Consider the following 115,343-nt stretch of genomic DNA (forward strand, 5'->3'; position numbering starts at 1 on the left):
TTAATTCATATTAATGTTTGGACACCCCAAGAACTAAACAAAGAACAAAGACAATTTTTTGAGAAAATGTCTGATAATGAAAACTTTACACCAAGTCCCAATAAAACAGATAAATCTTTTTTTGAAAAAGTTAAAGACATGTTTTCATAAACTTATGTTAAGAAATACATTTTTATATGAATAACTAAAAAAAAAGTTTTTTTTAATTAAGATTTAATATATATTTGTAGTGTTGCTAATTTTATTAGCAACACTTTTTCTTTTTCATAGCAATTTTTCCCACTCAAATTTTGAGTGGGTTTTTTTATGATAAAGAATTGTATTTTTAGTAATTTTACAGTTATAAAAATAGCAGACTTATCTTATCGACTTGTTTAATAAGTAGGAAAGTCCGGACACCAAAGAGTAATCATAGCGGATAACATCCGTCCAACGTAAGTTGAGGACAAGTGCAACAGAAAGAATGTACAGTTAGGCTGTAGTGAAACCAGGTAAACTCTATGAGGTGCAATGCCATGTAAACTAGAGATTGAGAATTACTCGTTCGATTCTAGAGGGTAGGCAGATAGATTCTAAAAGTAATTTTAGAACTAGATAAATGATAAGAACCTTTTTAAGGAACAGAATTCGGCTTATTAGTCTGCTTTTTTTATAAATTTACGAATTCTTTAATTTTAATCAGTAAATGTCCGTTTTTGTTGATTTAAATTCATTCTTTTTTAAAATAATTTTTATTTATTTATTAATTAGAGCAATCTATTATTTATCTTTTAAAATTGATTTAAAAAACGTAATTTTGCTCAACAATAATTCATAAAATTTACATACTATATGGCTTTTGATATTGATATGATCAAAAAAGTGTACGCAAACGTTGTAGAACGCGTAGATGCAGCACGTGAAGTAACAGGAAAACCTTTAACACTAGCAGAGAAAATTTTGTATTCTCATCTTTGGGATGGTAAAGCAAATAAGTCATTTTCTAGAGGAAAAGATTATGTAGATTTTGCACCAGACAGAATTGCATTGCAAGATGCAACTGCACAAATGGCATTATTACAATTTATGCAAGCTGGTAAAAATAAAGTAGCAGTTCCTACAACTACACACTGTGATCATTTAATTCAAGCCAAAAACGGAGCAAGCTCAGATTTACAGTCTGCTTTAAATACAAGTAATGAGGTTTTTAATTTTTTAGAATCAGTTTCTAATAAATATGGGTTAGGTTTCTGGAAACCAGGTGCAGGTATTATTCATCAAGTGGTTTTAGAAAATTATGCATTTCCAGGAGGAATGATGATTGGTACAGACTCACATACTGTAAATGCAGGTGGTTTAGGTATGATTGCAATTGGAGTTGGTGGTGCAGATGCTGTAGATGTAATGGCTGGAATGCCTTGGGAATTAAAATTCCCGAAGCTAATAGGTGTTAAGTTAACAGGAAAACTTTCTGGTTGGACAGCCCCAAAAGATGTCATTTTAAAGGTGGCAGATATCTTAACTGTAAAAGGTGGTACTGGAGCAATTGTAGAATACTTTGGGCCAGGAGCAATAGGAATGTCTTGTACTGGTAAAGGTACAATATGTAATATGGGAGCAGAAATAGGAGCAACAACTTCTACTTTTGGATATGATGATTCTATGGAACGCTATTTAAGAGCAACAGATAGAAATGATGTTGCAGATGCTGCAAATCAAGTTAAAGATTATTTAACTGGTGATGCTGAAGTTTATGAAAACCCAGAGCAATATTTTGACCAAGTTATAGAGATTAACTTATCCGAATTAAGTCCTTTATTAAATGGGCCATTTACTCCAGATTTATCTACAAAAGCGGGTGCAGATATGACTAAAGCTGCAAACGAAAATGATTGGCCTTTAAAAGTAGAATGGGGTTTAATAGGTTCTTGTACCAATTCTTCTTACGAAGATTTGTCTAGAGCATCATCCATTGCACAACAAGCCATTGATAAAGGTCTAAAAACAAAAGCAGAATTTGGAATAAATCCAGGTTCAGAAAAAGTAAGATATACAGCAGATAGAGATGGTATTTTAGGAGTATTTGAAAAATTAGATGCAACTATTTTTACAAATGCATGTGGTCCTTGTATTGGTCAATGGGCTAGATATTCAGACCCTGCAAATGCACCTAAAAACTCGATAATTCATTCTTTTAACAGAAACTTTGCAAAACGTGCAGATGGTAACCCAAATACACATGCATTTGTTGCATCACCAGAAATGGTAGCAGCAGTTGCAATTGCTGGACGTTTAGATTTTAATCCAATAACGGATAAATTAATCAACGAAAATGGTGAAGAAGTAATGCTAGATGAACCTACAGGATGGGAATTACCTCCAAAAGGTTTTGAAGTTAAAGATGATGGTTACTTGGCTCCAGAAAAAGATGGTAGTCATGTAAAAATTGCATTAAAAGAAGATTCTGAAAGATTACAGTTATTAGAACCATTTACTCCTTTAGGAAACTCTATTACAGGAGCAAAATTATTAATAAAAGCATTTGGTAAATGTACCACAGACCATATTTCTATGGCTGGTCCTTGGTTGCGTTTTAGAGGTCATTTAGATAATATTGCAAATAATACTTTAATTGGTGCAGTAAATGCATTTAATAAAAAAACAAATTTTGTTAAAAATCAACTAACAGGAGAGTATGATGCAGTACCTGCAACACAAAGAGAATACAAGAAAGCAGGAATTAAAACTATTGTGGTAGGAGATCATAATTATGGTGAAGGTTCTTCTAGAGAGCATGCTGCAATGCAGCCAAGACATTTAGGTGTTGCTGCAGTTTTAGTAAAGTCTTTTGCAAGAATTCATGAAACAAATTTGAAAAAACAAGGAATGTTAGGTTTAACATTTGCTAATGAAGCAGATTATGACTTAATTCAAGAAGATGATACATTTAACTTTTTAGATTTAAATGAATTTGCACCTGGAAAACCATTAAAAATTGAAGCAGTTCATGCAGATGGGAGCAAAGATATTATTGTTGCAAACCATACATACAATCAAAGTCAAATAGATTGGTATAATGAAGGATCTGCATTAAATTTAATTAAAAAAGAAAATGCTTAATATATTGTAAGCTATATTTAAAACTCTCGAAGAAATTCGAGAGTTTTTATTTTATATAAAGATGAATTCTAAAGAGTTTAATAATTTTTTAAAAACAATTTCTACTAAACCTATTCCTGTAATAGACCATCTAATTTCTTTAGATGAGTATTTACCTATTGATATTTCTATAAAAAATAAAGATTTACAAAACTTTAATATTGCCTCGTCTAAAGATTGGGAAAAATATATAAACTCTTATCTATTAGAAAATAAAGCAAAAGTTGCTTTTGGTGGGTATTTAGAAAAAAGAAATTTATACAATAGGAGCGACTATTTTAAAGCTAACGCTAAAGAAATTCAACGAAATATTCATCTAGGAATAGATTTATGGTGCAAAGAAAAAACAAAAGTTCTTGCAGTTTTAGATGGAGAAATTCATAGTTTTCAGAACAATAAAAATTATGGAGATTATGGTCCAACAATCATTTTAAAGCACGTTATTAAAAATGAAACTTTTTATTCGCTTTATGGCCATTTATCTATAGAATCCTTAGAAAATATTAAAATTGGAGATAAAGTTTTAAAAGGAACTACAATAGGTTTTTTAGGAAATTCATTAGTAAATGGAGATTATGCACCACATTTACATTTTCAAATAATTAGAAATTTAGAAAATAATTTTGGAGATTATCCTGGAGTTTCATCAAAAAAAGATATTTATTTTTATAAAAAAAATTGTCCAGACCCTAATTTGTTATTAAAATTAACTCCTTAAAAACAGCTTATTATTGTAAGCTTTATAAAGCTTTTTAGACTTCTATAATAATAAATCTAAAAAGTTATTTCTTATGAAAAATTTCTGGTTTTTTGATAATGTAAATTTATTCAATCTTTTATGTCCTCATAAATTTAAAGAGTATAAAAAATGCCACACTTTTGATAGGTATAAGAAAAGTGATTACATTTATTTTGCAGAAGATGCAGCTAGTAAAGTTTTTCTAATCCAAAATGGAAAAGTAAAAATTGGCTATTATACAGAAGAAGGAGATGAAATTGTAAATGCAATTTTAACCAAAGGACAATTATTTGGTGAAAAAGCAATTTTAGGTGAAGAAAAAAGGGATGAATTTGCACAGTCTGTAGATAATTCAACATCTATTTGTCCAATAGGAGTAGAGACACTTCACGATTTAATGAGAGACAATAAAACTTTTAGTCTAAAAATTTACAAATTTTTAGGATTGCGTTTCAAAAAACTAGAAAGAAGACTACAACTAATTTTATTTAAAGATACTAAAACTCGCTTTTTAGAATTTATGAAAGAATTATGTGAAGAATATGGACATGATTGTGAAAAAACTGGAGATAAAGTTATCGAACATCCATATACCCAAAAAGATATTGCTTCTTTAATTGGTACTTCTAGATCTAATTTAAATGTATTGATGCATGAATTAAAAGAAGATAATATCATCAATTTTAATAGAAAAGAAATAAGATTATTAAAAAAAATTGCATAAGTGTTCGCTAGCTAACATTTAAAGATGTATATAGCCCATAACTTTGTCATCAACATTAACAATAAAATATTAATAAGATGAAAAAAGTTTTAAATTTAGCATTGGTTTTTGCAATAACTGCATTTTTTGCAGCTTGTAGCAATAGTGAGAGCCAACCTACAACAGGTAAATTAACGGTTGATTTAACAGGTTTAGAAGAATTAGGTTCTAATTTTGTATATGAAGGATGGTTAATTGTAAATGGAAAACCTGTAAGTACTGGTACTTTTACAAGTGTCACGTTTCCACAGTCATATACTGTTGGTATTAATGATTTAAATACAGCAACTAAGTTTGTTTTAACTATTGAACCAGCAGGAGAAACAGGGGCAGCTGCTTTGGCACCTTCAAATACCAAAATTTTAGCTGGAGATTTTTCTGGAAATACTGCATCAGTTAATTCAAAAATTGTAGGAGATTTTAGCAAATCTTGGGGTAAATTTATTTTAGCAACTCCAACAGATGGGATGAACACTAATGAAAGAAGTGGTGTTTGGTTTTTAACGCCTGGAATGCCTCCAAAAGCAGGTTTAGGCTTACCAACATTAGGAGAAGGATGGAAATATGAAGGTTGGGCAGTAATTAATGGAAAACCAGTAACTACAGGTAAATTTACAAAATTGGCAGCTACAGATGAATTTAATGGGTTTAGTGGATCAATGGCTTTACCAGCTCCTAATGGACCAAATGGATTTTTTCCTGGGGAAGATTTTTTAAAGAATGCTCCTGCAGGACAAACATTTCCTACAGATTTAAGAGGGGCTACAATTGTTATTACTGTAGAACCTAATCCAGATAATAGCGATGCACCATTTACTTTAAAGCCCTTAGCTAAAAAAGTAGCTGCAGATGCTGTAGATCATGTAGCTATCGATTTAGGTGTAGGTCCAAAAGCAATTTTATCTGGTACAGTAAGCAGATAACAGAAATAAAATCTACTATTTATTTTGTTAATGGTTGATTAAATCGAAGGGTAATTACAAAAGTAATTACCCTTTTCTGTATAAAAAAATGCCTATTAAAACTTTAAAAAAAGTTTGTAACAGGCACCAACTAACCAACCAGTTGTTTTTTAGATATTCTTATTAATTTTAATTGGCATTTTATAAATTTCTCCTTTTTTAACTCCTTTAACGTCTATTTTTTTGTAGTTTAATTTGTTTTTTACAAACTTGTTAAAGCCAGAAACTTTAGAGTCTACAGAAATTACAATTAATTCATTTTGGTTATTCACCATAAAAGAAACTTCTGCTTTACAATTTTTTTCAATTTCTAAAGGAATCGTGTTTCCAATAATTGAAACAATAGAAGACCTTAATTCTTTTTTAGTTTCAGAAGGTTTTTTATCTGTTGCTGTTGTAGAAAAAATAGTTGATAAACTAATTGCAAGTACTGTAATAATTGTTTTTAAATTTTTCATGATAATGTTGTTTTAGGTTGTTTTTATATATTAGAAAGACGACCAATTTTAGAAAAGGTTTCACTAAAAATACCTGTTTAACATAACCATAACTTTATTTAACTGAAATTAAGAATTTGATAAGAATTTATTAACTTTTAAGATTTTTTTAAGAAAAAGAACAAACAAATAAATTTAAATCTTTGAAAATCAATTATTTAACTATTTACTTGACAAATCGAATTAATAACGATATTACATCCTTTTTTTATTTCTTCATCAGAAATAGTTAATGGTGGTGTAATTCTCATAGCTCGAGGTTCAAATAATAAAAAGAAAAGAATTAAACCATTATCTAAGCATTTATGAATTACTTTCACAGCCATTTCTGATGATTTTAAAATAGCAGTTAGCATTAATCCTTTACCTCTTATTTCTAATATTTCTGGATGATGTAAATATTTACGAATCAATTTTTCTTTTCGTAAACTTTCTAAATGCAATTTTTTAGAAATAATTTCCTTAACAGTAGCTAAACCAGCTGCAGCCATAACAGGATGACCAGCAAAAGTAGAAATATGACCCAATTTAGGGTTATCACTAAGAAAACGCATCAAATTTATATTTGCAATAAAAGCACCAATTGGCATTCCTCCACCTAAACCTTTTCCTGTAATTACAATATCTGGCACACAGTTATAATTTTCAAACCCCCAAAAAGTACCAGTTCTACCAATTCCTGTTTGTATTTCATCTAAAATTAACAAAGCTCCAACTTCCTTACATTTTTCTTTAACTTTAGCTAAATAATCATTTTTTGGAGTTATAAACCCAGCACCACCTTGAATGGTTTCTAAAATAACAGCTGCAGTTTTTGTAGTTATTTTATTTAAATCATCTAAATTATTATATCTAATAAACTTTGTACCAGGTATTAAAGGTCTAAAAGCTTGGTTTTGCTTTTCTACACCAGAAACACTCATAGCACCCATAGTATTACCATGGTAAGAATTTTTAGCGGCAATAATTTCTGATCTTTCTGTTACTCTTTTTGCTAATTTTAATGCACCTTCTGTAGCTTCGGTTCCTGAATTAGTAATATAAACTGCATTTAAGTTTTTAGGAGAATTTGCTACCAATAACTTACAAAGTGCTACTTGTGGTTCTTGAATAAATTCACCATAAACCATTACATGCGCATATTTTTCTAACTGATTTTTTACAGCTTCTGTAACTTTTGGATGATTATGCCCTAAACTATTTGCAGAAACACCAGCTACAAAATCTAAATATTGTTTACCAGAATTATCATAAATATAAGCACCTTTTGCGTGAGAAACTTCTATAGAAAGTGGATGAGGAGTAGTTTGTGCTTGATATTTTAAAAAATCTGATTTCATTTTACTGGTTTTGTAATGATAATCCTTTTTTCTTCTTTTCTATTATAGCAGCAGGTTTTTTGTCTATCTTCTTTTTAGGTTTTGGGTTTTTATTTGGTGTATCTAAAAATATATCTTCTTTAGATTTTGGTTGTTCATCTTCTCTCCAAATAAAACCTTTTAACTTTCTGTCTTCTTCAGGAAACATAGATGGTGGATAAGTTTTTCCATCAGATTTTTTAAGGTATTTAATGGTTTCTATTTGACCATCAGCTAGTATAAATTCTATATTGCTTGAGATTTCTTTAGTAATTGTTTCTAAAACCAGCGTTTCTTCATTTCTATTAAAATATACAGACTCTGCATTTCCTTTAACCAATAATAAACGTAATTTGTTCTTCTCGAACTTACCAAACATATTTCTACCTTTAATTTGATTAAAATCTTTTTTTGAGATAGAATCTTTAGAAACAATAAAAGCGTTATTTAATACTTTTAAAGAATCTAACTTTTCTGTTTCTACATTAGATAACAGATGAATTGTGTCTCCTGTAATTTGGTTTTCTTCTGACCACAAAACTGGGTTGTCAAACATTTTGGTAAGTCCTGTTGCTTGATTTGTATATATAGAATCACATTTGCCTTGCAAATCAGATTTAAAAATTTTTACATTATGATAGGTTCTTATAATTCTTTTTTTTGGTTTGCCAGTAACTAGCAACGTATCTCCATGAATAAACATAGAATCTTTATCTATAATAGAAATTGCAACAGCTTTTTTTATAATAAAAAGCGAATCTTTTAGTTCAAATATTTCTGCATAATTTCCTCTAGCCACAAAGTTTTGTACAGTATCTATAACTTGAATATTGTTTGTAGCAGATGCAAAACCTTTTCTTTTATCATAATATAAACTATCTCCTTCTACAGTTCTTTCTTTTAAAAAAAGCTTAGCATTTTTTACAAAATAGGAGACATCTGTTTTGGTATTGTAAAATCCTTTTTCAGAATAAATTCTGTTTTTATTCTTGGTGTTTGTAATTGTAGAAGGGCCATAAAGATATGCCAAACCAGAATCTGTGTAGTAATCTAAATGATTAGAGTCTATTTTATTTTCTGGATTAACAACTGTTACTCTTGTAGTTGCTGTAAATTTTTTTGTTTGTAAATAGTAGTTTCCGTTTTTACTTTTTAAAGTATTGGTATTGTCTTTTATAGTTGCAAAACTTTTATAAAATAACTTCTGATTTAATCTGTCAAAATTTAAAGTATCTGTAGTCAAAGTCATTGTTGGGTCTTTTAAAACCACATTACCCCAAGATAAAGCTTGTTTAGAGTTTGCATCATAATCTGCATAATCACTAGTTTGTGTAATTGTATCTCCTTGTTTTATTAAAACATTTCCAATGGCTTTGAAAAAGTTTTTTTCTTTATAATACAAAGCTTGTTTAGATGTTAACACAATACCCTCATGAACCATTTTAACGTTACCAATAAGTAAGGTTGCTCCAGGATATTTGTCTTCATCTGCTTCTTGTATTTCAGCTTCATAAACAATTTTTTTTGTCTGAGAAAAAACAAGAGAAGATGTAAATAAAATAAATAGAAAAAATATTCTTTTCAAAATGATGAATTAATTTCAGCAAAAATAACGAAAAGAATAGTGCTTTCTATTAAAGAAAAGTGAAATTATAATTTACGCAATATCTTCTTGAATACGTATTTTATTTTCTAATTTTTTAGCTCTAGGAAATAATATGTTGTTTTCTATATGAATATGTTCTTGAAGTTCTTCTTCAAATTGTTGAAGCTTTATATATAGTAATTTAAAAGATTCACAAACATTTTCAGGAATGCTATAATTATTAGTTAAATTAGAAATTCTTTTAAAAACAAACCCAATATTGTGGTGCTCATCTTCAAAATTATTTAATATATCATCTAAAGGAGAGTTAGAAATTTCTTTATGCATATTTTTATTTTTAAGCAGAATCAATTCTTTTATATAAGGAAACAAAATTTCTTCCTCACGTTTCATGTGCTCTAAAATTTCATCTGTTATATTTTGTATTAGTTCATTTACCTCTTTAAGTTCTGGGAAAATAGTATCATATAATTTAGCTACTTTCTCTCCATATTCTTTTAATAATAATATATTTTCTTGCTTATATTCATGGTGCACATCAACTAAAAATTCTATTAAAAAATCTAATTTCCAAGCTTTGTAATTTTTTAAATAGAATGTGTTTTTGCTTACAGCATTTAGTTCTTTAATAATTTTTTTTAAGTCAATTTGTTGTTTTTCACAAATATTAGAAAGTACTACGTTGCCATTAATACCAAAATCTATTTTATATTTTTTAAAAATTTTTGCAGTGTTTATATTGTTAGTTACAATATTTGCTACGAGTTTGTTTTCTAGTTTTTTCATTTTATGCTATTTTATCAACACTACAAATTTGTGACCTTTTTATGGTTGAAAACATGATTTTTATCATTTAGATATATAATTCTAAATCAATAGCAAAAATCTATACATTTTTAGCAGTAACTTGCCTTAAATATTGAATTAAAATCAGTAGAAGACTCAGAGGAATTAACGCACTAACTAAAACTAACATCAAATAATAGTTATTTATAATTGATAATTGTTGCCAGTTACAAAACCCTTTGTAAAAAATGAATACTTCAGACAGTATAAATCCTAATATGTAAATTTTAATCCCAAAAGAATTAATTTTTAATAGTTTAAGTTGATGGATAAAAATAAAAATACTTAAACTAACAATACCTAAAAAAGTTAAATGCAAATAGCCAATTACAAAATCTACTACCTGAGTTGTAAGCATTGCAAAATAAGGCATTGAAGTTAAGAACTGAAGAAAAATTTTGAATATAAATAATGCATATACAAATTTTAATAACTTTAAGATAAAGGGTTTAAATGTTATATAAAAAAGTTGTTTGTAGTTTCTAATAATGAGATATAATTTTCCTAATGCAGCTATTTGGTATACAGCTCCAAAAAAAGATAATAAATAGATAAACTTATGTGGTTTTATCCAAAGAAAAGATAAAAACAAAGTAAGACAGCAACTAATAATTAAATATTTATAAAATGGTGATATTAAAGATTTATCAATATGGATTTTATTTTTTTCTAATATAAAAAAGAAAATTCCTAAAAGACAAAATATAAACCATCCATTATATTGAAAATGTAAATAAAAATAAATAGCATTTTTATACCAATGAGAAGTGTTTCCTAAAGTATTCATAATAATGCCTAAAGCCCAAGGTCCAATGCTAGAAAACATCATAAATAGGAGAGAAGTGTTTATAAATTTATAAGAGTAATTAGTTTTATTGCAATTGTTGTTTTTTACAAAAAAGTAATAAGACCAGTAAGAACAAATTAAAAATAATGTAGAAAATAGGATAGAAAATAATGCATAACCAGTTATAGGAAAACTGATTAACATACCTAAAATGGTGATTTGCGTACACCAGAAAATTTTAAAATACTTCTTTTTTGCCTCTTCTTTTATAAATAAATAATAAATTAAAGTGGTTAAACTAAGGTAAATCCATCCTAAAAGAGCTATGTGAGAGTGTGCATGTACTAAATATTTGTAAGTAGCATATACACTTGTAACTGGAAAAAATCTTAGAAGTATGCCTAAACTAGCAGCAATAATAAAATAAAAAAAAGAAATTAGAAGTTGTTTTTGGGTAGATATCATTTTAATACGCTATTCAAATCATTATTTTCTGCAAATTCTGTAGCCATTTCTAATATAGTTTTTGATTTTAGTTTATGTATTAATTTATTTTTAAAAGGAGCATATAAATCATGAACAACACAAGGGTTTTCTTCATTACACTCATGCTGTCCTAAATAACATGTACTAAATTTAGAGACGTTATCTACACAATCTATAATTTGAAAAAGTGTGTTTTTTTCATTTTTTTTTGATAAATAAAAACCTCCATTTGGCCCTTTAGTAGAAGATATAATTCCTTTTTTTGTAAGTTCTTGCATAGTTTTTGCTAAAAAAGGAGCTGGCATCTTTAATTTTTCTGCAATTTCTTTAGATCCAATTTTTAAATTTTCTGAAGTATTATTTGTTAAATATAATACAGCTGTAATCGCGTATTTACTGGCTTTTGATAACATAATTTCTTTTTTCAAAATAAAAAGATAAAAACATCTTTTTATATGATATTTATCATATTTAGATATTTATCTCTATAATATATTTGCATATAAAGATAAAAATATCTTTTATTTTGAAACAGTGTATAAGCTATAATTATTGATGAAAGAGATAGAAACAAGAAAAGACATTACCTTTTTAGTACATACTTTTTATCAAAAAATAAGAAAGGATGATTTATTGGGAGTTATTTTTAATAACCACATTCCTGAAGAAAAGTGGTCAGAACATCTAGAAAAACTTACCGATTTTTGGGAAACCAATCTTTTTGGAACCCCAAAATTTAAAGGAAATCCTACACAGAAACATCTAAATGTAGATCGGAATTTAAATCATAAAACCAGTCAAAAACATTTTGGCAGATGGTTGCAAATATGGTTTGAAACCATAGATGCAAATTTTAAAGGATATTTGGCCAACAAAGCAAAAGAAGCATCTAGAAGAATGGCACATGGGCAATTTATGGCAATTTTTAATCATCGATAAAAAACTAGCATTTAAAAAATAATTAAAAATGAAAACAGCAAATCTATTTAAAAATTTAGAATTTAATAAAGAAAAACCTTTAGTAAACGTATTGTTCGAAACTGCTTTTACCAAAGAAATTAGAATTGCAATGCATAAAGGAACAGAAATGAAAAAGCACAAAACCTCTTATCCAATTGTAGTAGAAATTATAGATGGTAATATTGATTTTGGTGTAGAAAATGAAATTTTGAATTTAAAAAAGGGACATTTAATCGGTTTAGAAAGTAGTGTTCCTCATGATTTAAAAGCAAAAGAAAACAGTGTTATACGATTAACTTTAACAAAAAAAGACGAAACAAATAGAGTAAAAAAAGTTATTGAAAACTAATTACAATTAAAACATTTTATTATGAATATTACAGAAGAAAACACAGTTGCAGAAGTAGTTACAAATAATATCAAAACTGCAGATGTATTTAAAAAACATGGAATAGATTTTTGTTGTGGTGGAGGAATATCTATAAAAAAAGCATGTGAAAAGCACAACATTTCTTATTCGGATTTAGAAAAAGAATTATCAACCGTAAACAACCCTGTTTCTAATGCTTATAATTATGATGCCTGGAAATTAGATTTTTTAATAGCTCATATAGAAAACATACATCATACTTATGTACAAGAAAGAACTCAAATAATTTTACAATATGCAGCAAAAGTTGCCAAGGTTCATGGACATCATTACACAGAAGTTGTAGAAATAAATAGATTGTTTAATACAGTTGCTCAAGAATTGGCCTCTCACATGAAAAAAGAAGAGTTAATTTTATTTCCTTTTATAAAAAAGTTGGTAAAAGCAGATAGAGAAGGAGAGAAAGTGCATATTCCACATTTTGGTTCTGTAAATAATCCAATAAAAATGATGGAAGAAGAACATGAAAATGCTGGAGATATTTTTAAAGAAATAAAACAGCTTTCTAATAATTACACTCCACCAGAAGGTGCTTGTAATACTTTTAAAGCTTTATACGCAAAATTAGATGAGTTTGAACAAGATTTACATCAACACATACATTTAGAGAATAATATTTTATTTCCAAAAGCAATCGCTTTAGAGCGTAAAAGTAATATATAAATAGTTTTGAGTTTTTTAAAATAGAAAAAGAAGCTGTTTAAAATACTTTTTAGACAGCTTCTTTCTTACTGATATTTTGATAAATATTATCTATTTATTGTCTGCTTTCTATCTGGCCCAACAGAAACTATAGAAACAGGAACTCCAGTTTCTTTTTCAATAAAAGCAACATAGTCTAGTAAACTTTGTGGTAATTCATCTGCAGAAGTCATTTTTGTTAAATCATCTTCCCAACCTTTAAACTCAGAGTAGTTTACAGAAACATTTTCTGGTTCAATATTATAAGGTAAGTGACTAATTTCTTTTCCTTTGTAGTTGTAAGAAGTACATATTTTTAAGGTATCAAAACCAGATAGAACATCTCCTTTCATCATCATTAATTGTGTAACACCATTTACATCTACTGCATATTTTAGTGCTACTAAATCTAACCAACCACATCTTCTTGGTCTTCCTGTTGTTGCACCAAATTCATGACCAACTTTTGCCATTGTTGCTCCATCTTCATCAAATAATTCAGTAGGAAAAGGGCCTGAACCCACTCTTGTTGTGTATGCTTTAAAAATTCCAAAAACTTCTCCAATCCTATTTGGTGCTACTCCTAAACCTGTACAAGCACCTGCAGCTGTTGTGTTAGAAGATGTTACAAAAGGATAGGTACCAAAATCAATATCTAATAAAGAACCTTGAGCACCTTCTGCTAAAATTGTTTTTTTGTCTTTAATAGCTTGGTTTAAAAACTCTTCACTATCAATAAATTGTAAAGTTTTTAACTTGTCTATTCCTCTACAAAACTCTGTTTCTAATTCTTTTAAATCATATTCTATTTGCACATCAAAGAATTCTAGCATTTTTATATGCTTTTCTGTTAGAGCATCGTATTTTTCTTTCCAATTGTCTAGTTCTAAATCTCCAACACGCATTCCGTTTCTACCTGTTTTGTCCATATAAGTTGGCCCAATTCCTTTTAAAGTAGAACCAATTTTGGCTTTTCCTTTAGAGGTTTCTGAGGCTGCATCTAATAATCTGTGTGTTGGTAAAATTAAATGTGCTTTTCTAGAAATTAATAATTTAGTGGTATAGTCTATATTATGTTTGTCTAAATTTTCTAATTCTTTTTTAAAGATAACAGGATCTATTACAACTCCATTTCCGACAACATTTAAAGCTGTTTTATGAAAAATTCCTGAAGGTATTGTGTGTAAAACATGTTTAAATCCATCAAAGATTAAAGTATGTCCTGCATTTGGACCTCCTTGAAAACGAGCAATGATGTCATAATTTTTGGTAAGTACGTCTACTATTTTACCTTTTCCTTCATCTCCCCATTGCAATCCTAGTAATAAATCTACAGCCATTTTTAGTTGTGTAATTGTTATATAGTTTAATTTTTGTTTATGTGTTTACTGGCAAGCTGCCAACTTGAATATTGTTACTTTTTCTTTGTTCCGTAAAAATAGAGTGAATGATTGTGTATATTGATATCAAATACTTCTTCTATTGTTTTTTTGATGATTTGAATTCTTGGATCACAAAACTCTTTTACATCTCCAGAATCTGTAAAAATAACGTGGTCATGGTTTTTATCAAAATAACTTTTTTCATAACGTGCCATAGATTGGCCATCAAATTGATGTTTTCTAACTAAACCACAATCTAAAAGTAAATCTATAGTATTATAAAGTGTAGCTCTACTAACTCTATAATTTTTATTTTTCATTTTAATGTAGAGAGATTCGATATCAAAATGCTCATCTGCATCATAAATTTCTTGAAGAATAGCATAACGTTCTGGCGTTTTTCTATGCTTATTTTCTTCTAAATATGTAGTAAATACTTTTTTTACTACTTCTTGATTTTCAAGAGAATTACTCATTTATAAATGATTTTTACGAAAAAACAAATTTACAGTTATTTCTTAATAAAAAAACGTTTTCATCTATATGTTATTTACAAAGTATTTGAACGCTCTACTTTTTTCATTCCCTCTATCTTATATAAACTTTTTATTAATTTATCTAATTGAGAGCTATTCTTGACTTTTATAGATATTTTACCGTCAAAAACACCATCATCTCCTTTAATATTTATACTGTTAATAAAAACTCCCATATTATTAGAAATGACTCTTGTAACCTCATTTGCCATTCCTTGATTGTCTACACCAGATAAATTTAAGATGGCTTTAAAGTCTTGTTTTGTAGAATCAATCCATTTTGCTTGTAAAATTCTGTATGCATAATTAGATTGTAATGATATAGCATTAGGACAATTCATTTTATGAATTTTTATTCCATCATTTATAGTTGTAAAACCAAAAACTTTATCTCCAGGAATTGGGTTACAACATTTAGATAATTTGTAATCTAACTTTTCTTCTTCTTTACCAAATACAAGAGCATCGTACTTGTGAGAAACTTCATCAGTTTCTACATGTTGTTTTTCTGCAGTATTTCTTCTTAGTTTTGATTTAAAAAAGTTTAAAATCTTACTGTTTCTTTGTGATACAAAAGTTTTTAAAAGGGTATTGTCTATAGCTCCATTTCCTATTCTATAAAATAAATCAAAACTTGTTTTTAGTTTAAAAAAGTTTACTAATTCGTTTGTAGTTTTTTCATTAAAAGGAATTTTTAAGTGGCGCAGTTTACGAACTAAAATTGCTTTTCCTTCTTCTGCAATAATCTTTTCTTCTTCTTTTAATGCAGTTCTAATTTTAGCTCTTGCTCTTGCTGTAATCACAAAATCTAACCATCTAGAATTTGGTTTGTTTGTTGCACTTGTAATTACTTCTATCTGATCTCCACTTTTTAACTTATGACTTAGTGGCATTAGTTTTCCATTAACTTTTGCACCTCTACATTTTAAACCTACATCTGTGTGTATAGAAAAAGCAAAATCTAAAGCAGTTGCATCTTTGGGCAATGATTTTAATTCTCCTTTAGGCGTAAAAACATAAATTTCTTTCGCATATAAATTCAGTTTAAAGTTTTCTACAAAATCAACAGCATTTAAAGAGTGAGTTTCAAGTGTTTCTTTTAATTTGTTTAACCAGTTTTCTAAACCATCTTCTTTGGTATTCCCTTGTTTGTATTTAAAATGCGCAGCATAACCTTTTTCTGCAATTTCATTCATTCTTTTAGAACGAATTTGTACTTCTACCCACTTAGCATCTGGACCAACTACTGTAATATGAAGAGCTTCATAACCAGTAGATTTTGGTTGCGAAATCCAATCTCTTAAACGTGTTGGGTTAGGTTTAAAATAATCTGTAACTATGGTATAAATTTTCCACGCATCAAATTTATCATCATTAGAATTGGGTTGGTAAATAATTCTAATTGCATACTTGTCATAAACTTCTTCAAAAGTTACATTCTGACTAATCATTTTCTTGCGAATAGAATAAATAGACTTGAAACGTCCTTTTATTTCGTAGTCAAAATTTTCTTTATCTAAACCAGCTTTTAAAGTATCTTCAAATCTTTTTAAATAATTTTTTTGATCTTCTTTACTTTCTTTTATCTTACTTAAAATACCATTATAAGCTTCTGGTTCTGTATACTTTAACCCTAAGTCTTCTAACTCTGTTTTTATATTGTATAAGCCTAACCTGTGTGCTAAAGGAGCATAAATATATAAGGTTTCTGATGCAATTTTTAATTGTTTATGAGGTGGCATTGCATCCATAGTTTGCATATTATGCAACCTATCTGCAATTTTTATTAAAATAACTCTAACATCGTCATTTAATGTTAAAAGCATTTTTCTAAAATTTTCTGCTTGTATAGAGGCGTCTTGTTTTTTATTAAGACGCGATATTTTAGTAAGTCCGTTTACTATTTTGGCAATGGTTTTACCAAAAAGATGTTCCATATCTTCTATGGTATACTCAGTATCTTCTACAACATCATGTAAGAGTGCAGAAGCAATAGATGTAGCATCTAAACCTATTTCATAGGCCACAATTTTAGCAACTGCAATTGGATGAAAAATATAAGGTTCACCTGTTTTTCTTCGCTGTTTAGAGTGTGCATCTACAGCAATATCAAAGGCTTTTCTTATCAAATCTTTATCGTCTTTAGACAAAACTTCATAAGTACCTTTTAGCAAATCTTTATAGCGATTTGCAATTTCTTTATTTTCTTCTTCTATGGTGGCTGTATATTCCAAAACTACAATAAAAATTAAGGTGTAAACTTTAAGTGAAAGTAGGAATAAGTATTTTAACAAACAAGGAAATACAGGATTTTTGAAATCAATTTTTCAAGGTTTGACAATAGCCAATTTATGCTCATTTTTTTTATGGCTGATAAAAAAAGAATTCTACTATTTAAATTACTTTTTTTTAAGAAGCGAATATTAAAGCAAATTTTAATTAAAAATTTTAAGTTAAGACTCTAAATTTTTAATTCTTTCCAACAAAGTTGGATGTGAATAATGCATAAAAACATAGGCTGGATGTGGTGTTAAATTACTTAAGCTATTTTTTGATAATTTCTTTAAAGAAGTTATTAAAGGCAATCCTTTAAATGTTTCTTTTGCATAATTATCTGCCTGATATTCAAATTTTCTAGACATATAATTCATAAACAACCCTGTAATTTGTGAAATTGGTGAATATAGAATTCCAAAAGCAATTAAGCCTATATGAAAACTTGGTACAGAAACACCTAAGGCTTCAGATAAAATAGGAGAATTGATAAAAAGTGATAAAATATATAACGTTAATCCTGTTAACAATACTGATGAAATCAAATTAAAAATAATATGCTTTTTTTTATAATGACCAACTTCATGTGCTAAAACTGCGACAATTTCTTCAGTTTCTAAATCGTTAATCAAAGTATCGTAAAGAGTAATTCTTTTTTGTGATCCAAATCCAGAGAAATAGGCATTTGCTTTTGTAGAGCGTTTAGAGCCATCAATAACAAAAATATTGTTAATGGTAAAGCCCACTTTTTTAGCGTATTTTTCTATAGATGACTTTAAACTCCCATCTTCTAATGGATTTTGTTTATTAAATAAAGGAACAATTAGTTTTGCATAAAACATATTCATAAATAAAGAAAAAACAGCAACCAGCACCCAAGCATATATCCAAAAGTTTTTACCAGTTAATTGATAAAACCAAATTACTAAAGATAATATACCACCTCCTAATAAAGCTGTTATAAATATTCCTTTAAGCTTATCTAACCAGAATGTTTTTTTTGTAGATTTATTAAAGCCAAACTTTTCTTCAATAACAAATGTGTTATAATAGGAGAGTGGTGTTGTAATGATTTCTGAAGCTAACATAATAATACCAAAGAAAATTAAAGCTACTAAAATTGGATGTTGTGTATAGCTTCTTGCAAAATTATCTACAAAACTAAATCCATCAAGAAAAAAGAAAGTTAATGTTAACAAAATTGTAACAAAGGAAGTAATATTAGAAAACTTTGCTGTTGTTTTTTTATATGCTTGCGATTTTTTGTACTCTTTTTCATCATAAACATCTTTCAATTTTTTAGGAATTTCTTTGTCAAAATACTTTTCATTTAATGTATCTAAAATTTTTTCAACAATAAAATTGACGATTAAAATAGTAATGATAATGTAAAATAGAGTAGTGGGTTGCATTTATAGTGTATTAATTAAAATTACAGTATTTATTATTTTTTATAATTTTTGCTTGCATAAATTGCAGCTCCAATAATACCAGCATTATTTTTAAATTTTGCAACCTTTATTGGCACACTTACAGTTAAATATTCTTTAAATTGATCGAACTTTTTACTAATTCCACCTCCTAAAATATACATTGAAGGTGTGTGCAATGTTTTTACATGGTTTAAGAAAAAATCCAATCTTTTAGCCCATTCTTTTAGAGATAAATCTTCTTTTTTCCTTACAGAATCTGCACAAAATTTCTCTATAATTTCTCCATTGGTATGATAAATTCTACCCAATTCTACATTGGGTATTAGTTTGCCATTATAAAAAAGACCAGAGCCAATACCTGTGCCAATAGTAACCACAATTACTTTTCCTTTTACATTTTTACCTGCTCCAAATTTTATTTCAGAAAAACCTGCTAAATCTGCATCATTACTCACGTAAAAAGGAATTCCACCACATTCTTTTTTAAAGAGTTTATCAACTTTTACATTTAACCATTCTTCACTTAAATTTCCATAGTGTTTGCATTGTCCATCTACAATAATTGTAGGAAAACAACATCCAACAGGTCCTTCCCATTCAAAATGTTTTACCATTTGTTTGACAACTTTAGCAACTGCTTTTGGTGTTGCAGGTTTTGGAGTGGGTATTCTATGTCTTTCTGATAAAAGTTCGCCATTTTTTGTATTAACAATAGCGGCTTTTATTCCAGTTCCGCCAATATCTATTCCTAGTGCTTTCATTATTTATTATATTTTAAAATCTCTTTGTCTTTTAGCCTCAAATAAAACAATTGCAGCAGCCACAGAAACATTCATAGAATCTATTTTGCCTTGCATTGGTATATTTATATTTTGAGTTGCTTTATTTCTCCAAATTTCTGATAAACCAGTAGCTTCTGTCCCCACAACAATTGCAGCTGCTTTGGTATAATTTTCTTTGTGATATTCGTTTGAGTTTTGTAATGTAGTTGCAAAAATAGAAATCTTTTTCTCTTTTAAAAAAGCAATAATTTCTTCTGATGTGCCCATAGCAATTTGATTTGTAAAAACACACCCCACACTTGAACGTATTATATTTGTGTTGTATAAATCGCTTTTGGGGTTTGCTATAAAAACAGCATCTATATTTGCAGCATCAGCAGTTCTTAAAAGTGCACCAATATTACCAGGTTTTTCAACACTTTCTGCTACTAAAATTAGAGGTTTTTTATTTTTAAACTGAATATCTTCTAAAGAGAAAGTTTTAGATTTTGTAAGTGCAACAATACCTTCTGTAGAGTTTCTATAAGCTATTTTTTGATAGACTTCTTTAGAAATTGAGATTCTGTTCACATTATCATTAAATAGATGTAGTACCTCATTTTCTGAAATTAAATCCTTATAATAAAGGATTGTATCAAATTCATAATTAGCAGAAATTGCTAAAGAAATTTCGCGTTTTCCTTCAATTAAAAACAAACCTTGCTTGTTGCGTTCACGAGATTTTTCTTGCAATTTTAGCAAGTTTTTTATAAAAGGATTTTGGATGCTTTTAATTTCTTTCATTACCTACAAATATACCTATTTATAGGTATTGATTAAATAAGGATTTGCAACAATATTTGTAATGTAGTTAACCTAATGAATTTGTCTTGAATTTTAAGAAAAAATACTGTGAAAAGGAAAAAGAAAATTTGATTTATTGTTGTTAACTTAATTGTATTGAAAAAGGCTCGTGATTCCTAATTTTTGGACACGAGCCTTTATTTTAAAAGTCTTATGTTATTTAGACTTGTACTTATTAGAATACCTTTTCCAAAGTTTGGTTTGATGTGTTTCTAAACTAATATCTCTACCTTGTATATAAGCTTTAGAAATTATGTTTCCTCTCATATCTAAAGCATCTCCTTGAGATATAAATAGTGTTGCATCTTTACCAACTGCTAAAGATCCAGCAAAAGAATCAATCCCTAAAATTTTAGCATTGTTTAAAGTAAGCAAAGAAACAGCAGCTTCTTTGTCTAAACCATGTGCAGCAAAAGTACCAGCATAAAATGGTAAATTTCTAGTATTCATTCTTTCCATTTGACCTTCCATACCTAAACCAACTAAAATACCTTTATCTGTTAAAGTTTTAGCTATTGTATATGTATAATCATAAGCATCATCCTCACTGTTTGGATTTCTATGAGGTCTTTCTAAAATTACTGGAACATTGTGTTTTACCAGCAAATCTGCAACATTTTCTGCTTCTTGACCATGTACTAAAACCAAATTATTTATACCAAGATTTTTGCAAATGGTAACTGCATCTGTAATTTCTCTTTGACCACTAGCATGTATAAACAGTTTTTGTTGTCCATTAAACAATCCTTTCATAGCCTCAAAAGGAAGATTGGTTACAGCTCTATTTCCAGCTAAATAAACTTTTGCATTTTGTATGTATTGCTTAATTTTATCAACATTTTTAGCATAATTTTTATCTGCTTTCAATGCTGGATCTTCTCCTAACCACCATCTTCCGCTTGTAAAACTTCCAGGCCAATTTATATGTATGGCATCATCTCCTTTAATAGCTGCATCTTCCCAGTTCCAAGCATCTAGTTGTACTATAGAAGAAGTTCCAGAAATAATACCACCTCTTGGTGTAATTTGCGCCATTAAAACGCCATTTGGTCTCATAGATTCTACAATTTTGCTTTCTGCATTGTAAGCAATTAAACTTCTAATATGCGGATTTGTAGTTCCAATTTCTCTTTGATCATCACTTGCTTTTACTGCATCAATTTCTACCAAACCTAAAGAAGCATTGGCTGCAATAAATCCTGGGTATATATGTTTTCCTCTGGCATTTATTACAGTTCCTTGTCTAGCGATTTTCATCATTGCACTTCCTACAAAAGTAATTTTACCATTGTTAAACATAATGAGTGAATTTTCAATCACTTTTCCATTTCCTAAATGTGCAGTTGCTCCTTCTATAGATATTGCTGTAGTTTGCTTGTCTGCGGGTGTTTGTTGTGCGATAATGTTTCCTACTAAAAAGAACATTACCAAACTATATATTATTTTTTTCATCATTTCTAGCTTTTAAGTTCTTCTAAAGTGTCACATTCAAAATTTCTATCTTTTCTTTTCATAGGTGCTTGTGTTTTTCCACCACCCATTTTTTCTTTTAGCATCATATTTATTAGTCTGCTTTTTTCTTCTTTAATAGCTTTACGTTTTTTAACATCTTCTTGTCTATCAAAAAATACTTTACCTTCTATAATTGTCTTTTCTACTTTAGCATATATAGACATTGGATGATTGCTCCATAACACAACATCTGCATCTTTACCAACTTTTATACTACCTACTTTATCATCTATATGTAATAATTTAGCAGGGTTAATGGTAACCATTTTCCATGCTTCTAACTCAGACATTCCACCATATTTTACTGTTTTTGCAGCTTCTTGATTTAAACGTCTAGACATTTCTCTGTCATCAGAATTAATTGCAACTAAAACTCCTGCATTGTGCATAATTGCTGCATTATATGGGATAGCATCATTTACTTCATATTTGTATGCCCACCAATCTGAAAAAGTAGAACCACCAACACCATGTTTGGCCATTTTATCTGCAACTTTGTATCCTTCTAAAATATGTGTAAACGTATTAATTCTAAATCCAAAACGCTCAGCAACCTTCATTAACATGTTAATTTCTGATTGTACATAAGAGTGGCAAGAAATGTAACGTTCTCCGTTTAAAATTTCTGCCAAGGTTTCCATTTCTGCATCTTTTCTGTATGGTTTTCCACTTTTCTTTAAAGCATCATACGCTTTTGCTCTTGTAAAATAATCTACAAACATTTGTTCAACTCCCATTCTGGTTTGCGGAAAACGTGTTCCATTAGGGCTTCTAGATTGCTTTACATTTTCTCCCAAAGCAAATTTTATAAATTTAGGAGTGTTGTTGTAAATCATATTGTTAGCATTTTCTCCCCATTTTAGTTTGATGATTGCAGAACGTCCTCCAATTGGATTTGCAGAACCATGTAAAATTTGAGCAGATGTTGTTCCTCCAGAAAGGTTTCTGTAAATATTGATATCATTAGGGTCTATAACATCTTCTATAGTAACTTCTGCAGATGAGTTTTGTGCCCACTCATTAATAGCAGAAGCTGCAATATGTGAATGTTCATCTACGATACCAGCAGTTAAATGTTTACCTGTTCCATCTATTTCTGTAGCTCTTCTAGCTCTAATATTTTTACCAATTTGAGCTATTTTACCATCTTTTAAAAGGACATCTGTGTTTTCTAAAATCCCAGCATCTTCACTAGTCCAAACTGTTACATTTTTAATTAAAAGAGTTTCTGTTTTTGGTAAACTATAATTTCCGAAACCTAAATTTGGGTAAGAAACTGGTAAGACAGTTACTTCTGAATCTGTTTTTTTCTTGCTACTTTTCTTTTTATCTTTTTTAGAAGCTTTTTTAGTAGCAGTCCAGACAGTTTCATTTTCTTGGCTATCAAAAGCTTTACCTTGAATTACACTAGAGTTAGCATCTACTTTTCCTAAAATTCTTGTGTAGGTGCCATTATCATTTATAGTAATAGAAATCCAATCATTTTTAAATGAAAATTTAGATTTTACTTTTTTATCACCTAGTTTAAGGCTTCCACTTTGTTTGGCACCTTTTCCAGAAATTGTTAGGTTGTAGGTTTTATTATTGACAGATAAATCATATTCTCCAGAAATGTCTGTAATATTCATATCATTCACTATATTTCTGTCTCCTTGAACCCAGTTTTCATAAATGGTTGTTTTGGCGTCAAAAACATCACCAGAAGTTATAATAAAGTTTGCTTGACTGCCTTCATTTAGATTTCCAATAGTGTTATTACCAATAATTTGGGCTGGGATAGAAGTTAAAGCAGCTAAGGCTTTTTCTCTATCAAAACCATATTTTATGGCTTTCTGTAAGTTTTTATGGAAAGATTTTACTGATTTTAACTTATGTGTAGTTAATGCAAAATTAACACCATTTTTAGAGAGTACGCTTAAATTAGAAGGTTCTTGATTCCATTTACGCATATCTCTTAAAGAAATTTGTTTTGCTAACAATGGGTTAGAAACATCGTAAGCCATTTTAAAATTAATTGGAATAATAAAATTAGCATTGGTTGCTTTAATATCATTTATGTTTTCATATTCTTCTCCACTTCCAACAATGGTGTACTGAATACCAAATTCATCGCCAACTTTATCAGCTCTTAAAGCATCTAAATTGTTACCAGTTTCAAAAATTTGGACTAAGTTTTTGTTTCTATTTAACGCTTCTAGTGCTAAATCTTTGTTTTTCATATTACCATTTGCATACCAAGCAGCATCATTATATGTTTGACGAATTAAAGCCATAGCTCCCATTCTAGAACCAGGATACAATTGTCTAGATTTATTACTCTTGCTAAATGATAAAAATTGAGCAGATTTATCGTCTATAATTCTGTAAGAATCTGTAGAATTAGGATTTAAAGCAACTAACAACCCATTTCCACGAATAATTCCATCATGCAAATGTGTATTAACAACTCCAAAACCAGCATTTATAAGCCCTTTTGCTTTTCCAGTATCAAACTTAAATTCGCTTATTGGGTTTGTTTCTGGTCTAATATGATCGTTCCAATAATAGCCCTGACGTTCTGCAGCATATTGTGCACCATCAAAACCACCACCTCTTTGTCTTTTTGGCTTTTTAATTCCAAAATCTGTATAAATATCTATAAATGATGGATAAATATTTTTACCAGAAACATTAATTGTTCTAGCTCCTTTAGGTATTTTAACAGACCTACCAACACTAACTACTTTACCATTTTTAATTAATAAAGTACCTTTTTTAATCACCTTATTTGGTGTTACATATATAGTTGCATCTGTAAAAGCAACCACATCATTTTTTGTAATTTTTACCCCACTGTCTGTAGGGAAATAATCTTGCGCTTGCAAAGTTGAAAGCGATAAGAAAAAAAGTAATAGAAATAGTTTTTTCATAAAGTTTGAATTAATTGAATAGACTATAAATTTATTGATACCCTTTTTATAATATGTTAAAAGCAGATTTTTTAACAAAATTTTAAGGAAATTAGATTCTTCTTGAAGTCTCAAAATAAGTAATTAATAAGTCTACTACATAGTTGTAAGATTTAATGCCTTTATTTTGTTTATTAGCCTTTAAATAAGCATTATACCCTTTTTTTACAATCGGTTCAAAAGGGTTTTTATACTGTTGCCAAAAATTATAACTTACATTAAAATCTTTAGAAATACCTTTATTTACAGTTTGCCAAAGTTTTTTATACAAGTTTTGATCTCTTTTTTTAATTTCTGAAATACAATACGCAAAAGCCATTCTATAGCTAGCGTATTTAAAATAAACATCATTATTATAATTAGCAGCCAAAAAACCTATAAAATTAGCCTCATTTTCTGCAGCAAAACCAATTTGATGCGCCATTTCATGACAAACTGTAGTTGGATAGCCTGTTTTTGGAATTCTATCATTTACCTGTGCTTCTCCTGTTAACGGATTCAAATAACCAGAAGTTCCATTATAGGCTTGTAACAAACTCATTAAAGAACTTTTTACAGATTTATACTTGTATTTTAATTGTGGAAAATCTGCTTCCAGATTTTTATATCCAGCAACTGCCATTTTATACATTTCTTTTTGATGATAATTGTTTTCAACTTTTACAGTATCGTTTTTTGTGATTTTATATTGATAAAAATTTAGTTGCTCAATAATGGTTTCTGTTACTTTTTGAAGCTGTGTTGTAGTATATTTTGTTTGTTTATAATTCAAATTTTTCGCCAAAGGCTCTCTATAATAATTCAAACCCCAAAAAAGATAAAAACAACAATAAATGATTGATAAAATTGCAGTAAAATGAATAATTTTGTGAAGAAATTTTTTAAAACGAGTTTTTATCAATCGATATAAAAAACGAAGAAAAAGAAACACTAAGAAAGCAAGTAAAACATCACCAAAAGAAAAAGGAATCCAACCCAAAATAATTCTTAAAAAAGAAGAAATGTAAAGGTAAATTCCATTAGAATAATAGGTTTCTATAAATGCAGGATTTTTGGCAGCAAATTGCACTAACAATACCTGAATTGGTAGAAAAATAGTTAGAAAAAGATGTTTTTTATTAAATTTCATTTGGGTAAAAATAAGAATTCAAAATAGAAGTTGACTGGTTATTAACAAGATAATAACAATTTAGTTTACAATACTTGTCAACAAATAAAAGTTATTATTTATAAATATCTAACAAAGTAAAAAAGTACATTTGTAGCAATGGAAAAAACGACTCCCATAGTTGGAAAAAAGATAGATAAATCAAGAATAATAAGTCTTGAAAAAGGTAAAATTCCTCCACAGGCATTAGAATTAGAAGAGGCTGTGCTAGGAGCAATGATGATTGATAAAAAAGGAATTGATGATGTAATTGATATTTTACATTCAGATGCTTTTTACGATGCAAAACATCAAGAAATTTATGCAGCTATTTACGAATTGTTTCAAAATTCACAGCCTATAGACTTATTAACAGTTTCTAACTTGTTGAAAAAGAATGGCAAATTAGAAATGGTTGGTGGCGATTTTTACTTAATTCGATTAACACAAAAAGTAGCTTCTTCTGCGCATATTGAGTTTCATGCAAGAATCATTTTACAAAAATACATTCAGCGTAAATTAATTAGTATTTCATCAGAAATCATAGAAAGTTCTTATGATGAAAGCACAGATGTTTTTGACTTATTGGATGAAGCAGAAGGGAAGTTGTTCGAGGTTACTCAAGGAAATTTAAAAAAGAGTTCTGAAGATGCAGGATCTTTGGTAAAACAAGCCTTAAAAAAGATTCAAGAAATTGGAAATCAAGAAGGAATGTCTGGTTTGGCAACAGGTTTTACAAAACTAGATGCTTTAACTTCTGGTTGGCAACCTTCAGATTTAATTATTATTGCAGCACGTCCAGGTATGGGAAAAACGGCTTTTGTAATTTCGATGGCAAAAAATATGGCAATCGATTTTAATCATGCAGTTGCTGTATTTTCTTTAGAGATGTCTTCTGTACAGTTAATTACACGTATGATTTCTTCTGAAACTGGCTTAACATCAGAAAAATTAAGAAAAGGAAATTTAGAACCTCATGAATGGGAGCAATTAAATGTAAAAGTTAAAAAACTATCTGATGCACCTATTTTTATTGATGATACACCATCACTTTCAATTTTCGATTTACGTGCAAAAGCAAGACGTTTAGTTTCTCAGCATAATGTTAGAATCATTGTAATTGACTATTTACAACTGATGACAGCTGGAGGAAATGGAAAAGGTGGAGGAAATCGTGAGCAAGAAATTTCTACAATATCTAGAAACTTAAAAGCATTGGCAAAAGAACTGTCTGTGCCTGTTATTGCTCTTTCTCAATTATCAAGGGCTGTAGAAACTCGTGGAGGAAGCAAAAGACCTTTATTATCAGATTTACGTGAATCTGGAGCTATTGAGCAGGATGCAGATATTGTATCGTTTATTTTTAGACCCGAATATTATGGTATGACAGAATGGGATGATGATGAGCATACACCATGTGAAGGTCAAGGAGAATTTATTGTAGCTAAACACAGAAATGGTGGTTTGGATAATATCCGATTAAAATTTACGGGTCATTTAGCTAAATTCTCTGATTTAGAAGAAGGTTTTAGTAGTGAATTTCAATCTTCTATGAATGCAGATTTCCCTGATGATGTTTTTCCAGACCAAAGAATTGAACCTAAAGATGCTTTTGGTGATGATGATGTGCCATTTTAACTCATAAAGATTTTATAAAATTATAGAAATACACAATTGCTAAAAAGTAATTGTGTATTTTAGTTTTTATTATGAAAAAAATAATTTTAGTTTTAATTTTTTTTATCATCTCAACCTCAACTTGGGCATCATTTATATATGTCCCAATGAGTCATGATAATCAGAAAAATCATTTAAAAGCGTACGGAATTGTCTATTTTTCTTTAGAGGCAGGTTTAAAATCAAAATGGTTGTTAAACTATGATGGAGGTGCATTTTTAATTGAAAACAATAAAATTGTAGAAAACGAATGTAAAATTAGAGGTGTTTCTTATCAAGTAATTTCTGATGCAAAAGCGAGTTTAATCTTGCAAGAAATTTCATCACCATCATCAAATCAAGAAGCTGTTACTTTAGAAAAAGCACCAAAAATTGCAGTGTATTCTCCAAAAGATAAAATGCCTTGGGATGATGCTGTAACTATGGTATTAACGTATGCAGAAATTCCTTTTGACGTTATTTACGACCAAGAAGTGTTAGAAGATAAACTTCTTCTGTATGAATGGTTACATTTGCATCACGAAGATTTTACAGGTCAATATGGTCGTTTTTACGGTTCTTTCAGAACTGCTCCATGGTACATAGAAGGCAAGCAGAGAGCAGAAAAGTTGGCAAAAGAATTGGGGTATTCTAAAGTTTCGCAAGAAAAATTAGCAGTTGCCAAAAAAATTAGAGACTATGTAATAGGTGGGGGGTTTATGTTTGCCATGTGCTCTGCAACCGATAGTTTTGATATTGCATTATCTGCAGAAGGTGTAGACATTGCAGAAGCTATGTTTGATGGAGATGCTTCTGAACCCAATTATCAATCTAAAATAAATTACAATAAAACCTTTGCTTTTAAAGATTTTCAGTTAATTAGAAATCCAACTATTTACGAGTTTTCTTCTATAGATATGACAAGGAAACGTAAAATTCCTAAAACATCAGATTATTTTTCTCTAGTAGAATTTTCTGCAAAATGGGATCCTGTTCCAACTATGTTAACACAAAACCATACAGTTTTGGTAAAAGGTTTTATGGGACAAACCACTTCGTTTGATAGAAATACCGTAAAAAGTAATGTATTGGTTTTAGGAGAAAATAAAGTAAATAGAGAAGCAAGATACATACATGGAACCAAAGGAAAAGGAATGTTTACGTTTTATGGAGGACATGATCCAGAAGATTATACACACAGAGTTGGTGACCCAAAAACCGAGTTAGATTTGCACCCAACTTCTCCAGGTTATCGTTTGATATTAAATAATGTTTTGTTTCCTGCTGCAAAGAAAAAAAAGCAGAAAACGTAAGATATTTAATGTCATTTTAAGCAAAATATAATGTAGCCCAAAAATCTCATTGTTTTAAAATGACTCATTAAAAAGAATTAAAATAATATAGATTTAAATCTTAGATTTCTCCACAAGATTAAAATGACAGTTATAAAATTTAACTGTTAATAAAACTTCAATAAATATTCTTTAAAATCCATACAAATTCAATCACTTTTGTATTTTTGCGATTAACAAAATAATTACAATGCCAACAACACAACAATTACAAGATTTTACGCAACAAGTTCGTAGAGATATTTTACGTATGGTTCATAAAGTAAATTCTGGTCATCCTGGAGGTTCTTTAGGCTGTGCAGAGTTTTTTACTTGCCTATATCAAGAGGTAATGGATTATTCTACAGATTTTACGATGGATGGAAAAAATGAAGATTTATTTTTCCTTTCTAACGGACATATTTCACCAGTTTATTACAGTGTTTTGGCACATAGCGGTTTTTTTCCAGTATCAGAATTATCAACATTTAGATTGATAGATTCTCGTTTACAAGGACACCCAACAACACATGAAGGTTTAGAAGGAGTTAGAATTGCTTCTGGTTCTTTAGGGCAAGGAATGTCTGTAGGAATTGGTGCTGCAGAAGCTAAAAAATTAAATGGAGATGATAAATTAGTATATACTTTACATGGTGATGGAGAATTGCAAGAAGGGCAAAACTGGGAAGCAATTATGTATGCATCTGCAAAAAAAGTTGATAATTTAATAGCCACAATAGATTTAAATGGAAAACAAATTGATGGTGCTACTGATGATGTATTGCCAATGGGAAGCATCAAAGCAAAATTTGAAGCTTTTGGTTGGGATGTTTTAGAAGTAGAAAAAGGGAATGATATTGAAGCTGTTTTAGCTGGTTTAGCAGAAGCAAAAGCTTTAACAGGCAAAGGAAAACCAATATGCATTTTATTGCACACAGAAATGGGCAATGGAGTAGATTTTATGATGCACACGCATGCATGGCATGGAAAAGCACCAAATGATCAACAATTAGAAAGTGCTTTAGCTCAAAACCCAGTAACTTTAGGAGATTATTAGTAAAACTTAATTTTAAAATGTCTGAAAGACATTTTTAAAATTATAAGTTGAACTAATCCTGAATTTATTTCAGAATCTATAAATATAAAAGAGCTTTTCAATATTTTGAAATGCTCTTTTTTATGTTTTTATTTTGATTTCAACTGTAATAATAGCTTTATATTTACGACTCATAAATTTTAATTTTTAGTATAATATATGAAAATAGGGATTGTTTGTTACCCAACATTTGGTGGAAGTGGAGTGGTTGCTACAGAATTAGGAATGGCTCTAGCAGATAAAGGTCATGAGGTTCATTTTATTACTTACAACCAACCAGTTCGTTTAGATTTTCTTTCTCATAAATTGCATTTTCATCAAGTAGTAATTGAAGAGTATCCGCTGTTTGAATACCAGCCTTATGAATTGGCATTATCAAGTAAAATGGTAGAAGTTGTAAGAAAATATGAACTGGAAGTTTTACATGTACATTATGCAATTCCACATGCTTATGCCGCTTTTATGGCAAAACAAATGTTAAAAGAAAAAGGGTTAAATGTTAGAGTTGTAACCACTTTACATGGTACAGATATTACTTTAGTTGGAAGTCATCCAACCTATAAAACAGCTGTAGAATTTAGTATTAATAATTCTGATGTTGTAACTTCAGTTTCTAATAATTTAAAAGAAACAACCAATAAATTATTCAACATTACACAAAATATACAAGTAGTTTATAATTTTATTGATACAGAAAAGTACGATAATGCTCATAAAGAAGAATGTAAAAGAAGTGCATTGGCAAAACCCAATGAAAGAATTTTAACACATATTAGTAACTTTAGACCTGTAAAAAGAGTAGAGGATGTAATTAGAGTTTTTGCTCAAGTAACTAAAGAAATTCCTTCTAAACTGTTAATGATTGGAGAAGGTCCAGAAAAAGTTAAAGCTAAGAAGTTGGCAAAAGAATTAAAAATTTCAAACAATGTTTTCTTTTTAGGAAATAGTACAGAAGTGGCTAAAATTTTATGTTACACAGATGTGTTTTTGTTACCATCTCAAACAGAGAGTTTTGGTTTGGCAGCTTTAGAAGCAATGGCTGCTGGTACAGCTGTAATCTCTACAAATACTGGTGGTTTGCCAGAAGTAAATATACAGGGTAAAACAGGTTATTTAAGTAATTTAGGAGATGTTAAAGAAATGGCTAAAAATGCAATTTCAATTTTAAAAGACGATGCAACTTTAGATAAATTTAAACAAAATGCTAAAGAACATACCAAACAATTTTCTTTAGAAAACATTTTACCAGTTTATGAAGATATTTATAAATCTTGTTATAAAAGTAAAGTATAATTTAAAAAAAAAGGCTGTCTGAAAAGTATTAAAATTTGTCATTTCGACTGTAATGGAGAAATCTTATTTATTCAAAATCAATTACATAGATTTTTCGAAAAAGCCTGTCTTGAGCGAAGACGAAAGGCTCAAAATGACAGATAAATTTACTTTTAAGACAACCTCTTTTTATTACTTCCAACTTTGTCTTGTAACCTTTTTTTATTTTCCAAAAAGACCACCAAGCAAACCACCTAGTCCTCCTTTTTTCTTGCTTCCACCTAACACCATTCCAGCAACATCATCTATAACACTTCCATCACCATCTGCATCTAATATTTTTTCTAAGAAGCTTTGCTCGTTTTTAGTTTCATTACCCCCTAATAAGCCACCTAAAAGACCAGTTAAGTCACCAGAATTATGCACATTTTGTTCTCTTTTTTGCTTACCTAAAACTCCCATTAAAATAGGAGCAGCAACTTTTAAAATATTAGCTACAGAACCAGCATCTATACCCGCTTTTTGGCTAATAACTTTTTCTACACCTTGTTTTTTACTTCCTAAAATATGACCTAAAATACTATCTCCATCTTGTTTTACAGCTTCATCAACTCCACCACCAAATAAACTACCAAGATTATCTAAAATACTACCATCGTGTTTGCTAGATAAAGCTCCCATTAAACCCTCTGCACCTTCTGGAGTAGAAGCATTTCTTTCCATAGCTTTCATTAACACTGGCAAAGCCATTGTTAATACACTATTTGTTTTGTTTGAGTCATTTCCTGTAGAACCTGCTACACCAGAAACAATTTGTTTTCCTAAATCACTATTTAATAAGTCTAAAATACCTGCCATTTTTATGTTTTTAATAATTAATATGAATGTTTTCTAAAAATATGACACAATATACAAATAAAGTCACTTAGGTTTTTATTTTTTTTTTATCTTTCAAATTCTTATAAATTTTTAAAATAATAGATGAAAAAAATAGCATTACATTGGAAAATATTAATTGGAATGGTATTAGGTATCATTTTTGGTTTTATTATGAATACTGTAGATGGAGGCAAAGACTTTGTTACAGATTGGATTAAACCATTTGGAACCATATTTATAAACCTATTAAAATTAATTGCAGTTCCATTAATATTAGCATCATTAATAAAAGGAATTTCCGATTTAAAAGATATTTCTAAAATAAAAAAAATGGGGCTAAGAACCATTACAATTTATGTAGGTACAACTTTAGTTGCTATTATTATAGGTTTGGGTATTGTTAATTTAGTAAAGCCAGGTGCAGGAATGTCTGCAGATACTATAGAAAAAATTAAATCTAAATACGAAACTTCATCAGGTGTAACAGATAAATTAGCAAAAGCATCTGCACAAAATGATGCAGGACCTTTACAAGCTTTAATAGATATTTTTCCAAGTAATATATTTCAATCATTTGTTGATGCAAGTATGTTACAAATCATCTTTTTTGCAATGTTTGTAGGTATTTCTTTGTTACTAATACCAGAAAAAAAAGCAAAACCATTAGTAGATTTCTTTGATTCTTTAAACGAAATGGTAATGAAAATGGTAGATTTAATAATGCTTTTTGCACCTTATGCTGTTTTTGCTTTGTTGGCAAATGTAATTATTGCTTTTGATGATACTGAAATTCTTTTAAAACTTTTGGTTTATGCATTATGTGTAATTGGTGGCTTAGTTATAATGATAGGTTTCTACTTATTATTAGTAAGTTTTTACACCAAAAAATCTCCTATGTGGTTTTTAAAGCAAATTAGTCCAGCACAATTATTAGCATTTTCTACAAGTTCAAGTGCAGCTACTTTACCTGTAACAATGGAAAGAGTAGAAGAACATTTAGGAGTAGATAAAGAAGTTTCTGGTTTTGTTTTACCAGTTGGAGCTACTATTAATATGGATGGAACAAGCTTATACCAAGGTATTGCAGCAGTTTTTATCATGCAAGTAATTTGGCCAGAAGGTTTGACATTTTCTAATCAATTAGTTATTATTTTAACAGCACTGTTAGCATCTATAGGTAGTGCAGCTGTGCCAAGTGCAGGTATGGTAATGTTAGTAATTGTATTAGAATCTATTGGTTTTCCTGCAGAATTATTGCCTATTGGTTTAGCTTTAATTTTTGCGGTTGATAGACCTTTAGATATGATGAGAACTACTGTAAATGTAACAGGAGATGCTACAGTTTCTATGCTAGTAGCTAAATCTTTAGGCAAATTGCATGATCCTAAACCAAAAGAATGGGATGATAATTATGATAAAGTAAAATAAATATCAATAAAAAATAGTATTTTTAGACATCAATAATTAATTTTATTGATGTCTTTTATTTTTGAACAAACTTAATTTTTAACTATGAATATTTGCTTTTTAATGTATCCTTGGGAAAGTATAAAATCTCCTGAAAACGATACATCTTTAACTATTATACACGAATGTGCAAAACGTGGTCATGGAGTTGCAATCTGTACACCTTCTAACTTAACTATTAGAAATAGTGTTACCAATGCTTTTTGTACCATTTTAAATAGATTAGACAAAATACCAAGCAATATTAAAACCTACTATAATAAAACAACCACAAGAGAAGAAATGCTTCCTTTGGCAGGTTTCGATGTTATTTTTATGCGTGCAGAACCACCTTTAGATCCTTTAATGCTAAATTTTTTAGACTCTGTAAAAGATGATGTTTTTATCATTAATTCTGTACAAGGAATGCGTGAAGCTAACAACAAGTTATACACAGCCGTTTTTGAAGACCCAAATAATGAGATTATTCCTGTTACACACGTATCAAAAAACAAAGATTATTTAGTAAGAATGATTGAAGAGTCTCCTTCTGATAAAATGATTTTAAAACCTTTAAATGGTTTTGGAGGTTCTGGAGTAATTTTAATTGAAAAATCTGCAATGGGTAACATTAACTCTTTGTTAGATTTTTATATTAATAAAGGTGATGGAGACTCTGATTATGTAATTTTACAAGAATATATAGAAGGTGCAGACCAAGGAGATGTAAGAGTTTTGATTTTAAATGGAGTTCCTATTGGTGCAATGAGAAGAATTCCTGGAGATAAAGATCATCGATCAAATGTTTCAGCAGGAGGTACCATTGCAAAGCATAAACTAACTGCAGAAGAAAAGAAATTATGTGAAAAAATTGGGCCAAAGCTTGTAAAAGACGGACTTTACTTTGTGGGTATTGATGTTATTGGAGGCAAATTAGTAGAAGTAAATGTAATGTCTCCAGGAGGAATTACATACATGAATAAAGTATACAAAACAAGAATTCAAGAAAAGGTAGTCAACTTTATGGAGAGTAAAGTATTAGAAAAAGAAGCTGCTTTTAGACGTAAATCAACTTTAAAAAAATTAGTTGATGATGCTTAGAATTTAGTTGGTAGTATTCAATATTAGTTTTCAGTCGATAAATAAGATATTATTTTAACGAAGAATGAGTAAAAATTTCAACTTTAGAATATGTCCATAAAATTAAATAATCCTTTAGTTTCTGTAGATTGGTTGTACAATCATTTAAATAATAAAGATGTATTTATTTTAGATTGCACCATTCCAAAAGTAACCGCAAATAAAAACAATTTTACTACAGCAGAAAAACAACAGGTTAAAGGCGCAATTTTCTTTGATATTAAGAGTGTTTTTTCTGATAAAAATGCAGAATTTCCTAACACAGTTTTATCACCAAAAGAATTTGAAGAAAAAGTCCAAGAATTAGGCATTAATAAAGACAGTACACTTATTTGTTATGATGATTTAGGAATTTATTCATCACCAAGAGTTTGGTGGAATTTTAAATTAATGGGATTTAATAATATTGCTGTTTTAGATGGAGGTTTGCCTAAATGGAAAGCTAAAAATTATCCAACAGAAAAACCTCAAAATCAAAAATCTAAAAAAGGAAATTTTAGAGTTAACTATCAACCCCAAAAAATAAAATACACTAAAGATGTTCTTGCTGCCATTAATAATAAAAAAACAGCAATTTTAGATGCTCGCTCAAGAGGTAGATTCTATGCAGAAGCCCCAGAACCAAGAAAAGGTGTAAAAAGCGGACACATTCCTAATTCTATGAATTTGCCATATTCCGAAATTTTAAATGATGGAATGCTAAAATCAAAAGAAGAATTAAAAATAATTTTTAATCAATTAACCGCAAATAAAGAGGAAATTATATTTTCTTGCGGAACAGGAATTACAGCCTCTGTTTTAGATTTAGCAGCAGAAATTGCAGAAATAAAAAACTATGCAGTATATGATGGTTCTTGGACAGAATGGGGTTTAACAAATAATTTACCAATAGAAATAAAATGAGTATAAATTGGACAAGAAAAGAGTTTTTAGCTTACGTTTTGCTATATGCAGCACATTGCAATCATTTTGAAACGAAAGAGGAAGAAAACTATATTTTATCTTTAGTTGATGAGAACACGTTTCATAAAATCCATACAGAAGTGGTGGTAGATTCAGATGAAGATAATTTAAATAAAATACAACAATATGTCTCAGAAAATAAATTCAATCAAGAAGAAAAAGAAGCGCTTTTAAGAGAAATTAAAAATGTTTTTTTTGCAGATGGTTCTGTAGATGTTATTGAAAAGAAAGTATTTAGCATTTTAAAAAAAATAATTGGTTAGTTATGCAAAGATTATCCATAGAAAAAATAATTCAAAAAATAGAAAACGAAGAAACTTTTGAAGCAGTTTCTAAAGATTATTCATTCACTATTAAAATTGATGAATATGTGCATTATGCATGTGCAGCTGTTCATGATGGTCATCAATTTAGAAAAGAATTATGGGATAATTGTTTGCATACAGAATATGAACGCTGGTTTGAAGAAGATCCAGAAACCAAAGAAATGATAAAAAGTCATCCAATTGTAATTGCTGGTTGTGATTCTCGTTTTGAATACGATTTAAATAGAGCTCCTAAAACTGCCATTTATGAAGATGCTTGGGGTAAAAAGCTTTGGAAAAACCCTTTATCAAAAGAAATGCATACAAAAAGTTTAGAAAAACATGCAAATTTTTACAAAGTAGTTCATGCTTTAATTTCTAAATTAGAAGAAAAATTTGGAGTTTGTATTGTGTACGATATGCATTCTTATAATTGGAGACGTTGGACAAGAGAAGTGCCCACTTGGAATTTAGGAACAGGTAATATTGATAATCATAGATTTGGCAATGAAGTAGAATCTTGGAGAAAAATTCTTGGAAAAATGAAGTTTCCAAAAAATATAAAATCGACATCTTTGATAAACGATACTTTTCAAGGAAATGGTTATTTCTTAAAATACATTACCAATAATTTTAATAATACATTGGTGCTAGCAACAGAAATTGCAAAAGTATATTGTGATGAATTAGCACAAATTATGTATCCAGAAGTAGTTGCAGCTGTAGAAAAATATTTAAAAACTGCGTTAAAAGATCATGCAGATGCTTTTTATACTACACATAAATTGTAATTTTGCATTTCGCTTTTAGATATTGAATTATGAAGGATGCTGTTTCTATAAAAAATGAAAAATTATTTGAAATTGATCATAAAATTGATGCTTTAGTCAAGAAGATTGAGATGCTCAATTATGTCAACCCAAACAATATAGAATCAGAAAAAGAAAAGTTTTTTAATTCTAAGTATTTAACAGACCCCAAATTTACCTATCCAAAAAGAGATTTTGATAAATTTTCCTTGCACAAAGAGTTTTTTGCTTTAAAAATTGATGATATAGAAGATGAACGTTTGCGAGATTTCTATGAAGACATTATTTATTTTTATTCAGGATTAATACAGTGTATAGAAACCATTGGAAAAGGTAAACGTTTTTATTACAACAGTTTACGTTCTTTTGGGACACCTACAGAGCAAGATGTAGAAAACGCAAAATTTATTTTGCATTTTGAGAGCGAAGATGCCAACTCAGAAATATTTAAACCCAAGTATAAAGCATCAGAATCACATCATTTTTTTAGAGAATATTCTGAAAAGTATGATTTTAGTTACAGCATAAAAAACTCTTCTGCAATGGGTGCTATTGCAATGGTTTCTAATAGTATTCAAGCTTTGGTGTTGAATGAAAATCACCTATTTTCGGATAATGAAATTCATGTATTGACCAATCATGAAATTGGAGTACACATGGTAACTACCATGAATGGGATGCTACATCCACTAAAAATATTTTCCCATGGTTTTCCAAATAACGAAGAAACCCAAGAAGGATTAGCTGTTTTTAGCGAATACATGTCAGGCAACTTAACCATAAAACGTTTAAAAGAATTGGCATACAGGGTTTTAGCAGTAGATAGTTTAGCTAAAGGATATTCGTTTTCAAGAACTTTTCGTCTTTTACATAATGCGTATGATTTGGATAGAGAAGAAGCTTTTTATATTGCTGTACGTGCACATAGAGGAGGAGGGTTTACCAAAGATTATCTCTATTTAACAGGACTAAAAAAGATTTACGACTATCATCAAAATGGTAAAGATTTAAGTTTGTTATTAACAGGAAAAGTTTCTTTAGAGTTTGTTAATGATATTAAATACATGATTGATAACAAATATGCCATTAACGCGAAACACATAACAGATTCTTACGCAGAAAACAAAAATAGCAATAAAACTGTAGATTTTATTTTAAGAAATTTAAAGTAAAGTCTGTTTTGTTTAAGTCTTCTTTGTTTTAACAAAAATAAAGAGGCTGTCTAAAAAGTAATTAAGTATGTCAAACTGAGCTTGTCGAAGTTTTATAATTCATTGATTATCAATTATATTTCGACAAAACCTGTCTTTTGCGAAGACGAAAAGCTCCTTATGACAAGTAGTTAATTTTTTGGCTTTTCAGACAGCCTCTTTTAAATTTATTTTTTACTAGTTATTTTGCAACTAAAAACTTTATTGAAACAAGTTCTAAAGTATTTATCTTTTCTACTGTATGAGCAGTTTCTTTACTGTAAGTAAACACACAAGTTTCATTAGACATAAAAGATGTGCAATTTGTGCTATTCATAATATAATTCTTACTAGACTCAACACCATCTTTTCTAATTATAAAAATGGGTAAACCCTCAACAGATTTAGCATTATTATTTGTTAGTTTCACTTCAAAATCTAGTTTAGAAGTATCATTACCAGTATCTGGAATAAAGTTGAAACTAATTATTTCAAAAGTAAAATTTGGTAGCACTTCAGAAACATTAAGCAGAGAAGAAAGATCATAATCACAAGGAAGATCTATCCAATAAGAAGGTTCAAAAGTAAAACCAGAGGCAGTTTTTACAACATTATCTGGTACTGTAACTCTATCTACACAACCATTATTTTGCGAACAACCTACAATAAAAAAAAGCAAAAAAAGAAAAAAATACTTTTCAGTTTTCATAAAGGTAAATTACTTTGCTGGTAAAATCTTACCAACACATTCACCAAAACCAATACGAACTTTATCATTTTTACAATGTGCACGCATAATTACAGTATCATTGTCATTAATAAATTTACGTGTTGTGCCGTCTTTTAAAGTTATAGGGTTTTGACCACGCCAAGTCAATTCTAACATAGAGCCATAACTATCTTTTGTTGGACCAGAAATGGTTCCAGAACCCATCATATCTCCAGCTTCTACAGGACATCCATTTACTGTATGGTGTGCCAATTGTTGTGCCATTGTCCAATACATATATTTAAAATTAGAATTAGCAACTACAGTTTCCTCACCATTTTCTGGTTTTATTCCTACTTGTAAATGAATATCATAACTTCCTTTTCCTTCTTGTTTTAAATAAGGTAATGGTTCATGCACTTGTTTTGGATTATCTACTCTAAAAGGTTCTAAAGCATCTAAAGTAACAATCCAAGGAGAAATGGTTGAAGCAAAGTTTTTCCCTAAAAATGGACCTAAAGGAACGTATTCCCAAGCTTGAATATCTCTGGCAGACCAATCATTAAATTGTACCAATCCAAAAATATATTCTTCAGTTTCTTCAATCGGAATTCTTTCTCCTAAAACATTCGCATCTGTAGTTATAAACGCCATTTCTAATTCAAAATCTAATAATTTACTGGGACCAAAATTAGGAGTAATCTCTCCTTCATTAGGTTTAGATTGCCCAAAAGGTCTACGAATTGGAGTTCCAGAAGGAACAATTGATGAACTTCTACCATGATAACCAATAGGAACTTGCAACCAATTAGGAAATAAAGCGTTTTCTGGATCTCTGAATAAAGAACCTACATTAGTTGCGTGTTCTTTGCTTGCGTAGAAATCTGTATAATCTCCAACAGCAACAGGCAAAAGCATTTCTACTTCATCCATTCTAAAGATAATTTTATCTTTATGAGCTGCGTTATCACGCAAACTACCATTGGTAACATCAAAAACTTCTGCAATTCTATTTCTTACCAATCTCCATGTTTTACGACCATCTGCAATAAAATCGTTTAGGTTGTCTTGTAAAAAGATATCGTCTGTTAGCGGAATTCCTTCAAAATAACCTAATTGATGAAAAGCACCTAAATCTATGGCAAAATCGCCAATTCTACTTCCAATAGTAATAATATCATCTCTAGTGATAAAAACTCCAAAAGGAATATTTTGTATTGGGAAGTCTGATTCTTTATTTACTTTTAACCAAGATTTACGATTAGGGTTATTTGCTGTTATGATCATTTTAATTTGATTTATTTTTTACCAAACCTACATAATTTTTTCTCATTTTAAAATAAAAAAACAATGAAAAATGCATTTTTAACACTCCTTTATTCTAAATAAATGAATAATCTTTAAAAAACTAAAAATATCATCTAAACTAATTTTTTGCAAATGTGTTTTTTGCTATTTTTGATGCTTATTATAAAACAATAACAATGCAATTAGACAATGCTATTTTTGACCTTATTCAGGAAGAAAACGAAAGACAGTTAAATGGTTTAGAATTAATCGCTTCAGAAAATTTTGTGAGCGATCAAGTAATGAGAGCTCAAGGTTCTATTTTAACCAATAAATATGCAGAAGGTTACCCTGGAAAGCGTTATTATGGAGGTTGTGAAGTTGTTGATGTTATAGAGCAAATAGCCATAGATAGAGCTAAAGAATTATTTGGTGCAGAATATGTAAATGTGCAACCACATTCTGGTTCTCAGGCAAATACAGCTGTTTTTGCAGCATGTTTAAAACCTGGAGATACTATTTTAGGTTTCGATTTATCTCATGGAGGTCATTTAACACATGGTTCTCCTGTAAATTTTTCTGGTAAATTATATAACCCTGTTTTTTATGGAGTAGATAAAGAAACTGGAAGGATTGATTACAACCATTTAGAGCAACAAGCTAAAGAGCACAAACCAAAATTAATTATTGCTGGAGCTTCTGCATATTCTAGAGACATTGATTTTGAAAAATTTAGAGAAATTGCTGATAATGTTGGAGCTATTTTAATGGCAGATATTTCTCATCCTGCAGGATTAATTGCAAAAGGTATTTTAAACGACCCATTACCTCATTGTCATATTGTAACAACTACAACTCATAAAACTTTACGTGGTCCAAGAGGAGGAATGATTATGATTGGTAAAGATTTTGACAATCCTTTTGGAGAGACTTTAAAATCTGGTAAGCCTAAAAAAATGTCAACTTTATTAAATTCAGCAGTTTTTCCTGGTAATCAAGGAGGTCCTTTAGAGCATGTAATTGCTGCTAAAGCAATTGCTTTTGGCGAAGCTTTGACAGATGAATTTTTAGAATATCAAATACAAGTAAAAGAAAATGCTGCTGCAATGGCTAAAGAGTTTGTGGCAAGAGATTATGATATTATTTCTGGAGGTACAGACAACCACTGTATGTTAATCGATTTAAGAAATAAAAATATTTCTGGAAAAGATGCAGAAATTGCGTTAGGTAAAGCAGATATTACTGTAAATAAAAATATGGTTCCTTTTGATGATAAATCGCCATTTGTAACTTCTGGAATTCGTGTTGGAACAGCAGCTGTTACTACTCGTGGATTAGAAGAAGAAGATATGAAGCAAGTAGTAGATTTTATAGATCAAGCAATACAAAATGCAGATAATGATGAGGCTTTGCATGAAATTGGAGAACGTGTTTCTGAGATGATGAAAAGTAGAAGGTTATTTGTAATGTAGAAAAATTAATGTCATTTAAAATTTAAAGAGAAATTTTAAAAAATAATTGCGATTTTTCACAATCTTAAAAATGACAAGAAAATTAATTGTCGTATAAAAATAAAAGCATCAAGTTAATTCTTGATGCTTTTATTATCTTTAAAACAAAAACAACAAGTAAATTATGGATACTTATTTTATAGCAACAGTTTTAATATTTTTATCTGCAATTTTCGGATATATAAATGTAAAATATCTTAAAATGCCCAATACTATTGGGTTAATGATTATAACAATCTTTTTTACATTAGGTGTTTTATTGTTAAGCTATTTTGATCCAACACTACTTAATTTAGAAAGGTCTATTATTTCAAGTATCGATTTTAAAAGTGTTTTGTTAGATGAAATGTTAAGTTTCCTTTTGTTTGCAGGTGCTTTACATACCAATTTCGAACAATTAAAAATTCAACGTTGGCCAATTGTGCTTTTTTCTACTTTAGGTGTTTTAACATCAACATTTTTAGTAGGAATTGTGATGTTCTTTATCTTACAATTACTTAGTTTTCAAATAGATTTTATTTACTGTTTGTTATTTGGAGCATTAATATCTCCAACAGATCCTATTGCTGTGTTAGGAATTTTAAAAAAAGCAGGAGTACCTAAAAACCTAGAAACCAAAATTGTAGGAGAATCTTTATTTAATGATGGAGTAGGAGTAGTTGTCTTTTTAACCATTTATCAGATTGCAAAATCTGGACTTGAAAACACCACAACTTTTGATGTTGTACATTTATTTGGGCAAGAAGTTTTTGGAGGAATTTTATTAGGTGGTATTTTAGGATGGATTTCTTACAGGCTAATAAAATCTATTGATGATTATGATATAGAAGTAATTATTACTCTAGCTGCAGTAATGGGAGGTACAGTAATTGCTCATAAATTACACTTATCTGCACCTTTGGCAATGGTTGTTGCAGGTTTAATTGTGGGTAATGATACTGTTAGATCTTCTTCTATGTCTGAAATAACAGAAAAATATGTAGACAAGTTTTGGGAATTGATAGACATTCTTTTAAACGCAGTTTTATTTGTATTAATTGGTATGGAACTTTTAGTGTTGGTTTTAGAAGGAAAATATATTGTTGCTGGAATTATAGCTGTACCTATTGTTTTAATTTGCAGATATATTTCTTTGTTTTTGCCTATAAACATCTTTAAAAAGAAGTTAAAATTTGTTCCAAAAACAAATTTAATTATGACTTGGGGAGGTTTGAGAGGTGGAATTTCTATAGCACTTGCACTGGGACTTTCTGAAGATATGCATAGAGATTTATTTTTGGTAATTACTTATATTGTAGTTGTTTTTTCTATCATAGTACAAGGGTTAACTGTTGGCAAGCTTGTAAAAAAATACAAAGCATAAAAAGGCTGTCTGAAAAGTAGTTAATTTTTGACTTTTCAGACAGCCTCTGCAATTTTAGTTCGACTTAATATTAAGACCAACTTTTTATTTGTTTTTGGATATTTTCTTTAGTTTCTCCATATTTTTCTTGAATTTTACCAACTAATTTATCCATTTTTCCTTCTGCTTCTGTAGATTCATCTTTAGTGATTTGTCCATATTGGTCTTTAAATTCACCTTTAATCTGTTTCCATTTTCCTTCGTTTGTATCTGTATTCATAATTTTATTTTTTAAGATTAATAATTAATTTTTATGAGTTTTGGATTTTATCTGCAACTCTTTTGCTAGAATCGTCTGTAGCACTGTGCACTTGCTTTTCTAATTTTTCTTTATCTTCTCCTTTAAGCCTATCTTTGCTACTATCTTTATCTTTATAGCCATCTTTAACATTACCTTTTAAAGGGTGTAAACCTCTTTCGTGCTTATCTCCAGAATTTCCTTTGGTAACATTTTCTGCGCTAACTCTTTTCTCTTTTTTTGACATAATTGGTTTCTTTTCGTCAAAAATAAGAACAGATAAGAGTATTTCTTAATTCAATCGAATGAAAAGCTAGCTCAAAAGAAATTTTGAGCAGAATATGGTTTATGAAGTAATTGGTAAATTAATCTTCTTGTGCAGCTCTATCAATAATGTTTTCTGGAATCGATTTTTTAGCTTTTGCACCCATTTTTTTAAGCTTTTCTACACTATTAATCAAGTTTCCTCTACCATCAAAAAGTTTATTCATTGCATTAGAATACTCTTTTTTACTATCATCAATTCGTTTTCCAATGCCAACTAAATCTTTTAAAAGTCCGTCAAACTTGTCATATAATGCTCCAGCTTGTCTTGCAATTTCTAAAGCGTTTCTTTGCTGTTTTTCGTTATTCCACATAGTATCTATGGTTCTTAAGGTTGCTAGGAGCGTAGAAGGAGTAACTATTACAATATTTTTTTCGAAAGCTTTGTTGTATAAATGGTTGTCTGTATTTAAAGCTACTGCAAATGCAGGTTCTATAGGAATAAAAAGTAACACGAAATCTGGTGATTCTATTTTGTAAATATCTTCGTATTTTTTTTCTGATAATTGTTCTACATGACGTTTTAAAGAGTTTACATGTTCTTTTAAAAATTGAGCTTTTAAAATTTCATCTTCTTCATTTATAAATTGCTCATAAGCCACTAAAGAAACTTTGGCATCTACAATCATTTTTTTATGATCAGGTAAATGAATAACCACATCTGGCATCATTCTTTTACCATCTTCATTCGTAAAGCTTTGCTGCACATAATACTCTCTATCTTTCTCTAATCCAGACTTTTCTAAAACACGCTCTAAAACCAATTCCCCCCAATTTCCTTGCATTTTATTATCACCTTTTAAAGCTTTGGTAAGGTTTAAAGTTTCTTTACTCATTTGCATATTTAACTCTTTTAGCCCTAAAATTTGCTGACGTAAAGCTGCATGATAATCAATACTTTCTTTGTGCGTTTTATCTACTTTATCTTCAAAAATCTTTATTTTTTCTTGAAGTGGATTTAAAATTATTTTTAAATTTTCTTTATTTTGAAGTGTAAATTTTGTTGATTTTTCATCTAAAATTTTATTTGCTAAATTTTCAAATTCTTTGGTAAACTTTTCTTGCAGTTTCTCAACTTCTCCTTTATTATCATTTAATTTTTGCTGTAAATTGTTCAATTCAGCTTCCTGTCTAGTGTTTTGCGTTACTAATTGTTCTTTTTCTTGTTGATTAAATTTTAGCTCTTTTTGTAATTCAATCAAATTATTATCTACAATTTCTTTTGATTGACTTATCAAAGAAGCGCGTTCTTCTAAAGTAGCTTTTTCTTTTTCTGAAGAAAGTTTTGTTAGTAATTTGCCTATATAGAAGCCAATAGCTGCAAAAATAAGTGCTATAGCAAAGTATGTAATAAATTCTGTCATTATATCAATTTAAGTGTTTAAATTTATCACTTTAATTCACAACAATAAACCTTATTTTATGGATTTTGTGAACAATTATAATTTTTTGGATGAAAAGCATATCAAGATTCATATTATTTACCATTTTAGGTTGGAAAGTTGAAAACGATTTCCCAAAAGAACCTAAAAAATACGTAGTTATTGCTGCACCTCACACAAGTTGGGTAGATTTTCCTATTGCAATTCTAACAAGAATGAGTTTAGGTACTATGATTCATTTTATAGCTAAAGGTTCTTTATTTAAGCCACCTTTTGGTTTTATTTTTAGAAAACTGGGAGGAACTCCTGTAGATAGATCTCAAAGTAATAATTTAGTAGATGCAGTTATACAAATATTCAATTCTAAAGAAGAATTTCGGTTAGGTTTGTCTCCAGAAGGAACCAGAAAAAAGGTAGAAAAATGGAAAACAGGCTTTTACTACATTGCAAAAGGAGCTAATGTACCTATTGTAATGGCTACCTTAGATTTTGGAAATAAAAAAATAAAAATTTCTGAACCATATTACCCAACAGCCAATAAAGACAAGGATTTTGAAGTGTTTTATGATTTTTTTAAGGGTGTAGAAGGAAAAAATCCTGAATTATTTTAATTTTTTTGCTATTTATATAATAAAAATGATTAGTTTTGTACAGTAGACAATATTTTTTTAATAGAGATTAGGGGCTTTATTATTAATGAGTTTACTACAATAGCATAAGCTATGATAGATAAGTCTTCAGTTCTCTGAAGACTTTTTTTTATCTATATTTCTCAGAAACTTTTTCAGCAATACCAACAATTACTTCTGTTGCTTTTATCATAGACTCTACAGGAACGTATTCAAAACGTCCATGAAAATTATGTCCGCCAGCAAAAATATTAGGACAAGGCAATCCTTTATAAGATAGTTGTGAGCCATCTGTTCCTCCACGAATAGGTTTAATTAGTGGAGTAATTCCTTTTTCTTTCATTACTTCTTCAGCAATATCAATAATATGCATTACAGGCGTTATTTTTTCTTTCATATTAAAATATTGATTTTTTATTTCAACTTGAATATGTTCATTTTCTAAACGTTCGTTAAAATCAAATGCAATTTTTTGCATTAAATACTTGCGTTTTTCAAACAAATCTAAATCATGATCTCTAATAATGTATTCTAAAACAGTTTGCTCTACATTTCCAGTCATATCATGCAAATGGAAAAAACCTTCATAACCCGCTGTTTTTTCTGGAGTTTCTTCTGGTGGAAGAGAAGCAACAAACTCATTAGCAATAAGCATTGAATTAATCATTTTACCCTTAGCATAACCAGGATGTACAATTTTACCAGTAATTGTAACTTTTGCACTTGCAGCATTAAAGTTTTCATATTCTAATTCTCCTATTTGGCTTCCATCCATTGTGTATGCCCATTCTGCACCAAATTTTTCTACATCAAATAAATGCGCTCCTTTACCAACTTCTTCATCTGGCGTAAAACAAATTCTTATTTTTCCATGCTTAATTTCTGGATGATTGATTAAATATTCCATTGCAGTTACAATTTCTGTAACTCCAGCTTTGTCATCTGCTCCTAAAAGTGTTGTTCCATCTGTGGTTATCAAGGTTTGACCTTTGTATTGTAACAAATCTTCAAAATAATCTGGAGAAAGAATTATTTTCTTTTCCTCGTTTAAAACAATATCATTTCCTTGGTAATTTTCAACAATTTTTGGTTTTACATCTTTCCCAGTAAAATCTGGACTGGTATCTATATGTGCTACAAAACCAATGGTTGGTACTTCATAGTCTAAATTACATGGTAAAGTTGCCATTATGTAACAATTTTCATCCAAATCGACCTCTTTAAGCCCAATTTGTTTTAAATCTTCTACCAAAACTTTTGCTAAATCCCACTGTTTTTCTGTACTTGGAAAAGCAGGATTATTAGGATCTGATTCTGTATCTATTTGAACGTATTTTACAAATCGGTTGGTAATATGCTGTTTATCAATCATTTTTATTGAGTAATTTTTATTTTTTCTATCAATGCCATTGCTTTACAAAATCTTTGTTCAATTAAAGAATCTCCATAAATATCTGCTTTTGCTAAGATAAAATGTTGTTGGTCTATTTTAATATATGCTTGTAATTTTTGATATAAAAAGGATGATTTTTTCCCTTTAGAAACCACAAGATAAGCAGGTTTTTCTAAGATTTTTATCTCTTTTGCTTTTTTTTGAATAAGACTTTCGTTTAAATTTTCTTGTTCTATTTTTAGTTTGAATAAATCATTAAAAAGGATGTTGTTTTTAACATAACTCACATCAATTAAAAAAGTTTCAGTCAATTGTTTAGTAGTATCCGCAGAAAAAATAGAAGATTGTAAGTTGTCTTCATATAAACTTGTTTTCCAGTTTGAGGGAATTGTTACAGAAAATGCATTTCTAACATCATTTACAACCTCTAAATTATTAAAATTAGATGATTCGCATAGAAAATCTTTACTCAATTCAGATTGTTTTGCACAAGAAACTAAAATCAATACAAAGATTAAAGAACATTTTTTTATCATTATTGCAAAACTAATTTTCCTAATTTTTTATTTCCACTTAACCAAGCTGTATTTTTATCTACAAATTGAATGGTATAATAAGCCTCTTTAGAAACTTCCTTCCAAGAAATACCACCATCATTAGAAAAAGAAATTCCTGTTTTACCAACTGTAAAAACTTCTTTTCCATTTGTATTAGGCACATATTGTACACAACTTTTATAATTTGGTTTTTTACCATCAGCAACTAAAGTCCATGTTTTTCCACCATCTTTTGTAATAGCTTTATTTGCTTTGTTTGCTTCAGGTTTAGAATAATCGCCACCAATTACAATTCCATTGTTCTCATCAGTAAAATCAATAGAATAAATACCTTGTGGACCATTTCCTTGTATGATTGGAGTCTTATAAATTGTCCAAGTTTGCCCATAATCTGTAGATTTTAAAATACGTGCTTTTTTTCCTCCAGAAGCAATCCAAACTGTATTTCCAATTGTTTTTATATTGGTATTACTAGCTGCAAAAAACGCTTCTCCATCTTCAAAAACAGGCAATTTATCACAAGAAAGCTTCTTCCAAGTATCTCCACCATCTATAGTTAAGATAATAGAAGCACAATTTTCTGTGGGATCTCCAACAGCAATTCCATGCAAATTATCATCAAAAAATTTCATAGAATCATAAAATACTTTTTCGTGTTCTTCTTTATAAACTAAAGTTGATTTCCCATCAGAAATTTTAAACAGTAAAGCTGGGTTTCCAATAGAAAGTGCAAAGAAATCTTTTCCATTTGATGCTAAACTCCTAAAACTAGGAATTATAGAATCTTGATATTTAGGAAAATAAGTAGGTCTTGGTTTTTCTGCTTGCCAAAACAAACCAATTTCTCCATTAGAACCTGCATAAGCAACTCTATCTTTATCTAAGGCAACAATAGTTCTTATACTGGCACTATCCATTTGAAACTCTTGGATAGTTATTTTTTCAATATTTCTTGGCTCATATTCTTGTTGACAAGAAATAAATAAAATGATTGTAAAAATTAATAGGATTGTTCTGTACATTTTTGATACTTTTATACGACTAAAGTAAACAAATCATTTTGTAGATAATGAAAAAAGCATTGGTAATTTCTGGAGGTGGAAGCAAAGGCGCATTTGCAGGCGGAGTTGCGCAATATTTAATGAAAAAAGAGCAAAAAAAATACGATTTGTTTTTAGGTACTTCTACAGGCAGTTTAATGGTTTCTCATTTAGCTTTAGACATGTTAGATGAGTTAAAAGAGTTGTACACCAACGTAAATCAAAGAACAATTTTTAGTAACAATCCTTTTAAAATTAAAAAAGTAGCAGGAGAAAAAGTAATTAGTATTCGCCATTTAAATACATTCTGGAACTTTTTAAATGGTAGAAAAACTTTTGGAGAAAGTAAAAATCTAAGAAGTTTAATTAAAAAAAATATTACCAAAGAAATGTATGTTAAAATTAGAGCTGCCAACAAAGAAGTTGTGGTTACAGTCTCTAATTTAACCGCCAATCAAATAGAATATAAATCTATAAATGATTGTTCTTACGAAGACTTTTGCGACTGGATTTGGGGTTCTTGCAATTATGTGCCATTTATGAGTTTGTTAGAAAAAAACAACCAACAATATGCAGATGGTGGTTTTGGCTCTCTAGTGCCAATTCGTGAAGCAATTTTAAGAGGCGCAACAGAAATAGATGCTATTATTTTAGAAACAGAAGTAACGCAGTTTAACAAATTACCAGCAAAAAATCCGTTTTCACTACTGTTTGATGTGTTCGATTTTATGTTAACGCACGTAGAAAGACACAATATTACTATTGGCAAATTGGCAGCAACAAATAAAGATATTAAGCTAAATTTATACTATACACCAACAGTGTTAACCACAAATTCTTTAATTTTTGATGAATCTTTAATGCGTAAATGGTGGAAATCTGGGTATAAATACGCAAAATCGAAACAAGAGGAACTAATGAGCGAATTTAGACCAGATGTTTTAACAGACCAAGAAATTGAAGAAGGTATAGATGATGTGGAAGAATTAAATATTTAATTTTTTTTTGAAGCTATTTCCTGCTTGGAGTTTATCTTGAGCAAAGTCGAAAGTCGCTCGCTTTTTTTATGCTGAATTTAGTTGAGCATCTTACTTATTTGATAACATGTTTCATTATTACAAAAGATACTGAATCGAGTTTATTTTAAAAAAGAGCTCAAACAAATGCTTCAATCCAGGACTAAACATTTTTGCCAGCTTTATGTAATAATTTAAAAAAAAATATTTTTAAAAAATGAAATTCGGAAAAGTAGACAATCCAGAAATCATAGATTTTACCTTGCCAGAAACACATAAAGATACGTTTCGAGTTTTATCAAACTATAAAAAACCAACCCAACCAAAAATCTTTGTAGGTTGTGCAAAATGGAACAGAACAGATTTAAAAGGATTTTATCCAAGAGGTACAAAAGACGAGTTAGCATATTATTCCAAACAATTTAATTCCATCGAATTAAATGCTACTTTTTATAGAAATTTTCCAGCACAACAATACGAAACTTGGCGTTCTAAAACTCCAGATAATTTTAAGTTTTTTCCAAAACTAGGACAAGAAATTAGTCATTGGAAACGATTAAAAGGAGCAGAAGAAGTGGTAAATTCTTATTTAGATAACTTTAGCAATCTTCAAGAAAAATTAGGCACTATTTTTTTACAATTGCATGCTAATTTTGGATCTAAGAATTTTGGTGTACTTCAAAATTTTGTAGAAAGCTGGCCAAAAGAAATAGCATTAGCAATAGAAGTAAGGCATAAAGATTGGTTTGCAGACAAAATAGTTAACCAAGACTTTTATCAATTGTTAGAAGAAAACAAAATTGCAAACGTTTTGGTAGATACAGCTGGTAGAAGAGATATGGTGCATAATCGTTTAACAAATAATGAAGCTTTTATACGTTATGTTGGTGCAAATCATCCAACAGATTATGACAGGCTTGATGATTGGATAAATAAACTAAAAGAGTGGATAGCAGCTGGTTTAGAAAATATTCACTTTTTTATTCATCAAAATTTAGAAAAAGAATCGCCATTACTGGCAACGCATTTTATTAAAAATTTAAATTCTGAGTTTGGTTTGGATTTAAGAATTCCAAATGATGATTCTAATGAAAATGGACAAATAAGCTTGCTGTAATAAAAAAATCCAGCTAACAAGATGGATTCATATATTACTTTGTTAAAACACTATTTTTTAAAATCTACATACATATTATTACTTGTAGGCAACACAATTTTAGAGTTAGAAACTTCATTAAAGTTTTGAAATACTGATTTATTAGTTCCTTTAGAGCCAGTAATGATATAAGTAATAATTCTGTCTAACAAAGGATCTGTACGTTTTCCTAACTCTCCTAAATTTCCATAATCTTCAGAAAGTAATACTCCAGGCAAAGTAGTTCCTGGGGTAAAACCATTTATTTCGTTTTTATCATTTTTATTCACGATTTCTAAAACTAAAGGTTGCATTGCATAAGTGTGATTTGTACTAGCTCCAGCTCTTCTAAAATTATTATCTGAATCATATAAAGTAATAGAACCTACTTGTTTCCCAACAGTTGTTGTACCTACTAATGCAACATCTATATAAGAACGTAAAGAATTTATCACTAATTCAGACGCAGATGCTGTACTTCTTGTAACAATAAAATTAACAGAAGTTAAATTTAAATTATTAATAGCTTCTTCTAAAACAACATTACCATTTCTATCAACATTTTTTATTTGGTTTGTAAACCTGTTTATAAAACGCTCAGAATCTTTAGTTGCTTTATGTACTTTCTCATTCCAAGATTCTTTTGAGTAAACTTGTCCGTTAAATTGTCCAGTAACCATGGCTCCTAAATAGGTAGCTGTTGTTACAGAACCACCACCATTGTAACGTAAATCTATAATTAGTTCATCTATTGCAGCAGTTTTAAACGTATTAAAAGCTGCATTTAATTCGCCATCATAATTACGTGCGAATTGATTATAAAGTAAATATCCAATTTTTTTACCACCTTCATTTAAAACTTTTGTAATTGCTACAGGGTTTTCTTGAATCTCACTTTTAGATAAAGCAATTGTATTTCCATTGCTAATTGGATTCCCATTATTATAAGTAGCAAAACCAACAGTATAATTTGTAGCGTTGCTAAATAAGAGTGTTCTAAAATTGGTAGTTGTTATTTGTGTCCCATCAATAGTATTAAAAATCATACCTCTTGCAACACCTTTGGTTGCAGCATCAGAAGCTGGAACAATGTATCTTACATATCCGTAAACATTTTCAGAACCATTGCTGTATTGAACCAAACCAAACTCCATTCCATTACTTACACTAATGCCTTGAAAAGCATTTTCTAAAGCAACATAATCATCTACAATAACAGAAAATCGATCTTCTGGTTTTTTTAATAAGCTCTCAAACAATTTTTCTGGTGTATCAAACCCTGCTAAAAAATTATTTAATTGACTTTGATTATTAAAACGTCTGTCTTGCAAATTAGGAACACTACTTTGCCATAGATAATAGGCATTTAAACCTTTCCACACAAAATCTTGAACTTCAATATCTGTAGGAATAGATTCTGTTTCTGACTTAGAACAGTTAAAAAAAGTAGTAGTAATTAAAACAATTAAAAAGTATTTATAAGAAAAATGTAATTTCATAATAGTAATGTTTATCAGTAATTAAACGCAATATAACTAGAATTCGTATTATTTTTAAAACTTGTTGTAACAAATTATATAGTAGGTCGTCATAATTGTGTAAACCTGATAAAAAATAAAGAAATTAGTTGTTTACAAATAAAAAAAATCAACCAAAAACAAAATGAATCAATCAGACTTTTTAAAAGTTGTTTTACCATTTAAAGATAAAGTTTTTAGGCTAGCAAAAAGATTGTTAGTGTCTAGAGAAGAAGCAGAAGATGCTACTCAAGAACTATTCTTTAAATTATGGAAAAGTAAAGAAAAAATAGCTGATTATAAAAATGTAGAAGCATTTGCTATGACCATGACAAAAAATTATTGTTATGATAGATTAAAATCGAAACAAGCAAGTAACTTAACTTTAGTACACAGCAATTATAAAGAGAAAGAAACGTCTTTAGATAAAAAAGTAGAACATCAAGACAGTGTAAACCAAGTACACGAATTGATTGAAAGCTTACCAGAAAACCAGAAAATAATTATTCAACTAAGAGATGTAGAAGAATATGATTTTGATGAAATCTGTAAAATGGTAGATATGAAACCAACAGCAGTTAGAGTAGCATTATCTAGAGCAAGAAAAACAATAAGAGAGGCATTAATTAAAAAACACAACTATGGAGTTAGCTAACATAGAAAAATTAGTAGAAAAATACTTAAACGCAGAAACTTCTTTGCAAGAAGAAACTACCTTAAAAAACTATTTTAAAGAAGGTAATGTTGCACCACACTTGCAAGAATACAGTTATATGTTTACCTATTTCTCTACCATAAAAGATGAAACCTACACAAAAACCATTAAGTTAGAACCAAAGCAATCTAAAAAGAGAAACTTTAAATGGTTGTCTGTAGCAGCATCAATAGTATTGTTATTTAGTGTATTTATGGGTATCCCAGAGTACAAAAAATATCAAGAAAGAAAAAAAGCAGAAAAAATATATGCGCAAGTAAGTAAAGGGTTACTATTATTATCTACAAATCTTAAAAAAGGAGAAAATGCAGTAGCAAGTTTGTACACTTACGAAAACACAGTAAATAAAATATTAAAATAAACCAAGTAAAATTAGTAAAACCAAGTAAACACAGAAATTATGAAAAAAATAGCAATAATAATAGCGTTTTTAGTTGCACCAATGGTTGCAAACGCTCAGTCTTTATTCGATTCTTTAGAAGATATGGATGGCGTAGATATGGTAGTGGTTACCAAAGATGCTTTTCAACTTTTAAACAAGTTTAAACCTAAAGATGTAAAAGACAACGAAGTAATGAAAGTTTTTCAAATGATTAACGATTTAAACGAATTTAAAATGTTTTCTACAGATGACAAATCGATTGCCACTAAAATGGAAAACATGGTAAACTCTACCATCAAAAAAGGAAAACTTACAGAGTTAATGCGTGTAAAAGAAGATGATTCTCGTATTAAAATTTATGTAAAAGCAACAAAAAACAAAGACTTTGTAAGCGAAGTTCTAATGTTTATAAAAGGCATAGACAAAAAAACAAAAGGAGCATCAGAATCTATGGTGGTTTCTTTAACAGGAAATATAGACATTAACAAAATGTCTGATTTAGCAGATACTATTGTTAAAAAGAATAAGTAAAATTTAAATATTGTAAAGTTGGTTTTACTAAAAAAAAAATCAACTTTACTTTTAATTAAAAAATCAAATAATGAAAAAATATACCAAAATTGTATCTCTACTACTTTTAGTTTTGATGATGACTTCGTGTAAAAACGAAAAATCATTACAAAGCTATTTAGTAGATAGTCAAGAAAAAAATGGTTTTATGACTGTAGATTTGCCTGTAAGTTTTTTAGAGTTAAAAAATGAAAACGTATCTAAACAAGTTAAAGAAACTGTAAAAAGTATTCGTAAAATTAATGTAGTAGCTTTACCTATTAAAGGAAATGAAGCCGATTATGAAACTGAAAAAAACAAGTTAAAAAATATCTTTAAAGATAATGACACTTACAAACCATTAATGACGATGAAAGCAAAAGGAATGAATGTAAATGTCTATTATGCAGGAGATACAGATGCTATTGATGAAGTAATTGCTTTTGGATACAGTAAAAAAGCAGGAGTAGGAGTAGCTAGGTTGTTAGGAGACAATATGAACCCAGCTAACATTATGGAAATGATGCAAAACATTAAAATAGACCCAGACAATTTAAATTTAGAGCAATTTAAAGCTGTGTTTAACGAGAAATAAAACAAATATAAAATTTATTCTAAAGCTGCAATTCTTATAAAGATTGCAGCTTTTTTTATTTGGTATACTTTTTGGAATTAAAATATCGTATTAAAAACTAATCAATGAGATTTAACTGCTCATTAACAGCAGCAATCTTATTATTTAGTATTTTTGAATCTTTATGAAAATGATATTTATGTTAAAAAAACAGTTGTTTTTTCTTTTATTGATGTTAAGTTGGGTTGGCTTTTCTCAAAATAACACTTCTTACAAAGCTGAAAAAGATAAAATCCATAATTTGGTGCACACAAAGTTAAAAGTAGATTTTAATTTTGATGATAAAACCATGAATGGTGAAGCTTGGATTACAGCAAAACCTCATTACTATGCTACAAATCAATTGACTTTAGATGCAAAATCGATGTTGGTACATCAAGTGTTGTTAAATAATCAAAAGCTATCATATAATTACAATGATTTTGAACTGATTATAGATTTACCAAAGGCTTACCAAAAAGACGAAGAGTTTACAGTATATATTAAATATACAGCTCGTCCTGAAAAAGTAAAACAAAAAGAAAGCAATATCATTACAGATGCTAAAGGTTTGTACTTTATCAACGCTAAAGGCATAGACAAAAACAAACCAACCCAAATTTGGACACAAGGAGAAACAGAATCCAATAGTGCATGGTTTCCAACTATAGACAGTCCAAATCAGAAAACGACACAAGAAATTTACATTACAGTTCCAGATAAGTTTAAAACACTTTCTAACGGAAAGTTAATCAGTCAAACTAAAAAAGGAACTCAAAGAACAGATTATTGGAAAATGGATCAAAAACATGCTCCTTATTTGTTTTTTATGGGGATTGGAGAATATGAAATAATAAAAGATAGTTATAAAAATATTCCTGTAAATTATTATGTAGAAAAGGAATATGCACCTTATGCAAAAGAAATTTTTGGTTTGACTCCAGAAATGATGGGCTTTTTCTCTAATATTTTAGGAGTAGAATATCCTTGGAACAAATACAGTCAAATAGTTGGTAGAGACTATGTTTCTGGAGCTATGGAAAATACTACAGCTGTAATTCATGCAGAAAAAGCCTACCAAACTCCAGGACAATTAATAGATGAAAACGTGCAAGAAAACACGATTGCTCATGAGTTGTTCCATCATTGGTTTGGTAATTTAGTAACTTCAGAAAGTTGGAGCAATCTTACTTTAAACGAATCTTTTGCCAATTATGGAGAATATTTATGGAGAGAACATAAGTACGGAAAAATGGATGCAAACATGCATTTGTTTCAAGAAACTCAAGCCTATTTAAATGGGCAGAGCTCAGAAAAATCTTTGGTGCGTTTTAATTACCAAGATAAAGAAGATATGTTTGATTTGGTTAGCTATAATAAAGGTGGTGCCATTTTACACATGCTTAGAAATTATTTAGGAGACAAAGCGTTTTTTGAAGGCTTAAAAACCTATTTAAATGAGCTTAAATACAAAGCTGCAGAAGTGCATCAATTGCGCTTAATTTTCGAAAGAATTACAGGTAAAGATTTAAATTGGTTTTTTAATCAATGGTATTATGGCTCTGGACACCCAAAAATTGATATTTCTTATGATTACAATACGCTTCAGAAAAAAGTAACTGTAAACATATTACAAATGCAAACCAATGTTTTCCAATTTCCACTAGCTTTAGATATTTTCGAAAATGGAAAAAGAACTAGGCATACTGTTTTTGTAGAAGGTAGAGATGCTTCTTTTACATTTCCATATACCAAACAACCCACACTTATACAAATTAATGCAGATGGTGTTTTATTGTGCGAAATTACAGAAAATAAAGTCTTAAGCGATTACATTTTTCAACTTAAACACGCAGAAAATTTTATGCATAGAAGAGAGGCTTTGTTAGAAGTAGCTAAAAAACAAGATGATAAAGACGCTTTTAATGCAGTAGTTGCAGCTATGGATGATGCTTCTTATAAAATTAGAATCTTGGCTTTAGAAAATATAGACTTGATTAATAAGTTTGCCAAAAAAGGAGCCATTCAAAAAATAAAACAATTGGCAAGCTCAGATAAAAAAACATTGGTACAAGCTGCAGCTATAGAAACTTTAGGAAAATTAACAGACCCAGAATTGCAACCTATTTTTGCTGAAGCTTTAAATAGCAAATCATATTCAGTTTTAGGAAAAGCTTTAGTTGCTGTATATTATATTAATAAAGATTTGGCAATTAATAAATCTAAAACATTGCCAGATGAAGTAAGAAAAATATTAGCAACACCACTTACACGTATTTTTATTGAAGAAAAAAACGAACAGGAGTTACCATTCATTGCAAAAAGTGTATTGTCTGGAATGTTTTTAACAGGAGATGATGCTACAAAAGCCATTTATAAAAAAGCATTTGCAATGATTTCTGAAAGCAATAATACAGAAGCTATTCAAAACCTTGTGGATGATATGGTTGTAAAAGGAAACCAATTTAAGCAGTTTAATTTTGATAAAGTTGTTATAAATTTAATGCGAAAAATGGTAGAAGATCAAAAAAAGAAAAACACCTCAAACCGAATTAAAAATACAGCCATTATTAAAGAAGCTATGGCTAAATTGTTGTTGTAGTTTTTAATAATACATTTAATTTTTCATAGGTGTATTTAACCAATAATTAGAAAGGTTTTTAAATGGTGCAATAAGCTGGTTGTCAAATACTGGTTTAGTTTTAATCATATATAAACTATCTGTAGGTTTTTTAGAGTTTATTTTTAACTCTTGAACAAAAAACTCTCTGTACTGATTGTATTTAACATATTCTCTTTTCTCAAATACATTACCAAACACATCTCTTAATTTTTTTATTTTAAAAGTAATATCCAGCAAGTTTATTTCTTCATTATTAAGATTCTTTTTTGAATTAAAATAAACTGTGGCTATATTGTCTTTAATTTTTACAAAATCTAATTTTAATCTTTTCCCTTTGTAATAAACTTTATAATTTTTTAGTTTTTGAGCCTCCTTTGTTTTTAACTTATGATTAAAAATAAATTTAATTCTTTTAAAAGTAAAATTTAAACTATTGTTATAATGAACCTGAGCTTCTTTTAAGAAAAATTTTGGTGGGTATAACACTTTAAAGAAATTATTAAAAGAAATATAATTTGGATACATTTTGTGCTCATATTCTTGATATTCTAATTTTACATCAAAAACTTTTTGCTTTTTCTTCTCATTAATAACAGTATAATCTAATTTGTAAATTTTGTAGTCTGTTTTGCTAATATAAATTTTACCTTTTACTCTAAAATTATTATAAACTTTATAAATATTAATCGCATACAAAGCCACATTATCTATATAAGTACTAGTTAACAATCTAAAATCATGACCATTTAAAAAGTTTAGATCAAAACGTTTTATAAAATCGTAGCTTGTAGTATTATAGTTTCTAATTGCATCATGTATTCTAAGTATTGTAAATTCATTACCACCAACACTACTTAAATTAGCTTCTGGAATTATTTTATTGTTATTTTTATAATTATAAGGCTTGTTAGAAAGAGTATCTTTAGGGAAGTTAAGGTTTTTTTTATGCTTGTAAATTCTTACGGCTGTTCCTTTATAGTCATTTACAGCAAAACCAGGATCAAATACTTCCATAATTGCCTCATTAAGATTATGGTATTTCCCTGCTTTTAATTGATAATCTCTATAATAACCCACATAAGAAAATTTAGTAAAAGGGTAATTTTTACCAATATTTTTAATTGCTAGTCTAACAATTTCTCTTGAGTTTTTTTTTTGTTTCCTTTTTTTAGAACTTTTAACAATTATTTCATTTAGTACTTCTGTTTTTTCTTTTAACTTAATGATGTTAATACTATTATTTTTAAAAGTTTTTAAAGGAACCATCTCTGTAGTAAACCCAATAGAAGAAATAATTAAAGTATCACCTGCTTTTTGATATTTAATAGGAATTTTAAATCCACCATCAATATTAGAATTTAATCCTCTTTTTGTGTTTTTTACTCTTATAGTTGCAAAAGGAATCGAATTTTGGTTTTTAGCATCAATTAACTTTCCTTTTAAAAAATTAGCATCTTGAGCATTAGTTATAGATAAAAACGAAAGAATAAATAGTGAAAGAAAAAATTTTATACTTTTTAATAAAGTTAAATTCTTTGAAGTTTTAGCCATTATTCCTTATTTTTTAAATTTAAAAATAAGGCATATTATAAAAGAAACAAAGCAAAAGATGAGAACATTAACAAATATATTTTTATATGCTAGAATTTCTATATAACTTTTTCTGACTATAACCACTGTCTTTGCTTACTTCATTTCAACAATAAAAATTACTGGAAATACTAATTTTTTAGTAGATGCTTCTTTTCGTAAAAAAAAATCTTTTTCAAAATTATAATTATAAATCCCTTTTTTTTAAGCAATTCTTTTCTTATTTATTAATTATACTTAATACTCCCCAAACTCTCTAGGCTTAATTATTTCTTAAACTCATCAAAAGTACCATCAGTATAAAAAACTACAATTCTTTGTATTTTTTTATCCTTAGTAGTATTTGATAAAATCTGTGTTGGAGTAGAAGAGGAGGTATTCGCATTTTGTTTGGGGAAATTTCCTTTTCCATTAAGCAACCAATACATATCTACATCTTCAAATTCTGTAGTTACTTTTAATACAAAATCCAAACTTGGTTTGTTTCTCCCAGAAAGAATATGAGAAATACTAGAACGTTGCACACCAACTTTATCTGCAAACATAGAGGCAGATAATTGATGGAAATCCATGATTTTTTTTAAACGAGAAGTGAATTCTAATATGTTTACCATTGTAACTTAGCTACTTTATACAAATGTAAATAATCTATAATTGTTTGCAAAAGATAATCCTATAAAGTAATAAAATACAATATTTTAAATATAAAGTAAAGCTTTATTTAAAATAAATAAATAATTGATAATTAATATTTTATAAAATAAATATTAAGATTATTTATTTACTCAGATATTACTAAATATAATTGTACTGCACTTTTAACAATTAGTTTACATAAGTAACATACAAACAAAAATCCTTGATTTACATTTGTAACAAATGAATAATTTACAATTGTAATCATATATTAAATGATAGTTTAAATGGTTAAGTTTGAAATAATGATTTTTATAAAACACATAATAATTAAGACTTGTTTTAAATGTTTTAACTAATGATTCTTTAGCGATAAGAAATTCTTTATTTTTGAAAAATATTAAAGCAATAAAATGAATACGTTAGCAATTGATTTTTTAGAAAAACTATATCATCATCAAAAAGAAACTTTTTTGCACGGAAAATGGGTTACTTATAAAGACATTAAAAATTTAATTTCTAAACACAGCACAACTTTTAAAGTTTCTCAAATTGGCTTATCAGAAGAAAACAGACCTATTCATGCTTTAAAAATAGGAAATGGTAAGAAAAAAATACTGCTATGGTCTCAAATGCATGGAAATGAAAGTACAGGTACCAAAGCACTTTTCGATCTTTTTAATTGTTTTTCAAAAAACAACTCTAATATATTAACTACCATTTTACAAGAATGCACATTATTATTTGTGCCTATGTTAAATCCAGATGGAGCAGAAGTGTACACTAGAGTAAATGCAAACAAAATAGATTTAAATAGAGATGCTGTAAATAGAGTTGCAAAAGAAAGCAAGTTATTAAGAAAAATTTTAGAGGAGTTCAACCCTCAATTTTGCTTTAATTTACATGATCAAAGAACAATTTTTAATGTTGAAGGTACCAAAAACCCAGCAACCATATCTTTTTTAGCTCCATCAGAAGAAATTACAAGAGCTTTAACAAAAGGCAGAATAGAAACTATGGATGTAATTGTAAGTATGAATAAAATGCTTCAAAATGTAATTCCTAATCATGTTGGTAGGTATACAGATGAATTTTATCCAACTGCAACAGGAGATAATTTTCAAAAATTAGGATACAATACTATTTTAATAGAATCTGGACATTATCCTAATGATTATAATAGAGAAGAGTCTAGAAAATATACTTTTTATGCTATCCTTCAAGGAATTCATCATATTGCAAATAATTTCGACTTTAGTAATTACAAACCTTATTTTAATATACCAAATAACGATAAAATCTTTTATGATGTAATTCATAGATACCCAGATTCAAAAAAAGATGTTGCTTATCAATATAAAGATGAAATTATTGACAAAAAATTGGTTTCAAAATTGGAAAAAATAGACGAAAATATGTTAAAAAACAAAATTGGACACTCCGAAATCGTTTTCGAAAGCAAAAATATTTAAGTATTTGTCAATTTTACGCTTGTTTAGTTAAATTAAATTCATAAATTTGCGTAGTAAATTGAATAATACGTAAAATATGAAAAAATTTATCTTAGATGAGATTGATCATCAAATTTTAGACATCTTAATAGAAAATGCAAGAACACCATTTACTGATATTGCCAAACAATTATTAGTTTCTGCAGGAACAATTCATGTTCGTGTAAAAAAAATGGAAGATGAAGGTATTATTCAAGGTTCTACTTTAACATTGAATTACGAAAAAATGGGCTACTCTTTTATAGCACATGTTGGTGTTTTCTTAGAAAAAACTTCTATGACACAAAATGTTATTTCTGACTTAAGAAAAATACCAAATGTTACTGTAGCCTACGTAACTGCTGGTAAATACAATATATTTTGTAAAGTAAGAGCAAAAGGAACTAATGATGCTAAGGATATTATTTACAAAATTGATGATATTCCTGGTGTAAATAGAACAGAAACAATGATTGCTTTAGAAGAAAGTATTAATGACAAAAAGAGAATGATGCACGCAATTTTTAAAGAGTTGTAAAATTATTCACAATCATATATTTTAAAATCCTTATCAGTAAAATGATAAGGATTTTTTTATGGTATTCATAACTTTATAGCTATGTTTGTTAAGTTAATTATGACATCTATAATTTATGAGTTCAAATGTTACTTTTAATAAAAAAGCTTTACAAAAGAAAACTTTATTAAATCTCTACAAAAGCATGTTAAAACCTCGTTTAATTGAGGAGAAAATGCTTATTCTTTTAAGACAAGGAAAAATATCTAAATGGTTTTCTGGAATTGGACAAGAAGCGATTGCTGTTGGTGTAACATCTGCATTAGAAGCAGATGAATATATTTTACCAATGCATAGAAATTTAGGCGTTTTTACAACTAGAGAAATTCCATTGCATAGATTATTTTCTCAATGGCAAGGTAAAATGAGTGGTTTTACAAAAGGTAGAGACAGAAGTTTTCATTTTGGTACACAAGAATATCATATTGTAGGTATGATTTCTCATTTAGGACCACAATTAGGAATTGCAGATGGTATTGCACTAGCCAATAAACTTAAAAATAATAAAAAGGTTTGTGCTGTGTTTACTGGAGAAGGTGGTACAAGTGAAGGTGATTTTCATGAAGCACTAAACGTAGCTTCAGTTTGGAGTTTGCCAGTTCTTTTTTGCGTAGAAAATAATGGTTATGGCTTGTCTACACCAAGTTCTGAGCAGTTTAACTGCAAAAATATTGCAGATAAAGGCATTGGTTATGGAATGGAAAGCCATATTATTGATGGCAATAATGTGATAGAAGTTTATACAAAAGTAACTGAGTTAGCCAAAAGTATTCGTAAAAATCCAAGACCAATTTTATTGGAGTTCAAAACTTTTAGAATGCGTGGTCATGAAGAGGCGAGTGGCACTAAATATGTACCACAAGCAGATTTAGATTATTGGGCTGCTAAAGATCCTTTAGAGAATTATCAAGATTTTTTAAAGAGAGATAATATTTTAACAGAAGAACTCGAAGTTTCTTTAAAAGAAGAAATTGTACACGAAATAAACAAACATCTTCAAATTGCTTTTGATGAAGAGAAGGTAACACCAAATTTAGAAACAGAATTAGCAGATGTATTTCAAAGTCATACATATAAAGAAATAAAACCATCCACTTCTACCAAAAAAATTCGTTTAATTGATGCTATTTCTGAAGGTTTACAACAATCTATGGAAAACTATAGCAATTTAGTTATTATGGGACAAGATATTGCTGAATATGGAGGGGTTTTTAAAATAACAGATGGTTTTGTAGAAAAATTTGGTAAAGAACGTGTTCGAAATACACCTATTTGTGAATCTGCGATTGTTTCTGCTGGATATGGTTTGTCTGTAAACGGAATGAAAACTGTTGTAGAAATGCAGTTTGCAGACTTTGTTTCATCAGGTTTCAATCCGATTGTAAATCTATTAGCAAAATCTCATTACAGATGGGCTCAAAATGCAGATGTCGTGGTTAGAATGCCTTGTGGAGCAGGGGTTGGAGCTGGTCCTTTTCATAGCCAAACTAATGAAGCTTGGTTTACAAAAACGCCTGGTTTAAAAGTTGTATATCCTGCATTTCCTCAAGATGCAAAAGGACTTTTAATAGAAGCTATTAACGATCCAAATCCAGTTTTGTTTTTTGAGCACAAAGCATTGTACAGGTCTGTTTATCAAGAAGTTTCTGAAAATTATTTTACAACAGAAATTGGTAAAGCAGCACTTTTAAAAGAAGGAAATCAGTTAACAATAATTAGTTATGGTGCTGCAATTCACTGGGTATTAGATATTTTAAATCAAAATAAAAATATTGCTGCATCTGTAATCGATTTAAGAACTTTACAACCTTTAGACACAGAAACCATATATAATGCTGTAAAAAAAACAGGAAAGGTTCTTATAGTTCAAGAGGATTCACTTTTTGGAGGAATTGCAAGCGATATTTCTGCACTAATTAATGAAAATTGTTTTGAGTATTTAGATGCTCCTGTAAAAAGAGTAGCAAGTATAGAAACACCCATTCCTTTTGATAAAGGTTTGGAAAATCAATATTTAGGAAAAAATCATTTAGAAAAAAGTATTTTAGAACTTATTGATTATTAAAATTTGTTATTTTTAAGACTTTAAAAGTTTACAATGACAAACAAGCAAATTATTTTAAAAAATCGTCCTCAAGGTATACCAGATAAACATACTTGGCAATTAGAAGAACAACCAATTCCAACACCAGAAGAAGGTGAAATTTTAATAGAACAGCATTACATTTCTTTAGATCCTGCAATGCGTGGTTGGATGAATGACACCAAATCTTACATCCCTCCAGTAGCTTTAAATAGTGTTATGAGAGCTGGAACTGTAGGTAAAGTAATTAAAAATAATAACAATCCCAATTTTCAGGTGGGAGATTGTGTTTCTAGTTGGGGAGGAGTGCAACAATATGCAGTTTCTAATGGTAATGAAGTTTTAAAAGTTGATGAAAAAGTTGCTTCAATGCCAACGTTTTTAGGAACCTTAGGAATGCCAGGAATGACTGCTTATTTTGGTATTTTAGAAGTTGCAAAAATTAAAGAAGGAGATATTGTCTTGGTCTCTGGTGCAGCAGGTGCAGTAGGTAGTATTGTTGGCCAAATTGCAAAAATTAAAGGTTGTACTGTAATTGGTATTGCAGGTGGAAAAGATAAATGTGATTATATTGTTAATGATTTAGGTTTTGATGGAGCAATAGATTATAAATCAGAAAATATATATACAGCTCTAAAAAAGAAATGCCCAAAAGGGATTGATGTGTATTTTGATAATGTTGGAGGCATTATTTTAGATGCAGCTCTTAGCAAGCTAAGAATGAATGCTACTGTTGTTATTTGTGGAGCAATTTCTCAATACAACAACAAGAAAAAAATAAATGGGCCAAGCAATTACTTATCGTTATTAGTAACAAGATCTACAATGATAGGAATGGTTGTAATGGATTACACAAAAGATTTTGGAAAAGCAGCAAGACAAATGGCAGTTTGGATGCAAGAAGGAAAATTAAAATCTCGCGAAGATATTTATGATGGAATTGAAAATTTCCAAGAAACCTATAATAGATTGTTTACTGGCGAAAAAAACGGAAAACTAATTCTTAAAGTAAAAGAATAGTGGAACTAGAACACTTTTTTCAGTGTCCACATTGTTGGTCAGAAATTTCTATGATTTTAGATGCAAGCATACACAAACAAACCTATATAGAAGATTGTGAAGTTTGCTGCAATCCTATAGAAATTAAACCTATTTTTGAAAATGGTGAGTTAGTTTCTTTCGATTCAAATTCTATTGAACAATAGCTTCTTTTTATACTTTTATTACAAACAGATTCTAAAATTTATTGTAGAGGGTTTTGCCAAGAAAATTTGTTAAACAAAGTAATCCAATCTTTTGGAAAAGGAGCTTTTAACACTAATTTTTCTGATGAAAATGGATGGGTGAACTCTAATTTACCAGCATGTAAAAACATGTTTTTACAATTAAAATTTTCTTCAAACATTATATTGTGATTTTTATCTCCATATTTAGGATCTCCAATTAAAGGATGGCTAATTTTATTACTATGCACCCTTAATTGATGCATTCTACCAGTTTTAGGAGTCAATTCTACCAAACTGTAACGTGAACTATCATAAGGTTTTACAGGTATATTTAAAGTGATGTTTTCTAGTGTTTTTAAAAAAGTTAATGCATCTTTATGTAGGTTAGCATCTCGTCCTTTTACTGGCGAATCTATTTGTTTTTCTTCAGGAGAAAACCCACGAACAATTCCATAATACGTTTTTTGTATAGTATTTTGGGTAAATAATTCTTGAAATTTAGAAACAAACTCTTTTTGTTTTGCTAACAAAATAATACCCGAAGTTTTTCTGTCTAAACGATGAATTGGGTAAGATTTTATCTCTTTTTCTTCAAAAATTAATTGCAATAGAGAATTTTCATCAGCAACATTTCTAGAATGAAAAGCATGATGTACCAACACATTGTTGGGTTTGCTTACACATAAAATATACTCATCTTCATAAACAATATCTAAACTCATTCCTATTTTTTAAGTTTTAAAAATACTATTTAATTTATTTAAAGTGAATTTTTAAATAAATCATTTTTTATGAAAAATTTAAATGTTTTTAAAACTATTTTTTGTAATTTTAAAATACTTATAATCAGTAAATTATTGTTAATATGAGAAGTATTCTTTTAGGTTTAGTAATTGTTTTCTTTAGTTGTGCTTCTTCTAAAAACGTATTATCTTCTGCTGAAGTTGCCAACTTTAAAAATATTATAGAAAACAAATCTTTAGAAATTACAGCAAATTCTGCAAATCCTATGGGTATAAATGCAGGTGTTAGAGGTTTAGAAAACCTGTTACCTGCTGGTAGTTCTGTTGCAAATATCAATTTAATTGGTAATCCTAATTTTATAAAGATTAATAAAGATAGTTTGGCTGTAGATTTACCATATTATGGACAACAACAACTTCCAAGTAGCTACAATCCTACAAATATTGGTGTGGTATATAATGGAATACCTGAACTCATTAAACAGGAGTATAATGCTAGTAAAAACAGTTATTTAATTAAATATCGTGCAAAAGCGGATGATGAAAGTTATCAAATTGCATTAACACTGTATCCTAACAAAAAAGCCAATTTTAGAATAATTAGTAATCGTAGAACACCTATTTCTTATCAAGGAGTTTGGAAGGAACAAGCATCTAAACCATAACAAAGAGCCTGTTTTAAAAGTATTTATAGCTATGTGAAATTGAGCTTGTCAAAATTTTATAACATACTTATTGTTAGTTGTATTTCAAAAAGCTCAATATTAAAAATAGCTGTTTTTTGATTATTTAAGACAGCCTCTTGTTTTTTTATTAAGTAAATTTTACTCTCTACCAATTTGATGAATATCTTCACCCTTTTTTTCGAATTCAAGCATTAATCCATCTGTTTTTTTCAAAATAAAATTTAAAATTGATGCTCCAATCCAACCAAAAATAAATCCGAATATAAAATATAAGATTGGACCTAAAATTAGCATAAAAACGCCACCACCAAAAAGAGCTCCTAGTTCGAAACTATCTGATGATGTTGCTGCAGCACCTAATCCAAAAAGACTGGTAAATAAAAACATGATTACTAATACAATTAACATTAGTAATGCTGCTGTAGATCCTGCAATTATTCCGTATTTTACTGCATCTACCTTTTTTAGTTTTAATTTAAAATTGTTCATAGTTTTTGTTTAATTAGTTAGTTAGCAAATATATTAAAAAAGCCCTCTAGATTTTAATTCTAAGTACTTATTAATAGTATTACCAGTTAAGTTTTCTGGTGCTGTTAAAACAGATTGAATTCCGTATTTTTTTAATTCTTTAACAATGCTTTTTTTCTCGTAAATAAATTTTTCTGCAATGATGCTGTCGTAAACACTTTGTATGTCTTCTTTATGAGTAGTTGTTAAACTATCTAGTTCTGTGTTTTTAAAAAAGACAAGTAACAATAAATGATTTTTAGACAAAGCTCTTAAATAGGGGAGTTGTCTTTTTAAACCATCCATTGTTTCGAAATTTGTAAATAAAATTAATAAACTTCTGTGCGTAATTTTTCTTTTAATAACAGCATATAATGTACTAAAATCAGATTCAGAAAAGTCTGTTTTTACATTGTGTAACGCTTCCGAAATTAATCGCATTTGCGAATTTCTCTTCTCTGCAACAACCCAATCTTCTAGTTTTTTAGAAAAAGTGAGCATCCCAGCTTTGTCTTGTTTTCTTAAAATAACATTACTAATACCTAATGTGGCATTAATAGCATAATCTAATAAACTTAAATTGTTAAAATGCATTTGCATTGCTCTACCTTTATCTATAATAGCATAGACAGGTTGTGATTTTTCTTCTACAAATTGATTCATCATCAATTGATTTCTCTTAGCTGTAGCTTTCCAGTTTAAAGATCGAATATCATCACCAGAAACATATTCTTTTATTTGTTCAAACTCTAAAGAGTGTCCAATTCTACGGATTTTTTTAGAGCCATAAGCAGTAATTTTATTACTAAATGCTTTAAAATCAAAATCTCTTAATTTTAAAAAAGATGGGTAACATTTTAGCTCTTTTTCATCGCCTAAAAAATACTTTTTGGTAACCAATTGCAAAGAAGAATTTGCATATACATTTATATGACCAAATAAATAAACACCTCTTTCTGTTGGTGTTAAATCGTAATAAATTGTTTTTTCTCCTTTATTGGGCAATATTGTATTGAAAATAAAATCTCTTTTTTGAAATTGATATGGCAACTCTTCTATAATAGAAAGGTGTGTAGTAAAAGCATACCTATTTTTTATTTGCAAGGTAATTTTATTTGCATCTCCATTAGACAATCTTTCTGGTAAAAAGCGATGTATAGAAATGCCTTTTTTTGTATTATAAAGAATAAAAACATCTACCAAAACTAATAAAACCAGCATAAAAAGCAATACTTTAGAAACATCAAAAAATACGGGTATAAAAAAACCAACTACAAATAAAATGGCTATTGTCCCTAATGCATAGAAAAAACGGTTGTTTAAAAATAAAGTATTGTAAAAATGTTTCAAAAAATGTTTTTTTTACTTACTGATTACTGATTACTGATTACTGCCAACTGCAAACTATACTTACCTAGGAATCTCTACAGCCTCTATAATTTGTGCTATAATTTGTTTGCTGGTCAAACCTTCCATCTCTCTTTCTGGTGTTACAATAACTCTGTGATTTAAAATAGGAATTGTAGCTTTTTTAATATCTTCTGGAGTTACAAAATCTCTACCTTCTATAGCCGCAAATGCTTTAGATGCTTTTAAAATTGCAATACTTGCTCTTGGTGAAGCTCCTAAATATAAAAATGAGTTAGATCTTGTATTTACAACAATATTAGAAATGTATTTTAATAGATTTTCTTCAATTTTAATTTGACTTATTAAATCTCTATATTCAATTATTTTATCACCAGAAATAACAGGTGTAATTTTACCAATTTTAGTTTCATTCTCTAAAGCTTGTTCTTTTAATAAAATAGAAAACTCTTCTTCTGCATTTGGATAATCTATAGTAATTTTAAACAAAAAACGGTCTAACTGCGCTTCTGGCAACCTGTAAGTACCTTCTTGCTCTATAGGATTTTGAGTAGCCAAAACCACAAAAGGAGCCCCCATTTTATAGGTAGTTCCATCCATAGTAATTTGTTTTTCTTCCATAACTTCAAACAAAGCAGCTTGTGTTTTTGCAGGAGCTCTATTAATTTCATCAATTAATACCATGTTTGAAAAAACGGGTCCTTTTTTAAATTCGAACTCAGAAGTTTTTACATTAAAAACCGAAGTTCCTAAAATGTCTGAAGGCATTAAATCTGGCGTAAATTGAATTCTACTAAAATCGATAGTAATTGTTTTAGACAATAATTTGGCAGTAATTGTTTTGGCAACACCAGGTACACCTTCTATTAAGACATGCCCATCTGAAAGAAGTGCAACAATTAGCAAATCCATCATTTCTTTTTGACCTACGATTACTTTTTGCAATTGTTGTTTTATTTTAAAGACACTTTCTTGTAATTCAGTCAAATCAATTCTATTTTCAAAGGCTAAATTTTCTTGTGTTTCTTCGTTATTTTGTGTTTCCATATTTTATTTATTTAGGAATTTTTCAATCATTTTATGTAATACAATCAGCTCTTCTTCAGAACATTCTAACTTTTTATTTAAAGCGATAATGGTATTAATCAAATATTTTGTAGGCTGCAATTCGTTACCCGATTTTGAAGCTAATTTTTGGATAAACTCCGAATTTAAATTAGACGTATTTAGCAAATATTTAGTTCTTACTTTTTCTAAAAAAAATGCTATTTTTTTATCGACTAAATTTTTATGGTCTTGCTCTTTTAAATACAAATTGGCAATAGTTTGTGTAAACGCTACAGTTGAATTTTGCAAAGGGTTTATAACAGGAATTGCGCGTTGTTTTCTTCTTGCATTAAAAAGCATAAATAATAGCAAACCTGCTAGTGTTAAAAATAAAAACCAAGTTAATGTTTCATGCATTAAAAAGAATTTAAAAATATTTTTTTTATCTTTTTTTCTGTTACTATACTTGCTAGATTTTATCATTGGATCCCAGAGTATATCTGCTTTTGGTAGATAAGAAAACACATTTTCTGTATAGGCTTCTTTATCTTTTAATAAGTAATAATTGGTAAATGCAATTGGTTGTGTATGCAAATAGAAAGCACCTTTACCATAATGAATTTTAATAAAATTTGGCACTTGTTCTCCACCAACTTCAATAGTACCTAAAACACTAGTAGTCTTTTCGTTATATTCTAAAAAGTAATTTCTTCTAATATTTCTATCAAAATCGAATTTGGTTTTATTGAAAGAGTTGTTTTTTAAATAAAAGGTTCCTTGTAAAGCTTTCAAGTCTTTTACACTGTATAACTTTTTATCTAAGTTATTTGTAGTAAAATGTAGCATTGTTTTTAAAGTATCTTTAAAACTATTAAAGGCTAAAAAAGCGCTGTTTCCTTTTTCTACAAATGCTAACAAAGAAGTGATACCATCATTATTAATCTTGTAACTACCATCTTTTATAATGATGTAATTTTTTTTACGAGTTGCATCATCATCATTTTTAAATAATAAATAGTCGTAAATGTTTTCTTTTAATAAAATTACATTGTTATTTTTAAATAATTTAGGTGCTTCTTGGTAAAGAATATAAGTACCAAATGGACTTTTTTCTTTTTCTCTAAAACTCTCTACCCAATTGGTTTTACAGCTCATTAAAACAAGTAAGAGCAGGAGAGGAGCATATTTTTTAAAGCCTATTTTATACATCATCTTAAAAAGTTTTTAAAAGATTTGTATTTTTTTTCGGCAACTTTAAAATTGGCTTCATCAATATGAAAATCTCCATACCAAACATAAGAAAAGACATAAGACAAATAAGAAAATTGAGATCTTATTTCTTTGTTTTCTAGTTCAAAAAGATATTCTGAATTGGTTTTGTCTTTGTGATAAGCAATTAGTTTTTTATCTGATAGTTGTTTTAAAACGGATAAGTAGTAATAGCGAATTGCCAATTTATAATTCTTGTTATAGATAGCTTTTTGCAACAATGCATCTATGTCGGTTTTATCAATATCTTCTTCTTCATAAACTAGTTTTTTAGCTGGGCTACTGTTCTTTTTACCAAACTTCCAAAAATTTATTTCTGATCCTAAAAATGTTTTTAAAATAATGATTACAATAATCAACCCTAATAAAAAAGGAAATATTTTACTGATAAAAAAAATGAATCCTTTAGTAAGTGATTTAAAAAATTGTGAATTTTCTTTATTTTCTTCGGGTTTAATTTCTTGTTCTTTTTCCTCTTTGTATTTAAACTCCTTTCCTGAATATTTTTCTTTTAAATTTTCTGAAAATTCTCTTTTTTCAACATATTCTATCGTTTTTTGATACTGAATTGTATCTGTTGCAACTGCAAGTGTATCTTGCTTTTGCATAAACTGTCCATAATAATTTACAGTAATGAAAAATAAAAAAAGGTAGGTTTTTAATTTCATCAACGCAAGTTATATTTATTAGCTACCTTAAAAGGTAAAATTAGATAATAATAACTAATTGTAATTAGGCAAAAGGCAATAATAGCAAAAGAAATGAAGGCTGGAATTACGTTAGCATATCTGGTGATATAACCTTCTAAAAATGCTGCCAATATTGTAAACGGAATTGTACTTATAAAAATATAAAATGCGTTTTTCATACCTGTTTTAAAAGATTCGAAACGCTTTAAAGTACCAGGAAATAAAATACTAGCTCCAATGATGTAACCAGCTGCAGCTTCTATAATCATTGCAAAAATTTCGTAAGTACCATGAATCCAAATACCTTTTAAACTATCAAAAAAACTGTTATTTTGATAAAAAAATGCTTGAAAAACAGCCACCATTATTGCATTGTAAACCACGTAAAAACCAGTGCCAATTCCTAAAAATAAACCAGAAAGAAACATATTTAGTCCAACTCTTTGGTTGTTATCATAAATACCTATAAAAGATGCCCAATTACTACTACTTTTATAAACAGCCATTGCATCTCCACTTTCTATATTTTCTAAAGTTTGATTTACGTAATTGTTTCCAAGAATTTGACGAGCGAACTCTGCATCATTAAAAGTAGATAACAATCCTATTAAAAAACATCCAAAGAAAATGATAAATGAGAGGTAAATATATTTTCTGTATTGATAGGAGAGAAGTGGTACTTTGTCAAAAAAGAAGTACAAAAACACATTTTTATCACGTCTTTTAGAGTGGTAAACTTTGTCAAAACTAGATTTTGCTAATTTATTTAAATATGCAGTAACCTTACTTTTAGGGTAGTATGTTTGTGCATAAACCAAATCATTCATAATTTTTATATGAAGATTGGCTATGTCATCAGGACTTTTTTTCTTTTTATTTGAAATTACTTGTTCAAATTCAAGCCATTTTTCTTTATTTTGCTTTATAAAAGCGACTTCTCTCATTCAGAGCGAATTTACAGATTGTATGAAAAGACTCCAAATAAAAACAGCACAAAATGTTAACATCAATTTTACTCTTGCAAATGTGGGACAAAGGTTATTGGCATTTATAATAGACAATGTGTTAAAGTTTGCGTATTACTACTTTGGTATTTTAGTGTTAGATATAGAATTATTAGAAAGAACTTTTGCAGGTGATGGTTGGTCTTTAAAGGCAGTTGGTGTATTATTTATGTTACCTATTACTTTTTATTCTTTATATACAGAATTGCTTTTAGATGGACAGACTGTGGGTAAGAAGCTGCTACATTTAAAAGTAATAAATGTTGATGGTTTTAAGCCTTCTACAACAGATTTTATAATTAGATGGTTTCTAAGAATTGTAGATTTTAACTTATTTATTTTGCTCTTTGTATATATGATTTCTTTAGGCTTAGATAATGATATAGGTTTTGTTGTGATTTTACTTTTAATAGGTAAAATGATTGGTTTTTTGCTAATTATATTTACAAATAAAAATCAAAGGTTTGGTGATATTATTGCGAATACTGTAGTTATTTATATGAAAGATGAAGTTAAATTTTCTGAAACTATTTTAGAAAATATTTCTGAGACTTATACACCTACATATCCAAATGTGATTCGTTTGTCTGACAACGATGTAAGAATTATAAAAAATACATTTAAAACTGCCAGAAAATTTAATGACTATAAAACATTGATAAAATTACGTTCTAAAATCCAGGAAGTAACTGAAATTAAATCAAAACATAATAGCGATAAAGAATTTATTGATACAGTTTTAAAAGATTATAATTATTATACACAGAATATGTAAGTATGTGGTTTTTGAAATACTCTATTTAACATAATATAAATTATAGTACAAATGTATTGTTTAGTCAGTAATAGTGGTTTATCCATTTGATAGCTATAATGTAGTATTATGTAAAATATCCCAGAAGCATTTGTTTTCATAAGAATAATTGGAACTTGGGTCATTAAACTAATAAGCGGTTTGCTTCGCAGAGTTTATAAAACATTTGTATCTATAATTAGCCGTTATGTAAAATAGCCGCTACCAAGCGCTTGATTGTTTTATAAAATCAAATTGCTTTGGCAATTTATTTTACACACAATTATCCAACGCTTGCCAACGCCAAAATAAAAGCTAACCTTTTTGCTCTTATTAAAAATCGCGTATTCGATAAAATGTACGTTATAAAAAATTTTAGACGATTCTCGTAAGCTTGCCACAAGAGCATAAAATTACTCTGCGAGATAATTTCTATGCACTTGTTATAATTAGAACTTTAATTAATCTTTTTTTTAATTTTTCATTATTAAGTATTTTAAAAATTGATACTCAATCAATTCTTTAAAATAGTGTCTTGAAACAAAAGAAACAAAAATTCAAGACTGCATATAATTTTGGAAACAATTAACGGTTCATTCGCTATATTTTAGGAAACATTGGAACTGATTTACATTGCTCTGAAATCCCCTGAATAACTAAAACTCTCAAGAAACGGTATTACTAAACCCCTAAAATATGCACGCTCCTTTCACCTTTTGTTTTGACCAAAATTCTATGAGGCCAAGGTAAACATCGAGATTCTATTTTACATAATGTTATTAAAAACTAACTTATACAATTCTTCAACTTCATCATCTTCAATTTTATATTCATTGAGAAAGTTCTTTATCTCTTTTAGATACTCCTTGGCATTACTCTTCGTGCCTTCTTTTCCTGTTTTTATAATGTTTGCTTTTTCAACTAAAGTAGTACTTGGAGGCAAATAGTTTTTACCAGATGTGTTAGGAAAAAAAACAATACAACCATCAATAATATTTTCTTCAAAATCTAAAATTTTAAGGTCATTATTTGGTGTTTTTATTTCATTATAACCTCCTTCTCTCTTCTTTAAAACTTCAAAGGAATCTATACTTATTAGAAATGCTTTTCCAATACACTCACCACCATATTCAAGTCCTAAAGCCAAACCAGGAAATTCTTTAGTTCCTCTATTAACAGTAGATTTCTTATTAAAGCTCCTTGTGCACCAATTAAAACCGCATCAATTGATTCAATAGGGTTTATATCTTCATTATCCCAGATAACTGAACCATATCCAAATATCAAATCATTTTGGCTGTTTAGGCATTACTTTATTCAATGAATCAATTTTAATTTCAAAACTCTCTTTTATATTTTCAAAATTAGAATTAAGTGAATCAATTATGAATGATTCCCTTTTTTCGTGATTAGTTTTATTGATTTCTAATTCCTCAATTAACTCTTCATTTCTATCTTTAAGATTATTGTTTTCATTTGTATTAATCAAGCTATTAACCCACATTCCTAGTGAAAATAGACCAACCACAGCTCCAATAAAAAATGCCCAAGATTTTGTATTCATATGCTTAAAAATCTCTGATGGTTTTAAGCTCTCTAAATCAACTGACGTAGAATTTGAATTTTGTACTATAGGTGCAATCTTGTTTTTAGAAACATTTAAGATTTTAATAATAAAATCTACTTTACATAAAACTGACTCTCTAACTTTATTAAAATGCTTTCTTTCAAAATTTACACCTTCTTCTCCATTGCTTAAAAATGCTATAGGTAGCTTGTTATCATTATGTTTTTTTATAAAACTTTTTATACTTTTATCTTGTTCATCAAATTGAAACAAAAAAGGAATATTTTTCCTTTTAGAACTTGGTATCTCTTTAAAAACTTTATTAGCCTCTGCCCTATTCCTTGCTTCGAAAATTCTTTTTAATTCATCTAAAATCAACCCTTGTCCATCATCACCACCATAATAGATAAAGTGACATATTGATTTTTCTTTAAGAAATGAATTAAACTCATCTAAAATCGATAATTCAATATCATCAAACCAATCTTCTAAATCTTCTAGAGGTATATCATTTTTGGCTGCAAAATTATCTATAGAAAATTCACGACTGTCTGTTGAATTTAAATTTTTAGCATGAATACTAATGATTTTTTTTTGGCTAGATGCAATATTATCCATTTCCAAATAAGCAAAATGAATTACATAAGAATCCTCTGGATTATTAAATAAAGCCTGTATTTCTATATTCTCAATCATTTAGTCTTATTTGCTTTTGATATTAAATAACCACTACAAAGCGCCTTTTGGTCACATTCCTTACAAATAGAATATTTACAAACCCTATCAAAATTTTTATTTCTTATATCTGTTACTACATTTCTTATCTTTTTCTCAATTGCAATTAAGTGGTTATCATCTAGTTTTTTTGGAATTCCTTTATTACTCTCTTTATCATTCTCTTTATCTTGAAGTATATATATTCTAATATAATCTGCTTTTTCACCTGTTAATTCCTTATGTCCAAGAGCATAAAGATGTAATTGCTCTTCCGTTATTTTCTTGTCCTGTGCTTCATTACTTGATTTAAACTCAATAATGGTAGTTTCCATATTTCCTTTAAAATCTTTTCGTTTAATCAAATCTATTCTGCCAGAAACAAAAATTCCATCACCAAGATTTAGCTGAATGTCTTTCTCAACAAATTCAATTTCATGGAATTCATACTTATTTTCTTCAATATATTTTTCTACAACTTCTCTTGCAGCAGCTTGCATTTCTCCTTTTAATAAAGGCGGAGCATATGGGAAATTTTCATGATTTGAGACTATATTATTAGCATCTTCTTTTGATAATTCCTCAAGTGCATAAGCTCTTTTGTGTATTTCAGACAAAGAATCATGTATTGTTTTTCCAAATCCCATTCTAGGGCTTAAGGCAGCAGCAAAACCATAAATTGATATTAATTTAAATCTGTATGAACAATCGAAAAATTCCTTTAAAATAGAAAAGTTGAGTTCAATATTATTTGTAGAATCTTTTGATTTTGGTTCAAGATTTTCTAGTTCATTAAAATCTTCACTTATTGATTGCATTAAATAATCTGAAGAGCTTATTTCATTAATAAACAATGAAGGTTTCTGATATAATCTATTTGATAAAGCAGGAGCTCTATTTATGAAAAGATATTTTTTTGCTCTTGTAATCGCAACATAAAATAATCTCCTTTCGGATTCAAAATCATTGTCAATCCCTTTGTATTTGTCTGCATTTTCAATAATATCTGCATCCAAGAAATGCCATTCAGAAAGGCCACCCCTTCTTTTAGACGGGAAATAATTTCTGTTCATACCAGGAATAAAAACAACTGGAAACTCTAATCCTTTTGATTGATGTATAGTTATTATTTGAACAGCATTAGGTGTTTTATAAGTACTATTTATCCAGCCTTCAGGATAATAATCTCTTGCTGCGTGTCTAATAAAATTTAAGAAATTAAATAAATAAAATGAAGAGCTACCAGTTTTATAATTTATAGATTCAAAATCGTTAATGACTTGGCTAAATTTACCAAGATTATACATTATAATTTCACCAAAGGTATTATCATGTTTTTCAGTAGAAGTTGCAAAAGATTCCTCTCTAATTTCTGCGTCCTCTAAAAACTCCCAAAATATTTCTTGTAAACAAAAATCCCAATACATCGTTTCATTCTCAACTGGGAATTTCTCTGATAATTTTTGAACTGCATGTTCAAGATTTGCAATTTGTATTTTGTTCTTATCAATGCTCTGCCAAATTGAGATTAAATCTTCTTTTTCTATTTCATTGTTTAAAAATTCAAAAATACCAAGAGCTGCTTTAATCTCTTTAGAATCAAAAAGTTTATTAACGCCTCCAGTAATATATGGTATATCATTGCTATCTAGTATTCTGGTAATTTCTTCGGCTTTGCTCCATTTTCGAATGAGTATAACAAAATCAGAATAATCTAAACCACGCTTTTCTTCATTCGGTTTATCTTGAAATGCTTTTCCTCTTAATGTTTTTATTGTCTTCGCAATAAAATTATTCTCCTCTTCTTCTGTATCAAAATCATTGTATAAAATGTTATTTCTATCATAATCATGATGACTTGATGAAATCATTTTTTTATCAAGTCTTATTTTATTTTTTGATATAACATTTTGAGCTAGGTCAACAATCCCTTCAGAGCTTCTGAAATTTTTAATTAATTTAACACTTTCAATTTCTGATTTTTCGTTCTTATATCTGTTTTTAAAATTAATTATGTAATCAATATCACTTCCTCTCCATTGATATATATTTTGGTCATCATCTCCAACAACACAAATGTTGACATTTGATTCATAAATTAGCCTAATAATATCTTCCTGTATTGGATTTACGTCTTGGTATTCATCAACAGTTAAGTATTTAATTTTATCACATACTTTATGAAAAAAGTCTTCTTTTTTAGATAAAAGTTTTTTTGCTTCACTCATAATCATTGAAAAATCCAAATACCCACTTTGCTTTAAAGTTGTTTCGTATTTTACCCTTGCTTCCTTTATATTTTCAGGAATATCGAAGCCTTCTTTTACTCTAGCTTCACTCACAATGTTCATTATCTGAATAAATCTATCTGTATCAACAAACATCTTCATAGGAATTTCAGGTTTATCCAACTTATGAATATCCTTCATTCCTATATTTTTATAATTCTTGTCTACAAATAGCTTTAAACGAATTTCATCTAAAACAGAAAATTTTTGATATTCATAATCATATTCCTGGAGAATTTTGAAACACCAACCATGAATTGTGCCTACATACATTTCTGCCATTCCTTTTAATTCAGGGATTTCAGATTTTACCAATTCATAAATTCTATTTTTAAGTTCTCCTGCAGCTTTTTCAGTATAAGTAAATGCAATAATATTCTCTGGCTTACCTTTTCCAGATTTAAGTATATTGATTATCCTTCTCGAAATAACTTCAGTTTTACCAGAACCAGCACAAGCAATGATTTGTAAATCATCATCAATTGTATTAAAGGCTTTTTCCTGTTCTTTCGTATAATTTATACTCATATTAATTCTTTTGCATAACAACAATGTATTCCTTATTCATAAGGCTTTGGGTCTCTCCTACATTTCCTGTTGGGCTATTATTTCTAGGCATTCTCTTACGAGAAATATTTCTTGAATACGTATCAATATGCCTAAAGCCATTTAGTTCAAATAAATCTTTTGTAATTGTATCAGTAAAAATTTCTTTACCCTTTACTTTCCTATTACTTACCACATAACATGAAATACCATTAGGTTTTAATAAACTTGAAATATTTCTAATTGATTTTTCATAGTCACTAAAAAATGAAACAACATCTAAAGCACGACCTCTATCTATTTTTTCAACATCATTAATATTATCATTTAAAGCTTCACTTTTAAATTTTCTTAATTTAGAAGCTCTTATTCCTCCCATTAGCATTCCATCCAACTCCCTTCCATTTTCAAAGTGTCCTAACCATTGATTTGCTAACGTAGAAAACTGTCCATAAGCAACTGTAGTTGATGAATCTCCATAAGGAGGAGAAGTTAATATCATATCAACACTTTCCTTTTCCATTTTTTTCTTTGGTATATTTTTAATGGTATTCAAATTAAGAACATCAGTCGCAGATTCATTATCTTTTGCTTCCATAAAGTCAACAAGTCCAATAAAATTTTTACCAAGCATTTGTTCCATCCTTCCATAAGGGTCTGGATTAAAAACTTTCATGTCTTCTTTTGTCATTCTATATAACTTGAATTCATTATTTCTAGTCCAAGAAGTATCTCTAACAGTTTGGCTAAATGCTACTTTAAAAAAATCAGAAATATTGGTGTTTTCTATTCTTTCAATATAGTTTTGAATTACAGCAAGTTTCTGTCTAACATCTTTTGAGAACCAATAATCAATTCTCGGATAACTTGGTGCAATAATTGAATCGTTTCCTTGAAAACCAAATCTATATTGAGTTAAGTATTGGTCAAAATCTAATAAATGAAGTTTAAGAGTTTGATTTTCAATTGCTGTAGTTTTAACTTTTGCAAGTAATCTTGCCAATGGATTAAGGTCAGAACCAATTGAATTAATACCTGCTAAATTAGCTTCTACTAAAGATGTTCCTGTTCCACAATAAGGGTCGAACAATGTTTCAGCATTCTGTCCAAAATCATTTATAAGTTTCTTTGCTATTTGAGGTATCATCATAGCTGGATAAGTATGGAAGCCATGAGTAAACGATTTTGTATTTTCAGATTTAAAATCCCACATTTATTTTTTAATAATTTTAAAATTCAATATTACTCCATAAAAAACTGATCTGTAGCAAATTATTGCACATATTATCTTTGCTTTAATTAATTAAAAGGGAGATTTTAAATATAGTGAATTTTGTAGGAATTAATTTGTGGGAAATCCGTAAAATAAATAAAGTTTTTAACATTTATTTCCATTCCACACACATTATGCTTGCCTCCTACGTCGTCGCATAAAAAGTGTTCCATTAATATCGTAAAAGAAACTTTTGAGAATAAATTTTTTAAGAAACTGTAGATAAACTTTCGCTTTTAACCAAAGCTCAAGTTACATAACGCAGAACATTATAACACATTTGTACAGTAGTTTCTGTATAGCCATATTTCAGAATATTTACACATAATATCATTTTTTTTTTACAAAAAAACCTTAACAATAAAATTGTTAAGGTTTATAAGTTAATAGCATTTATACACTAACTTTTTCCTAATATTGTCCCATTCCCAATAACAAGTTCTGTCTTTTAACATCTTTTCTCTACTTTTTTGTTTAAATGCAATTGCGTCTGGTTCTAAGTTGTCAATTTTTAGTTCTTTTAATACTTCTTGTATTGCCAAGTTTAATTTTTTAAAATTTTCTTCCATAATGTTTAATTTAATTTAGTAATGTAAATTTTTATTTGGTTTTTAATAGTTGTTTTTACCCCATTTTCATCTAAAACAGTAGCTTTAAGAACAACATTCTGATTTTCTGATATATTGCCAGGTGTGTAAATAGCACTTATTTTACCATTATTTGTAGTTAATGCTTGTGCTCTAAAAACACCATCTATATTAGTTCCACTCTCTAAAACATCTTCAAGAACTACTTTAAAACCATTTGATACACTTTTTCCTAAAGTATTGGTAACATTTCCAGTTAAGGTTATTTCTCCATCAAAATTATTATGAACAGAAAAAGCTGATGCACTTATTGAAATATTTTCAGGTTCAGATTTTTGTGCAGTTAATTCAAATCTAGTTTTATATTCATTTATATTAAAAACTACAGTTACAGGAGTTAATATAGTAGTGCTTTTTACAGTTATGTTAACAATTAGTTCGTTTTTTACATCTCTAATTGGTTTTATGTCCAATTTATTCGTGTTGTTGTCAACAAAAATTCCATTAATTACTTCTGCAGAAGCTTTTATTTTATCAATATCTGAATCGCTATTAAACTTAACTATAAAGTTTACAGTATCTGAACCATCTGCAATTATAAAATCTCTACTTTGAGTTATATTTGCTAAGTCTCCAAAATTTATTTCGTTTGTACATCCATATAAGTATGTAATCAAACATAAAAAAAAAATCTTTTTCATAATTAAAATCCTATTTTACCAATTAATTTTTGTGCTTCGCTAAATAAACCCACATCAAAAGTAATACTTGCATAAGGGGCTAATGCTATACTATTGCTACTTAAAATTGGATTAGGGTTTTTCTCCCTAACAAAAATAGTACCTAAACCAAGCCTTATTTGTCTTGAAACTCTATAATTTATACCAATCAAAGGACTTATAGAATTGTATAAATCCTCATAATCTTCGGTATTTATTTTACCAACTGTTAACCCAAAATACAGAGATAGATGATGTCTACTAAAATGTCTCTTACCTTTAATTTGATTTAAGGGTAGATTTTTATTTATTCCTCCAATATGCCAATTTAAACCTATTACAGGTCTAAAAATTTGTTTTATTTCTCCTTTTGAATTATGTGCAAAACCCCAAGCAAGTCCTAAATCTGCAATTAAAGCATTTGCATTAGCGGTTTTTAAATTTTTGCTTTGAGTAGTACCACTAATTAAAATTAGTTCTGGGAAAAATTTATTTGTTAAATCATTTACTTTGTTGAAATATGTTGTTAAAATAGCTTTGTTTTCTGTAATAATTTCAATCGATTTTTCTATAAAATTCAAATAAACTTTTTCAACTTTTTTATCTTCTGTAGATGTAGCTCTTAATTGATTTATGATTTGTTTTAATTTTTTAAATTTAGATAAACTGGTAGCTAGTGTTTTAATTCTTTTTTCAAAATTTGATTTATTTTTATTAAAATCTCCATCATAAAAATCTTTAATTTTCTCATAATTATCATCTAAAAACATAGAAGAAATTTCACTGTAAATGGAAATATTAAGTTTTTTTTCTAATAAAACTTTACCTAAATATCTTAAACTACTTTTATCAGTATAACTGAAATCTGTTTTTAAAGAAGTATTCGGGTTTCTAATAACAGAGAGTAATGGTTTTGCCTTTACTAAGAAATTATTAAATTCCAAAGGATGAGATACTATGGGTATTTTTCTTTCGTCTGTATTAATTACAAGTGGTAAAATATCATTTTCAAAAGTAACTTTTAATTTTAAGCTATCCGTTTTTGTTAAATTACCTCCACTACTTTTTTTTAGACTTTCATATTCATTATAAAAATCATTATATGCTTTTATTCTAGAACTTGAATTGTTTTTTATTAAAACAATTTCATATAAACGTTCAGGTTTTAATGGCTTTATATAGGCATAACTTGTTTTTTTAGAAATTAGAGTTGGCTTAAATACTAATTTCTCGTAGACTGCTTCTTTATTTTTTTTTACAAGTTTGTAGTTTTTAATATCTCTAACACTTCTATTGTACTTAATTTCATAAATAATTCCACCTTGTATTTCAGAAGTGTTTAAACTGTCTATAGTAATTCTGAAGTCTATATCGAAAGGAAAAACTCCAGATATAGTTTTTGTTTTAAAATTATATTTTATTTCTTCGGTTTGATTTGGGTTAAGAATATCTTGTGAAAAAGAAAAATTAAAAGCCATTAAAAAAAATATAATAAATAGTAATTTAATTTTTTTATGCATAGTTAGTCTTATTTGGTTTGTAAATATCATATTTTAAAAGTAATTAATAATCCCTACAAATAGGTATTTATCCAAAAACCTTATTTTAAATTATTTATGAAAACCGATATCAATAATCATTTCACATTTTTTTATAGGTAGATTTTCTACATTTTCCGTAAATTCATGCTATGAAAATAAAAAACTATTCTGCTGGTGTTTTACAATACATTCCTTTCTTTTATGTGATTTGGTCTGACGACTTATTGTCTTATTCTGAAGTTTCTGTGGTTAAAAAAGCCATTGAACAAGATAAAACTTTGGAAAAAGAAGATTATAATTACTTGTTAAAATGTTTGAATAAAAAAGTACCTCCTTCTTATGAAGTGATGAAAAATTGGAAAAATACAATTGCAAATTCTGGTATAAAACTGGTAGAAAGTGACACTTATCCTCTGTCTACTTTTAGTCAAAAAATGATTTGCCATCATTTTACAGATTATCCTTTTAATCAGCATTTAAAAGATATTGAAATCAATTTAGGTATTCAACCCAACCATTACAAACACTTATTTGATGTAGAAATTGTAGAAGAAACAACTTCTAGTTTTTACAATTCTATAGAAATAGATAACCTTTTAAAAGGAGATCAAGCCACTGTAATCGATGATTTTAGAGATTTTTTAAAAGACCCAATTTTTAAATGGGACATTAAAAGGGATAAAGAAACATTTAGAAACCATGTTTTAAAACAAGTAGAATTCTTGGCAAAAGAAGGTTATGGAGCTATGTCTTATGCAAAATCTTATGGAGGCACTAATAATATGGTGGGTTATGCCACTATTTTTGAAAACTTAATGTATGTTGATGGTAGTTTGGCGATAAAATTTGGAGTGCAATTTGGACTTTTTGGAGGAAGTATTCAAAAACTGGGAACTAAAAAACATCATGACAAATATTTGTTGGAAACTGGAAAAGCCAACATTTTAGGCTGTTTTGCAATGACAGAAACAGGACATGGATCGAATGTGAGAGGTATAAAAACCACAGCTACTTACGATAAAGAAACAGATAGTATTGTTATTCATACTCCAGGAGAAAATGACAATAAAGAATATATTGGGAATGCTTTACACTCAACCATGGCTTCTGTATTTGCACAATTAATTGTTGATGGAAAAAACCAAGGTGTGCATGCTATTTTAGTAACTATTCGTGATGAAAATCACAATTTAACACCTGGAGTTACCATCGAAGACAATGGTTATAAATTAGGATTGAATGGTGTTGATAATGGTAAAATTTGGTTCAATCAAGTAAAAGTTCCTAGAGAAAACTTGTTGAATAAGTATGGAGATATTACTGCTGATGGTTCCTATCATTCTGAAATAGAGAATCCCAACAAACGCTTTTTTACAATGTTGGGTACTTTAGTGGGTGGTAGAATCTGTGTAGCAAGAGCTGGACTTGGAGGTGCAAAAAAGTCTTTGGCAATTGCTGTAAAACACGCTTTAAAAAGGAGGCAATTTAACGACAGTATAAAAATTCAAGAAGATTTATTGATGGATTATCCAAGTCACCAATTGCGTTTAACGCCTGCAATTGCCAGCTGTTATGTATATGATATTGCTTTGACACATATTATGAAAGAATACAGCAATCCAGAAATTAAAGACAAACGAAAAATAGAAACCCAAGTTGCTGGTTTAAAGTCAATAATTACATGGTTTGCCAATGATACCATACAAGAATGTAGAGAAGCTTGTGGAGGAAAAGGATATTTGTTAGAAAATCAAATTGCAGATTTAAAAGGAGATGTAGATATTTTTACCACGTTTGAAGGTGATAATCATGTTTTGTTACAATTGGCTGCAAAAGGTGTTTTGTCTGATTTTAAATCGGAATTTAACAGTGCAGGTTTTACAGCGGTTTTAAAATTATTGGGAGAAAGAATTGGCGATAAACTCAATACCATTAATCCTGTTTATACTAATAATGTAGATACAGCACATTTGTACAGTGCTAAATTTCATAAACACGCATTCGATTATCGAACAAGGAGGTTAACCTACACAGTTGCCATGAGAATTCGAGATTATGTAAAAAAAGGAGTTCCCTCCTATCAAGCATTCTTAAAAGTTCAAACGCATTTGTTGACTTTAGGAAAAGCGTACAGTGTAGCATTGGCTTATGCAACTTTTGTAGATTTCACAGAAACTATTATCAATGAAAAAAACAGGCAACTATTTCAAAAATTAGGAACTTTGTATGCTTTACACGAATTAAGAAAAGACGCTTCTTGGTATTTAGAACAAGACTACATGAGTGGCACAAAATCGAAAGCAATTAGACAACGTGTAGAAAGACTTTCTACAGAATTAAGACCACATATTGGAGTTTTAGTTGATGGTTTTGGAATTCCAAAACATTGTTTGGAAGCACCAATTGCGAATTAAAAATAAATATTTTAATTAAAATGAAATAAAAAAGGATATCCCAAAAATTAAGAAAATAGTCAATTTTAGTAGTTAAAAAAATAGGAATTATATTGATTTAAAATTCCTTGCTAAGCAAGTAAATACAGATTTTTTAAGAACTATAATATCTCTATTTATTAGAGCTAAAAGACAGGTAAATAACATTTTTGAGACATCCTCTACAATTCAAATAATAAAGCGTTTATTAATAGCTCATCATTTTTCCTTTTTTCTTTTTTAATTGTTTTTCGAGTTCGTTAATGGTTTCAGAAACAGCACTTTTAAAATTATCATGACTCGATTCTGCAAATAAACGAGGCCCAGGAACACTTAGACGAATGCTACAAATCATTCCTGTATCTTCAGATGATGTGTTTTCTGTTTTATAAAAAACATCAGCTCTTACAATAAAGCCAAATTTTTCAAACAATTTATTCAATTTTTCTTCTGTATAGCTTTCTAAACGTTCGCTTGCTGCAACATCATGATATTCGTAATTAATTTCCATAATTTTAAATTTAATTAATGTTTTTTTTTAAAATTAATACACTCTTAGTCTCTACTCTTGTAGCATAACCTTCTTTTAAAATAGAGTCGATTCCGTCTATAAGATCTTTAAAATTTGGGTGACCAAAAGGTATTTTTCTTATACGCAAATTAAGAATAAAATAATTTGCTATTAGACTCTATTAAAATCATTTTGAACTCATTTAAAAATAAATCTTAAGGCATATTGTAGAGAGCTTTCTAGATATGGAATTTGAGAATTTGTAAATATAAAATCAATTTGGATTGCTTAAAAACGAATCAATAAAGCATCAACATTAAAAAATAGACTTTTGTGAGTGGTTTTATAGTACTAATTTTGCGCTATGAAAAAATCTATTTCAGAAAAAGTCTATTTCTTTTTTAATACTGATGATAAAAATGTTGACAAGCATTTGCCAAGAAATTACTTTTTACTTTTAATAAGCAGCATTTTCACAAAATTGGGAGACACTTTAAGTAATCCAAAAACTGTATTGGCTTGGATTATGAATTATATAAACGCACCTGTTTATATGATTAGTTTTATTGTGCCAATTAGAGAATCTGGCTCTATGTTGCCTCAAATATTTTTAGCCAGTTACATTAAAACCAAAGCAAAAAGAAAGTGGATTTATGTTTTTGGGTCTATTTTTCAATTTGCTTCAATTTTAGCCATTGGTTTAACAGCGTTTTTTTTTGAAGGTGTTTTAGCAGGAAGTTTCATCATTTTATTTCTGATAATTTTTAGTCTTTCAAGAAGTTTATGTTCTGTAAGTTCTAAAGACGTTTTAGGTAAAACAATTCCAAAAGACAGACGTGGAAAATTAAAAGGATATACAGTTTCTGCATCTGGAATTTTAGTTTTATTGGCAGGTTTATTTATGATGTATAAATCTAAAAATAATGCTTCTCTCCTATTTTATAGTGGAATTTTAGTTTTTGCAAGTTCTATGTGGCTCATTTCAGCATTAATTTATTCAAAAATTAAAGAACCAAAAAGTAAAACCGAAGAAAATAAAGATACTTGGAAAAAGGTTTTACAAAGAATAAAAATCGTAAAAAAAGATAGTCATTTTAGGAACTTTATTATTGCACGATCACTTTTATTATGTTCTGCTTTAACTGCTCCTTTTTATGTTTTATTGGCACAAGAAAATATTGGTAAAGAAAGTTATTTGTTAGGTTTGTTTATTATTGCAAATGGAGTTGCATCCATTTTAAGTGCTCCAATTTGGGGAAAAATGGCAGATAAATCAAGTAAAAATGTGATGTCTTTTGCAACGATAATTGCATCTTTTTTAGGAATTGGAATGTTTGTGATTATTGAAATATTTACAGAATTTTCGAAAGTATTTTGGTTGTATCCAGTAGCTTTTTTCATTTTAGGAATTGCATATAGTGGAGTAAGATTGGGAAGAAAAACTTATGTTGTAAATATGGCTGAAGGAAACAAAAGAACAGATTATGTAGCTGTAAGCAATACCATTATTGGTTTTATTTTACTAGTAACTGGAGGAATTAGTGCTTTGGCTTCTTTATTTTCTGTTGAAATTGTGTTGTTCGTTTTATCGATATTCGGAATTTTAGGCGCATTTTTGAGTTACAAACTGCCAAATGTAGAAGCTGAATAATTATGTAGTTACAATTTCTTCATCGTTATTATTCAAATACATATCTGCATATACTTTTGTAAAATGTGCTCCAAAAAAGAGAATTAAACTCGAATACGAAACCCACAACATAATTAAAATTACAGAACCTGCTGCTCCATAAGTAGAACCTGGATCCATTTCATTAAAATACCAGGCCAACAAATATTTACCAATGACAAACAAAATGGCTGTTAATCCTGCTCCTACTTTTACAGCTCGCCAACGCACTTTTTTACTTGGTAAATATTTAAACATCGCAGAAAATAATATGTAAATAAATAAAATAGACATTAGAAAGTCTAAAACATAAATATATTCAAACAAATTATCTGGTACAAATTTTTCAATTCGTCTGCTAAATGCACTAATTAAAGCTGTTAAGACAAAACTAATCAGCAATAAAAAACCAATAATTAAAATGAAACCAAAACTTTTTAAGCGGTCGAAAATTATTTTTAAGAATCCGTTTGTGTTTGGGTTTTCTTTTACTTTCCATATTTTATCAAAAGCAGCTTGTAATTGATAAAAAACTCCAGTTGCACCATAAATAAGTGTTCCTATACCAATAATAGTAGTGAAAACAGAAACAGATTCATCTCCTCTATCTAACATCATTACCCTAATAGATTCTGCAGTTTGTACTCCAACAGCTTTTGTTATTTCATCTAACAATTCTCCTTGCACAATTTCTCTTCCCCAAATATTACCAACTATATTTAAAATGATAACAATTAATGCAGGCAAAGATAAAATGGCATAATAGGCAACTATGGCACTTAGCTCAAAAGGACCACTATCTAACCAATTGCTTCCTGTTTTTTTTAATAATTTAGGAAAATCTTTTATAATTGTTTTTGCTTGCAAAGTTTTATTTTAGAATTGTAAAGTTACCATTTTGAAATTTTTATAATTTGCGTAGATGCGTTTATTTTGAACTCATTTCGAAAATTATTATATGGTTTTATAACTTAAGATAACCATAGCCAATAAAAAACTTTTTTGGATTGATAAGAGATAATTTATTAGAATTAGTCCTATGTTTTAGAAGTTCCAGTTACATTTTTTACTTTCCTTTTTCTGGAAGTAATAAAGTAAACACCTGTTAATAAAATTGCAGAAGCAATCATAGATTGTGTAGAGATTTTTTCATCCAAAAAATACCAACCCATAAATAATGCAATTACAGGATTTACATAAGCAGAAGTTGCCACTTTTTCTGTAGAAACTACTTTTAATAAATAATTAAATGCTGTAAAAGCCACTATACCTCCTAAAACAACCAATAATAGCATAGATATTTGAACATTTGAACTCCAACTTAATGGAGATGTCCAACTTTCTTGGAAAGAAAAACTAATAATTGCCAAAATAAAACCAGCAATAACCATTTGTATTCCAGTACTTACAAAGAAATTTTTAGGCAAATCTGCTTTAGAAACAAAAACGCCTCCATAACTCCAACCTAAAACACATCCTAACATTACTAAAATTCCTAAAATTGTTTTTTCTGAAGTTACTAATTCTTGTTGACTAACTAATAAAATCATACCCAAAATACCTAAACAGACTCCAAAAATAGATTTTTTCTGCATTGGTTTTCTATCTAAAAACCGAAGAATTAATAAAACAAACAAAGGTTGTGTAGATGCTATTAATGCTGCAAAACCACTATCTACATATTGCAATGCCCAGACAAAAACGCTGTTGCCTAAAATTAAAAAAAAGAAAGAGGCAATTGCAGAGTTAAGAAATTGTTTTTTGGTGATTTTAAATTGAAAACCTAATGTTTTAGCAATTAACAACATTAAAAAACCAGCAGTAGAAAAACGAATGCAAGCCAAGAAAAAAGGAGGTAATTCAGTTACAGCTACTTTATTAAACAAATAGGTAGAACCCCAAATAACATAAATAGATATAAATGCTATGATGATTAAAATTTGAGATTTATTCGCTTTCATTTTCCAATTTATTACAAGTTGCGAAATTACTATTAATAATTAATTCCTTTTCATTTTTAATTGAGAATATAAAGGAATAATAATTAGTATATTTGAAACAACACCAACCAAATGGAAAAAGAAACATTTAATAAATCTAGAGTAATTAATTTTACGGACGCAGTTTTTTCAATTGCAGTTACCTTATTAGTCTTAGAAATTGTAATTCCAACTTATAAAGAATTACGCTCTTTTAACACTTTGCAAATTTTACAAAATAGAATCCCAAGTTTTATAGGTTTGGTGGTTAGTTTCTTAGTCATAGCTTTGTACTGGGTAAATCACATGCGAATTTTTAAATATGTAACCACTGTTGATAATCGACTTTTATGGTATAATATTTTCTTATTATTTTTTATTATACTGCTCCCCTTTTCTACAGGTTTTTACGTAAAAGGCTTTAATTATATTGGCCCTTTTGTTTTTTATTGCTTTAATCTTTCTGCAATTGGGTTGTTTAATTATTTGATAAATGTTTACGTTCCTAAAAAAGAAAAGGAGCTTACAGGAATTACACCAACACTTGGTAAATATTTTAAATTTAGAGCTTTAAACGCTTTGTTAATTTGGGTTATTGCAGGTTTTTTAGCTTTAGTTTGGCCTTATACTTCACGCTTTTTATTCCTATTATTATTTGGATTTGAAATATTATTGACTCGCTATTACAAGAAAAAATTAAAGAAAGAAGCTACAGTTGAATAAAGAATATCCTTTTGATCCTTCTATAAAAAATCATCTAATTATTGCTTTGAGTTTGGCAATTTGGATTTTTGTTTTCCTATATTTTACAGAGCCACTAGATGTAAACCTATTAAATGAGAATGAAAAATTGAAGTTTCTTTCTGGTTATGGACTTATTGGCGGTTTTACTTACGTTTTATTTCTTCCTTTTCAGTATTTAATTTTTAATAAAAAGGATAAAAAATGGACACTTCTTAGTGAAATTTTATTTTTAAGTATCTTCTGTTTTTGTGCAATTGCTATAGCTCGCATGTACTATCTATATGTAGTTATGGCAAATGATAGAAACCCAAATGATTTATTTTATATGCTTAAAAGCATTTATTTTCCTGCATTATTAACTATTTTACCAATAATAATTATTGGACGTTTTGCTTTCGGAAAATACAAAGAGAAAAAATTAGCCCAAGAAAAAATTGAAATTAAAGGCGAAGGAAATTACGAAGGTTTACGTTTATTTTTAAATGATGTGATTTGCATACAATCTTCAGACAATTATATTGAAGTTTTTTATGTTTCTGGAACTGAATTAAAGAAAACATTAATCAGAAATAAATTGTCTGTAATTGCTGATGAATTTCCAGCACTTTTAAGAACACATCGTTCTTATTTGATAAATCCTTTTCATTTTTTACAATGGAAAACTGCCAATAGTAAATTATTTGTTATTGTAACTCACCACATAGAAGTGCCAGTTTCTAGAACCTATCAAAATGATGTAAAAGCAGTTTTGAATTCTACCACAGAATAGTTGTATTTCGCCCCAAACACCTTTATCTATTACCTTTTTTGTTGATTCCTTTCTAGTTTTGTATCAGAAAGTTTAATCAATAAAATCATCATTATGAAAACTCAAATTACATTTATTACTGCTTTATTTTTATCAATCTTTGTTTTATCAGCTCAAAACAAACAACAAGAAATCTTAATTATGGGAACCATGCACACTGTTCCTAAAATTGTAAAAAAGAGTTACAAACCGATGCTAAAGTTTGCTAAAAAATACAATCCTGAAGCTATTTATGTGGAATCACCAATGGCAAATGACACAAAATCTTGGGAGTATTTAAAAAACGGTTGGTCTAAAAATTATCAACAATTTTATCATTTATCAGATTCTTTAAAAACGTCATTTGATTTTAATGAAAGTAAATTCAACAATTTATCTAAAAAAGAATTCAATAAATTAACTAAAGATGAAATTAAATTTATGATAACTGCTTCTGCTTATAAAAGAGATAATGGAAACTATGAATTATATCAATATATATTAAAACACGGAATTGATGGCGCTAAAAAACTTACAAGACACGAAGATGGAGATTTAACCTACAAATTGGCATTAGCAAAGAATTTACGAGTTGTAAATATGGATGACCAACAAACGAACAAAGAATACCATAAAGCTTGGAATAAATGTAGCAAAGAAGGGAGAAATAATGGAAATAATTTGGCAAATTCTAAACTGAATAAGAAGAACTATAATAGCTCAATTTTACCAGCAATTTTTAGAGGATTAGGAAAACATACCAATAAGAGAAAATCGCTGAATCAACTACATACAATGGCTTCTTTTAGTTATGTTTTAAAAGATACAGAAGGTTGTAAGGAAGGGAGAAAATATTGGAATGAGAGAAATGAAAGAATGGCAAAAAACATTGCAACTCAAGTAATGTCTTCAAATAAAACAAAAAATTTAGTAATTGTAGGGGCTTCTCATGTAATTGGCTTAGAAAAAGAATTAAAGAAAAACTATCCGAACTTAAAAATAATTCTAATGAATGAGTATTAAACTTTCTAAATATTTATTACTTAGAAAACGCTCGCAATTAAATTGCGAGCGTTTAATATTTTTAAACCTCACAAGCATTTTACTTGTGAGGTTTTGGTTTTAAAACCATTATCAAACTAACTATTTTCTTCTTCACTTTTAGTGTTGATAAAATCGATATCTCTCGTATTTTTTTGGACAGTAATTGCACCAAATAAACTTAATAAATAGGAAATTGCATAGAATCCTTTTTCACTCAATGCTAAATCTGCATTTCTTAAACCGATGATTAATAATAACAAAGCCGCAATTACAATCACCCAACTTATTCCATAATACATTTCGCTTACTTTTATGTGTTCAGCCTTGTCTCTTACAGCTTTTTGTAAAGAAATAACAGCGTAAATTCCCATTAAAAGAATCGCAAAATAATATCCTTTTTCGTTTAATTCCATACTTGCATTCCACAAACCAATACAATAAGAAAGCAGTCCAATAATTACAACTCCCCAACTTGCACCAATGTATGCTGATGTAGGTTTCTGATTTAATTCGTTTTTAGATTTGCTACTTTTTTTCTGTTTTTTAGTTTCCTCATTTGTAGAAACTGTTGTTTGATAATTCATAATATTTAGTTTCATAATTATGGTACAAATTTGCGATAGATTAAGAAGTCATGAAAAACTATTTTTAATTAATACTGACGATATAATTTAATTAATTTTAAATATTTACAATTATTTATTTATCTTAAAAAATATTTACTGACGATATAATGATAAATATAAAAGAGATACTGCATAGTTTTACTGATGAAAAGCAGGAAGAATTTATTTCTTATTTAGAAAAAAAGAACAAAAGAGCAGATGCAAAAAATATACAATTGGTAAAACTATTAATTGCTGACAATTTATCGTCTAAAGAAATTTGTTTAAAACTTTACCAAAAAGATAACAAACCAGCTTTACATGCTTTAAGAAAACGATTATTCCAATCTATTATTAATTTTACAGCCAACTCGAATTTAAAAGAAGAGAATTCTATAGATATACAATTGATAAAATTTATTATTTCTGCAAGAGTTTTTCTTAAAAAGGGACAATTTAAGATTGGCTATAAAATTTTAGAAAAAGCTGAAATTATAGCAAAAGAGCATCAATTATTCACAATTTTAAATGAAATTTATCATTCTAAAATTCAGTATTCGTATGCTTTTCCATCTTTAAATATTGATGAAATTATTAATGATTTTAAAGAAAACCAACAACAATTATCATTGGAAGAAGAAATGAATATTGCTTATGCAAAAATTAGAAAAACGCTACAAGAAGTTCAGCATCAGCAAAAAATTATCGATATAAAAGTGATGATAAACAATGTTTTAGAAGAACATCAAATTAAAATATCGAGTTCTTTTTCTTTTAAATCTTTGTTTCAAATATTACAAATTACCAATATTTCTTCTGCTCTAAATTTTGATTATTGGAGTATTGAGTCTTTTATGATTGAAAGTTATCAACTTATAAAAAATCATAAATCGAAAGAAAAACAACTCTTTTATCATATCGAAATTTTATATCTAATTGCCAACACACTTTTTAGAAATAAGAAATTTACCCAATCTTTAGATTATTTAGATTTGATGCACACTCACATGCAACAACAAAAAAGCAAATATTTTAAGGGATATAATCCTAAATACAACCTTTTACTTGCTTTAAACTATAATTATAGTGGAAATCAAGAAAAAGCAATTGATTTGTTACTTCCTTTTATCAATCAAAAAAACATAGATATTGTAGCTCAATTAGATATTTATTTATCATTAATTGTATTTTATTCTCAAAAGAAAGAATTGAAAAAAGCGCAAAATTTGTTCTCGGAATTTTATCATACAGACAAATATTACATTGAAAAAGCAGGCATAGAATGGACAATTAAAAAAAATATTATAGAAATTCTATTACAGATAGATTTAGGAAATATAGATATTGTAGAATCAAGGATATTGAGTTTTAAAAGAGCATATTTTAAGCACTTAAAAAGTATTCGTCAAGAAAAAGTAATCACTTTTATAAAACTGATTGAAATCTATTATAAAAACCCAGAAATAAGCACCAGTAAAGATTTCAAAGACAAAGTTGAAGTATCTTTTAACTGGATTGGAAAAGAAAAGGAAGATATTTTTATGATGAGTTTCTTTGCTTGGCTAAAAGCAAAAATGACCAAACAAGATGTGTATTTGGTCACTTTAGATTTGATGAAGATATAAAACTAAGTCTGTTCGAACGCAATTGAGAATTTATAAAAAGTGTAGAAATATAATAACCTTTCGACTGCGCTCAAGGAGACAAGTTAAGACTAGTTTTACTTATGTCTACTTTTTAATTCGGCTTCGATATCTTTTAAGGTAAAACCTTTCGCTTGCAACAACATTAAATAATGAAAAAGTAAATCTGCGGATTCGTATAAAAACAATTCGTCGTTATTATCCATTGCTTCAATAACAGTTTCTACTGCTTCCTCTCCTACTTTTTGTGCAACCTTATTAATTCCTTTATCAAAAAGAGATACAACGTAGCTTTTTTGATTATCCTGACGAAGGTCAGGATCTATTTTTGAAATTTTAACTCGTTCTTTAATTACACCTTCTAAGGTAGAAAAGAAACCATAATTAGGCGTATTTTCTTCATTCCAACAAGTATCAGAACCTTTATGACAAGTAGGTCCAACAGGATTTACAGAAATTAACAAAGTATCATTATCGCAATCTAATTTCATATCAACCAGATTTAAAACATTACCACTTTCTTCCCCTTTTGTCCAAAGGCGATTTTTAGTTCTGCTAAAAAAAGTGACTAATTTCGTTTCTTGTGTTTTAGCAAAGGCTTCTTCATTCATATAACCCAACATTAACACATTTTTTGTGGTTGCATCTTGTATGATTGCTGGAACTAATCCATCTTTATTTTTATTGAAATTGATGTTCATAATTTTACTTATTTATTTTGTCAGTTCGAGTAATTTCGATTTTTTATCGAAATTGTATCGAGAATTCTTAATTACTTCTCGATACAATTTTTTCATTCTTCAAAAATCACTCGAAGTGACAATCCGTGTTATAAACGTACTGGAATATTATTCTCTTTTAACTCTTGTTTTAATTCTAAAATAGGGATTTCTCCAAAATGAAAAACGCTTGCTGCCAAAGCTGCATCTGCTTTTCCTTTTGTAAATGTATCCACAAAATGTTGTATAGTTCCTGCACCTCCAGAAGCAATTATTGGGATGTTTACTAATTCTGATAATGTCGCTAAAGCTTCATTCGCAAAACCTGCCTTAGTTCCATCATGATTCATAGATGTAAATAAGATTTCACCTGCTCCACGTTCTTCAACTTCTTTTGCCCAATCAAACAATTTGATTTCTGTAGGAATCGTTCCTCCTGCCAAATGCACAAACCATTCTCCTTCAATTTGTTTTGCATCTATAGCAACTACCACACATTGACTCCCAAATTTATCTGCTAACTCGTTGATTAATTCTGGTCTTTTAACTGCTGATGAATTGATAGACACTTTATCTGCACCACATTTTAAGAGAGCATCTACGTGTTCTACAGAGGAAATTCCACCACCCACTGTAAACGGAATATTTACTTGTTCAGCTACTTTTAACACCATATCTAAAGTAGTTCCTCTATTTTCTAAAGTAGCTGCAATATCTAAAAAAACTAGCTCATCTGCACCTAATTCTGCATATTGTTTTGCTAAAACTACAGGATCTCCTGCATCAATTAAATTTACAAAATTGACACCTTTTACGGTTCTTCCATTTTTAATATCTAAACAAGGTACTATTCTTTTTGTTAACATAAACCCATCCTAACCTTCCCAAAAGGAAGGAACTTTATTTTTGTCACCTTGAGCGCAGTCGAAAGGTCTTTTTGAGATTTCTTAACAGCGCTCGAAATGACATTAGTTATTAATTATAAAATTCTCCAACTGTTTTAAGCTAATTTTATTCTCATAAATCGCTTTTCCGATAATAACACCTTCACATCCAATTTCTGCTAATTTGGGCAATTCATCAAAAGTTGAAATTCCACCAGACGCAATTAATTTTAACAGTCCTGTCTCCTTGAGCGCAGTCGAAAGGTTATTATTAGTTCTTGACTGCGCTCGAACTGACAATATTTCCTTATAAACACCAAAACTTGGTCCTTGTAGCATTCCGTCTTTAGAAATATCTGTACAAATTACATACTGAATTCCTTTTTGCTGATAATCAGATATAAAAGGAATCAATTCTAAAGAACTTTCTTCTTGCCAACCATTGGTAGCTATTTTTCCACCAGAATTATCTGGATAAAAATCGGCTCCTAAAATAATTTTTTCTGAACCATATTTAGAAATCCAACTTTCAAAAATTTCTGGGTTCTTTACTGCAATACTACCTCCTGTAATTTGATTTGCGCCAGAATTAAAGGCTATTTCTAAATCTTTATCAGATTTTAAACCACCTCCAAAATCGATTTTTAAATTAGTTTTGGTTGCGATTTGCTCTAAAACTTTATAATTAATAATCTGACTCGCTTTTGCGCCATCTAAATCTACAACATGTAAATATTCGATTCCAGAAGCTTCGAATTCTTTGGCGACTTCAAGTGGTTTTTCATTATATATTTTCTTCGTATTGTAATCGCCTTTTGTAAGTCGAACACATTTTCCTTCGATGATATCTATTGCTGGTATTATTCTCATTTTTTATTCCCTTGTCTGGTCGAGCGCAGTCGAGACCTCATTATAACCTCTCGACTGCACTCGAGGAGACATTTTAGATTTATTTAAATATTTATAAATTCAAAAAGCTTTGTAAAATTTTAGCACCTTCAATTCCTGATTTCTCTGGATGAAATTGAACTCCATAGAAATTATCTTTTTGCAAAGCAGATGCATATTCAATTTCGTAATCTGTTTTTGCAATCATTTCATCGCATTTTTCTGCATAAAAACTATGTACCAAATACATAAATTCTTTGTCTTTAATCCCTTTGAACAAATCCGATTTTAAATCAGCAATCACATTCCAGCCCATTTGTGGAACTTTTACAGATTTTGAAAACTTTTTTACATCAACATTAAAAATACCCAAACCTTTTGTGTTTCCTTCTTCAGAAGAATTACACATTAATTGCATTCCTAAACAAATACCCAAAACTGGTTGTTTTAAAGTAGGTATAACTTTATCTAATCCGCTTTCTTGCAACATTTTCATAGCAGAACTTGCTTCTCCAACTCCAGGGAAAATTACTTTATCAGCATTACTGATTTCATCAATATTATTAGATAAAATAGCCTCCACTCCTAACCTTTTAAAAGCAAATTGAATGCTTTTAATGTTTCCTGCTCCGTAATTTATAATGACAAGTTTCATTTATAACATTCCTTTTGTAGATGGCAAAAACATTTTATTCGAATCTCTTTTTACTGCCATTTTCATTGCTTTTGCAAAAGCTTTAAAAATTCCTTCTATTTTATGATGTTCGTTTACGCCTTCTGCTTTAATATTTAAATTACATTTTGCGCCATCTGTAAAAGATTTAAACAAGTGGAAAAACATTTCTGTTGGCATATCACCAATTTTTTCTCTTTTGAATTCTGCATTCCACTCCAACCAATTTCTTCCACCAAAATCTACTGCAACTTGCGCTAAACAATCGTCCATGGGTAAGCAAAAACCATATCTTTCTATGCCTAATTTATTACCTAAAGCTTTGTTGAACAACTCACCAAAAGCAATCATGGTATCTTCTATAGTATGATGTTCATCCACTTCTAAATCGCCATCTACTTTTATGATTAAATCCATAGCACCATGTCTCCCAATTTGGTCTAACATGTGGTCGAAAAAATGTAAACCTGTAGAAATATCATTTTTACCTGAACCATCTAAATTTAATTTGATGTAAATCTTAGTTTCATTGGTGTTTCTAGTAATTTCTGCAACTCTATCATCTAATTTTAAAAACTCATAAATTTCTAACCAATCCGTGCTTATCAAGGCAATACAATTAATGATTTCTTGCTTAGAAGTTTCAATTTCATCTGCTCCTAATTCAGGATCTTCAGACAAGAAAATTCCTTTAGCACCTAAGTTTTTAGCCAATTCCATATCTGTAATTCTATCACCTAAAACAAAAGAATTTTCCAAATCATACTCTTTAGAAAAATACTTAGTTAATAAACCTGTTCTTGGTTTACGAGTTGATGCATTTTCGTGTGGAAAAGTTCTATCTATATAAACTTCAGAAAACACAACGCCTTCTTTTTCAAAAGCATCAATAATTTTATTTTGAGCAGGCCAAAAAGTATCTTCAGGAAAAGAAGCTGTTCCTAAACCATCTTGGTTGGTAACCATTACCAATTCGTAATCCAATTCTGAAGCAATTTTTGCCATATATTGAAACACTTTTGGGTAATATTCTAACTTTTCTAAGCTATCTAATTGATAATCTACAGGTGGTTCTAACACTAAAGTTCCATCTCTGTCTATAAATAATACTTTTTTGCTCATTTTATTTTTCTTGTCATTCCTGTGAAAACAGGAATTTATTTGATTCTAAATTAGTTAATTTTGGATTCCTGCCTACGCAAGAATGACAAATTTATGCTATCGAATGGCTTTTAAAGCTCTAATTAACTTTTGATTTTCTTCGCAAACCCCAACACTAATTCGTAAACAGTTTTCACACAAAGGTTGTGTTGTTCTATTTCTAATCACTACTCCATATTCTATAAGTTGATGGTAACGTTTTGTTGCATCATCAACTTTTAACAATAAAAAATTACCATCAGAAGGATAGACCTTTTCAATATAACTTACGCAACATTCTAACTCTTGTTTTAATCGTTTTCTTTCGCTGATTAACTGATTGATTTCATTTTTGATTTCATCTATTTTTTTAAGCCTAGAAATAGCTCTTTGTTGCGTTAGCTTATTTACGTTGTAAGGTGGCTTTATAGTATTTAAAATTTTAATAATTTCTGTTGATGCATAACAAACTCCTAATCGTATTCCTGCCAAACCATAAGCTTTAGAAAGTGTTTGTGTAATAATTAAATTAGGAAACTCTTCTAATCTTTCTAACCAACTTTTTTGTTCTGAAAAATCAATATATGCTTCATCTATTACAACCAATCCTTTAAATTTTTTTAATAACACTTCAACAAATTTCGTGTTAAAACTATTACCAGTTGGATTGTTGGGCGAGCATAAAAACAAAATTTTACTATTCTTATCGGTATTTTTTAATATTTTATCTACATCTGGCTGAAAGTTAGCATTTAATAAAATTTTTCTGTTTTCTACAGCATTTATATTGGCCAAAACCCCATACATACCATAAGTTGGTGGCAGTGTAATAACATTATCTTTATTAGGTTCACAGAAAGCTCTAAAAATTAAATCTAAAACCTCATCACTTCCATTTCCTAATAATATTTTTTTTTTATGAATATTTTTTATTGATGAAAATAAGTCTTTTACTTTGTTTTGTTGAGGGTCTGGATAACGATTTACACCATTTTCAAACGGATTTTCATTCGCGTCTAAAAAAATCATATTATCGGAAGCTGCGTCTTTATACTCATCTCTTGCTGACGAATATGGCTGAAGAGATTTAATGTTTTCTCTTATAAAATTATTGATGTTAAAGTTTGTTTTCATACTTTAAAGACTTTAAAAATAAAGTTTTCGTTACATTTTTATTGCAAATTTTTTAAACGAACTGTAACTGCATTTTTATGCGCATGCAAACCTTCTGCTTCTGCCATTAATGCTATAGCATTTCCAATATTTAAAATTCCTTCTTTTGTTATTTCTTGAAACGTGATACTTTTTGTAAAACTATCTAAATTTACTCCAGAATACGCTTTACTAAACCCATTTGTAGGTAATGTATGATTGGTCCCTGATGCATAATCTCCAGCACTTTCTGGGGTATAATTACCAATAAAAACAGAACCAGCATTTACAATATTGTTTATATAAAAATCGTTGTTATTTGTGCAAACAATAAAATGTTCTGGGCCATATTCGTTAATAATTTCCAACGCTATTTTATCATTTTCTACAAAAATAGATTTTGAATTTTCGATTGCTTTTTGAGCAATTTCTTTTCTAGGTAATTCTAAAAGTTGTTTTTTAATTTCATTAGAAACTTCATTTATTAATTGTTTTGAAGTTGATACTAAAATAACTTGGCTATCTGCCCCATGTTCTGCTTGACTTAGTAAATCTGATGCTACAAAACTCGCATTTGCAGAATTATCTGCAACCACCAACAATTCACTTGGTCCAGCAGGCATATCAATAGCTACTCCATATTTAGTGGCTAACTGTTTGGCAACTGTAACAAACTGATTTCCTGGACCAAATATCTTATATACTTGCGGAATATTTTCTGTACCAAATGTAAATCCTGCAATAGCTTGAATTCCGCCAACTTTTACAATTTTTGTTACACCACATAAATTTGCTGCGTATAAAATTGCTGGATGAATTTTTCCTTCTTTATTAGGTGGAGAACACAAAACAATTTCTTTACAACCTGCAATTTGTGCAGGAATTGCCAACATTAAAACTGTTGAAAACAGCGGTGCTGTTCCTCCAGGAATATACAAACCTACTTTTTGAATGGGTCTTTTTTCTTGCCAACAAGAAACTCCGTTTGTAGTTTTTACAAAAACTTTTTCGGTTTTTTGGGCTTTATGAAATTTTGTAATATTTTCTTTTGCAATATTTATAGCTTCTTTTAATTCTTTCGAAACTAAGTCTAATGCTTGATCAATTTCTTGTGCTGATACTAAATTACTATCTAAAGAAACGCCATCAAAAATTGAAGTATATTTTTTTATAGCAGCATCTCCATTTCTTTGTACATCATCAAAAACTTGATTGACAGTTTTCTCAATATCATTAACGGTTTTTGTTGGTCTTTGTAAAATTGAATACCAATCTTTTTTAGGTGGATTATTTATAATTTTCATTTTACAATACCATTTTTTCAATAGGGCAAACTAAAATACCTTCTGCACCATTTGCTTTTAACTCATCTATAATTTCCCAAAATTCATTTTTACTAATTACTGTATGCACAGAACTCCAACCTTTTTCTGCCAAAGGCAAAACAGTTGGGCTTCTCATACCTGGTAAGAGTTTTAAGATATTTTCTAACTTTTCATTTGGGGCGTTTAATAATACATATTTAGAATCTCTACCTTTTAAAACCGATTGAATTCTAAATTTAATTGTATCCAAAATAGCCTTTCTTTCTTCAGAAATTTGTGGAGAAACCGCTAAAACTGCTTCAGATTTAAATAAAACTTCAATTTCTTTTAATCCATTTTTAAATAAGGTTGAACCACTTGAAACGATGTCGCAAATACCATCTGCTAAACCAATATTTGGCGCAATTTCTACAGAACCATTAATTGTGTGCAACTGCGCATCTATTTTTTGTTCTTTTAAAAATTGTTGCACGGTTTCTGGGTAGGAAGTAGCAATTCTTTTACCTGCTAAATCTTTTAGTGATTTTGCTTTAGATTCTTTAGGTACAGCAATAGATACTTTACATTTAGAAAAACCTAATTTCTCTACAAATTCAATATCATTTCCTTTTTCAATTAAAACATTCTCACCAATAATTGCTGCATCAACAACTCCATCTCTTAAATACTGAGGAATATCTCCATTTCTTAAATAAAAAACTTCTACTGGAAAATTTCTTGCAGAAGCTTTTAGCTGATCTTTTCCATTATTTATAGAAATACCAATATCTTTTAAGATTCTCATAGAATCTTCATTAAGCCTTCCTGATTTTTGTACTGCAATTCTTAAATTACTCATTTTTAGTTGTTTTAATGCTTGAGCAAATACGGTTTAAATAAAAACCCGTTTGATTTGCTCAAACGGGTTTTTAAAATATGTTGACTTTATTCAATACATTTTTAAATCGCTTGAGAGCAATTGTAAAAATGATGATGATTTTGAATAAATTTCATTTGTTATTATTTTCTATGCAAATATTCTAATTTTATTTTGATAAATCAAAATGTTAAAAGAAAATATATCTTAAATTAAAATATTTATCAAATTTTGTTATAATGTTTAATTTTAAAAAATTATTCATTGTGCATAAAGGCTTGTTTTTGTAATAATTCTTCTTCGGTTTCTACCACATCTTCATCTGGCACACAACAATCTACAGGACAAACTGCAGCACATTGTGGCTCTTCATGAAAACCTTTACACTCTGTACATTTATCTGGTACTATGTAATAAATCTCATCAGAAACTGGTTCTTGATCTTCATCTGCATTTACAGATTTACCATTTGGTAATACTACATTTCCGTTTAAATCTGTCCCATCTGAATATTTCCAATCATCTGCTCCTTCGTAAATTGCTGTGTTTGGACACTCTGGTTCACAAGCTCCACAATTTATGCATTCATCTGTTATTATTATTGCCATAATTTTCTTTTCTGTTTTGTACCTTTGCGATTGCAAAAATAACGCCAAAATTATAGACAACCAAAATAAATGATTAGTATTCAAAATAGAATTACTGCATTCGCAAAATTAGGTGCTTTTTTAAGTCAGTTTTCTGTAGATAATATAATAAAGAAAGATAATATTGAGTATAATGAAATCTTTTTTGATGGCTTTTTACATCAAATAAAATTAGCTCAAGAAAATAACTCTTGGTTTACAAAAGAAAATATTCTATTATCTTTAAATAGTTGGAGTAAATCACTATCTAGTAGCAATTTAAATGCTTTCACCAAAAGTGTTGAGTTAAAAGAAAGCCCAGCTAAAAAAGTAGCTATTATTATGGCTGGAAACATCCCTTTGGTTGGTTTTCATGATTTTTTATCAGTATTAATTTCTGGTCATTCTGTTTTGGTTAAGCAATCTTCTAATGATAAACATTTATTACCTTTTTTAGCCAAATATTTAGAGTATGTTGAAGAGGGTTTTAAAGGAAAAATTACTTTTACAGAAGAAAAATTGACCTATTTTGATGCAATTATTGCTACTGGAAGTAATAATACTGCACGTTATTTTGAATATTATTTTAAAGGAAAACCTAACATCATCAGAAAAAGCAGAAATTCTGTTGCTGTTTTAACTGGCAAAGAAACTGAAGAAGATTTTATTAGTTTATCTGATGATATTTTTCAATATTTTGGTTTGGGCTGTAGAAGTGTTTCTAAATTGTATGTTCCAAAAGGATTCAATTTTGATGCTTTTTTTACAGGAATGTATGTCAAAAAAGACATCATTAACAATGCAAAATATGCTAATAATTACGATTATAACAAAGCAGTGTATTTAATGAGCGAGTTTGATTTATTAGAAAATGGTTTTTTAATGATTAAAGAAGATGAAAGCTACTCCTCTCCTATTGCCACAGTTTTTTATGAGTATTATGATAATGAAATCGATTTAAAAATAAAATTACATCAAGATAGAGAAAAAATTCAGTGTATTGTAGCCAAAGGATTTATAGAAAATGAAGTTGCTTTTGGACAAACACAACACCCACAATTAACAGATTATGCTGATGGTGTGAACACTTTGGCATTTTTGTCAAACATATAAATAATTATTGAATGTCATTTTGAGCGAAATGAAATGAGGTCGAAAAATCTAGAGATTTCTCCATAAAGTTGAAATGACAGTTTTAATAAAATAGAACACAATTAAATGAAAAAACATAATTTTAGTGCAGGACCTTGTATTCTGCCAGAAGAAGTATTAAAAAAAGCATCAGAAGCAATTATCAATTTTAATAATGATGATTTATCGTTAATAGAAATTTCTCACAGAAGTAAACCATTTGTTGCTGTGATGGAAAAAGCACGTTCTTTGGCTTTAGAATTGCTAGGTTTAGAAGGAAAAGGATACAAAGCCTTATTTTTACAAGGTGGTGCAAGTTTAGAATTCTTAATGGTGGCTTACAATCTACTACATAAAAAAGCTGCGTATTTAAATACAGGAACTTGGTCTGATAAAGCTATAAAAGAAGCAAAAGCTTTTGGAGAATTGGTAGAAGTTGCTTCATCAAAAGACAAAGGATATAATTATATTCCTAAAGGATTTACCATTCCTGAAGACGCAGATTATTTCCATTACACAAGTAACAACACAGTTGCTGGTACTCAAATCAAAGAAATTCCTGAAACCAATGTTCCTTTAGTTTGTGATATGAGTTCAGACATTTTTTCTCGTCAATTAGACTTTGAAAAGTTTGATTTAATTTATGCAGGAGCACAAAAAAATATGGGTCCAGCAGGAACTACTTTAGTTATAATTAAAGAAGAAATCTTAGGAAAAGTAGATAGACATATTCCTTCTATGCTAAATTATCAAATTCATATAGATAAAGATAGTATGTTTAATACACCTTCAGTTTTTGCTGTGTATGTTTCTATGCTAACTTTACAATGGTTGAAAGATTTAGGCGGAATTCCATTTATTGAAGAAGTTAACAATAAAAAAGCAGTACTTTTATATAATGAAATTGATAGAAATCCGCTTTTTAAAGGAATTGTAGCCAAAGAAGATAGAAGTACAATGAACGCTACTTTTAATTTAGTAGACGAAGCACACAAAGAAACTTTTGATAGAATGTGGACAGCAGCTGGTATTAACGGTTTAAATGGACACAGAAGTGTTGGTGGTTATAGAGCTAGTATGTATAATGCATTACCATTATATAGTGTTCAGGCTTTGGTAGATGTGATGCAATCTCTAGAAAAAGAAGTTTAAAGTTTTAAATTTAATATTTTAAATATTGAATAAACCTTGAACTGTAAATTATAAATATTGAACTTATTATAAGAATGAAAATATTAGCAAATGATGGAATTTCTAAAAGCGGAATAGATGCTTTAGAAAAAGCAGGTTTTGAAGTAATTACTGTAAAAGTGGCTCAAAATCAGTTAGAAAATTATATCAATAAACATACTATTGATGCAATTTTAGTAAGAAGTGCTACCCAAGTTAGACAAGAATTAATTGAAGCTTGTCCAAGTTTAAAACTAATTGGACGTGGTGGAGTTGGCATGGATAATATTGATGTAGAATATGCAGAAGACAATGGTTTACACGTAATTAACACTCCATCTGCTTCCTCTAGTTCTGTAGCAGAATTGGTGTTTGCTCATTTATTTGGAATGGTACGTTTTTTACATTCTTCTAATAGAGAAATGCCTTTAGAAGGCGATACTCGTTTTAAAGATCTAAAAAAAGCGTATTCAGAAGGAACAGAATTAAGAGGAAAAACAATTGGAATTATTGGTTTTGGTAGAATTGGTCAAGAAGTTGCTAAAATTGCTATTGGATTAGGAATGAATGTTTTGGCAACTGATTCGCAAATTGAAAGCGCCCCAATAACTTTATCGTTTTTTAACGGACAAAAATTAACTTTTACTATTGATACTGTTGATAAAGAAGAACTTTTAAAAGAATCAGACTTTATTTCTTTACACGTTCCTGCACAAGAAAATTATATTATTGCAGCATCAGATATTGAAAAAATGAAAGATGGAGTTGGAATTATAAATGCAGCTAGAGGTGGTATTTTAAATGAAGTGGATTTGGTAAAAGCAATTGAAAAAGGTAAAGTACAATTTGCTGGCTTAGATGTTTTTGAAACAGAACCAACACCAGCAGTACAATTGTTAATGAATCCAGAAATTTCTTTAACTCCACACATTGGTGCAGCAACCAAAGAAGCTCAAGATAGAATAGGGCTAGAATTAGCTAAACAGATTATAGAGTTTTTTAGATAATTTATGGCTATTTTGCAACCTTTTAAAGCAGTAAGACCAAGCAGAGACAAAGTTGCTTTGGTATCTTCAAAATCTTATGAAGCTTATACTCCTGCTGAATTAGGGGCAAAATTGGATTTTAATCCTTATACATTTTTACACGTTATCAATCCTGGCTACAAATACCATCAAGAGGTATCTGGAGAACAACGTTTTCAACTGGTTCATAATCGTTATTTAGAATTTAAAGAAAACAACATTTTTATTCAAGATGAAAAACCTAGTTTTTATATTTATGAAAGAATTGGTGTCAATTTTTCTTTTTGTGGTATTATAGGCGCAACAAGTGTAAATGATTATGATAATGGTGTGATAAAAAAACATGAAGGCACCATCTCAAAAAGAGAAATTCTTTTCGAAAACTATTTAAAAGCCACTGGTTTTAATGCAGAACCTGTTTTACTTACTTTTAAAGATGATGAATCTATTGAAGAAATTATCAATTCTGAAAAGATAAAAAGACCAGAATACGAGTTTTCTACAACAGATAAAAGGTTGCACAAACTTTGGCTAATTTCTGATGAAAAAATAATTCAAAAAATAACAGCTGCATTTCAAAAAATAGAAGCTCTATATATTGCAGATGGGCATCATAGATCTGCCTCTTCTGCACTTTTAGCAAAAGATTTATCAAAAGAAAATAAAAATCATACTGGTAAAGAAGATTACAACTTTTTTATGAGTTATTTAATTCCAGAATCGCATTTACAAATTTCTGAATTTAATAGGTTTGTAAAAGATTTAAACGGTTTATCTGTAGATGAGTTTTTATTAAAACTTGATGCTGTTTTTAGAATTGAGAATAGACATCAACAATTATATATCCCATTACAGAAACATCATTTTAGCATGTACTTAAATGGCGAATTTTATTCGCTATACTTAAGAAAAGATGTATATAATTTTACAGATGCATTAAGTAAATTAGATGCAGAAATTTTATATAGAACCATCTTAAATCCTATTTTAGGTGTTAAAGATTTAACCAATAATGATAGAATTGGATATTCTCATAACAAAAAAGACATCATTTCTATAAAAACAAAAGTAGATGCTGGCTTGTATAAAGTTGGTTTTGGCTTGACTCCAATTACCATTAACGATATGAAAGAAATTGCAGATGCAAATTTAAAAATGCCACCAAAAACTACTTATATTCAGCCAAAATTAAGAAGTGGTTTAACCATGTATGAATTTTGATAATTTTGTCATTCTGAAAATGTTACCTTGAACGTAGTCGAAAGGTTGTTTCAGAATCTCAATAAAAATCTTAAATATGATTGCAAAAAACTTACAAAATATAAAATCTACATTACCAGAAAATGTAACCTTAGTTGCTGTTTCTAAAACCAAACCTGTTGCAGATTTAAAAGAAGCGTATGATGCTGGTCAACGTATTTTTGGTGAAAATAAAATTCAGGAAATGGTAGAGAAATATGATGCTTTACCTAAAGACATCAAATGGCACATGATTGGTCACCTACAAAGTAATAAGGTAAAATACATGGCTCATTTTGTAGATTTAATCCACGGAATTGATAAATTTTCTACTTTAAAAGAAATTAATAAACAAGCAAAAAAACATAATAGAATTATTAATTGTTTGTTACAGGCAAAAATTGCCAAAGAAGAAACAAAATTTGGGCTGTCTTTTAGCGATATTGAAGAGATTTTAGAATCATCAAAATTAAAAGATTTACAAAATGTAAAAATTGTAGGTTTTATGGGAATGGCTACTTTTACAGAGGATATAAATCAGCTTGATAAAGAATTTGCATCGCTCAAAAACTTTTTTGATATTCAAAAAATAAACAATTGCCAATTAGAAATTTTGTCTATGGGAATGAGTGGTGATTACAAACTGGCCATAAAAAATGGCAGTAATATGATAAGAGTTGGAAGCTCTATATTTGGTAAAAGAAATTATTATCAGTAAATTTAGAACGAAAAGAAAAAGAATTTGTACGCGATCTTAGATATTGAAACTACTGGAGGAAAATTTAATGAAGAAGGCATTACAGAAATAGCCATTTATAAATTTGATGGATATAATATTGTAGATCAATTTATTAGCTTAATAAATCCAGAAAGACCTATTCAAGAATTTGTTGTAAAACTGACAGGTATTAACAATAAAATGTTAAGAAATGCACCTAAGTTTTACGAAGTTGCTAAAAGAATTATAGAAATTACTTCCGATTGTATTTTAATTGCACATAATACAGCTTTCGATTATAGAATATTAAGTACAGAATTTGACAGGCTTGGGTATGATTTTAACAGAAATACTTTATGTACTGTAGAGTTAAGTCAAGCTTTAATTTTAGACCAACCTTCTTATAGTTTAGGTAAATTAACAAAAGCATTAGGCATACCAATTACAGATAGACATAGAGCTTCTGGAGATGCATTAGCAACAGTAGAACTCTTTAAACTACTTTTAGAAAAAGACACCAACAAAACAATTATACAAAATGCTATAAAATACTTTGACAGAAGGCAACAAAAACAAAAACTTAGAGGTTTTATAGATAATACTCCTGCAATAGAAGGCCTTTTTTATATTCATGATACAGATGGGAGAGTAATTTATTTGGGAAGAGGAAAAAATATAAAATCAGAGTTAAATCAGTTGTTTTTAAAAGTTACCAAAAGAGCTGTAAAAATACAAGACAGAGCACAATCTGTTTCTTTTGATAAAACAGGAAACGAACTACTTACAAGGTTAAAATACAATATAGAATTAGAAGCTTTATCACCAAAATTTAATTTTAAAAAGAAAAGAAAAATAAACCCTCAAAATTTTAATAATGATACTTTTTTAATTATTGATAAAGGAAGAGAGGTTGAAGAACAATCTATTATTTTAGTAGAAAACAATGAAATTTTTGGCTATGGATACACAAGATTGGGATATCAAAAAAACGATCTAGAAATTTTAAAAGCTATCCTAACTCCTATTTCAAATAAAGAAATATCTAAATCTATTGTAAAGAACTACCTTAATAAAAACAAAGTAAAAGAAATCATAAGATTAGAGTAAAATTAATAAAAAGAAAAAAAATGAAAAAGATTTTGTTGGTACTTTTATGCCTTCCATCTCTCCTATTTTCTCAAAAAAATAGATCATCTAAAATGGGTCAAACCACTATAGATGAATTAAATATGAAAATTTACGATAAAGATTCTACTGCAATTGCTGTAGTTTTATATGAGCAAGCAAATCGTTATCCAGATAATAATAAAGATCAAACTCCCAGAACAGATTACTATTATAGAATAAAAATCTTAGATAAAACTGCTTTTGATTTTTCTAACATTTCTATCTATTTAAGAGAAAAAGATAAATTGTTAAACGTAAAAGGAATTACTTATAATTTATCAGAAATTGGTAGCATAAAAACAGATCGTATCACAGAAAAAGATATTTTTACTACTGATGGAGTAAATAATTGGAAGAAAAAGAGTTTTACATTACCTAATATAAGATAAGGAAGTGTAATTGAATACAGTTACAGTGTATTATCTCCTTACTTGCAAATAGATGATTGGTATTTTCAATCGGAAATACCTAAAATAAAAAGCGATTTTAATGCAACTATTCTTGGAAATTATAAATACAATATAAAAATTGTTGGATTTAAAAAATTAGATAAAAAAGATGCTAAGGTTGATAAAAGATGTGTTCATATTGATGGTATAGGCTATGGCTCTTGCATCGTTTATTCTTATGGAATGGAAAATGTTCCTGCTTTTAAAGAAGAAGAATATATGCTTAGTAGAAAAAATTATCTCTCCAGAATTACTTTCGATTTAAAATCTAGAACAAGCTATAGAGGAGAATTAACAAACTATGCAACCACTTGGGATCAAGCAGACAAAAGTTTAAAAAAATTCTTTTTTAACAATCAAACATCCAAAAAAAACTTTTTTAGGAGGAGACTACCTGAAGAGATATTAAATACCAAAGAAGAATTAGAAAAAGCAAAAAAAATATATGCTTTTATTAAAAATCATTTTACATGGAATGGAAAATATTGGCAAAATAGCGATGCAAAAGTAAAAAATGCTTTTAATGAAAAAATTGGCGATGTTGGTGAAATAAATTTATCTTTATTTAACAGTTTAAATGCTGCTGATATTAAAACAAATTTAGTGGTACTTTCTACGAGAAAAAATGGTTTAACATCCAAACTTTTTCCAGTAATTTTTGATTACAACTATGTTATTGTAAAAGTAACTATTAACAAAAAAGATTACTATTTAGATGCAACAAATAAACTCATGCCTTTTGGACAAGTACCTTTTAAAACTTTAAATGGAGAAGCAAGAGTTATCAACTTTAAAAAAGATAGTTACTGGGTAGTTTTAAAACCTAAATTTAAAACCTCAAAAAGCACTACAGTATCATTAAATTTAAATAAAGACAATGAATTAGAAGGAAATCTTATGATGCGTACTTCTGGTTATTTTGCTATAAATAAAAGGAAAAAATTATCTACAATTAGCAAAAATAAATATGTAGAAAATTTTGAAGCTACTTATCCAGACACTGAAGTAGATGATTTTAAAATAGTTAATAAAGACAGTTTAGAAAAACCATTGTTAGAAGTTTACAAAATAAAAATTTTATCTGATAATGAATCTTTTCAAAAAATAAGGCTAAACCCAATTGTTTTTGATAGACAGAATAATAATCCTTTTAAACTAAAAGAAAGATATTATCCTGTAGATTTTGGCTATCCAAAACAACATAAATACAGTCTAAGATTAAAAATACCAGAAAACTATAAAATTACACAATTGCCAAAAAATGTTGCTATATCACTTCCTAATAATGGTGGTATTTATATTTATAAAGTAATTCAAAAAGGAAACTTAATAAATATTTACACACGATTAAAAATTAACAAAAATGTATATTCTAGTAATGAATATCAAGCTATAAAAGAGTTTTACAAACAAATTGTAACAGCAGAAAAATCTTATTTGGTATTAGAAAAAAATACAGACAATTAAAAACCAAAGTTTTAAATAGAAAAAATACGTCAAATGACGTATTTTTTTTTGCTATATTTATACAGACATTTGTTTCGTAACTTTAAAAAACGACAAAATGAAAAATCTTTATTTCCTTTTAGTCTGCTTATTTTTTGCTAGCACACTAACATCTCAAGAACAATTTGGAACAGGATTAAAATTTGATGAATCTCTTTATAACGAATTACCTCAATCTGTACCATTAGTAACAAGAAGTTTTACAGCCCTACCAAAATCTTTTAGCTTAAAAGGGTATGCTCCTACTCCTAAAAGTCAAGGTCAGCAAGGATCTTGTGTAGGTTGGGCAAGTGCTTATGGAGCAAGAACCATAGCAAATGCAATAAAAAATGGGTGGGAATATAATACTGCAAAAATAAATCAGAATACATTTTCGCCAGCTTTTGTATACAATCAAATTAGATACAATGCAAAATGTGAAGGAGCATACATAGAAAATGCTATGAAAATAATGAACCAATATGGAGCTGCAAAACTATCTGATTTCCCCTATGATTTTAGAACTTGTTTAAAAACACCATCTACAACTATCTACTCAAGAGCCAAAGAACATAAAATTGTAACATTCGAAAGATTAGCAAGATGGAATAATCCAAATAATTTAGTGGGTAAAGTAAAAAAAGCAATATCTCAAAAAAACCCTGTAGTTATAGGTTTGTTTCGTTTTTCTAGTTTAAAAACAGATTATAATAATGTTTGGATTCCAAGTTCTGGTAAATCTGGGCATGCTATGGTTGTTGTGGGTTATGATGATAATAAATCTGGTGGAGCTTTTGAAATTATGAATTCTTGGGGAACTCGTTTTGGTAAAAATGGATTTTTCTGGATAAAATATGCAGATTTTCAAAGACAAGTTAAAACAGCCTATGTATTAGTAGATAAAAGAAAAGACAATACAAATAATAATGACAACAATAATTATTCTAGCAACAAATTAGGAGGAGAAATTACACTAAAATTAAGTAATGGCAATGCTATGCCTGTAAAATTAGCAGAAGGAGCTACAAGAAATTTTAATATTGTAAAAGCAAGTAAAACAACTTATAAAGTAAATAACACATACACTTCTGGTACTCAATTTAGAATTTATTTAAACAGCAAACAAAGAGGTTATGTGTATTTAATTGGTTATGGATCTGCAGATAAATCTGTAAACAAATTATATCCTTTTGGTGGTTATAGCGATTACTTTAATTATACAAATAGCGAAATTGCCATACCAAATGAAGATTATTTTATAGAGTTTGATAACAATCCTGGTAGAGACATTCTTTGTGTTTTATATAGTAAAGAAAAATTAAATATTAACGATATAGTTAGTAAAGCAAAATACGGATCAGGAGATTTTGTAACAAGAGTAAAAAAAGCGCTGAGCTCTAAAATGTTTAAAGGCTCTAATGTATCTTTTAATAATAATAAGATTTCATTTAGTGCAACATCATCAAGTTCATCTGCCAAAGTAGTACCAATTTTTATAGAAATGAATCACCAATAACAGTAATATGAAAACAATAAAAAAGATATTATTACTTTCTTTTTTAATTACTTACACTGCATTTAGCCAAAGTAATAATTATATATATAAAGAAGATTTTAATAATGTTGGAACATGGCCAACAGGAAATAACGAAATTAGAGAACTAAATGTTTTTAATGGACGCTATTATTTTGAGCATAAAAGAAAAGAAAAATCTTGGAGAGTCTCTACAAATTCAATCAATTTAGATACAAACAAAGATTTTGAAATAGAAACATCTATCCAAAAAATAGCTGGCGTAGACAACTCTGGTATTTCTTTTTTATATGATTTTAAAGACGATAAAAATTATAAAGAATTTGGCTTCACATCTAATGGCTATTATAGAGTTGCAGAAGCAACAGATGGCAAATACACCAATGTTGTAAAGTGGACAAAATCTGGAAAAGTTAAAACAGGTAATTACGGAGTTAATAAGTTAAAAATAACAAAAACAGGAAACACAATTACATTTTATATAAACGATGCGAATTTGCATTCTATGGCTTATAAAGATTTTATAGGCAATAAATTAGCAATTACACTCTACAGCAATCAAAAAATATCTTTAGATTATATAAAAGTTCTTCAAAAAACTTCCTCTCAAAACAACACCAATTACAATAATAATAGTAACAAAACAAAAACAATTGTTTACGATAGTTTTTATTCTAACAAGAATAATTGGGCTGTAAATACTAGTGAAGAGGCTAAATTAGAAATTAGAAATAGTAAATATTATTTTGAATATAAAGGTAATAAAGGTTGGGCTACTTCCAAGATTTTTAATTTTGATAATACAAAAGACTTTAAGGTTGAAGCATCTTTTCAAAAAATTGCTGGTGTAAAAAATAATGGCTTTGGATTGATTTTTGGTAGAGAAAATTCTAGCAATCAACATCAATTTTTAATCAATGCATTGGGTAGTTTTTCTGTTGATAAATATGAAAATGGTAAATTAAACTCTCTTGTAAATTGGACACAATCAACATCAATAAAAAAAGAAAATTATTCTACTAATATTTTAAAAATAGAAAAAAAAGGCAGTAAATTTTATTACTATATAAACAACTCTTTAGTATATACAGCTTCTAATGTTAAAATATATGGAAACAGGTATGGCTTTTCTATTTTCGACCCTCAAAAAATTGCCATAGATTACATTAGTATTTCTTATTTAGGAGGTGGCCCTAACAATACCACTATTTTTAATGAAGATACCAAGTTAAAAGGAGATTTACTTTTTAGTGATAATTTTGACAGCAGTAACCCAAATGCTTGGTTAGAAAGAAATGATAACGTTACTCGTTTTAGACTTTCTAACGGAAAATATTACATACAGCATAAAAGAAAAGATAAAGGATACTCTACAAACATCAATAAATATTTTGATGGTTCTAAAGACTTTGAAATTGTAACCAAAATAGATAAAGTTAGTGGTGTTACCAACAATGCCTTTGGTTTAATGTGGGGTTTAGAAGGTGGTAATAGTTTCCGATTTTACATAGCATCTTCTGGATATTATAAAATAGTAAGAACCAAAGATGGTAAAGAAGAAGTTATAGTAAAATGGACAAAATCTTCTAGTGTCAATCAAAATAATGGAGCTTCAAATATTTTGGGTGTAAAAAAAGTTGGAGAATATTATAAGTTTTACATAAATAATAGATACATCACAAGAACAGATTACGAACCGTTTTTTGGAAGCAGAATTGGGTATGTAGTTTATAACGACCAAGAAATTGCTGTAGATTATTTAAAAGTATATAGGTTAAAAGAAAAAAACACAAATATAGTTAGCAATAAAACACTAACTCTTCCTGTATATGATAATTTTAATGGCAATACAAATGGTTGGAATTTAGAAGATTCTGACGATTATTCTGCAGCAATTGCAAATGGTAAATTTTTATTACACAAAAAGAAATCTGGAGGAATCTTTATAAGCAGAAGTGTAAATATTAATACAGCCAAAGACTTTATTATAGAAACTTCTTTAGCTAGAGTTGTAAATTCTGCAAAAGGATTATATGGTATTACTTTTGGAAGAAAAAACTCTTCTAATGAATACTCATTTTTACTCTCAGGTAATGGAAGTTATATGTACAGAAAATTTGATAATGATAAATACAAAAAAATTATTCCATTTACAGAAAGTGAAGCAATTAAAACTGGTTTAAACGATTACAATAAAATTAAAATCGTAAAAACAGGAAATCTTCTGCGCTTTTATATAAACGATACTTATGTAAATGAAACTCCATTTGAACAATTTTTTGGAGATAAATTTGGGTACACCATTTATTATGATAAAAAAATATCTGTAGATTATTTAGATATTAAATACCAATCTGCGAGTTTTAACAATCCTCCAGTTGTTGTAATTACATCTCCAAATGTAGAAGCAAAAAGAGGCTTTAAAATTGTAGAAGCAAAAAGAATTCAAGTAAGAGGAAAAGCAACTGATAATGATGGTATTTATGAAATTACTGTAAATGGTGTAGAAGCTAATGTTGCAGAAGATGGCTCTTTTACTGCAAATGTGCCTTTAAGATATGGTAAAAACGATTTAATTGTAAAAGCAACCGATTTAAAACAAGCATCATCTACAAAAACATTTACAATAAAGCGAAAAACAAATATTGTTGTAGACCCAATAGTACATAATGATGAAAAAATAGATATCGGTTTTGGTAAATACCATGCTTTAATTATTGGAGTTAGCGATTATAAAGACGAAAGTATTGTAGATTTAAATGGAGAACCAACTAAAGATGCAGATGCTTTAGGAAATCTTTTAACAACCAAATACAATTTTAATAAAGAAAACGTAACCATTTTAAAAAATCCTACAGAAAATCAAATTATCAAAGAATTTTACAACCTTAGAAAAAATGTAGGTAAAAATGATAACTTAGTCATATTCTATGCTGGTCATGGTAATTATGATGAAGCTAGCGAAAAAGGATATTGGATGCCTTCTGATGCAGAAATGGAATTTGAAGGAAACGTTATTTTAAATACCAGTATTGTATCTTATATTAAATCTATAAATTCTAAACATACTTTATTAATTGCAGATGCTTGTTTTAGTGGAAGTATTTTAACAAAAACAAGATCTTTTAGTAAAGCCTCTAATGCTGTAAAAGCAAAATATGCTTTACCAAGTAGAAGAGCAATTACAAGTGGTACTTTAACTACAGTACCCAATAAAAGTGTGTTTATGAAATATTTATTAAAAAGATTAAGAGAAAATAAAAACACCTACCTATCTGCTGGACAATTATTTAATATGATAGAAGATCCTGTAATTAATAATACATCAGGAAATAACAAACCCCAATACGCACCTATAAGTAGAACAGGTGATGAAGGTGGAGACTTTATTTTTATAAAACGTCAATAATATAGTTTACAAACCAAATAAATTTAATAAATTGGGCTCTAGATACAAAATATGGATTTAGAGCCTTTAATTTTACAGTTTCAGCAAAAAGACGTCAAAGCATACGAAAAATTATACAATATGTATTGCAACAGTATTTCTGGTGTTGTATTTAACATTGTTAAAAACGATGAAGTA

Annotated in this window: 105 protein-coding genes, 1 other RNA gene and 1 pseudogene (2 of these 107 cut by a window edge); 53 read left to right on the forward strand and 54 right to left on the reverse strand. The window is 28.7% G+C overall.

The window, feature by feature from the left end:
- From dnaJ to ACY2RW_RS05940, 6 genes are all read left to right on the forward strand, one after another.
- Window positions 1-150, forward strand: the 3' end of a protein-coding gene (gene dnaJ, locus ACY2RW_RS05915) for a molecular chaperone DnaJ (protein ID WP_490121782.1). The gene continues 984 nt to the left of window position 1, outside the view; only the last 150 of its 1,134 coding nucleotides appear in the window; the start codon falls outside the window, past its left edge; it ends in the stop codon at window positions 148-150.
- Between the two features lie 198 nt (window positions 151-348).
- An RNA gene (rnpB, locus tag ACY2RW_RS05920) (RNase P RNA component class A) lies at window positions 349-651 on the forward strand.
- 180 nt (window positions 652-831) lie between these two features.
- Complete coding sequence (locus ACY2RW_RS05925; RefSeq protein WP_490121783.1) at window positions 832-3,099, forward strand: aconitate hydratase; 2,268 nt, start codon at window positions 832-834, stop codon at window positions 3,097-3,099.
- A 61-nt stretch (window positions 3,100-3,160) separates the two neighbouring features.
- Entirely contained in the window at window positions 3,161-3,856 is a 696-nt protein-coding gene (locus ACY2RW_RS05930) for a peptidoglycan DD-metalloendopeptidase family protein (RefSeq protein WP_490121784.1), read from the forward strand.
- Between the two features lie 73 nt (window positions 3,857-3,929).
- Window positions 3,930-4,601, forward strand: coding sequence for a Crp/Fnr family transcriptional regulator (locus ACY2RW_RS05935; protein WP_490121785.1), 672 nt, complete (start codon window positions 3,930-3,932; stop codon window positions 4,599-4,601).
- A 77-nt stretch (window positions 4,602-4,678) separates the two neighbouring features.
- Window positions 4,679-5,563 carry an anti-sigma factor gene (locus ACY2RW_RS05940; RefSeq protein WP_490121786.1) on the forward strand — a complete coding sequence of 295 codons (885 nt, stop codon included), beginning with the start codon at window positions 4,679-4,681 and terminating at the stop codon, window positions 5,561-5,563.
- A 149-nt stretch (window positions 5,564-5,712) separates the two neighbouring features.
- Here ACY2RW_RS05940 and ACY2RW_RS05945 read toward each other — a convergent pair whose 3' ends face one another.
- The 6 genes from ACY2RW_RS05945 to ACY2RW_RS05970 all read right to left on the reverse strand — a co-directional run bounded on the left by ACY2RW_RS05945 (window position 5,713) and on the right by ACY2RW_RS05970 (window position 11,610).
- Window positions 5,713-6,060 (reverse strand): hypothetical protein, encoded by a 348-nt coding sequence (locus ACY2RW_RS05945; RefSeq protein WP_490121787.1) that lies wholly within the window; start codon window positions 6,058-6,060, stop codon window positions 5,713-5,715.
- Between the two features lie 197 nt (window positions 6,061-6,257).
- Window positions 6,258-7,439, reverse strand: a complete 1,182-nt coding sequence (locus ACY2RW_RS05950; protein WP_490121788.1) for an aspartate aminotransferase family protein — start codon at window positions 7,437-7,439, stop codon at window positions 6,258-6,260.
- A gap of 1 nt (window position 7,440) precedes the next feature.
- Window positions 7,441-9,042, reverse strand: a complete 1,602-nt coding sequence (locus ACY2RW_RS05955; RefSeq protein WP_490121789.1) for an OstA-like protein — start codon at window positions 9,040-9,042, stop codon at window positions 7,441-7,443.
- A gap of 72 nt (window positions 9,043-9,114) precedes the next feature.
- The gene (locus ACY2RW_RS05960; RefSeq protein WP_490121790.1) at window positions 9,115-9,849 is read right to left on the reverse strand and encodes a DUF542 domain-containing protein; all 735 of its coding nucleotides are present in this window, start codon (window positions 9,847-9,849) and stop codon (window positions 9,115-9,117) included.
- Window positions 9,850-9,949: 100 nt separating this feature from the next.
- Window positions 9,950-11,161 (reverse strand): hypothetical protein, encoded by a 1,212-nt coding sequence (locus ACY2RW_RS05965; RefSeq protein WP_490121791.1) that lies wholly within the window; start codon window positions 11,159-11,161, stop codon window positions 9,950-9,952.
- Window positions 11,158-11,610 (reverse strand): RrF2 family transcriptional regulator, encoded by a 453-nt coding sequence (locus tag ACY2RW_RS05970; RefSeq protein WP_490121792.1) that lies wholly within the window; start codon window positions 11,608-11,610, stop codon window positions 11,158-11,160. Before ACY2RW_RS05970 ends, ACY2RW_RS05965 begins: the two co-directional genes overlap by 4 nt.
- Before the next feature lie 127 nt (window positions 11,611-11,737).
- Here ACY2RW_RS05970 and ACY2RW_RS05975 point away from each other — a divergent pair, with 127 nt between their 5' ends.
- The 3 genes from ACY2RW_RS05975 to ric are packed head-to-tail and all read left to right on the forward strand — an operon-like array spanning window position 11,738 to window position 13,235.
- Window positions 11,738-12,121 carry a group III truncated hemoglobin gene (locus ACY2RW_RS05975; protein WP_490121793.1) on the forward strand — a complete coding sequence of 128 codons (384 nt, stop codon included), beginning with the start codon at window positions 11,738-11,740 and terminating at the stop codon, window positions 12,119-12,121.
- Window positions 12,122-12,149: 28 nt separating this feature from the next.
- Window positions 12,150-12,491 carry a cupin domain-containing protein gene (locus ACY2RW_RS05980; protein WP_490121794.1) on the forward strand — a complete coding sequence of 114 codons (342 nt, stop codon included), beginning with the start codon at window positions 12,150-12,152 and terminating at the stop codon, window positions 12,489-12,491.
- Between the two features lie 21 nt (window positions 12,492-12,512).
- Complete coding sequence (gene ric / locus ACY2RW_RS05985; RefSeq protein ID WP_490121795.1) at window positions 12,513-13,235, forward strand: iron-sulfur cluster repair di-iron protein; 723 nt, start codon at window positions 12,513-12,515, stop codon at window positions 13,233-13,235.
- 86 nt (window positions 13,236-13,321) lie between these two features.
- Here ric and ACY2RW_RS05990 read toward each other — a convergent pair whose 3' ends face one another.
- From ACY2RW_RS05990 to ACY2RW_RS06030, 9 genes are all read right to left on the reverse strand, one after another.
- Window positions 13,322-14,593 (reverse strand): adenylosuccinate synthase, encoded by a 1,272-nt coding sequence (locus ACY2RW_RS05990; RefSeq protein WP_490121796.1) that lies wholly within the window; start codon window positions 14,591-14,593, stop codon window positions 13,322-13,324.
- 74 nt (window positions 14,594-14,667) lie between these two features.
- A complete protein-coding gene (locus ACY2RW_RS05995) occupies window positions 14,668-15,111 on the reverse strand; it encodes a Fur family transcriptional regulator (RefSeq protein ID WP_490121797.1) in 444 nt (147 codons plus the stop codon).
- 74 nt (window positions 15,112-15,185) lie between these two features.
- On the reverse strand, window positions 15,186-17,405 hold the full coding sequence (locus ACY2RW_RS06000; RefSeq protein ID WP_490121798.1) for a RelA/SpoT family protein: 2,220 nt from the start codon (window positions 17,403-17,405) through the stop codon (window positions 15,186-15,188).
- A gap of 219 nt (window positions 17,406-17,624) precedes the next feature.
- Window positions 17,625-18,857, reverse strand: coding sequence for a M48 family metallopeptidase (locus tag ACY2RW_RS06005; protein ID WP_490121799.1), 1,233 nt, complete (start codon window positions 18,855-18,857; stop codon window positions 17,625-17,627).
- 32 nt (window positions 18,858-18,889) lie between these two features.
- On the reverse strand, window positions 18,890-19,639 hold the full coding sequence (gene ppgK, locus ACY2RW_RS06010) for a polyphosphate--glucose phosphotransferase (RefSeq protein WP_490121800.1): 750 nt from the start codon (window positions 19,637-19,639) through the stop codon (window positions 18,890-18,892).
- 6 nt (window positions 19,640-19,645) lie between these two features.
- Window positions 19,646-20,443, reverse strand: coding sequence for a TrmH family RNA methyltransferase (locus ACY2RW_RS06015; RefSeq protein WP_490121801.1), 798 nt, complete (start codon window positions 20,441-20,443; stop codon window positions 19,646-19,648).
- A gap of 216 nt (window positions 20,444-20,659) precedes the next feature.
- Window positions 20,660-21,955, reverse strand: a complete 1,296-nt coding sequence (locus ACY2RW_RS06020) for an amidohydrolase family protein (RefSeq protein WP_490121950.1) — start codon at window positions 21,953-21,955, stop codon at window positions 20,660-20,662.
- 5 nt (window positions 21,956-21,960) lie between these two features.
- The gene (locus ACY2RW_RS06025) at window positions 21,961-24,924 is read right to left on the reverse strand and encodes an amidohydrolase family protein (protein WP_490121802.1); all 2,964 of its coding nucleotides are present in this window, start codon (window positions 24,922-24,924) and stop codon (window positions 21,961-21,963) included.
- A gap of 91 nt (window positions 24,925-25,015) precedes the next feature.
- A complete protein-coding gene (locus ACY2RW_RS06030; protein ID WP_490121803.1) occupies window positions 25,016-26,092 on the reverse strand; it encodes a DUF3810 domain-containing protein in 1,077 nt (358 codons plus the stop codon).
- Between the two features lie 138 nt (window positions 26,093-26,230).
- On the opposite strand from ACY2RW_RS06030, the gene dnaB reads away from it, so the two are divergent.
- The 4 genes from dnaB (at window position 26,231) to bshA (ending at window position 31,486) form a co-directional block, all read left to right on the forward strand.
- Entirely contained in the window at window positions 26,231-27,748 is a 1,518-nt protein-coding gene (gene dnaB, locus ACY2RW_RS06035) for a replicative DNA helicase (RefSeq protein WP_490121804.1), read from the forward strand.
- Between the two features lie 146 nt (window positions 27,749-27,894).
- Window positions 27,895-29,079 (forward strand): asparagine synthetase B, encoded by a 1,185-nt coding sequence (locus tag ACY2RW_RS06040; RefSeq protein ID WP_490121951.1) that lies wholly within the window; start codon window positions 27,895-27,897, stop codon window positions 29,077-29,079.
- Between the two features lie 229 nt (window positions 29,080-29,308).
- Window positions 29,309-30,154: a transketolase gene (locus ACY2RW_RS06045; RefSeq protein ID WP_490121805.1), complete on the forward strand. Its 846-nt coding sequence runs from the start codon at window positions 29,309-29,311 to the stop codon at window positions 30,152-30,154.
- Between the two features lie 198 nt (window positions 30,155-30,352).
- Window positions 30,353-31,486 (forward strand): N-acetyl-alpha-D-glucosaminyl L-malate synthase BshA, encoded by a 1,134-nt coding sequence (gene bshA, locus ACY2RW_RS06050; RefSeq protein WP_490121806.1) that lies wholly within the window; start codon window positions 30,353-30,355, stop codon window positions 31,484-31,486.
- 201 nt (window positions 31,487-31,687) lie between these two features.
- Here the strand turns inward: bshA and ACY2RW_RS06055 are convergent, their stop codons facing one another.
- On the reverse strand, window positions 31,688-32,323 hold the full coding sequence (locus ACY2RW_RS06055) for a DUF937 domain-containing protein (protein ID WP_490121807.1): 636 nt from the start codon (window positions 32,321-32,323) through the stop codon (window positions 31,688-31,690).
- 123 nt (window positions 32,324-32,446) lie between these two features.
- On the opposite strand from ACY2RW_RS06055, the gene ACY2RW_RS06060 reads away from it, so the two are divergent.
- The 6 genes from ACY2RW_RS06060 (at window position 32,447) to ACY2RW_RS06085 (ending at window position 38,179) form a co-directional block, all read left to right on the forward strand.
- Window positions 32,447-33,772: a dicarboxylate/amino acid:cation symporter gene (locus tag ACY2RW_RS06060; RefSeq protein WP_490121808.1), complete on the forward strand. Its 1,326-nt coding sequence runs from the start codon at window positions 32,447-32,449 to the stop codon at window positions 33,770-33,772.
- A gap of 84 nt (window positions 33,773-33,856) precedes the next feature.
- Entirely contained in the window at window positions 33,857-34,891 is a 1,035-nt protein-coding gene (gshB, locus tag ACY2RW_RS06065; protein ID WP_490121809.1) for a glutathione synthase, read from the forward strand.
- Window positions 34,892-34,981: 90 nt separating this feature from the next.
- Entirely contained in the window at window positions 34,982-35,833 is an 852-nt protein-coding gene (locus ACY2RW_RS06070; protein WP_490121810.1) for a sulfurtransferase, read from the forward strand.
- Window positions 35,830-36,156 (forward strand): hypothetical protein, encoded by a 327-nt coding sequence (locus tag ACY2RW_RS06075; protein WP_490121811.1) that lies wholly within the window; start codon window positions 35,830-35,832, stop codon window positions 36,154-36,156. The genes ACY2RW_RS06070 and ACY2RW_RS06075 overlap by 4 nt, the downstream gene beginning before the upstream one ends.
- Window positions 36,157-36,158: 2 nt before the next feature.
- Entirely contained in the window at window positions 36,159-36,989 is an 831-nt protein-coding gene (locus tag ACY2RW_RS06080; protein ID WP_490121812.1) for an N-formylglutamate amidohydrolase, read from the forward strand.
- A 29-nt stretch (window positions 36,990-37,018) separates the two neighbouring features.
- Window positions 37,019-38,179, forward strand: coding sequence for a peptidase MATCAP family protein (locus ACY2RW_RS06085; RefSeq protein WP_490121813.1), 1,161 nt, complete (start codon window positions 37,019-37,021; stop codon window positions 38,177-38,179).
- Window positions 38,180-38,399: 220 nt separating this feature from the next.
- On the opposite strand, the gene ACY2RW_RS06090 is transcribed toward ACY2RW_RS06085, so the two are convergent.
- Both ACY2RW_RS06090 and fahA read right to left on the reverse strand, forming a co-directional pair.
- On the reverse strand, window positions 38,400-38,876 hold the full coding sequence (locus ACY2RW_RS06090) for a hypothetical protein (RefSeq protein WP_490121814.1): 477 nt from the start codon (window positions 38,874-38,876) through the stop codon (window positions 38,400-38,402).
- A gap of 39 nt (window positions 38,877-38,915) precedes the next feature.
- Entirely contained in the window at window positions 38,916-40,193 is a 1,278-nt protein-coding gene (gene fahA / locus ACY2RW_RS06095; protein WP_490121815.1) for a fumarylacetoacetase, read from the reverse strand.
- A 197-nt stretch (window positions 40,194-40,390) separates the two neighbouring features.
- Here fahA and glyA point away from each other — a divergent pair, with 197 nt between their 5' ends.
- The gene (glyA, locus tag ACY2RW_RS06100; protein WP_490121816.1) at window positions 40,391-41,665 is read left to right on the forward strand and encodes a serine hydroxymethyltransferase; all 1,275 of its coding nucleotides are present in this window, start codon (window positions 40,391-40,393) and stop codon (window positions 41,663-41,665) included.
- A 163-nt stretch (window positions 41,666-41,828) separates the two neighbouring features.
- Entirely contained in the window at window positions 41,829-43,067 is a 1,239-nt protein-coding gene (locus ACY2RW_RS06105; protein WP_490121817.1) for a cation:proton antiporter, read from the forward strand.
- 70 nt (window positions 43,068-43,137) lie between these two features.
- On the opposite strand, the gene ACY2RW_RS06110 is transcribed toward ACY2RW_RS06105, so the two are convergent.
- From ACY2RW_RS06110 to ACY2RW_RS06120, 3 genes are all read right to left on the reverse strand, one after another.
- Window positions 43,138-43,326 carry a CsbD family protein gene (locus tag ACY2RW_RS06110; protein WP_490121818.1) on the reverse strand — a complete coding sequence of 63 codons (189 nt, stop codon included), beginning with the start codon at window positions 43,324-43,326 and terminating at the stop codon, window positions 43,138-43,140.
- Window positions 43,327-43,357: 31 nt separating this feature from the next.
- A complete protein-coding gene (locus tag ACY2RW_RS06115; protein ID WP_490121819.1) occupies window positions 43,358-43,591 on the reverse strand; it encodes a hypothetical protein in 234 nt (77 codons plus the stop codon).
- Window positions 43,592-43,709: 118 nt separating this feature from the next.
- Complete coding sequence (locus tag ACY2RW_RS06120; protein ID WP_490121820.1) at window positions 43,710-45,032, reverse strand: DNA recombination protein RmuC; 1,323 nt, start codon at window positions 45,030-45,032, stop codon at window positions 43,710-43,712.
- Between the two features lie 89 nt (window positions 45,033-45,121).
- On the opposite strand from ACY2RW_RS06120, the gene ACY2RW_RS06125 reads away from it, so the two are divergent.
- Window positions 45,122-45,661: a 1-acyl-sn-glycerol-3-phosphate acyltransferase gene (locus tag ACY2RW_RS06125; protein WP_490121821.1), complete on the forward strand. Its 540-nt coding sequence runs from the start codon at window positions 45,122-45,124 to the stop codon at window positions 45,659-45,661.
- Window positions 45,662-45,809: 148 nt separating this feature from the next.
- Here the strand turns inward: ACY2RW_RS06125 and pepT are convergent, their stop codons facing one another.
- The 3 genes from pepT to ACY2RW_RS06140 are packed head-to-tail and all read right to left on the reverse strand — an operon-like array spanning window position 45,810 to window position 48,651.
- Window positions 45,810-47,051 (reverse strand): peptidase T, encoded by a 1,242-nt coding sequence (pepT, locus tag ACY2RW_RS06130; RefSeq protein ID WP_490121822.1) that lies wholly within the window; start codon window positions 47,049-47,051, stop codon window positions 45,810-45,812.
- A gap of 2 nt (window positions 47,052-47,053) precedes the next feature.
- Window positions 47,054-47,608 (reverse strand): hypothetical protein, encoded by a 555-nt coding sequence (locus tag ACY2RW_RS06135; protein ID WP_490121823.1) that lies wholly within the window; start codon window positions 47,606-47,608, stop codon window positions 47,054-47,056.
- On the reverse strand, window positions 47,608-48,651 hold the full coding sequence (locus tag ACY2RW_RS06140; RefSeq protein WP_490121824.1) for a WD40/YVTN/BNR-like repeat-containing protein: 1,044 nt from the start codon (window positions 48,649-48,651) through the stop codon (window positions 47,608-47,610). Before ACY2RW_RS06140 ends, ACY2RW_RS06135 begins: the two co-directional genes overlap by 1 nt.
- Window positions 48,652-48,698: 47 nt before the next feature.
- On the opposite strand from ACY2RW_RS06140, the gene ACY2RW_RS06145 reads away from it, so the two are divergent.
- Together ACY2RW_RS06145 and ACY2RW_RS06150 are read left to right on the forward strand one after the other, a co-directional pair.
- Window positions 48,699-49,667, forward strand: coding sequence for a patatin-like phospholipase family protein (locus ACY2RW_RS06145; RefSeq protein ID WP_490121825.1), 969 nt, complete (start codon window positions 48,699-48,701; stop codon window positions 49,665-49,667).
- Window positions 49,668-49,902: 235 nt separating this feature from the next.
- Complete coding sequence (locus ACY2RW_RS06150; protein WP_490121826.1) at window positions 49,903-50,802, forward strand: DUF72 domain-containing protein; 900 nt, start codon at window positions 49,903-49,905, stop codon at window positions 50,800-50,802.
- 50 nt (window positions 50,803-50,852) lie between these two features.
- Here the strand turns inward: ACY2RW_RS06150 and ACY2RW_RS06155 are convergent, their stop codons facing one another.
- Window positions 50,853-52,319, reverse strand: coding sequence for a S41 family peptidase (locus tag ACY2RW_RS06155; protein WP_490121827.1), 1,467 nt, complete (start codon window positions 52,317-52,319; stop codon window positions 50,853-50,855).
- A gap of 163 nt (window positions 52,320-52,482) precedes the next feature.
- Here ACY2RW_RS06155 and ACY2RW_RS06160 point away from each other — a divergent pair, with 163 nt between their 5' ends.
- The 5 genes from ACY2RW_RS06160 (at window position 52,483) to ACY2RW_RS06180 (ending at window position 57,198) form a co-directional block, all read left to right on the forward strand.
- Entirely contained in the window at window positions 52,483-52,992 is a 510-nt protein-coding gene (locus ACY2RW_RS06160; protein WP_490121828.1) for an RNA polymerase sigma factor, read from the forward strand.
- Window positions 52,979-53,413 (forward strand): PG0215 family putative anti-sigma factor, encoded by a 435-nt coding sequence (locus ACY2RW_RS06165; protein WP_490121829.1) that lies wholly within the window; start codon window positions 52,979-52,981, stop codon window positions 53,411-53,413. Before ACY2RW_RS06160 ends, ACY2RW_RS06165 begins: the two co-directional genes overlap by 14 nt.
- A 39-nt stretch (window positions 53,414-53,452) precedes the next feature.
- Window positions 53,453-53,965 carry a DUF4252 domain-containing protein gene (locus tag ACY2RW_RS06170; RefSeq protein WP_490121830.1) on the forward strand — a complete coding sequence of 171 codons (513 nt, stop codon included), beginning with the start codon at window positions 53,453-53,455 and terminating at the stop codon, window positions 53,963-53,965.
- A gap of 70 nt (window positions 53,966-54,035) precedes the next feature.
- Window positions 54,036-54,578 carry a DUF4252 domain-containing protein gene (locus ACY2RW_RS06175; protein ID WP_490121831.1) on the forward strand — a complete coding sequence of 181 codons (543 nt, stop codon included), beginning with the start codon at window positions 54,036-54,038 and terminating at the stop codon, window positions 54,576-54,578.
- Window positions 54,579-54,756: 178 nt separating this feature from the next.
- The gene (locus ACY2RW_RS06180) at window positions 54,757-57,198 is read left to right on the forward strand and encodes a M1 family aminopeptidase (protein ID WP_490121832.1); all 2,442 of its coding nucleotides are present in this window, start codon (window positions 54,757-54,759) and stop codon (window positions 57,196-57,198) included.
- Window positions 57,199-57,213: 15 nt separating this feature from the next.
- Here ACY2RW_RS06180 and ACY2RW_RS06185 read toward each other — a convergent pair whose 3' ends face one another.
- Together ACY2RW_RS06185 and ACY2RW_RS06190 are read right to left on the reverse strand one after the other, a co-directional pair.
- Entirely contained in the window at window positions 57,214-58,770 is a 1,557-nt protein-coding gene (locus ACY2RW_RS06185; RefSeq protein ID WP_490121833.1) for a carboxypeptidase-like regulatory domain-containing protein, read from the reverse strand.
- Between the two features lie 305 nt (window positions 58,771-59,075).
- Window positions 59,076-59,423, reverse strand: a complete 348-nt coding sequence (locus tag ACY2RW_RS06190) for a helix-turn-helix domain-containing protein (protein WP_490121834.1) — start codon at window positions 59,421-59,423, stop codon at window positions 59,076-59,078.
- Window positions 59,424-59,858: 435 nt separating this feature from the next.
- Between ACY2RW_RS06190 and ACY2RW_RS06195 the strand changes: the two genes are divergently transcribed.
- The 5 genes from ACY2RW_RS06195 (at window position 59,859) to ACY2RW_RS06215 (ending at window position 64,800) form a co-directional block, all read left to right on the forward strand.
- Complete coding sequence (locus ACY2RW_RS06195) at window positions 59,859-60,917, forward strand: M14 family zinc carboxypeptidase (RefSeq protein WP_490121835.1); 1,059 nt, start codon at window positions 59,859-59,861, stop codon at window positions 60,915-60,917.
- Window positions 60,918-60,993: 76 nt separating this feature from the next.
- Window positions 60,994-61,473: an Lrp/AsnC family transcriptional regulator gene (locus ACY2RW_RS06200; protein ID WP_490121836.1), complete on the forward strand. Its 480-nt coding sequence runs from the start codon at window positions 60,994-60,996 to the stop codon at window positions 61,471-61,473.
- 115 nt (window positions 61,474-61,588) lie between these two features.
- Window positions 61,589-63,577 (forward strand): alpha-ketoacid dehydrogenase subunit alpha/beta, encoded by a 1,989-nt coding sequence (locus ACY2RW_RS06205; RefSeq protein ID WP_490121837.1) that lies wholly within the window; start codon window positions 61,589-61,591, stop codon window positions 63,575-63,577.
- Between the two features lie 33 nt (window positions 63,578-63,610).
- Window positions 63,611-64,615, forward strand: a complete 1,005-nt coding sequence (locus tag ACY2RW_RS06210) for an NADP-dependent oxidoreductase (protein WP_490121838.1) — start codon at window positions 63,611-63,613, stop codon at window positions 64,613-64,615.
- Complete coding sequence (locus ACY2RW_RS06215; RefSeq protein ID WP_490121839.1) at window positions 64,615-64,800, forward strand: zinc ribbon domain-containing protein; 186 nt, start codon at window positions 64,615-64,617, stop codon at window positions 64,798-64,800. The genes ACY2RW_RS06210 and ACY2RW_RS06215 overlap by 1 nt, the downstream gene beginning before the upstream one ends.
- A gap of 38 nt (window positions 64,801-64,838) precedes the next feature.
- Here the strand turns inward: ACY2RW_RS06215 and ACY2RW_RS06220 are convergent, their stop codons facing one another.
- Entirely contained in the window at window positions 64,839-65,543 is a 705-nt protein-coding gene (locus ACY2RW_RS06220; RefSeq protein WP_490121840.1) for a pseudouridine synthase, read from the reverse strand.
- Between the two features lie 143 nt (window positions 65,544-65,686).
- Here ACY2RW_RS06220 and ACY2RW_RS06225 point away from each other — a divergent pair, with 143 nt between their 5' ends.
- Window positions 65,687-66,229: a DUF4251 domain-containing protein gene (locus ACY2RW_RS06225; RefSeq protein WP_490121841.1), complete on the forward strand. Its 543-nt coding sequence runs from the start codon at window positions 65,687-65,689 to the stop codon at window positions 66,227-66,229.
- A gap of 159 nt (window positions 66,230-66,388) precedes the next feature.
- Here the strand turns inward: ACY2RW_RS06225 and ACY2RW_RS06230 are convergent, their stop codons facing one another.
- The 6 genes from ACY2RW_RS06230 to ACY2RW_RS06255 are packed head-to-tail and all read right to left on the reverse strand — an operon-like array spanning window position 66,389 to window position 72,074.
- Window positions 66,389-66,739 (reverse strand): hypothetical protein, encoded by a 351-nt coding sequence (locus ACY2RW_RS06230; RefSeq protein ID WP_490121842.1) that lies wholly within the window; start codon window positions 66,737-66,739, stop codon window positions 66,389-66,391.
- Window positions 66,740-66,772: 33 nt separating this feature from the next.
- Window positions 66,773-68,107, reverse strand: coding sequence for a DUF58 domain-containing protein (locus ACY2RW_RS06235; RefSeq protein WP_490121843.1), 1,335 nt, complete (start codon window positions 68,105-68,107; stop codon window positions 66,773-66,775).
- Between the two features lie 60 nt (window positions 68,108-68,167).
- Window positions 68,168-69,172, reverse strand: a complete 1,005-nt coding sequence (locus ACY2RW_RS06240; RefSeq protein ID WP_490121844.1) for an AAA family ATPase — start codon at window positions 69,170-69,172, stop codon at window positions 68,168-68,170.
- Window positions 69,173-69,175: 3 nt separating this feature from the next.
- A complete protein-coding gene (locus ACY2RW_RS06245; protein WP_490121845.1) occupies window positions 69,176-70,384 on the reverse strand; it encodes a DUF4350 domain-containing protein in 1,209 nt (402 codons plus the stop codon).
- Complete coding sequence (locus tag ACY2RW_RS06250) at window positions 70,381-71,109, reverse strand: hypothetical protein (RefSeq protein WP_490121846.1); 729 nt, start codon at window positions 71,107-71,109, stop codon at window positions 70,381-70,383. Before ACY2RW_RS06250 ends, ACY2RW_RS06245 begins: the two co-directional genes overlap by 4 nt.
- Window positions 71,109-72,074, reverse strand: coding sequence for a stage II sporulation protein M (locus ACY2RW_RS06255; RefSeq protein WP_490121847.1), 966 nt, complete (start codon window positions 72,072-72,074; stop codon window positions 71,109-71,111). The genes ACY2RW_RS06250 and ACY2RW_RS06255 overlap by 1 nt, the downstream gene beginning before the upstream one ends.
- A 22-nt stretch (window positions 72,075-72,096) precedes the next feature.
- On the opposite strand from ACY2RW_RS06255, the gene ACY2RW_RS06260 reads away from it, so the two are divergent.
- Window positions 72,097-72,909 carry an RDD family protein gene (locus ACY2RW_RS06260; RefSeq protein WP_490121848.1) on the forward strand — a complete coding sequence of 271 codons (813 nt, stop codon included), beginning with the start codon at window positions 72,097-72,099 and terminating at the stop codon, window positions 72,907-72,909.
- Between the two features lie 784 nt (window positions 72,910-73,693).
- Here the strand turns inward: ACY2RW_RS06260 and ACY2RW_RS06265 are convergent.
- From ACY2RW_RS06265 to ACY2RW_RS06295, 7 genes and pseudogenes are all read right to left on the reverse strand, one after another.
- Window positions 73,694-74,119, reverse strand: a pseudogene (locus tag ACY2RW_RS06265) (gamma-glutamylcyclotransferase); the annotation flags it as partial.
- Window positions 74,120-74,215: 96 nt separating this feature from the next.
- A complete protein-coding gene (locus tag ACY2RW_RS06270) occupies window positions 74,216-75,190 on the reverse strand; it encodes a hypothetical protein (protein WP_490121849.1) in 975 nt (324 codons plus the stop codon).
- Window positions 75,187-78,024, reverse strand: coding sequence for an ATP-dependent DNA helicase (locus ACY2RW_RS06275; RefSeq protein ID WP_490121850.1), 2,838 nt, complete (start codon window positions 78,022-78,024; stop codon window positions 75,187-75,189). The genes ACY2RW_RS06270 and ACY2RW_RS06275 overlap by 4 nt, the downstream gene beginning before the upstream one ends.
- 1 nt (window position 78,025) lies before the next feature.
- Window positions 78,026-79,255, reverse strand: coding sequence for a TRM11 family methyltransferase (locus ACY2RW_RS06280; protein WP_490121851.1), 1,230 nt, complete (start codon window positions 79,253-79,255; stop codon window positions 78,026-78,028).
- A gap of 443 nt (window positions 79,256-79,698) precedes the next feature.
- The gene (locus ACY2RW_RS06285; protein ID WP_490121852.1) at window positions 79,699-79,884 is read right to left on the reverse strand and encodes a hypothetical protein; all 186 of its coding nucleotides are present in this window, start codon (window positions 79,882-79,884) and stop codon (window positions 79,699-79,701) included.
- 5 nt (window positions 79,885-79,889) lie between these two features.
- Window positions 79,890-80,603 carry a head GIN domain-containing protein gene (locus ACY2RW_RS06290; protein ID WP_490121853.1) on the reverse strand — a complete coding sequence of 238 codons (714 nt, stop codon included), beginning with the start codon at window positions 80,601-80,603 and terminating at the stop codon, window positions 79,890-79,892.
- Window positions 80,604-80,605: 2 nt separating this feature from the next.
- Window positions 80,606-82,141 carry a hypothetical protein gene (locus tag ACY2RW_RS06295; protein ID WP_490121854.1) on the reverse strand — a complete coding sequence of 512 codons (1,536 nt, stop codon included), beginning with the start codon at window positions 82,139-82,141 and terminating at the stop codon, window positions 80,606-80,608.
- Window positions 82,142-82,311: 170 nt separating this feature from the next.
- On the opposite strand from ACY2RW_RS06295, the gene ACY2RW_RS06300 reads away from it, so the two are divergent.
- On the forward strand, window positions 82,312-84,576 hold the full coding sequence (locus ACY2RW_RS06300) for an acyl-CoA dehydrogenase family protein (RefSeq protein WP_490121855.1): 2,265 nt from the start codon (window positions 82,312-82,314) through the stop codon (window positions 84,574-84,576).
- Window positions 84,577-84,802: 226 nt separating this feature from the next.
- Here the strand turns inward: ACY2RW_RS06300 and hpf are convergent, their stop codons facing one another.
- Window positions 84,803-85,105, reverse strand: a complete 303-nt coding sequence (gene hpf, locus ACY2RW_RS06305) for a ribosome hibernation-promoting factor, HPF/YfiA family (RefSeq protein WP_490121856.1) — start codon at window positions 85,103-85,105, stop codon at window positions 84,803-84,805.
- Between the two features lie 364 nt (window positions 85,106-85,469).
- Here hpf and ACY2RW_RS06310 point away from each other — a divergent pair, with 364 nt between their 5' ends.
- Window positions 85,470-86,756: an MFS transporter gene (locus ACY2RW_RS06310; protein WP_490121857.1), complete on the forward strand. Its 1,287-nt coding sequence runs from the start codon at window positions 85,470-85,472 to the stop codon at window positions 86,754-86,756.
- Here the strand turns inward: ACY2RW_RS06310 and ACY2RW_RS06315 are convergent, their stop codons facing one another.
- Complete coding sequence (locus tag ACY2RW_RS06315) at window positions 86,757-87,641, reverse strand: YihY/virulence factor BrkB family protein (protein WP_490121858.1); 885 nt, start codon at window positions 87,639-87,641, stop codon at window positions 86,757-86,759.
- Between the two features lie 170 nt (window positions 87,642-87,811).
- On the reverse strand, window positions 87,812-88,735 hold the full coding sequence (locus tag ACY2RW_RS06320; protein WP_490121859.1) for an EamA family transporter: 924 nt from the start codon (window positions 88,733-88,735) through the stop codon (window positions 87,812-87,814).
- 111 nt (window positions 88,736-88,846) lie between these two features.
- On the opposite strand from ACY2RW_RS06320, the gene ACY2RW_RS06325 reads away from it, so the two are divergent.
- From ACY2RW_RS06325 to ACY2RW_RS06335, 3 genes are all read left to right on the forward strand, one after another.
- Window positions 88,847-89,476, forward strand: coding sequence for a TMEM175 family protein (locus tag ACY2RW_RS06325; protein ID WP_490121860.1), 630 nt, complete (start codon window positions 88,847-88,849; stop codon window positions 89,474-89,476).
- Window positions 89,469-90,266, forward strand: a complete 798-nt coding sequence (locus tag ACY2RW_RS06330) for a LytTR family DNA-binding domain-containing protein (protein ID WP_490121861.1) — start codon at window positions 89,469-89,471, stop codon at window positions 90,264-90,266. The genes ACY2RW_RS06325 and ACY2RW_RS06330 overlap by 8 nt, the downstream gene beginning before the upstream one ends.
- Window positions 90,267-90,359: 93 nt before the next feature.
- Window positions 90,360-91,307: a hypothetical protein gene (locus tag ACY2RW_RS06335; protein ID WP_490121862.1), complete on the forward strand. Its 948-nt coding sequence runs from the start codon at window positions 90,360-90,362 to the stop codon at window positions 91,305-91,307.
- A gap of 116 nt (window positions 91,308-91,423) precedes the next feature.
- Here ACY2RW_RS06335 and yiaA read toward each other — a convergent pair whose 3' ends face one another.
- Complete coding sequence (yiaA, locus tag ACY2RW_RS06340; RefSeq protein WP_490121863.1) at window positions 91,424-91,912, reverse strand: inner membrane protein YiaA; 489 nt, start codon at window positions 91,910-91,912, stop codon at window positions 91,424-91,426.
- Between the two features lie 149 nt (window positions 91,913-92,061).
- Between yiaA and ACY2RW_RS06345 the strand changes: the two genes are divergently transcribed.
- A complete protein-coding gene (locus ACY2RW_RS06345; protein ID WP_490121864.1) occupies window positions 92,062-93,558 on the forward strand; it encodes a hypothetical protein in 1,497 nt (498 codons plus the stop codon).
- Between the two features lie 95 nt (window positions 93,559-93,653).
- Here ACY2RW_RS06345 and hisIE read toward each other — a convergent pair whose 3' ends face one another.
- The 9 genes from hisIE to ACY2RW_RS06390 form a co-directional block, all read right to left on the reverse strand.
- On the reverse strand, window positions 93,654-94,277 hold the full coding sequence (hisIE, locus tag ACY2RW_RS06350) for a bifunctional phosphoribosyl-AMP cyclohydrolase/phosphoribosyl-ATP diphosphatase HisIE (RefSeq protein ID WP_490121865.1): 624 nt from the start codon (window positions 94,275-94,277) through the stop codon (window positions 93,654-93,656).
- 128 nt (window positions 94,278-94,405) lie between these two features.
- Window positions 94,406-95,161, reverse strand: a complete 756-nt coding sequence (hisF, locus tag ACY2RW_RS06355) for an imidazole glycerol phosphate synthase subunit HisF (RefSeq protein WP_490121866.1) — start codon at window positions 95,159-95,161, stop codon at window positions 94,406-94,408.
- Window positions 95,162-95,263: 102 nt separating this feature from the next.
- A complete protein-coding gene (gene hisA / locus ACY2RW_RS06360) occupies window positions 95,264-96,049 on the reverse strand; it encodes a 1-(5-phosphoribosyl)-5-[(5-phosphoribosylamino)methylideneamino]imidazole-4-carboxamide isomerase (RefSeq protein WP_490121867.1) in 786 nt (261 codons plus the stop codon).
- Between the two features lie 91 nt (window positions 96,050-96,140).
- Window positions 96,141-96,722: an imidazole glycerol phosphate synthase subunit HisH gene (hisH, locus tag ACY2RW_RS06365; protein WP_490121868.1), complete on the reverse strand. Its 582-nt coding sequence runs from the start codon at window positions 96,720-96,722 to the stop codon at window positions 96,141-96,143.
- Window positions 96,723-97,862: a bifunctional histidinol-phosphatase/imidazoleglycerol-phosphate dehydratase HisB gene (gene hisB, locus ACY2RW_RS06370; RefSeq protein WP_490121869.1), complete on the reverse strand. Its 1,140-nt coding sequence runs from the start codon at window positions 97,860-97,862 to the stop codon at window positions 96,723-96,725.
- 96 nt (window positions 97,863-97,958) lie between these two features.
- Window positions 97,959-99,014, reverse strand: coding sequence for a histidinol-phosphate transaminase (gene hisC / locus ACY2RW_RS06375; protein ID WP_490121870.1), 1,056 nt, complete (start codon window positions 99,012-99,014; stop codon window positions 97,959-97,961).
- A gap of 38 nt (window positions 99,015-99,052) precedes the next feature.
- Entirely contained in the window at window positions 99,053-100,336 is a 1,284-nt protein-coding gene (hisD, locus tag ACY2RW_RS06380; RefSeq protein ID WP_490121871.1) for a histidinol dehydrogenase, read from the reverse strand.
- 1 nt (window position 100,337) lies between these two features.
- A complete protein-coding gene (gene hisG, locus ACY2RW_RS06385; RefSeq protein WP_490121872.1) occupies window positions 100,338-101,195 on the reverse strand; it encodes an ATP phosphoribosyltransferase in 858 nt (285 codons plus the stop codon).
- A 275-nt stretch (window positions 101,196-101,470) separates the two neighbouring features.
- Window positions 101,471-101,821, reverse strand: a complete 351-nt coding sequence (locus tag ACY2RW_RS06390; RefSeq protein WP_490121873.1) for a 4Fe-4S dicluster domain-containing protein — start codon at window positions 101,819-101,821, stop codon at window positions 101,471-101,473.
- Window positions 101,822-101,890: 69 nt separating this feature from the next.
- On the opposite strand from ACY2RW_RS06390, the gene ACY2RW_RS06395 reads away from it, so the two are divergent.
- The 11 genes from ACY2RW_RS06395 to ACY2RW_RS06445 all read left to right on the forward strand — a co-directional run.
- The gene (locus tag ACY2RW_RS06395) at window positions 101,891-102,952 is read left to right on the forward strand and encodes an acyl-CoA reductase (protein WP_490121874.1); all 1,062 of its coding nucleotides are present in this window, start codon (window positions 101,891-101,893) and stop codon (window positions 102,950-102,952) included.
- A 105-nt stretch (window positions 102,953-103,057) separates the two neighbouring features.
- On the forward strand, window positions 103,058-104,122 hold the full coding sequence (gene serC, locus ACY2RW_RS06400) for a 3-phosphoserine/phosphohydroxythreonine transaminase (protein ID WP_490121875.1): 1,065 nt from the start codon (window positions 103,058-103,060) through the stop codon (window positions 104,120-104,122).
- Window positions 104,123-104,196: 74 nt separating this feature from the next.
- Window positions 104,197-105,147, forward strand: coding sequence for a D-2-hydroxyacid dehydrogenase (locus tag ACY2RW_RS06405; protein WP_490121876.1), 951 nt, complete (start codon window positions 104,197-104,199; stop codon window positions 105,145-105,147).
- A gap of 3 nt (window positions 105,148-105,150) precedes the next feature.
- The gene (locus ACY2RW_RS06410) at window positions 105,151-106,386 is read left to right on the forward strand and encodes a DUF1015 domain-containing protein (protein WP_490121877.1); all 1,236 of its coding nucleotides are present in this window, start codon (window positions 105,151-105,153) and stop codon (window positions 106,384-106,386) included.
- Between the two features lie 76 nt (window positions 106,387-106,462).
- Window positions 106,463-107,122: a YggS family pyridoxal phosphate-dependent enzyme gene (locus ACY2RW_RS06415; RefSeq protein WP_490121878.1), complete on the forward strand. Its 660-nt coding sequence runs from the start codon at window positions 106,463-106,465 to the stop codon at window positions 107,120-107,122.
- Between the two features lie 24 nt (window positions 107,123-107,146).
- Window positions 107,147-108,229 (forward strand): exonuclease domain-containing protein, encoded by a 1,083-nt coding sequence (locus ACY2RW_RS06420; protein WP_490121879.1) that lies wholly within the window; start codon window positions 107,147-107,149, stop codon window positions 108,227-108,229.
- A 20-nt stretch (window positions 108,230-108,249) separates the two neighbouring features.
- On the forward strand, window positions 108,250-108,678 hold the full coding sequence (locus tag ACY2RW_RS06425) for a hypothetical protein (protein ID WP_490121880.1): 429 nt from the start codon (window positions 108,250-108,252) through the stop codon (window positions 108,676-108,678).
- 42 nt (window positions 108,679-108,720) lie between these two features.
- The gene (locus ACY2RW_RS06430) at window positions 108,721-110,205 is read left to right on the forward strand and encodes a DUF3858 domain-containing protein (protein ID WP_490121881.1); all 1,485 of its coding nucleotides are present in this window, start codon (window positions 108,721-108,723) and stop codon (window positions 110,203-110,205) included.
- Window positions 110,206-110,302: 97 nt separating this feature from the next.
- Window positions 110,303-111,739 carry a C1 family peptidase gene (locus ACY2RW_RS06435; protein WP_490121882.1) on the forward strand — a complete coding sequence of 479 codons (1,437 nt, stop codon included), beginning with the start codon at window positions 110,303-110,305 and terminating at the stop codon, window positions 111,737-111,739.
- Between the two features lie 7 nt (window positions 111,740-111,746).
- A complete protein-coding gene (locus ACY2RW_RS06440) occupies window positions 111,747-115,166 on the forward strand; it encodes a hypothetical protein (RefSeq protein ID WP_490121883.1) in 3,420 nt (1,139 codons plus the stop codon).
- Between the two features lie 51 nt (window positions 115,167-115,217).
- Window positions 115,218-115,343, forward strand: partial view of an RNA polymerase sigma factor gene (locus tag ACY2RW_RS06445; RefSeq protein ID WP_490121884.1) — the 5' end (the start) only. Its footprint extends 405 nt past the window's final position; 126 of the gene's 531 nt are visible here — the first part of the coding sequence; it begins with the start codon at window positions 115,218-115,220; its stop codon lies beyond the right edge, outside the window.

This window comes from Polaribacter sp. 2305UL8-11, from assembly GCF_058147165.1.

Bases quoted from the DNA above. Each gene is read 5' to 3' on its own strand.
- serC (WP_490121875.1), top strand. From the start codon at position 103,058: ATGAAAAAACATAATTTTAGTGCAGGACCTTGTATTCTGCCAGAAGAA.
- ACY2RW_RS06125 (WP_490121821.1), top strand. From the start codon at position 45,122: ATGAAAAGCATATCAAGATTCATATTATTTACCATTTTAGGTTGGAAA.
- ACY2RW_RS06170 (WP_490121830.1), top strand. From the start codon at position 53,453: ATGAAAAAAATAGCAATAATAATAGCGTTTTTAGTTGCACCAATGGTT.
- dnaB (WP_490121804.1), top strand. From the start codon at position 26,231: ATGGAAAAAACGACTCCCATAGTTGGAAAAAAGATAGATAAATCAAGA.
- ACY2RW_RS06260 (WP_490121848.1), top strand. From the start codon at position 72,097: ATGAAAAGACTCCAAATAAAAACAGCACAAAATGTTAACATCAATTTT.
- ACY2RW_RS06240 (WP_490121844.1), bottom strand. From the start codon at position 69,172: ATGGAAACACAAAATAACGAAGAAACACAAGAAAATTTAGCCTTTGAA.
- ACY2RW_RS06020 (WP_490121950.1), bottom strand. From the start codon at position 21,955: ATGAAAAAAATAATATATAGTTTGGTAATGTTCTTTTTAGTAGGAAAC.
- ACY2RW_RS06245 (WP_490121845.1), bottom strand. From the start codon at position 70,384: ATGATGTATAAAATAGGCTTTAAAAAATATGCTCCTCTCCTGCTCTTA.
- ACY2RW_RS06185 (WP_490121833.1), bottom strand. From the start codon at position 58,770: ATGGCTAAAACTTCAAAGAATTTAACTTTATTAAAAAGTATAAAATTT.
- ACY2RW_RS06160 (WP_490121828.1), top strand. From the start codon at position 52,483: ATGAATCAATCAGACTTTTTAAAAGTTGTTTTACCATTTAAAGATAAA.
- ACY2RW_RS06105 (WP_490121817.1), top strand. From the start codon at position 41,829: ATGGATACTTATTTTATAGCAACAGTTTTAATATTTTTATCTGCAATT.
- pepT (WP_490121822.1), bottom strand. From the start codon at position 47,051: ATGATTGATAAACAGCATATTACCAACCGATTTGTAAAATACGTTCAA.
- ACY2RW_RS06210 (WP_490121838.1), top strand. From the start codon at position 63,611: ATGACAAACAAGCAAATTATTTTAAAAAATCGTCCTCAAGGTATACCA.
- fahA (WP_490121815.1), bottom strand. From the start codon at position 40,193: ATGATCATAACAGCAAATAACCCTAATCGTAAATCTTGGTTAAAAGTA.
- hisF (WP_490121866.1), bottom strand. From the start codon at position 95,161: ATGTTAACAAAAAGAATAGTACCTTGTTTAGATATTAAAAATGGAAGA.
- ACY2RW_RS06410 (WP_490121877.1), top strand. From the start codon at position 105,151: ATGGCTATTTTGCAACCTTTTAAAGCAGTAAGACCAAGCAGAGACAAA.
- ACY2RW_RS06300 (WP_490121855.1), top strand. From the start codon at position 82,312: ATGAAAATAAAAAACTATTCTGCTGGTGTTTTACAATACATTCCTTTC.
- ACY2RW_RS06120 (WP_490121820.1), bottom strand. From the start codon at position 45,032: ATGACAGAATTTATTACATACTTTGCTATAGCACTTATTTTTGCAGCT.
- ACY2RW_RS06145 (WP_490121825.1), top strand. From the start codon at position 48,699: ATGAAAAAAGCATTGGTAATTTCTGGAGGTGGAAGCAAAGGCGCATTT.
- ACY2RW_RS06030 (WP_490121803.1), bottom strand. From the start codon at position 26,092: ATGAAATTTAATAAAAAACATCTTTTTCTAACTATTTTTCTACCAATT.
- ACY2RW_RS05925 (WP_490121783.1), top strand. From the start codon at position 832: ATGGCTTTTGATATTGATATGATCAAAAAAGTGTACGCAAACGTTGTA.
- ACY2RW_RS06405 (WP_490121876.1), top strand. From the start codon at position 104,197: ATGAAAATATTAGCAAATGATGGAATTTCTAAAAGCGGAATAGATGCT.
- ACY2RW_RS06140 (WP_490121824.1), bottom strand. From the start codon at position 48,651: ATGTACAGAACAATCCTATTAATTTTTACAATCATTTTATTTATTTCT.
- hisD (WP_490121871.1), bottom strand. From the start codon at position 100,336: ATGAAAATTATAAATAATCCACCTAAAAAAGATTGGTATTCAATTTTA.
- ACY2RW_RS05935 (WP_490121785.1), top strand. From the start codon at position 3,930: ATGAAAAATTTCTGGTTTTTTGATAATGTAAATTTATTCAATCTTTTA.
- ACY2RW_RS06335 (WP_490121862.1), top strand. From the start codon at position 90,360: ATGAAAACTCAAATTACATTTATTACTGCTTTATTTTTATCAATCTTT.
- ACY2RW_RS06155 (WP_490121827.1), bottom strand. From the start codon at position 52,319: ATGAAATTACATTTTTCTTATAAATACTTTTTAATTGTTTTAATTACT.
- ppgK (WP_490121800.1), bottom strand. From the start codon at position 19,639: ATGAAAGCACTAGGAATAGATATTGGCGGAACTGGAATAAAAGCCGCT.
- ACY2RW_RS06015 (WP_490121801.1), bottom strand. From the start codon at position 20,443: ATGAAAGAAATTAAAAGCATCCAAAATCCTTTTATAAAAAACTTGCTA.
- ACY2RW_RS06395 (WP_490121874.1), top strand. From the start codon at position 101,891: ATGATTAGTATTCAAAATAGAATTACTGCATTCGCAAAATTAGGTGCT.
- ACY2RW_RS06440 (WP_490121883.1), top strand. From the start codon at position 111,747: ATGAAAACAATAAAAAAGATATTATTACTTTCTTTTTTAATTACTTAC.
- ACY2RW_RS06005 (WP_490121799.1), bottom strand. From the start codon at position 18,857: ATGCAACCCACTACTCTATTTTACATTATCATTACTATTTTAATCGTC.
- ACY2RW_RS06270 (WP_490121849.1), bottom strand. From the start codon at position 75,190: ATGATTGAGAATATAGAAATACAGGCTTTATTTAATAATCCAGAGGAT.
- ACY2RW_RS06295 (WP_490121854.1), bottom strand. From the start codon at position 82,141: ATGCATAAAAAAATTAAATTACTATTTATTATATTTTTTTTAATGGCT.
- hisB (WP_490121869.1), bottom strand. From the start codon at position 97,862: ATGAGCAAAAAAGTATTATTTATAGACAGAGATGGAACTTTAGTGTTA.
- ACY2RW_RS06195 (WP_490121835.1), top strand. From the start codon at position 59,859: ATGAATACGTTAGCAATTGATTTTTTAGAAAAACTATATCATCATCAA.
- ACY2RW_RS06115 (WP_490121819.1), bottom strand. From the start codon at position 43,591: ATGTCAAAAAAAGAGAAAAGAGTTAGCGCAGAAAATGTTACCAAAGGA.
- ACY2RW_RS05950 (WP_490121788.1), bottom strand. From the start codon at position 7,439: ATGAAATCAGATTTTTTAAAATATCAAGCACAAACTACTCCTCATCCA.
- ACY2RW_RS06175 (WP_490121831.1), top strand. From the start codon at position 54,036: ATGAAAAAATATACCAAAATTGTATCTCTACTACTTTTAGTTTTGATG.
- ACY2RW_RS05960 (WP_490121790.1), bottom strand. From the start codon at position 9,849: ATGAAAAAACTAGAAAACAAACTCGTAGCAAATATTGTAACTAACAAT.
- ACY2RW_RS05965 (WP_490121791.1), bottom strand. From the start codon at position 11,161: ATGATATCTACCCAAAAACAACTTCTAATTTCTTTTTTTTATTTTATT.
- ACY2RW_RS05990 (WP_490121796.1), bottom strand. From the start codon at position 14,593: ATGGCTGTAGATTTATTACTAGGATTGCAATGGGGAGATGAAGGAAAA.
- ACY2RW_RS06275 (WP_490121850.1), bottom strand. From the start codon at position 78,024: ATGAGTATAAATTATACGAAAGAACAGGAAAAAGCCTTTAATACAATT.
- hisH (WP_490121868.1), bottom strand. From the start codon at position 96,722: ATGAAACTTGTCATTATAAATTACGGAGCAGGAAACATTAAAAGCATT.
- glyA (WP_490121816.1), top strand. From the start codon at position 40,391: ATGCAATTAGACAATGCTATTTTTGACCTTATTCAGGAAGAAAACGAA.
- ACY2RW_RS05945 (WP_490121787.1), bottom strand. From the start codon at position 6,060: ATGAAAAATTTAAAAACAATTATTACAGTACTTGCAATTAGTTTATCA.
- ACY2RW_RS06220 (WP_490121840.1), bottom strand. From the start codon at position 65,543: ATGAGTTTAGATATTGTTTATGAAGATGAGTATATTTTATGTGTAAGC.
- ACY2RW_RS06290 (WP_490121853.1), bottom strand. From the start codon at position 80,603: ATGAAAAAGATTTTTTTTTTATGTTTGATTACATACTTATATGGATGT.
- ACY2RW_RS06075 (WP_490121811.1), top strand. From the start codon at position 35,830: ATGAGTATAAATTGGACAAGAAAAGAGTTTTTAGCTTACGTTTTGCTA.
- ACY2RW_RS06415 (WP_490121878.1), top strand. From the start codon at position 106,463: ATGATTGCAAAAAACTTACAAAATATAAAATCTACATTACCAGAAAAT.
- ACY2RW_RS06085 (WP_490121813.1), top strand. From the start codon at position 37,019: ATGAAGGATGCTGTTTCTATAAAAAATGAAAAATTATTTGAAATTGAT.
- ACY2RW_RS05930 (WP_490121784.1), top strand. From the start codon at position 3,161: ATGAATTCTAAAGAGTTTAATAATTTTTTAAAAACAATTTCTACTAAA.
- bshA (WP_490121806.1), top strand. From the start codon at position 30,353: ATGAAAATAGGGATTGTTTGTTACCCAACATTTGGTGGAAGTGGAGTG.
- ACY2RW_RS06045 (WP_490121805.1), top strand. From the start codon at position 29,309: ATGCCAACAACACAACAATTACAAGATTTTACGCAACAAGTTCGTAGA.
- ACY2RW_RS06345 (WP_490121864.1), top strand. From the start codon at position 92,062: ATGATAAATATAAAAGAGATACTGCATAGTTTTACTGATGAAAAGCAG.
- ACY2RW_RS06060 (WP_490121808.1), top strand. From the start codon at position 32,447: ATGAAAAAAATAGCATTACATTGGAAAATATTAATTGGAATGGTATTA.
- ACY2RW_RS06255 (WP_490121847.1), bottom strand. From the start codon at position 72,074: ATGAGAGAAGTCGCTTTTATAAAGCAAAATAAAGAAAAATGGCTTGAA.
- hisA (WP_490121867.1), bottom strand. From the start codon at position 96,049: ATGAGAATAATACCAGCAATAGATATCATCGAAGGAAAATGTGTTCGA.
- ACY2RW_RS06390 (WP_490121873.1), bottom strand. From the start codon at position 101,821: ATGGCAATAATAATAACAGATGAATGCATAAATTGTGGAGCTTGTGAA.
- ACY2RW_RS06250 (WP_490121846.1), bottom strand. From the start codon at position 71,109: ATGAAATTAAAAACCTACCTTTTTTTATTTTTCATTACTGTAAATTAT.
- ACY2RW_RS06040 (WP_490121951.1), top strand. From the start codon at position 27,895: ATGAGTCATGATAATCAGAAAAATCATTTAAAAGCGTACGGAATTGTC.
- ACY2RW_RS06310 (WP_490121857.1), top strand. From the start codon at position 85,470: ATGAAAAAATCTATTTCAGAAAAAGTCTATTTCTTTTTTAATACTGAT.
- ACY2RW_RS06325 (WP_490121860.1), top strand. From the start codon at position 88,847: ATGGAAAAAGAAACATTTAATAAATCTAGAGTAATTAATTTTACGGAC.
- gshB (WP_490121809.1), top strand. From the start codon at position 33,857: ATGAATATTTGCTTTTTAATGTATCCTTGGGAAAGTATAAAATCTCCT.
- yiaA (WP_490121863.1), bottom strand. From the start codon at position 91,912: ATGAATTATCAAACAACAGTTTCTACAAATGAGGAAACTAAAAAACAG.
- ACY2RW_RS06055 (WP_490121807.1), bottom strand. From the start codon at position 32,323: ATGGCAGGTATTTTAGACTTATTAAATAGTGATTTAGGAAAACAAATT.
- ACY2RW_RS06230 (WP_490121842.1), bottom strand. From the start codon at position 66,739: ATGAACAATTTTAAATTAAAACTAAAAAAGGTAGATGCAGTAAAATAC.
- ACY2RW_RS06180 (WP_490121832.1), top strand. From the start codon at position 54,757: ATGTTAAAAAAACAGTTGTTTTTTCTTTTATTGATGTTAAGTTGGGTT.
- ric (WP_490121795.1), top strand. From the start codon at position 12,513: ATGAATATTACAGAAGAAAACACAGTTGCAGAAGTAGTTACAAATAAT.
- ACY2RW_RS06425 (WP_490121880.1), top strand. From the start codon at position 108,250: ATGAAAAAGATTTTGTTGGTACTTTTATGCCTTCCATCTCTCCTATTT.
- ACY2RW_RS06070 (WP_490121810.1), top strand. From the start codon at position 34,982: ATGTCCATAAAATTAAATAATCCTTTAGTTTCTGTAGATTGGTTGTAC.
- ACY2RW_RS06165 (WP_490121829.1), top strand. From the start codon at position 52,979: ATGGAGTTAGCTAACATAGAAAAATTAGTAGAAAAATACTTAAACGCA.
- ACY2RW_RS05940 (WP_490121786.1), top strand. From the start codon at position 4,679: ATGAAAAAAGTTTTAAATTTAGCATTGGTTTTTGCAATAACTGCATTT.
- ACY2RW_RS06190 (WP_490121834.1), bottom strand. From the start codon at position 59,423: ATGGTAAACATATTAGAATTCACTTCTCGTTTAAAAAAAATCATGGAT.
- ACY2RW_RS06110 (WP_490121818.1), bottom strand. From the start codon at position 43,326: ATGAATACAGATACAAACGAAGGAAAATGGAAACAGATTAAAGGTGAA.
- ACY2RW_RS06280 (WP_490121851.1), bottom strand. From the start codon at position 79,255: ATGTGGGATTTTAAATCTGAAAATACAAAATCGTTTACTCATGGCTTC.
- ACY2RW_RS06205 (WP_490121837.1), top strand. From the start codon at position 61,589: ATGAGTTCAAATGTTACTTTTAATAAAAAAGCTTTACAAAAGAAAACT.
- ACY2RW_RS06135 (WP_490121823.1), bottom strand. From the start codon at position 47,608: ATGATAAAAAAATGTTCTTTAATCTTTGTATTGATTTTAGTTTCTTGT.
- ACY2RW_RS05995 (WP_490121797.1), bottom strand. From the start codon at position 15,111: ATGAGTAATTCTCTTGAAAATCAAGAAGTAGTAAAAAAAGTATTTACT.
- ACY2RW_RS05975 (WP_490121793.1), top strand. From the start codon at position 11,738: ATGAAAGAGATAGAAACAAGAAAAGACATTACCTTTTTAGTACATACT.
- ACY2RW_RS06225 (WP_490121841.1), top strand. From the start codon at position 65,687: ATGAGAAGTATTCTTTTAGGTTTAGTAATTGTTTTCTTTAGTTGTGCT.
- ACY2RW_RS06320 (WP_490121859.1), bottom strand. From the start codon at position 88,735: ATGAAAGCGAATAAATCTCAAATTTTAATCATCATAGCATTTATATCT.
- ACY2RW_RS06435 (WP_490121882.1), top strand. From the start codon at position 110,303: ATGAAAAATCTTTATTTCCTTTTAGTCTGCTTATTTTTTGCTAGCACA.
- ACY2RW_RS06025 (WP_490121802.1), bottom strand. From the start codon at position 24,924: ATGAAAAAACTATTTCTATTACTTTTTTTCTTATCGCTTTCAACTTTG.
- hpf (WP_490121856.1), bottom strand. From the start codon at position 85,105: ATGGAAATTAATTACGAATATCATGATGTTGCAGCAAGCGAACGTTTA.
- ACY2RW_RS06200 (WP_490121836.1), top strand. From the start codon at position 60,994: ATGAAAAAATTTATCTTAGATGAGATTGATCATCAAATTTTAGACATC.
- hisC (WP_490121870.1), bottom strand. From the start codon at position 99,014: ATGAAAACAAACTTTAACATCAATAATTTTATAAGAGAAAACATTAAA.
- ACY2RW_RS06080 (WP_490121812.1), top strand. From the start codon at position 36,159: ATGCAAAGATTATCCATAGAAAAAATAATTCAAAAAATAGAAAACGAA.
- ACY2RW_RS06285 (WP_490121852.1), bottom strand. From the start codon at position 79,884: ATGGAAGAAAATTTTAAAAAATTAAACTTGGCAATACAAGAAGTATTA.
- hisG (WP_490121872.1), bottom strand. From the start codon at position 101,195: ATGAGTAATTTAAGAATTGCAGTACAAAAATCAGGAAGGCTTAATGAA.
- ACY2RW_RS05980 (WP_490121794.1), top strand. From the start codon at position 12,150: ATGAAAACAGCAAATCTATTTAAAAATTTAGAATTTAATAAAGAAAAA.
- ACY2RW_RS06150 (WP_490121826.1), top strand. From the start codon at position 49,903: ATGAAATTCGGAAAAGTAGACAATCCAGAAATCATAGATTTTACCTTG.
- hisIE (WP_490121865.1), bottom strand. From the start codon at position 94,277: ATGAACATCAATTTCAATAAAAATAAAGATGGATTAGTTCCAGCAATC.